This window comes from Methanolobus profundi (assembly GCF_900114835.1).
GTDB classification, from domain to species: domain Archaea; phylum Halobacteriota; class Methanosarcinia; order Methanosarcinales; family Methanosarcinaceae; genus Methanolobus; species Methanolobus profundi.
Map to the genome: position 1 here is coordinate 115,343 of NZ_FOUJ01000003.1, position 115,343 is coordinate 230,685.

Genomic DNA, 115,343 nt, shown 5'->3' on the forward strand with positions numbered 1-115,343 from the left:
AACTGATGATCCAATGACAGGCACAGATATAATGAAAAACAAAATATATATCCAGATCTTATTCCTAATTATTATCCCTCGATTATTATTGATAAAGTGTCATACATGACAGGATGATATACAATGGCACCCTACACTTATATATTTTAGCAAATAATTACATTCAACCCTTAAATATTTCATGTATATTCAATCACAACGCAAGGACAACGTGAACAGATGTTAAGCCCAAATAAATGCAAATATACTACCGACCTGAAGGTTTTGATCATAGTTTCACTGCTTTCGGCAATATTTATCCTGATCGCACCTTTCAACGAAACACCATTGAGAATACTTTTTGCATTATTGCTTATATTTTTCACCCCAGGCTATGCATTTATTGCTACTATCTTCCCTGGTAGCAGGGAGATATCAGTTATCGAGAGGTTCACACTTAGCGTTGGTTTCAGTATTATTATAATGGTATTCGATGGGTTCCTCATCAGCCTTACAGAATGGAAGTTCAGACCTAACTCAATAACAATATCACTCATATTATTAACACTCGTATTCATACTGCTGGCATACCTTTCAAGAAAGAGACTTCCAGAGGATGATCAATTCAGTTTCTCATTCCAACAGTTCATCAGCGACCAGGAAAGTGATTCTGAATGCACAGGACCTGACAATGAAGAAAATGAATGCCAGGAGGAACTTACAGGTAAAAGACAGTTTGCTGCAAGAAATAGAAAAAAAGTATCTGCAGTGAACAAGTCTATGAAAGAGATAACAGCCTCAGGTCCTCAACGGTCAGATATATTATCCCCACAGATCACAAAGACCCTTATGATAGCAATGGTCCTTTCTATCATCGTGGCAGGCTCCATGTTCGCCTATGCCAAAGCAACAAGGGAAAAGGAAACATTCTCCACCCTCTACATACTCGGACCTGATGGAAAGGCGGAGGACTATCCCACAAACTTCTCAACCAGTGATCCGATCCACGTGATTGCGGGAGTGGAGAACTATGAACATGAAAGCGCCAATTATACACTTAATATCGATCTGGATGGAACTACAATAGATACAATACAGTTCACCCTGGACCATGGAAATAAATGGGAGGAAGAGCTTACAATATCCCCAACCAGATCAAAACAGGGAAGACAGAAATTCGAGCTTGTTCTATATAGAGGTGAGCCCACAGGAACCACATACAGATCAGTACACCTATGGCTTGACCAGGTGGTCAGCACAGAAACAATTGAAACTGAAAAATATGATGTTATTGATTTTGCTACGATCGATAATCCATCAATGGAGATAGACACCGGATGGGAGTTCAGCTCAACGAATGAATCGATCGCTACAGGCTATTACATGAATGGTTCCGGCATATACGCATCACAGGCATATGTCATCAACTCCAGTTATGAAGGAATAACAGAGCGTCAACTGACAACACATACAATCCAACAGGTAATCGAAAGTGACAGAGAAGCAGACGTATTATTATCCTGTTACATAAAGGATACATATACTGGAGGGACTTCGAATAAAGATGAATATCAGTTCAAAAGGGTGCTATTTAACGGTCAACTCGTATGGTATGATGGAGTCAATGGAGACGAAGGCTGGCAACATATACAGGTGCCTGTATCAATAAAAGAAGGAGACAATACACTTTCATTCATGCTGCTTCAGAGTGCATTGCAAAGCATATCCCCTGTAGAGGTCATGATCGATGAGGTCAGTTTCCTGCCAGAGTCTGCATTGTCCCCTTATATAGAAGAAGATAACACTGTGGAATTCAATCTTCCTGAATCAAATGTATATCCATTACCAATATCAAGTGATGAGATATTCACAGTTGAATGGAATGGAACTGACAAGGGCTCAGGAATATTCTATTACAATATCCAGTACTCAACAGATGGAACTACATGGAACGACTGGTTCAAAAGAACAAGTATAACTTCTGCAGAATTCAAAGGAACACCAGGAGTAACATACTACTTCAGATCCATAGCAACAGATAACGCACTCAATAGAGAAATAATTGATACTGTGGCAGACACAAAGACATCGGTTGATATATCGTTACCAACAGTTGAACTTGATATTACTCCGAACCCCACAAGCGATGTAACCTACCTCACAGTAGAAGCAAACAAGGCACTCCTCAAAGTCGAGTGTACAATAACCCCGAGGAACTTTGGAGGAGCGGAGACAATAGAACTCACTACAAGTGATAATATTACGTGGACCAGTAAATATACCATAGAAGTTCAGGACACTTATGATATAGAAGTGATCGCTACTGATCACGCCAATAATGAGGCATATACATTCGGTACACTCTACACTGATGAAACATTGGAAGAACTTTTAATTGAGATAGAACCTGAAAAAGTATCAGATGAAGCTACAATTACTATAACTTCATCTACAGCTCTAAAAGATGAGCCTACAGTAATAGTAAAAGACAGATATGGATACAAACTGGAAGTTAAATACGATAGCTCAGATGAGAATGAATACGTGTACACAGTAACAACTGATGACGATGATCTGGATTATACAATACGTGATGGAACAGCGCGTGTGACAGTAACTGCAAAAACAGCAGATTCAATGACCCTGTATGAAGAAGAAACATTCCTGATAGATAGAGTGGATCCAACCATTGAGAGCCTTACCCCTGACAAAGGTGAAACTATAGGTTCAGATACAGTATCGATAAGAGCTTCATACTCAGATAACCGTGCTGGTATTGATAAAACAAAAGTTACCCTTCAGATAAATGGGGTTGATGTAACGGATAATTCAGAGGTAGATTATGGATCCATATCATATACAGCAACTGGACTTGAAGATGGAGAAGTGGAGGTCCGTCTTGTCATCACAGACCAGGCAGGAAATACGCAGGAGGAGAACTGGAGCTTCTATGTATCAACATAAATTCAGAACATATCATCATTATGATGAGTATGACATCAATAGGATGTTGCAAAAGTATATATAGAAAAAACACAAAGGAAAGACATAACAGTAAAAATCTTTTGAAAAAAAGAGGTGGTACGAATATGAAGAAATTATTAACAATACTACTTATTGCTCTTGTAGCTCTAGTAGGAACAGCAAGCGCTAACTACGGTGCAGACCTTGCAGACAGTTCAGGAGTAGTCCTGCCAAATACCGTAACACAGATGGTAGGAACACCTGTAGATTACAGTATCATACTAACCGACTTTACAGGTGAGACAGTATACTACAAGGTAGGTTTTAATGATACAGGACTTACAATGGACATCCTTAAGCAGGGAACTTACGTTTCAAGCAACCCATTCACTGACTACGACATAGTTCGTGTAACAGTAGAACAGGGAGCAGCACAGGGAGATTCATTCAGCGGTAGGATCGATGTATACAGAGAGGACCCTGATGCAAACGTACAGGCAGTAGCTATTGCATCAATCCCATTCTGGGCATCTGCATCACAGAACTTTAATGCACAGATTCCAGAATTCCCAACCATTGCACTCCCAGTAGCTGCAATAATCGGTCTTGCATTCTTCATGCAGCGCCGTAAGGAAGAGTAAGTGAATTAACTTACTCCTTTTTTTCTCTTTTTTGATTCTTACTAATTACACTGATCCATTTTCTAACTCAAACATTTATATTCTTTTAACCCCATTTCATCCCTGAATAACATCAATGGATGATCATCATGGAAGAGTTAATAACAAAACTATCAAATGCTCACGGCATATCAGGTAGCGAAGGCAACATCAGGACAATTCTTGAAGAAGACCTCAAGCCATATGTGGATGAGATGAGAGTTGACAAGATGGGAAACCTCATTGCTGTCAAAAAAGGAGAAGGACCATCCATCATGCTTGCCGCACACATGGATGAGATCGGCCTGATGGTCAAATACATTGATGATAATGGGTTCCTCAAGTTTGTGAAGATAGGAGGATGGTATGATCCAACCCTGCATAGCCAGAGAGTTATCGTCCACACGACAAAAGGACCGATACCAGGAGTTATCGGCTCAAAGCCACCACATGTCATGAAACCTGATGACAGGAAAAAGCCTCCGGAAGCTAAGGACATGTTCATTGATATCGGTGCAAAGGACAAGGAAGATGCCGCAAACATGGGCATCATAGTAGGCACCCCGGTATCCATGGACCGTGAGGTCAAAAAACTGGCAAACGGCAAGATCACCGGAAAAGCATTTGATAACAGAGCAGGTTGTGCCATACTCATCGACGCCATGCGTCAGATAGCAGATATGGACATTAAGGCAACCATCTACGCAGTAGGCACAGTACAGGAAGAAGTAGGACTTAAAGGTGCACGCACATCCGCATTCGGCCTCAACCCGGATATTGCCATAGCGATCGACACCACCATCCCTGGTGACCATCCCGGCATTAGTAAGGACGACTCAGTTCTTGATACAGGAAAAGGTGGAGTGATCACAATAGCCGATGCTGCAGGAAGAGGTATAATTGCAGCACCACAGGTGATCAAATGGCTTGTAGAGACTGCGGAGAAGAATGAGATACCATACCAGACAGATGTCGGTGATGGCGGAACCACAGATGCTACTGCCATCCATCTTACAAGAGAAGGCATACCATCTACGGTGATCAGCGTTGCAACAAGGTACATACATTCACCTGTCGAAGTACTCGACCTTGCAGACCTGCAGAGTTGTTCTGACCTTGTGGCAAAAGCAGCTCTAAGTGTCAACGACTATTTCTAATACTATACACACTTTTACAGCCAATATCAGGGGATCAACTCCCCTTCTATACTTTTTTTCGTGATGAATCATGATAGATTAATCGTTATACATATATACCACTTCAGTGTATCCCTTTAAGCTGCTGCTACTAAGTAGCAGACAAATATCGTGAGGGATTATATTATTCGAAAATGTCCGGTTTTTAGATACAACGCTTAGAGACGGCGAACAGACACCAGGCGTAGCGCTTACCAGCAGAGATAAGGTAGATATTGCCACAAAGCTGGATGAACTTGGCGTTAACGTCATTGAGGCTGGCTCAGCTATCACATCAGAAGGTGAGCGCGAGTCAATAAGGGCTGTAGTTGCTGAAAATTTAAATGCAGATATCTGTAGCTACTGCAGAATAATGAAGCCAGACGTAGATTATGCGCTGGCATGTGATGTTGACTCCATCCATCTTGTAGCACCTGTGTCCGACCTCCATATCAATGTGAAGCTCAAGAAGGACAGGGAAACTGTCAGACAAATGGCTGTAGACGTAACAGAATACGCAAAAGAACATGGCCTTATAGTCGAGCTTAGCGGAGAGGATGCATCAAGAGCTGATCTTGAATTCCTGAAATCACTATATAACGATGGTGTTGATGCAGGAGCAGACAGATTATGTTTCTGCGATACAGTCGGATTACTCGTTCCAGAGAAAGCAGAAGCTATTTTCAAGGATATGTCCGCTGCAGTAAAAGCACCAATAAGCATCCACTGTCACAACGATTTCGGCCTTGCAACATCCAATACAATAGCAGCGCTCAGAGGAGGAGCACAGCAGGCACACGTTACTATCAACGGTATTGGAGAAAGGGCCGGAAATACAGCTCTTGAAGAAGTTGTGATGAGTATCGAATGGCTATACAAGCATAAGACAGGGATCAACACAAAAGAGCTATTCAAGACCTCAAGACTTGTAAGCAGGCTCACAGGCATACCTGTGGCACCTAACAAATCACTTATCGGCGGTAATGCATTTACCCATGAGGCAGGCATCCATGTACACGGACTTCTGGCAGATACGGAAACATATGAGCCGATCAAGCCTGAAGTACTCGGCAGGGAGAGGAAGATCGTCCTTGGAAAGCATGCCGGTAAAAGCTCAGTTACCCTTGCGGTCAAAGAAATGGGATTCGAGGTTGATGACTCCCAGCTACATGACATACTGAATCGTGTAAAGGAACTTGGGGATCACGGAAAGAAGGTCACCGATGCAGATCTGCAGACGATCACAGAAACCGTGCTCGACATCCAGAGAGAGGCAAAGGTGGTTCTTGAGGAATACACCGTAGTATCAGGTAATAGAGTAACTCCAACAGCTTCCGTCAAGCTCAAAGTAGAAGGAAATGAGGTTGTAGAGGCAGGAATTGGAGATGGACCTGTAGATGCGACCTTTGCAAGCATCAAGAAAGGTATCTCAGGCATTGCTGATGTGCAGCTTGAAGAGTACCATGTAGATGCCATCAGTGGCGGTACAGATGCCCTTGTAGAGGTTTTGGTGAAGCTCTCAAAGGATGGAAAGATGATCACAGCCAGAGGATCACGCACAGATATCGTGATGGCTTCTGTAGAGGCACTCCTTAACGGAATAAACCGCCTTATATGATCATCAGAAACCTATAAGATAGATACTATCAATCTACACGCACATAATTGACAATCTAGAGGATTTATATGACTGAATCGACGGAAAAAATGACAGGCGCAAGAGCCCTCATCGAGTGTCTGTACAGAGAAGGTGTTGACACCATCTTCGGATATCCGGGAGGTGTACTACTCCCCATCTACGATGAGCTCTATGATGCGGATGTCCGTCACGTACTTGTCCGCCATGAACAGGCTGCGGTCCACGGGGCTGAAGGATATGCAAGAGCTACAGGCAAGACCGGTGTATGCATAGCCACATCAGGACCGGGAGCAACCAACCTTGTAACAGGTATCGCTAACGCATATATGGACTCCATACCAATGGTGGTCTTCACAGGGCAGGTCCCAAGCAGCCTTTTAGGGAACGATGCATTCCAGGAAGCGAACATCACAGGCATTACCATGCCTATAACAAAGCACAATTACCTTGTACAGGATGCAAATGACCTCCCACAGGTCATCAAGGAAGCTTTCCACATTGCATCCACCGGCAGACAGGGACCAGTGCTCATCGACCTTCCAAAGGACGTCACTGTTCAGGAGATCGACTTCTACTATCCTGAAAAGGTTAACCTGAGAGGATACAAACCCACATATCAGGGTAACCTCCAGCAGATAAAGAAAGCCGCTTCAGAGATCGAGAAGGCAAAGAACCCTGTGATCTATGCAGGTGGCGGAGTCATCAGTTCAGATGCAAGCAAGGAACTCCGTGAACTGGCAGAGAAAGTGAAGGCACCTGTGACAACAACCCTTACAGGTATGGGAGGATTCCCTGTTGAACACGACCTTTTCCTTGGAATGCCAGGAATGCATGGAACCAAGTACGCCAACTATGCGATCCAGGAGTCTGACCTTCTAATTGCAGTAGGTGCAAGATTCGATGACAGAGTAACTGGTAAGCTCAAGGCTTTCGCATCCAATGCGAAGATCATCCACATTGATATCGACCCTGCAGAGATCTCCAAGAATGTAAAGGTAGACATACCGATCGTTGGAGATGCAAAATGGATCCTTCAGAAACTTCTGAAATATGCGGCTCCGGCAGATTCCGAAAAATGGCTGGAAAGAATTGCACACTGGAAGAAGGATAATCCACTTTATTATGTACAGCCTGACAATGGTGATGGAATAAAACCACAGTACATCATCGAGCAGATAAGCGAGGCGTGCAAGGATGCCATAATCGTCACTGAAGTAGGACAGCACCAGATGTGGGCTGCCCAGTATTTCAGATTCAGTGAACCAAGGACATTTATCACATCCGGAGGACTTGGAACCATGGGTTACGGATTCCCGGCTTCCATCGGTGCAAAGATAGCAAGACCTGACAAAGTTGTCTTTGACGTTGCAGGTGACGGTTCATTCCAGATGAACTCACAGGAACTTGCAACCGCGGTCCAGGAAAATGTCCCTGTAATTGTAGCTGTATTCAACAACGGCTATCTTGGAATGGTCAGACAATGGCAGGAACTCTTCCATGACAAGCGCTATTCATCTACCTGCATACAGAATAGTGTTGACTTTGTCAAGCTGGCAGAAGCATATGGTGCACTGGGACTCAGAGCCACCAAACGTGATGAAGTTCGCCCGGCCATCGAGGAAGCTATCGCATCAGGAAGACCAACTGTCATCGACTTTGTGGTCGAGTGCGAAGAGAACGTATCCCCAATGGTGCCAGCAGGTGCTGCAATTAACGAAATACTTGACCTGGAGAGGAAAGAATGAGACATACACTTGCAGTTCTGGTCGAGAACAAATATGGAGTACTCTCAAGAGTCGCAGGAATGTTCTCAAGAAGAGGTTATAACATTGACAGCCTGACAGTAGGTGTCACCGACGACCCTACTATATCCCGCATGACGATCGTTGTAATGGGAGATGACCAGGTCCTTGAGCAGGTCACAAAGCAGCTCAACAAGCTTATTGATGTTATAAGGGTCACAGACCTTAAATCTGAAGAGTCCGTTGAAAGAGAGCTGGCACTGATAAAGGTCAACTCAGATGTTACCAACCGTTCAGAGATAATGCAGATAGCAGACATATTCCGTGCACGCATCATCGATGTTGCCTCAAAGTCCATGGTCATTGAGGTCACAGGTGATGAAGGCAAGATAACCGCTATCGAACAGTTGCTCAAACCATTCGGGATCAAAGAGATGGTCAGAACCGGAAAGGTAGCACTCAGAAGAGGACAGAAGAGTTCTTAATTATTCAGACACTTATAGGTGTCTTAATTATATCTAAACTAAACATATTTCACTTAAAGAGGTACATACAATGGCACAGATGTATTATGATAACGATGCTGATCTTGACTTACTCAAAGGTAAAAAGATCGCTGTAATGGGTTACGGAAGCCAGGGACATGCACAGGCACAGAACCTGCATGACTCAGGACTTGATGTAACAGTCGGTCTTAGAGAAGGCAGCAGACGCTGGAAGCAGGCAGAAGAAGATGGCCTTAAGGTCATGACAGTTGCTGATGCAGCAAAGATGGCAGACGTCATCCAGATCCTCCTTCCTGACGAGACACAGGCACAGGTATACTACGAAGCTATCGAGCCAGGACTTGAAGCTGGTAACGCGATCGTATTCTCACACGGATTCAACATCCACTACAACCAGATCATCCCACAGAAGGACATCGATGTCTACATGGTAGCTCCAAAGAGCCCGGGTCACCTTGTCAGAAGGACCTACGTAGAGGGTGCAGGAGTTCCAGGTCTTGTAGCAGTCTACCAGGATGCAACAGGTAAGGCAATGGAATTGGCACTTGCACACGCAAAAGGTGTCGGATGTACCCGCGCAGGAGTATACAAGACATCTTTCCGTGAGGAGACCGAGACAGATCTCTTTGGTGAACAGGTAGACCTTTGTGGTGGTGTCGCTTCACTCATCAAGACTTCATTCGAAGTACTTGTAGAGGCAGGATACCAGCCAGAGATGGCATACTTCGAGACATGCCACGAGCTTAAGCTCATCGTCGACCTTATCCACGAGGGTGGCCTTGACAAGATGTGGTACTCAGTATCCAACACAGCAGAATACGGCGGAATGACCGTTGGACCTAAGGTCATCAACGAGCTTTCCAGAGAAGCTATGTACGAAGCACTTGAGAGGATACAGAACGGAGAGTTCGCACGTGAGTTCGTACTCGAAGGCAAGGCAAACAGGCCGGTCCTTACCGCAATGGAGAGACAGGACAGAGAACATCCTCTGGAAGTCATCGGTAAAGAGATCAGGGCCAAGATGCCATGGCTCAACAGTGAACTTAATGAAAAGTAGACCAATTGGTCTACACAATCTTTTTTTATTCCCGATTAGAATTGTTTTCTTACAGACCATTCCCTTTAACCGGAGGTATCGATATGCCAGAAGTAATTGACACTATCCTTTCAAGAAGAAGTATCAGAAAATACACAGAAGAGCCAGTTGAAGATAATGACATAAGAACCATACTTGATGCAGGAAGATGGGCACCATCAGGACTGAACAACCAGCCATGGAAATTCGTTGTCATAAAAGACAAAGGAACTATGGAAGAACTGGCAGGTTGCACACACTATTCCCAAATAGTCAGGAGTGCACCACTGCTGGTCGCTGTGTACCTTGATACCGAAACTATGTACAACAAGACAAAAGATATACAGGCCATAGGTGCATCCATCCAGAATATGCTCCTTGCATGCTGTGACCTTGATCTCGGAGCAGTCTGGCTGGGCGAGATCCTCAACAATGCAAATAAAGTTAACTTGATTCTTAATTGTCCGGACTCACTTGAGCTAATGGCAGTGCTTGCGATCGGCAAACCTGCAGAAAGTGGGAAAGATGCTTCCAGAAAGGACATTAAAGACATAACATACAGTGAGAAGTACGGAATAGAATATTGAGAAAAGAAGGAGGCTGAGACGAATTGTAATGATTTGAAGGTTTGTTGGAGGTAGTAGATCGGCTTGACCCATTTTTTAGTAGACAAAGATCATTAAACAGGTCGACAATTCGTCTCTAAATCCTAAAATAGAGTTTATCATATATAAACGTTTGTCAAAATTAGCACTAAATCAAGAAAAACTGATTTACTATGAAATCAGATTTGGTTGATTCAGTAATGTTACCTCTTTTTACCAGCACATTTCCGGTTAGCACAAAACTCCACAGCATCCTGTTTTTGCTCTTTCACGCGTATTAAGTGCCATCCACAGTGTTCACACATCTTATCCAGAACAGTAAGTCTACCTGATTTGGGTATAGATTGTGTATGTCCACATCTGTTAGTACAACCAAGGAAACGGGAATCCTTTGTAGTTATGAGGAACATAGATCCGTCGCACACAGGACATGGTCCAACTACCTCAGGCGGGAAACATTTCTTTTCAAGATCACATGTGAAACATGGACCTATCCCTACTGCCCAATTGTATTTAGTTCCAACTTTAAGGACTGCAACCCCATCCTTTTCACACTGATGTGAACGCAGAACAGTAAGTGCTCCTGCTTTTGGGAGAGGATACGTATTTTTACATTCAGGATAACCAGTACAACCAACGAACCTGCCTTTATCGGTCTTGATCATGTGAAGCATTCTTCCACATTCAGGACAGGTACCAACGAAGTTCTTCTTATCCGTAGCTACCTGTTCATCCACAATTGTGCCTGCCATTCTTGCAGCAATGGCATCCTTGCTTGATGTGAGCTGAGAGTACATGGTCTTGATAAGTGTCGTTCCTTCAGAAAGAGCACCTTCAAGTGATTTCTTACCATCCTCCACATCCTGGATAAGCGATTCTATACGTGCCCTTATCTCAGGCTGTACCAGTATGGGAACCGTGGCATCCAGCGTATCCATCAGGGTGAAACCAGTGTCAAGAATAGCAATGGTCTTACCCTTTGTTTCAAAGTACCCTCTTTTCTTGTTGGTCTCGATATGACTCGGAGCTGTAGCCTTGGTACCGATGCCATGTTTATCCATCAAAGTAAGGAGCTCCGCCTCAGTAAGCCTTTTTGGAGGTTTGGTCTCAGATTTGATATTCGTTATCTTCTTAACACCGAGCTGATCCTTTTCCTCGACCAAAGGCAATAGCTTATCGTTCTTGGTCTCGAATGGATAGACATCAAGCCAGCCTGCATTCTTGAGAATAGAACCTGTGACATCGAATATCTCTCCACCCACAAGAATCTCCATTCGTGTTTTCTCAAAGATGGCAGGCTGCATAAGATTTGCAAGGAAATGCCTTGATATAAGATCATAGACCTTCCATGCATTCGGCATCCTGATACTTCTCTCAATATCATCCTTTGATGCCGCTTTAATGGGATGGATAGGAGGATGGTCATGTCCGTCTTTAGTACCATTCCTGCATTTGATCTCACCGGCAGAGATTATCGAAAGAGCATATTTCTGGTAGATCCCCGATGAGAAAGCCACTACTTTGGACCTGAAATCAAAATCATCAGCATATTTATTCGTCTCTGTCCTCGGATAACTGGTAAATCCTGAAAGATATAACTGCTCTGCCGTTTCAAGTGCCTCCTCCGGACTCACACCCAGGAACTTGGAAGCACGCTTCAGGAACTCAGTGGTGTTCAATGGATATGGAGGATTTGTAAGAGCCTCTTTCACACTTTTCTTGTCCACGATACCGGTATTACAGTCCTTTATCCGGGCGAATATCTCATCAGCTTTCTCTTTTTCATGGATATTACCTGCCCTGTGAACCCCGGTGAATTCCGCACCATCCGTAGTGAAAAGAGCCTCTATCTTCCAGAAATCCTTAGGTTTGAAGTTCTTTATCAGTTTCTCCCTCTCATAGACAAAACCACATGTAGGGGTCTGGCAGGGACCAATGGAAATGACACCTTTGGTACGAGCCCTCTCCCTAACTGAAAGCGTCATGAAGCGTGTAAAAGCCGCACCCATCTTCAGATCAAGTATCTGACGGGCTTCTGCGGACATTGCCATATTATAGTCGGGCTCAACAAGATTAGAAAATGCCTTTTTTATCTCACTGGCAGACAATGATGAGAAACGTGCCCTTTTGACCGGAAATGAAGCAACCCTTTCAGCAATTTCCTTTGCCTCAAAACCAATATTCTCCCCTTCCCTGTCAAAGTCACATGCAAGGACTACTTCAGTAGCGCCGCTGGCAAGAAGTGAAATAGCAGCAGCATAAGGTTTTTTGGTAACGTTCTTTACAGGAGGAGTATCCAGAAGGACCGCAGGATCGCATTCACGCCAGTTGTTGAACTGCTCAGGAAAATCATATCCCATGATATGTCCGGCAAGACCCATGACCCGCCACTCTTTCCCGTTGATCTTAAAGTCGTATACAGGAAGACCTGCCACCGAAGCGCGGTTGTAGTGTCCGTCACTTAAGATCCCTGCTATCTGGGAAGCTGCCTTGTTCTTTTCCGTGAATACGACTATAGACATGCTGCACCCCTATGTCCTGATAATAGATAAGAATTAAGCTTGCAGGGTGAAAGTAATGATCCTAACCTTAATTTGTGTAATAACAGTTTACATATTTGTACTCAATTATTTATATATTTTAAAGTAATATCTGAAATATTAAGAATATTGGAGGCCAGTGCATGAACCTAAAGATGGATTACAAGTTTAAATTGAGAATTGTTGTGATAATTTCTATTTTACTTGTAGCAATGGTTTATGCCATCTCCGACCACCACATGATTCTCGGCTACAATAACGAGCCTCCGGTCAGACCATGGAATATAATAGATCCACAGTCAGAATATGGAATTGAGCTGATATCCATAGCAGAGAAAGCAATTGAGAAAGAAGGTATTGATACTAATTATATTGCTATCCAGAACATTGCTCAGATATATCCGGATAATATCAGGCTGAGATCCCAGGGTGCAAATATCTTTTCCAGTGCTGTGATCTACTCATATGGTGACCTTGCTGATGAAGGAACTATCAAATTCTTTGAACCTGATCTTGACATATATAATGTCTATAATTATCATCTGGGCATCTACGGTAATCACTTGCCGGAAAACAGGGGAAAGTATAGTAAAAACGTTGCAAGCATACCTCAAACATCAGGATGGGGAAAGGACTACAATTACAGGATAAATGGAGATTCCATAGAACTGACCGACCCTGTGACAAACAATATAATATTCATACTGTCTGATCACAAAATCGTTCAGGACGAGAGCAGGACAGGTACAATTACAGAGAAGGTCAATTCAGAATATGCTTTTGCCCGGCAACTGCTTCCCATAGATAAAGAGAAGCCGTACATGGTAATAGACATAACAGGTGAAACAAAAGAAAACTGGTCAACGATGGATGTTTATTTTCATGAAGGCCAACTTTACTCATTATACATAGAAGAAGGAACACGGGACATTTACAATGTAGCGATATCTCACACTGTAATATATTATGATGAAGAAGGGAACCCGATTGGGGAAGATCTCTAATAGCTATACTGAGGCTGATGTATGAACCTTAAAGAAAATTACAAGATCATATTCATTGGTATTGCAATTATCTCTGTTTCTTTTGTTACAGTGATCTATGAGATGTCAGAATCCCACAGACATACCATAATTGATCCCCAGTCAGAATATGGAAGGGAACTGACAGCTATAGCTGAGAAAGCCATTGAGGGAGAAGGCATTGATACAAGATATCTACATTCTGGAAACCTTGTTCAGAAGTCATCAGGAACCATAACATTAACGTTTAGTGGTTCCAAGAGCTATTCCAGTGGTGTGGTCTACACCCATGCTAACTTTAGTGAAGATGAAACAGTTACTTTTTTTGCAGCAGACCTTGACAGATATGATTTACGCATTCAAACAGGTAAAAAGGGCGTAACCTTGTCTGAAATATATGGATATGGAAAAGATTACAACTATACCATTTATGATAACTCCATTGAACTAATAAATCCCACAACAAACAAGGTCATGTTCGTTCTATCGAACTATACAGTCGATCAGGATGATAATAAAGCAGATATAATTGCAGATGAGATCAACTCCAAATATGCCTCTGTGCAGCAACCTCTTCCTATCAACAAAGAGAAACCTTACATCATAATGGATGTAAATATGAATAATAAAAATGGTCATTTGATGATAGAAACAGCATTCTATAAAGGTGAACTTTACTCAATGCACATACAAGAGAGTACAAAAAAAGAGGATGCAAAAAAAGGACTCTATACTACGACAATATCCCATGGAGTAAGATATTACGATGAAGAAGGAGAAGCAGCATAGGATAATCTCGATCTTATCCATAGTAGAGTCTGTAAACGAAAGTGATTCTAAACAATTAATTATTTCACAGGGATCCAGAGTTCCACAGTAGTGTTCTGTGCAAGGGACATCTGCCTGTGCATACCGATGAGTTTTGTTAGATGGAGTTCTTCAATTCGCAATAGCATCATAATTTCCTTTACATTTGTTCAATATCACTTTAACTTGAATCATAATAGAGTATCTTCTGGCCACTCTGAGGAAACAGATACAAAACAACCCTAAATATTCAATAAGTGCTGTGAAACATATATATGTTGCAAGAATGTATCTGCACCTAAAGACACTGCATACCGGAGTTACAATGACACTAATGGAAGATGCTAAGAAGGGCAAGATCACACCCCAGATGGAAGCCGTTGCAAGGGACGAAGGCATTGATGCAAAGACCATCTGTTCATGTGTTGCCAATGGGACCATAAGTATCCCGAACAACCCTGTCAGGGACTGCAGGGTCGTGGGTATTGGAAGATACCTCAGTACAAAGATAAACGCTAATATCGGAACCTCACGGGACTACATCGATATAGATGCAGAAATTGAGAAGGCAAAGACAGCGGAGACCTTCGGTGCAGATGCACTCATGGATCTTTCCACAGGAGGGGACCTTGACCTTATCAGGAAGAAGATAATGGATGCTGTGAACATCCCGATAGGTTCCGTGCCAATATACCAGGCAGCAGCCTCCCAGAAAACTGTTGTTGACATGACCTCTGACGACATGTTCAATGCAGTACGCAAACATGCAAAGGATGGTATCGATTTTATCACGATACATGCAGCTGTGAACCAGGATGCTTTGAAAAGGATCAAGCAGGGCAACAGGATAACTGATATAGTCAGCCGTGGAGGATCGTTCACCCTCGCATGGATGATGCATAATGGCGAAGATAATCCATTCTATTCAGAATACGATTACCTGATGGAAATAGCATACGAGTACGACATGGCGATCAGTCTCGGTGATGGTATGAGACCGGGATGCATACATGATGCTTCAGACGGACCATCGTTCATGGAATTCATAACCCTTGGAGAGCTCGTAAAGAGAACAAGGGAAGCAAATATCCAGTGTTTTGTAGAAGGACCCGGACATGTCCCTATTGATGAGATAGAGCTCAGCGTAAAGGGAATGAAGAACCTTTGTGATAATGCTCCACTATATCTTCTTGGTCCCCTTGTCACTGATATCGCACCAGGATATGACCATATCACCGGAGCCATCGGAGGAACATTTGCAGGCATGTGCGGAGCGGATTTCCTGTGCATGACCACACCGGCAGAGCATCTTGCACTCCCGACAAATGATGATATCCGTGAAGGTACCATTGTCACAAGGATAGCAGCCCATGCAGCTGATCTTGCAAAAGAAGGACAGAAAGAACGTGCAAGAGCAGTTGATAACAAAATGGCACATGCACGTAAGAACCTTGACTGGGACACACAGTTCGAACTTGCCATTGACGGTGAGAAGGCTAAGAACATAAGGGACAGCAGGAACACCGGAAGTGAAGCATGTTCCATGTGCGGTGACCTCTGTGCTATGAAAATAGTCAGCAAGGCACTTGAAGATGAGAAGAAGAAATAATTCTCTATTTTATCTTAATTAAAAAAAAGGACTGGAAAGTCCTTTTCTATTAATTTTAAATTTGTTCTTGACTATCTGCTTTATCCCTGTTTCTTAAAGCACATGAACCAGTCAAGACAGTACTTACCCTCTTCTTCTGATTCGACCCTTTGCTTAGCAGTCCCACAAGAACCAGGAGGTGGAATTATCACATCATCGCCTGGCTGCCAGTTTGCAGGTGTTGCAACATTCTCAGCATCAGACTTCTGCATCGCAAGCAAAAGCCTCTTGATCTCATCCATATTCCTTCCGTTAGAAAGAGGATAATAGACAATAGCCCTTATCTTTGCCTTCGGGTCGATCATGAACACTGCCCTTACAGCCTGTGTATCCGAGGCATTTGGCTGTACCATTCCGAACTTCTTTGCAACATCCATCTTAAGATCTGCGATCACAGGGAAGGTGATCTCTACATCCTTCATTCCCTTGTACTCTATCTTTTCCTTGATGGTACGCAGCCATGCAATATGGGCATAGATACTGTCAATGGACAGACCCAGTAACTCAGCATTGAGTGCTTTGAACTCATCCTGCATGCTTGCAAAGGTCATGAACTCAGTAGTACAGACCGGAGTAAAGTCAGCAGGATGACTGAAAAGTATGACCCACTTACCTTTGTAGTCCTTTGGGAAATTTATCTCGCCTGCTGTTGTCACTGCTGTGAATGAAGGAGCACTGTCACCTATTAAAGGCATTGTTACAGGTTCTCCGGGAGAGATCTCACCCATACCTGCTTTTAACTTCTTCATACTGGTGTCAAGATATTCATTGATATCCTTTACCTGTTTATCAAATTCCTTTTCCAGTTCCAGATCCTTTATGTTCCTGGAAATGTATTTCCTCATATCTTTAAATTGCTCTTCCAGATACTTCTTTGTGTCTTTTTTCTCATCCATCATATCACATCATTCTTTGGTAGTATGAACTACAGGAACAGATAATAGATCAATGAATATCTGCCCGCACTCCAATGAATATAAAGAAGTCCAAACATAAGAAGTTGGTTGTTGTCCAATCAATATTTATACTGTTGAACACGAAATATAACATTGCGTAACAAAATATAAATACAGCACTATACAAGTTGGTAATGATAACTATCAAAATCTCTAGCCTCCTGAATTGGAGACCTAGCCCAAAAAAATGACAGATAAAGATAATAAGGACCCAAGCAGACCTGATGTGTCCAAAAACTGTCACGATGGTTTTGAGAACCTCGTTGATGAATTGCCTCTTGGCATACTTTCGTGTGACAGGGAAGGTAACATTACTGCTGTAAATGATTTTCTACTGCATATAATGGATTCCCCTTCAGCATATGATACAAAGAATATCAATATGCTAAAATTTCCGCCTCTGGTACGATCAGGTATCTCTGCAGTTGTAGAAGAGGTCATTATCACTGGAATGAACGCATCCATAGAAACACCCTATCACTCTAAATGGGGCAAGGAAATGTTCCTGAGCTTCCGGGCATTTCCCCGAAAAGATGAAAGTGGGAATACCTACGGATGTTATGCCATAATAGAGGACCTTACCAATAAAAAGAAAGTAAATGATAGTATCGAGAACAACAAACGCAAGGACATGCTTATATCTCACATCTCGGACCGCTTTATCAACAGTAGTCATAAGGAGATAGATGAGGATATAAATAAGACCCTCAAAGACCTTGCAGGATTTGTAGATGCTGATCGCGCAGTTATTTTCTCTTCTGACAGAAGTACAGATCATGTTATAAAAACCCATGAATGGCATAGAAATGACATTGTATCTGAAATTCCATTAAATGAAAACTGGGATACAAAGAAACTTGTTTTTAAGAAATTGAGGTCACTGGAGATCGTGAATATTCCTGATGTGAATGTCATGTCTCTGGAAAGTGATAATTTAAGAACATTGCTTCAGGATCTTGGTATCATGTCCATTGCAATGATACCGCTCTCATATAACGGTGTTTTCAAAGGATTCATTACTGCTGATTCTAAGAGAAAGAAGAATAAACTGGATGAGAATCAGCTTTATGTGCTAAAGATAGCAGGAGATATGATAGCTGCTCTCCTGGAACGCAAGAATACAGAGCTGCTGCTACTTAAAAGAGAACAGGAATTTGAAGAGGTCATCCATTCTCTGGACTCGGTCATATGGAAAGCTACTTTTGATAAAGAAGGAAATGCACTGACCACTTATATTTCCAAACCCATGGACAGGATGATAGGATTTCCTGAGGGAACGATCGGAAATGACTGGAACCGTTTTTTTGCACGGATACACCCTGATGATATAGACAAAGTAACTGACTCATTAAAACAATCCTTTAAACAACCTGATACTCCTATAGATGTAGATTACAGGATATTATCCGATAAAGGAGAAGCTGTGTGGATGAGTTCCCTTGGTTCTTCACACCCACAAGATGATGGCACTTTCCTGATGTTTGGAACAACATCGAATATTACGAAGCGCAAAGAAACTGAAAACAAATTGCGTGAAAGTGAAGCTCTGCTGAATGAAGTTGGCAGGCTCAGCAAAATAGGAGGCTGGGACCTGGACATAGGCACTGGAATCGGAAAATGGACAACTGAAGTTATAAAGATCCATGAACTTGATTCTTTTGATCATGCTGATGTTGATACAGGATTACGATATTATCCTCCAGATACCAGAAAAATAATTGAAAAGGCAGTTAATGATGCTGTTGAAAAAGCTGAACCTTATGATCTGGAACTGGAATTGATCTCAGCAAAAGGTAACCATAAATGGGTCAGAACGATCGCCCGTCCAATAACTGAAGATGGAAAAGTTGTAAGATTGTTCGGTACAATGCAGGATATAACCGAACGTAAAAGAACGGAGAACAAACTGCGTGAAAGTGAAGCACTGCTAAATGAAGTTGGCAGGATCGGCCAGATCGGCGGATGGAATCTAGATGTTGCAAGTAGTGTGATCAACTGGACACCTGAAGTTGCAAGGATACATGAAACTGAAGACCTTGACACTTTGGAGAAAGCACTAAGTTGTTATCCTCCTGACTCGCGAACGATAATTGAGAAGGCATTGAAAAGTACTATCAAAAAAGCCAGGTCGTTCGATGTTGAAGTAGAATTGTTCACAGCAAAGAATAAACATAAATGGATAAGACTAATTGGCCGGCCCGAGACCGTAGCTGGAAAGGTAGTAAAAATAATCGGTGTACTGCAGGATATCACGAAAAGCAAAATGGCTGAAAATAAGCTGCTGGAAAGTGAAGAAAGATTAAGAGTTTTCATAGAGCATGCACCGGCATCATTGGCCATGTTCGACCGTGATATGCGATATATAGCAGTCAGCCGTCGTTGGAAAAAAGACTATTTCCTGGATGACAAAGATATTATCGGGATATCCCATTACGAAATATTCCCTGAGATACCCGATGAATGGAAGGAAATGCACCGGGTAGCCATGAAGGGAGAGGTGATCCCTGTTGAAGAGACCCGTTTTGAGAGAGTTGACGGAAAGGTTCAGTGGGTACGCGGAGTGGTCAGACCATGGAATGCAGCAGACGGAACTGTTGGCGGCATCATACTGTTCTCAGAAGATGTAACTGAACGTAAAATAGCCGAGAATGAATTGCGGGCTAATGAAGAAAGATACAGGTCCCTTTTTGAGCAGTCAAATGATGCCATAATGATCCATGATGTTAATGGACAGATACTTGAAGTGAATGAAAGGACCTGCGAAATGTTCGGCTACAGTGAAGCAGAGCTAAAACAAAGAACGATCGTTGATCTGACATTACCAGAGGACAGAGATGAGATCGGCTCGAAGATGGACAAACTTAAAGACGAAGGGCACTACCGTCAGGAGAACAGGATGCTGCGATCAAATGGAAGCATAGTATATGTGGACATTAGTGCGTCGTTCCTCAAAACACAGAATGGTCTGGTCCAGACGGTCGGAAGGGATATTACAGACAGGGTCCGGGCGGAAGCAGTGATGCTCAATGCAAAGATAGAAGCTGAGACCGCAAGCCGTACAAAGAGCGAGTTCCTTGCCAACATGAGCCATGAACTACGCACACCTTTGAACTCTATAATCGGTTTTTCAGATGTAATGCTGGATGGGATCGCCGGAGAACTTGTACCCAAACAGGAACATTACATGAAACACATCTCAAAAAGTGGCCGCCATCTTTTGAGCCTGATCAACGATATACTCGACCTATCCAAAGTAGAAGCAGGAAAGATGGAACTCCATTACGAGATAATAGATGTAAAGCCAGTGGTCGATGAGATAGTCACTATGACACAGACACTTACATTAAAAAAGAATATAGTTGTTGATGTGGACATGCCTGACGATCTTCCAAAGGTCGAAGCAGACAGATCAAAGATAAAGCAGATACTCTACAATCTCATGGGAAATTCTATCAAGTTCACAACTGATAATGGAAAGATCACTTTCCGTTCTGCAATAAAAGGTCATGAATTACAGATATCTGTGATCGATACAGGAATAGGGATATCTCCGGATGACCAGAAGAAGATCTTTAAACCTTTCAGCCAGATAGACTCTTCCACATCCCGTAAATATTCAGGAACGGGACTCGGACTTGCTCTTGTCAAAGAACTTGTGGAGCTACATAAAGGAAGGATATGGGTGGAAAGCGAGATAGGAAAGGGAAGCGTCTTCACCTTTGGATTACCGATCATTGAGGAAGGGACAAACTGAACCTTTGTTCCTGAGATAGTTCCAGAATGCTCAGCATCTTTTTTTAACCAGGTCAACTACTTCTTTTGTAAACCAACAATTTTCCAGCACCTTGTATAAATGGAAAGAATATAGGACCTATAAGAAATAAATATAAGAGGAAGTGACCCTGGTATATAAACCAGGGCAACTCTAGAAGGGGATGTGGTATTGAAGGAGGTAGTTTGATGGATTTTCAAATGACCCACACCCATGAGTCAGAGTAATAATCCTCTGACAAATTATAGTTTTGTAATTACTCATATATAAGTGTACCGTAAAAATATAAATACAGCAAGCAATATTTACAATTGTGCAACAAAATAGACACATATATTGTAAACCAGTATATAAAGAATAGTTGACATACCATGAATAATGATGCTAATTGTAAACCTCAAGCAAGTTACGCACACTCTCAAAATATAAAATAAGATCAAAATAACCACAACTCTTATGTATTTATGAACAAGAGGTAGCTCGTATAGGGAGGAACAAAGACGGAAAATACTGCTTTTCTAATTTACGCATTTAGTAGCCTGTTCGCCATAGTAAGTCCTGTGGGTGGCGTTGTCACGTTCGTGTCACTGACCAGTGATATGACACTTGAGGAGAAGAACAGCCTTGCTACAAGGTCCGTACTTTTGGCCTTTGTTATAGCAATATTCTTTGCAATATCAGGAAAAATGATATTGAACTTCTTCGGAGTGAGTATAGATTCACTTAGAGTTGCCGGTGGTGTGTTGCTTTTTGTCGTTGCCTTTGATATGATACTTGCAAAGGTGTCCCGTGAGAGCATCACAGAAAAAGAGATACACAAATCAATGGACCGTAGCGATATATGGATATTCCCTATCGCACTGCCACTATTAACAGGTCCGGGTACCATTACCACAATAATAGTCCTCATGGGAAGTGCAGCTTCAATAATTCAGAACATAGAGGTCATGATCGCCATTGCCCTCACATTTGCAATAACATGGGTTTTCTTCCATTTCTCAAGAAGGATATACAAATTCCTGGGATACACCGGAATGCTTGTTTTCACAAGGCTCATGGGACTACTGCTGGCAGCAATGGCCGTCAATTTCATTGCCGTAGGTATATGGAATATCTACCTTTCGTTCCAGTGACGATCCATCAAAAACCAGAACAAACATAACTTTATTATCTAATACCCCCATAGATCTAATAGAGTGTTGGTGAGTTTTTGTCACAAATAGAGGACTTTCAGTGCAGGTCCAGTGGTGATGAACATAACATATCGCTGGAACAGATGTTTGAAAGACTGAACGGATCAGCCGAAGGTCTTTCATCTGAAGAGGCGAACAAAAGGGGCGATCTCTGTGGAAGGAACGTCTTCGAAGAGACTAGAAAGGATAGCCTCCTTATCAGATATCTCAAACAATACAAGAACTTCTTCTCACTGCTACTTCTATTCGGTTCCATACTTTCGTTCATTGCTGAATGGCTTGACCCGGGACAGGGTAATATCTTCATTGCCATAGCACTGCTTGGGGTCGTGATACTTAACGGTACCTTCACGTTCATCCAGGAGTATCAGGCCGAAAGGATCATGGCAAGTTTCAAGAACCTCATTCCGCCAAAGGCAAGGGTGATGCGTGATGGTAAGATCACAGAGATCCTTGCTACTGATATAGTGGTCGGTGACGTTATCTATCTTGAGGAAGGGGACAAGATACCTGCAGATGGCAGACTTATCGAAGAGAACTCCCTGAAAGTGGACAACTCACCCATAACAGGAGAGGCTGAACCACAATTGCGTTCACTTGAATGCACACATCCCAATATACTTGAATGCAGGAATATGGTGTTCTCAGGAACACTTGTACAGACAGGAAATGGAAAAGCCATAATCTTTGGGATCGGTTCAGATACGCAAATAGGAAAGCTTGCAGCTCTGACCGAGCAGACCATCTCTGTAGACACTCCGATCCGCAGGGAGCTTAATGATTTCATCAAGATCATCTCCGCAATAGCCATTTTTCTCGGAGTTTCCTTCTTTATAGTAGGTTTCCTTATACAGGACACCTTCCTTGCAAACCTCATATTTGCAATAGGCATAATCGTTGCTAACGTACCGGAAGGTCTTCTTCCGACCGTTACCCTTGCCCTTAGTCTCGCATCAAAGAGAATGGCAAAGAGAAATGCACTTATCAAGCAACTTGAATCCGTAGAGACGTTGGGCTCTACAACTGTTATATGTACTGATAAGACCGGGACCCTCACACAGAACAAGATGGCAATACATTCCGTCTACACAGGTTCAGGACATCTGGATGTAGAGAACAAGGCAACCCCATCTGATGTATTGCTGCGTGTGGCCACTGTCTGTAATAACTCCAGATTAACAGAAGAGGCTCCTGGTTACAAAGGTGACCCGACCGAGGGATCACTGCTCGTTTACTCAAGCGGTTTCACTGACATAGAGAAATTGAAGGAAGACTATCCAAGGATGCAGGAGTATCCTTTCGATTCCAGAAAACAGAGAATGCAGGTTATCTCTAAGACACCTTCCGGCGAGCTGGAGGCGTATCTTAAAGGAGCGCCAGAGGTGATCCTTGACATGTGTAGCCATGTACTGGTTGAAGGAAAAGAGGAAAAACTTGACGAAAAGGAAAAACAGCTCCTTGAAAAAGAACATCTTGAAATGGCAAAGAGAGGGGAAAGGGTACTTGCCTTTGCATACAGGAAAGCTGAAAGTGCAAAGGAATACCAAGATGGGTTCATCTTCCTCGGATTTGCAGGTGCTGTGGACCCTCCAAGACCTGAAGCTAAAGAAGCCATCATAAAATGTCACATGGCTGGTATCAAAGTGGTGATGATAACAGGAGACCATCCGGTAACAGCACGTTCAATTGCTGCAACTGTTGGTCTTACTGATGATCATAAAGAACCCGTACTTATCACTGGTGCAGAGCTTGAAGAACTGTCAACTGATGAACTTACACAAAAGCTGAAAGCTCCAAGCATTGTTTTTGCACGTACTTCCCCTGTTCAGAAACTGAAGATCGTTCAGGCATTCCAGGCTGCTGGTGAGATAGTGACAATGACAGGAGATGGTGTCAACGATGCTCCTGCCATGAAGAATGCGGACATGGGAGTTGCCATGGGAAGTGGTACCGACGTTGCAAAGGAAGCAGCAGATATGGTCCTTCTTGATGATAATTTTGCCACCATTGTCAATGCCATCGAAGAAGGAAGGACGGTATTTGATAACATCAAGAAGTTCATAGCCTATATCCTCACAAGCAATATACCTGAGATACTTCCATTCATAGCATTTGTACTCCTGGCACTTCCACTGCCAATGAACGTGCAGCTTATTCTCGCCATCGACCTTGGTACAGACATACTGCCTGCGCTGTCCCTTGCTGTTGAAAAAGGAGAGGGAGATATTATGAAGCGACCACCACGTAAAAGGGATGAGAAGCTTCTGACACCACAGGTACTGCTTACATCCTATGGTGTCAAAGGACCTATTGAGGCAGCTGCCGGATTCGCCTGTTACTTCGCAGTAATGTTCGACGGAGGATGGACCTGGGGACAGCAGCTCCCATTCTCAGACCCACTCTACATGCAGGCCATAACAGCATTCTTCGCAGCTGTAATTATCTGTCAGATCGCAAATGTCTTTACATCGAGGACAAGAAGGCAGTCCGTACTGACAAAAGGATTCTTCAGTAACCGTATGGTGCTGCTCGGTATAGCAAGCGAGCTGCTCATACTGTCTTTCATCATATTCAACCCGTTCGTGAACATGATATTCAACACAGCAGCAATATCAATGAAATACATACTCATCGCAGTTCCATTTGCACTGCTGTTGCTGGGTATCGATGAACTAAGAAAATATGCCATAAGAAAGGATTCAGCATTTGCTATCCGTTTCTTCAAATGGTAAAATGTAACATGGACAATTCCCTGCCCATCACTCTTTCTTTTTTCTGAATACGACCTCTGTATGCGGATAGGCTATCTCCACGTCGTCGCTTGCCCTTACCCTGTCAAAGATCTCTTTTGTTATCTTTGAGGAATACTCATGCAACTGTCTGGAAGGACAGAAATACTTCACCTGTACATCTATGCCACTTGCCTGGAAATCAACTCTGATATGAGGACTTCCCGGACTTGTGCTGATAAGACCTGCAAGGAACTTCCTCGCCGAAAGGTCAGCTATCTCCATAGCCTTATCGAGGTTGCTCTCATAGGTCACATTGACAATGACACTGTGAAGCACAAAGTCATTGTTAGATGTATAATTGATGATGTTCTTCTCAAAGAGAAGCCAGTTAGGGACCATGACGACCCTGCCTGAATTCTCCTCATCGCCTATCAGGCCGCCTATTTCCATGACATGGACATGTGTGAGGTTGATATCCACAACATCACCCTTCACATCACCTACTATTATCCTGTCACCGATATCGAAAGGTCTCTTTGTAACGACCATTATCCAGGCAGCAATACCGGTCATAGGTTTCTGGAGTGCAAAACCGATCGCTGCTGATAGCAGACCAAGGAATACACCGAACTCCGACCATGCACCTGAAAAAGAAAGAGTTACAAATAATATGACCAGCAGATATAGTGAATAACGGAAAAGCTGGCTCATCAGCTTGATATTCGAGGTCTGTTTTTTCGTCTTTGCCTTGCTTAGAAGATTTTTCTTCAAAGCATCGATGAAGATACTTATCAGGATCAGAAGAATAACAACGACAAAAAGACCTTTACCAATTTCCAGTAATGTAGGCAAAAAAGTAGTAATCAGATCCTGCAGGTCCAGTACCATGTTATCATTCTTCTCACTAGTATAATAGTAAAATAAGAAAGAGAGATATCACTCTTTCTTTTTAATATCACTTATCTTTTCTTTAATGTCAGATGCTATTTCCTCAGCTTCCTTGCCGGTAGCCTGTGCCAGTTCTTTGATCTTCTCTGATATCTCCTCTACCTCTTCTTTAAGATCAACTGATCTTACAGAAGCTGCTATCTTTTTGAGAAGGTCCATTACATCTTCAGTGATCTTTGCAGCTTCATCACCTGTTGAATCAACAAGAGAATCTATTCCTGCATTTATCTTATCATAGTTCTTTCCAAGGTTTATCCTTTCAGCGAGGACATCAAGTTTTTTGCCGATCTCCGAAGCAAGGTGTTTTGCCTTTTCCCCTGACCTTTCGGCAAGTTCATCAATATCTCCATAGATATGTTCCATATCCTCTTGAAGATCGATACTTTTTATTTCTCCCACGATAGCCTTTACAGATACCTTCACATTTTCTGCGATGATCTCCGCTTCATTACCCGTTTTATCAATGAGCTGATCGATCTCAGCTCTTATCTTAAGGATATTTTCTTTCATAAAGACCCTCCCCGAGCCCTAAATATATTTGTATTTTTTAAGTAATTAAACATATCGTAAAAAAGGAGAAAAATGATCTACTCTACCCTTACAACTATTCCCCTTAAGAGACGACCAAGTATGTCAGATCCTGTTATGATCATCTTTTCAGAGTCATCCCTGTTCCAGTAGAGTATAAGATCATCATCTATGACATCATCCTCTGCATTCACAGGATAGACCTTCAGACGATGAAGTACATTGCCGATCTTCTCTTCCGGATCACGTATGATGATAGGATGATGACAGTAACGATATGGATTGAACTCCAACTTCCCATAGATAGCATCCCTCAGGAAAGAACCGGAATCTATTGCAAGTACAGGCTCATCGGTCTCATCTACCACTATGGCCCACTTCTTTGAACTGGAAGCCACTTTTTCAAGTAATTGAGCAAATTCCGGGTCCTCTTTAGAAGGGAACATGACCAGACCATTATAAGTTGGAAGTGAAACGATACTCAATGGATCAATGACCGAACCTTCCTGCTTTATGTGAAGATCATCTATTGAAAGGAAGTTCAGAGCACCAAGTCCCTCAAGATGATCAATGTCGCTGCTCTCTGAGATTATATGCTTTTTGAGCATAATTCCAAGGGAACGTTCTTTGAAGAATTCCATCTTCTCCTTTCCAAGCCACATATCCAGAAGCATTGCAGATGGTTTTGCCACCGGGTACAACAATGCCATGTAGAATTTCACAAGTGGTGAAAGTGCGGCACCAAGTCTTAAGGAATTACGTGTGAAATACGCCTGAGGAGCGATCTCTCCGAAAATAGTGATCAACACTGTGGAGAAGATGAAAGCTGAAGAACCTGCCATAACTGAATCTGTCAGCAATGTCAAAAGGACATTTATACCTACATTACCCCACAAAAGTGTTGAAAGCAGCAGGTGAGAATTGTGCCTGAGTTCCAGGACCTTCCTTGCATTCTCACTTTTAGCCTCCGCTTCAATTTCAAGACGAAGGCGGCTAAGCCCGAACATACCTATCGTCAGACCGGAGAACACACCGGACTGAAGCAGACAGAGAATTATTAAGAACCATGTTATTAGATCATTCATGTATTATTCCGCTGGGATTATAATAAAACCCATCTCCCTTATGCGTATAAAGGTAATAAATACTTTCTGAGGAACGACTTTGAGATATATCTGAAAGGCCATACACAGACTTCCCTCTCCCAATAGGTCACCTTGTATATTTACGGATCATCAAACCTAGTGAGATATTTTCATATATAATTGAGCCCCTATAAGAATAGAAGATAATTCAGGGAGAAAGGGAATGACTTTAGAAAGCAAGTGTATAATAATCGCAGGCGAGGAAGCTGGCCCCAGGTCCAATAAGATGGGGGGTATCTGGAATGTTATCGATGCAGAAGCAAAGAGTCTCGCCAGTCTGATCAGCAAAGGTATTATCGACAAGGAGACAGCACCCAGTATCATCGTTGCCGGACCGTACTATGGACACAGCGGTTCTGACTGGAACAAAGGCCTTAACCGTATCACCGATATGAGCGCTTTTGAGGAGATGGAACCGGAAGGAGAGTTCTTTGAGACAATGGAAGAGCTGAAGAGAAGAGGTATAGAATCCTTCGTGGGGATCGAGATGATCAAAGGTGTTAAAGTGATACACCTTATGTTCAAGACCGATGATTTCTGCAGGGTCAGCAGGGAATACAAAGGTCAGGAAATGTGTCTTGCCAGCATGATCAAAGCAGAGGCATTCGACCTTATAGGTCTTGACTCCATGACCTATGAGAGTATGGGTAACGGCATGGAATACTCGCATTACCTGAACCTGTCATATGCATTATCGGAATTTATAAGGGCACTTGTTACTGCCAGGGAGAAAAGTTCGGAAGAGTATCATGATCAGGCCATCTCAGAGTTTGCAGCATCCCTCATGCCAGCTGTCCATGTATCACTTCACTGTCATGAGTTCGGTGTTTTCTATGCACTCGCACGCCTGAAGAAACTTGGCATAAGCGTCAAGACCGTTGCAACATACCATGCAACCCTTCCCGGAAGATCATCAGGACATTATTCCATCCAGAAAATAAGAGATAACGATAGTTCGTGGGACAGCGGCGTTCCCATCAACCATGCAAAACTGGAATCCCTTTCTGCCTACGCGGACGTGGTTACAGCGGTCGGTGACTCTACACGAAAAGAAATTAAGCTTTTCTATGGGATAGATTCCATTATTGTTCGCAATGGAATAGATAAGGAAGATGAAGAGATAGACTGGGACAAGAAGAACGCCTCCAGGAAAAAGATACAGGAATTCCTCTCTGAGAAGATATACAATGTTTTCGATAGCAAGGTAATTCCACCGGATAGGATCATACCGATATTCTCGATCTCACGTATAGAAATAGAGAACAAGGGTTATCCTGACCTGCTGGATTCCCTCCTCATACTTGACCGGATGGTCAAGACCGAGATCGATGCCGGACATCTTGATGAGAACTATCGTGTCATATGTTTCATTATTGCAGCTCAGGGTCCAAAGACAAATCTCCCTGAGAACTTCCCGGTCAATTTACCGGAAGAGGTCCTTGTAGGTGAGGAGATACGCCTTCAGCAAATGATACAGTCCAGAGGACTTGGATGTTCAAAGATACCTGATGGTACCCGTCATGTTTCAGCGGTCCTGTATCCGCAGTGGATATCAGACCATGATGGCGGACTTAACATGAACCCTGATGAGTTCATGGCCGGATGTATAGCCGGTGTTTTCCCCTCCAAATATGAACCGTTCCTGCTCACCGGACTGGAGGCCGGAAAGGAATCCACACCAAGTATCGTAAGCAAGGTATGTGGCTTCAGTGATGCGCTCAAGACCCTGAAAAGACTGGTCATGGGAATGGGAGGAGTGATCGTTGTGGACAACATCTCCATACCCTATCTTGAATCGATCGCAGACTATGCACTTGCCATGGACTACTTCATCGACACTTTCACAGATGACAAGGTCAAGTATAACCTCCTCTGTCAGGAAGCGAACCTGCTGGCAAGGGACATGAACTGGGAAGAACCTATCAAAACGTATTATGAACTTCTTACAGGAACGATACTGGAGTGAAACATGTCAGAGATACGCAAACACTATTTCCTTGATGAGCACTGCATAATAGCTTTTGGAAGAAGTAAAAGGCCATCTGCCCCAAAAGCATGTGGTGATGATACACCATCCACAAGTTGTGTTTTCTGCAAAGGACATGAGCATCAGACACCACCTGGAACTGCTGTTTATAAGAATGGGGATATCCTGAAGGACACCGATGAAGAACTGGTCACCGGTTGGGATATCAGATGCATACCAAACCTCTATCCGGCATTATCACCGGATGCAGATGAAGTTGAAAATACATCATTTTCTGTCATGAAAGGTTTTGGTTTCCACGAAGTGATCATAGAGAACCCCATACATGAGAGCAGGCTCCATCTCTTTTCAGATGAGCAGATATTGCTGCTGATGAAAGCATACCGGGACAGAGTGGTTCATTACCAGTCCCAGAAAGGGATAAAATATGTCTCGCTTTTCAAGAATTGGGGGAAGAAGGCAGGAGCCTCACTTGAACACACTCATTCACAACTGATCGCCTTACCCATTGTACCCTCTTCTATCATCAAAGAGAAAAAGGCAATGGACGAACTGGAGAAATGTCCATACTGCAGAATAGTGGAGAAGGAGAGTGGAAGCGAAAGACAGGTTTACGAGAACAGTGACTTCATTCTTATAGCTCCATACTACTCAAGATCGCCTTATGAGATGTGGATGCTGCCAAAAGAACACGTGAACCATCTGTCATCTTTCAGTGATGAACTGTTAATGTCCCTTGGTGACTGTATAAGGAAAGCTGTCGAGTTGCTTGAGGGAACGATACCTGAACTTGCGTACAATTACATGTTCTTCCAGGTGGAACACGACCTTAGCTATCATTTCAATGTCCGTATAGCACCTATCACATCAATTGCTGCTGGTTTTGAGAAGAACACGGACATATACATCAACACCATGCCACCTGAAACGGCTGTAGAACATCTTCTTGGAAAAGAGTGAGCATATTCAGGAGTGGAAAATGAAAGAGATGTTACGGATCGCCATGTTCTCCTGGGAGAGCCTTCATTCCGTGAAGGTCGGAGGACTGGCACCCCATGTGACCGAGCTTTCAGAGGCTCTAGCCGCTATGGGTCATGAGGTCCATATATTCACAAGGAACAGGGACATGCTTCCCTATGAGATAGTCAACGGGGTTCATTACCACCGTATATTCCATGCCCTTTACGGCGGGATAGTGCAGCAGATGGACAGTATGTGTGATTCCATGTACGCTGCTTTTATCGAGGCTACACAGGATTTTGGTGAGTTTGACCTCACACACGTACATGACTGGCATCCTGTCAACCTTGTATGCAGGCTCAAAGATGAGTTCGGACTCCCATTTGCCATCACCTACCATAGTACAGAATGGGGCAGGAACGGTAACCAGCATGGTAACTGGTGGGAAGCCATAGAGATAAGCCATCGTGAATGGAGAGGAGGATATGAATCCGCATGTGTCATATCCACATCAACGATCCTGACAGATGAGATCCAGCATCTCTATCAGATACCCGATAACAAGATATCCATAGTGCCCAACGGCATACATGAGAACAAGATGCAGATGGGTGTTGACCCTGGTAAGGTCAAGGAAGAGTATGGGATACATCCATACGCACCGGTCGTTCTCTTTGTAGGAAGGATGAACTACCAGAAAGGTCCTGACCTTTTCATAAGGGCAATACCTGATGTGCTTGCAAGACGATGGGATGCAAAGTTCGTAATTATAGGTGAAGGAGAGATGCGTGCTGAATGTGAGCACATATCCTATGAACTGAACATCCGGGATAGCTGTCATTTCCTGGGTTATGTTGATGAATCGGTCAAGAAGAAATGGATGAATGCCTGCAACCTTATATGTGTTCCAAGCCGTAACGAGCCCTTTGGCATCATATTATTAGAGGCATGGGATGTCAGTAAGAACATCGTGGCAACAAATGCGATCTCACTTATCGATAACTTCAGGGACGGGGTTATAGTCTACCAGAACCCCGAGTCCATTGCATGGGGAATAAACCATGTACTGGATAACTATGATGACGATGAGCTTGGGAAAGTAGGAAAAAAGCTCATTGGGACCAGGTACAACTGGAACAACATAGCAGAAATGACAGTGGATGTTTACAGAAAAATGCTTTCATGAACTTTTTATCTGCATTTTATCTATGAAGATAAAAACCAGCATTGGGGTGTTACTATAAGAAATATCACAAATCGTGTCTCACGGAAGGCAGGAATGATGCCCGGAAGTCTGGTCCATGTGGGAGAAAAAAGGACCGAGAAACCAAAGATAACCATTATAGACTACGACAGGACAAATTATCACGAAAAGACCGTTGATGATGTAGAGGAATGTTTCCCTTTCAAAGATTCCTCTACAGTATCATGGATCAATATCGATGGTATCCACCAGGTAGATATTATTGAGAAACTTGGAAAGCACTTTGGTCTGCATCCACTTGTAATGGAAGATATCGTCCACACAAGCCAGCGACCGAAGATGGAGGACTATGATCACTACATATATGTTGTTCTCAAGATGCTCTGGTTCTCAGAAGAAGATGCTGATGTGAAAGCGGAACAGGTCAGCATAATACTTGGAAAGGGCTTTGTGATATCATTCCAGGAAATAGAAGGCGATACTTTCAATTCTGTAAGAGAGCGCATCAGGAACTCAAAAGGAAGGATCCGTACAATGGGTGCTGATTATCTTGCATACGCGCTCATTGACTCCATAGTCGACAATTATTTCATAATCATTGAGAGATTCGGGGATATCATAGAGGAACTGGAGAACAAGTTGATAGATGACCCAAATCCTGAAACCCTGCAAAGCATACACGACATGAAAAAAGAGATGATATACCTGCGAAAGTCAGTATGGCCTCTCAGGGAAGTTATAAACGGGATGGAAAGAACGGAGTCGGCTCTTTTTCAGGACACGACCTTTGTATTTCTGAAAGATGTCTATGATCACACCATCCAGATCTCGGAGACGATCGAAACGTACCGCGACATACTCTCCGGCATACTGGATGTCTATCTGTCAAGCGTCAGCAATAAAATGAACGAAGTTATGAAAACGCTTACTATCATAGCCACCATCTTCATACCACTGACATTCCTTGCAGGGATGTATGGAATGAACTTCTCCTATATGCCGGAACTTGGATGGAAATGGGGATATCCTGCCGTATGGATCATCAATATAACGATATTCCTGTCAATGTATATATATTTCAGAAAGAAGAACTGGCTTTGATCACAAAGAATAACGGATGCCGATAGAAAATGTATGAGATATATCATCCACCATTCACTACAGAACTAACAGATTTCGAAGATACTGTAATTACAGTTGAAAAACAAGGTAGCGACCTTGTATACAAGCGTACATTCCAGGGAAAAGAAGAAACAGAGCTTGTGCTGCTGAACAATGACGGTGACATTCTCATAAATCCTATAGAACCGGTGAATCTGCCAAGAAAACTTACATCGTTCCTCCTTATAGAGTTCAAACGTCCGGCTTTGATACGCCCCGGTGATAGAAAGAAGATATATCTTACATTCCCCGTGGAAATAGGCGTCTTCGTCACTGACAGGTCAGGGAACCATGAGGTCATCGATACTTTCACCTTTTCCAGAGTGAAGTTCACCCTTTATGGAAGCCATAATCATGGACTTATCTGCAGACACTGGGAGAGTGACGTGTACTCTGAAGAACCAAAGACCGATCTGATGCATGAAGGGTACATCGAGCTTGAGATCATCAATGATTCTAATCACATGATGGAGGTCACACAGGCTGTATTCAATGCCTACGGCATGAAGATCTACTATGGTGACAGTAGAATTGGCATGAAGGCATCCATGCGGATCATAAACAAGCTTCTGGCTGAAACTGATTTCAGCACATATCCTACAACCTCACGGTTCAAGAGGTCAATGGAGCTCTATACCTCACGTAAGCTGATCATAAACGGAACAAAGGGAATAATGGAGTTCGGCCTATGACCAACAGCACCATTATCACACAATACATCCCACCGCTCTCTGATCCTTTCCTGCAGATAATTACCGTTGTACTGATACTCTTTTTCACCGTTGTATTAGGCAAAGGTATCACAATATATCTTCAGAGAACGCTAAAGGACAAGATGGACAAAGAGCACCTTAACATCCTGCTCAAGACCATTTACTACGGACTGATAGTGCTTGTAATTCTCGGAGTGATATTCCCGGTACTTGACATTGATACTTCCGGTCTTCTTGTGGCTGGTGGTGTTGTGGGTATCGTCATTGGTTTTGCCAGTCAGAGCATCGTAGGTAATTTCATATCAGGGATATTCCTGATGGTCGAGCGTCCTATAAAGATCGGAGATCAGGTAAATATCGATAACAAACTAGGATATGTAGAGGACATCAAGATAATATCCACTATCATTCGAACATATGAAGGGCTCTACATCAGGTTACCGAATGAGACCGTTTTTACAACAAGTATCACGAACTACGTGGCAAACCTGGTAAGGAGGTTCGAGTATGTTGTGGGTATACGTTATGAAGATGATGCGGATAAGGCCATAGCGATCATCAAGGACCTTATAGATGAGCAGCCCTATGCACTTGTAAATCCGTCTCCAAGCGTATTTGTAGACAATCTTGGAGATAATGCTGTGAATATCACTGTCAGGGTATGGGCACCTGCTGTTGAATGGTATGACACTAAGACAAAGCTCCTCTGGATCATCAAGAAGACGCTTGAAGAGAATGGAATAGAGATAGCCTTCCCACAGAGAACTGTATGGTTCGCAAACGGGCTTGATACAAGGAACATGGACGGGAATGGGATCCATGAAGACTAATTCAGGAATCGATCTATCATGAAAGCAGTATGTGTTTGTTTCGAGGTACACCTGCCTTTACCAGTTCGCTGGTACTGGCCACAGGAAGGCTACGGGGAAGTCCATATAGAGAAATACTTCGACATGGAGAAGGCATTCCATAATTTCACAAAACTTTCAGAGAATCTGGAAACCCTCAACGATACCCTCGCAGAGTCCATAGATAACGGAGGAAAATATACACTGGATGTATCCGGTGTCTTCCTTGAGCAATGTAAATGGGCACCTGAGGTGATCGAAGGCTTCAAAGGTCTTGACAGGAAGAGTGTCTCATTTGCTGCTTCACCATATTATCACTCGGTATGTTCGATGTTCCCTGATATGAAAGAGTTCAGGGAACAGGTAGAGATGGACCTTAAAATAATAAAGGAACTCTTTGGCAGAGAGGCAACGACATTCGTTAATACTGAACTCCTTTTTGAGAGAAAGACACTGAAAGTGCTCAAAGAGATGGGGTTCAAGTGCATTATCTCGGAAGGTTCCCATAATATCACGAACGGTTACGACCCCATGCATGTTTACAATAATGATATCCCCACGCTCCTGAGACACATAAACCTGAGCGAGGACCTTGAGATCAAGTTCTCTGACAAAGCATGGTCAGGGTATCCACTTATCGCCGACAAGTTCGCATCATGGATAGCAAGCATGGAAGGGGACGTTATCACGCTCTACATAAAATATGATGCTATAAACACACATCTTCAGAACAACAAGGAGATACTCAGGTTCCTGAAAGAGATACCGCTGAGCTTCAAAAAACAAGGGATCAGAATGGTACTGGCAGAAGAGGCTGTAGAGATGTTCAAAAGCACAGAGCTTTCCTCCCTTGGATCAAAGACAACAGCACGTTACGGTATGCATAACCTGCTTGGGAACCATGCACAACATCTTTTCATGCACGAGCTTGTGGATATAGGAGAACAGATAGGATCAGTAAAGGATCCTGAGAAGAGAAAGGAATTGCTCCGGATCTATCGTTACCTGCAGCAGAGCGAGGTTTTCCTGGAGATGAACTCTGAAGAGAGACGCCTTGGATATGAAAGGGCTGTGAACGACCTCTCTATACTCTCTGATATAGAACGTGCTGTCATGGAGGAACAAAGATGAACTCTATCTGCCCTTTTTTCGAGGTTCATCAGCCATACAGGCTCAGATGGTTCTGGCCTGACAACAAACAGGGATTTGACAGGTATTTCGATGAAAAGGTGAACAAAGAGATATTCCTGAAGGTGGCAGGTAAATGCTATCTTCCGGCCAACCGGACACTCCTGGAACTTACAGACAGTACGAATGGAAATTTCAAGGCAAGCATGTCGGTTACAGGCACACTGCTGGAACAATGTCTGGAGTGGGGAGAGGACGTACTTGATTCATTCCGTGACCTTGCCGAAACCGGCTGTATCGAGTTTGTGGATGAGACATGTTATCATTCCCTGGCATCTTTATTCGGCTCGAAGGAAGAGTTCATGGACGAGGTAAAGGAGCATCAGAGACTCGTATCTGAGCTACTGGGGGTAACCCCACGAATATTCAGGAACACTGAGATGCTCTACAATAACAGCATTGCACATTTTGCAGACCAGATGGGATACAAGGCCATTATGAGCGAAGGGATCGAACGCGTACTCAGCGGCAGGTCCCCTGACCATGTATACAAGGCAAAATATGCAGATATAGCAGTTCTTCTCCGCAATTACAAGCTAAGTGATGATATCGGTTATCGTTTCTCATCCCGATGGTGGGAGGAATACCCGCTGACTGCAAACAAGTGGGCAGACTGGGCTTTCTGGAACAAAGGTGAGACACTGAACATATTCATGGATTACGAGACCTTCGGTGAACACCAATGGGAAGATACCGGTATCTTTGATTTCCTGAAGGCACTTCCGGGAGAGGTAATGGACAGAGGGATGAGATTCCTGACACCATCACAGACGATCGAGGCCTACAAACCTGCAGGTGATATCGATGTTGGTGATTTCTCCACGATATCATGGGCAGATGTTGAAAGAGATACGAGCGCCTGGCTAGGAAATGATATGCAGAGACGTTGCTTTGAAGAGATGAAGATACTTGGGGATTACGTCAAAAAGACAGAAGATGCAGAGCTGCTGAGAATATGGAAACATATGCTCACATCGGACCACTATTACTACATGAGCACAAAGTGGCTGGGAGATGGGGATGTACACTCCTATTTCAGCATACATAATAGCCCATATGATGCAGCGGTTAACTTCATGGCAGCACTGACGGACTTCAAGGCACATGTATTCAGGACCCTGACATCAACAGAATGAATATATTACTTAAAGTTCTATTTACCTACGGGAGTTATTGTTCATGGTGAGAGATCTTTACATGTTCTCCAAAGTGGATCCGGAAGCAGACGTTGTCTGGTTCAAGATCAACTATGAGAACACATTGCATTCTGAAGCTGATATCACAGCATTTTTCGCAGACAAGGACCTTGATATCAGATTTGCATACCTTGATAGTTCAGAGGACCCTAGTAAAGGGAAGTACGTGATGTTCACTGAAGCAAAAAAAGGCAGAGACATCAAAAGTATAGCTGAAGAACTTGAAAAAAAGGACATAGTCCTTGGTCTTGACTGGGGATATTCGAAGAACAGGGTCATCCAGTCAGTAGATTTCCCACTACATATCCTGGGAGACAGGGCTGTCATGATCAGGGCCAAGACCTTTGTGAATTTCCTCAATGTACTGAACGAACATGTACCACAATCTGAAGGTCTGTTGACAATTGTAGGGCTGAGGAACGGTGAAGGCGCTGCAAGGTATCTCCGGGGAGTTACCGAAATGGATGATAGTAATTTCCTTGAATTGCTCAAAGAACTGCTTATGGCAGCCGGCTGGGGCATTCTCGATTATGATATGGACGTTGATGAACTGAAAGGAAGTGCAAGGATAAGAGAATCCTTCATTGCAGGGGAATACGAGGACAGTGATACTCCTGTTTGTGGATATATCAGCGGTTTCCTTGCAGGTTATATTTCCGAGTCATTGGGAAAAGTTGTGCAGGTCCGTGAGACCAGATGTGAATCCATGGGTGATGTTCTTTGTGAACATATCATCTCTCCCGTTCCGGAAGGGGCAAAGATCGAACACCTTCTCAGGGGAGGATCGAATTGATCAGACAACCCAATTCCATCCTTGGGAATGAACGACTTCTGGTAACCATGGGAAAGAAAGGGGAGATCTTCGGTTATTATTACCCGGGAAAGGATTTCGCACAGCATGTTGAAGAATCTCAGGCCTGTATCCATGATGGAAAAGGGCTCATCTGGTCCAATGCCCGTGAATGGGTAGCCGACCAGAAATATATCGATAATACAAATATAGTGAGCACAGAGCTCACCCATCCTTCCGGACTTAAGATGGAGATACTGGACTTTGTCCACCCAACCCTTCCGGTACTTGTACGCAAATACAAGTTAAGTTCCACCCACAGCTTCCATGGAAAGTTCTTCTATTTCTCGAACCTCCAGGTTGGAGAGATGAAGAAAAAGAACTCCGGGTTCTGCGATTACGATTCAGGTCTTCTGGCACAATACTGGAAGAACTACTATGTAGGGATCACCTCAACACCACTGTTCGAGGAATGGCAGGTAGGCAAATCAATGGACACTATCTGGTGGACAAATGCCAAATTCGACATGGAAGATGGCGAACTTCAGCGAAACAATGAGGATATAGGCAACCTTAACTGCGCTGTTGGATGGAAACTTGATCTTGAACCATCAAAACCTGTTGAGATCACTGTTTTTATAGGAGCTGCCTCAAGAAGACCGGCACTTTACAGAAGGATGCGAGAGGTACTGAAAGAACCTGTTGAGAGAATATATAATGATACACAGGAGAAGTGGATCAAATGGCTCTCGAAAAAAAAGCTTCTCGAATTACCTGATTACCTGGGTTTTCAGGAATTCCGCCTGGAACTTATGAAGGCTTTCAACAGGTCCATACTTGCACTGAGCATACTCAATGATCCGGGAAAAGGATCATTTCTTGCTGCTCCAGAGTTCGACCATGAATTCGAGATGAGCGGGGGATACGGCTATTGCTGGCACAGGGATTCTGCCGAGATCGTCACGTCACTTATGGAAGCTGGTTATCCTGATTATTGCTCCCGTTTCTTCAAATGGTGCAAAGGCACGCAGCTTCAGGACGGATCATGGTTCCAGCGTTACTGGCTTGATGGGAATACTGCTCCTTCATGGGGAAATTTCAGCTATTCCACACAGATCGATGAAACGGGTTCAACGATATTTGCAATGAACAGCTATTATCAGACCCTTGACCAGCCTGTAAAAGCGGAATTCCTTGACAATATGTGGGCAACGGTCCTGTGTGCAGCAGAATATCTCATGAGAAGAACCAGCAGCGGAATACATGAAACATGCCTGTGCCTCTGGGAAACACATTCCGGTATATTCACCTACACCAATGCCGCCATATATGCAGGACTCATCGGAGCCGCGAACATGGCTATCGATTATAATGAAAAGGGACTTGCAGACAGATGGACCGAGAGGGCCGAGTTTATCAAGAGGACCACTATCGAGAAATTCTGGCTTGATGAAGGATACTTTGCCAGGGGAATGAAAGATGGGGCGTATGATAATGCTATTGATGCTAGTATAATCGGTGTATTTGTTCCTTTCAACATGCTCTCTCCAACAGACAAGAAAGAGAGAGAGATGATCAAGTCTATCATACGTAATATCGAAAAGTATCTCAGAGTACCTGTCAATGGCCATTTTGGTATCAAACGATATGTAGATGATACATACATCGATGGAAATCCATGGGTTGTAACCACCCTCTGGCTTTCAAAGGCATTGCTCGAACTGGCATTGACCAGCGATGATACCGACAGGGAAGAATTGAGTGCACTTACCCATGATGCGCTAAAATACATCCAATGGTCACTTAAGGGTGCAACCGGAGCGGGAATGTTACCGGAACAGGTGAATAAATACACAGGAAGACCTGCATGGGCAATACCGCTCAGCTGGAGTTGTGCACTCATGCTTGACAACATCATGCTTCTGGACGATCTCCAGAAGAAACTGGACAGGGACTGAACGAACAGGATCACGTGCTGCGACGTAATTCATGAACAATGCTGAACACTTTGGAACAGAGAAGGAATGGATCATAACCAATGGTCTTGGTGGATATGCATCTTCCACGATAGTTGGTATGAACACACGAAAGTATCACGGATTGCTGATAGCCTCGCTGGCCCCGCCTGTTGAGAGGAAACTCCTGCTATCATCCCTCGATGAAGAGCTTATTATAGGTACTGAATTCCACAAACTCGCTGTACACAGATACCCGGGACAGGTTCATCCACATGGATATGAGTTTCTTGAGAACTTCACTGCTCACCCATTTCCAACGTTCGAATACAGAGTAAATGGAATAAAGATCACTAAACAGATCACGATGGTGCATGGAGAGAACACCACTATTGTACGATATGATATCAAAGGTCCACCTGAAGAAAAATGTGTTCTCAGAATATTACCACTGGTCAATAACAGGTCCATACACCATCTTAGCAGTTCTGCCGGACTGTCCATCGCACAGGAAGCTATGGAAACAGGAACTGAACTTCAAAGCAATGGGACCGATCTCAGACTTTGTTCCGATATGCAATACAGAGCTGATGAACACTGGTATTATAATTTTGAATATGAACTTGAGCTTGAAAGAGGATACCCATACAGAGAAGATAACCTGGATCCAGGATACTTTGAACTGGAGATCGAAGGAAAGGATACTTCCTGTTTTATCGTTGCATCCACTGAACCCGGCAAGAAATGGGACATGCAGAAGGTTCAGGAACTATTTGAAGACGAGATCATACGCCAGAGATCTCTGCCAGGTAAGGAAGGAAGAGAGGACACTTTCCTTGAGAAACTTATACTCGCCGGTGACACATTCATAGTTAACAGACGGTCCACTACCTCAAGATCGATAATTGCTGGCTATCACTGGTTCGGGGACTGGGGACGTGATACAATGATCTCGCTTCCGGGACTCACCCTTGTGACCGGAAGGTTCGATGATGCCAGGTCCATACTTTCCACTTTTGCTGCTAACTGTAAGGATGGACTGATACCTAATAACTTCCCGGAAAGTGCAGAAGAGACACCGATCTACAACACAGTGGACGCATCGCTCTGGTTCATACATGCCCTGGGAAAATATCTGGAATATACAGATGATATTGAATTCGTCAGTACTCTCTGGCCTACGGTTGAGAGCATACTTGACAACTACAGAGAAGGAACTTCATTCGGTATTCGAATGGATGATGATGGTCTCATAGAACATGCTGGTCAGCTTACGTGGATGGATGCTAAGATCGGGGACTGGGAAGTCACTCCAAGAAGTGGAAAAGCATGTGAGATAAATGCACTGTGGTACAATGCACTGATGTATGCGGTGATCATAGGAGAGCGCATTGGATCGGATAATTTGAATCATCGGGATGTCGCTGAACTTGCAGGTAACAGTTTCAGAGAGAAGTTCTGGAATGAGGAAAATGGTTGTCTGTATGATCTGATATCAGGATCATCGGGGGATGAATGGAAGGATAGTGCCATAAGACCTAATCAGATATTTGCAGTATCCCTGCCTCATACAATGCTAACTGAAGAAATGGCAGGAGGGATAGTTGATACTGTGGGCCGGGAACTGCTGACACCTTATGGACTAAGGACACTCTCGTCCCATGACAGCCAATATGTAGGACGATACAGAGGCAACACGGAACAGAGGGACAGTGCGTATCATAACGGTACTGTCTGGCCCTGGTTACTTGGACCTTACATAACGGCTTGCAGTAAAGTGAACAAAGATATGCCAGCTCTTGAAGATAAGCTTCGAGCCTTGCTTCAAGGTATAGGAGAGCATATCGATGACGCCGGTATCGGTACCATATCCGAAGTCTTCGACGGCGACAGTCCTCATGCCCCGGGAGGCTGCATATCTCAGGCATGGAGTGTGGCCGAGATAATGAGATGTTATGTGGAAGATATACTGTCTATAAGATAATAGTTCATTCGCAACATTTATGATATTTTGTGCATATGTTACTATGATATTTATGGGTTTTAATTATCATTGAGTGTGGGAAAATGGAAACATTGAGAATTGCAATGTTCTCATGGGAGAGCCTCCATTCTGCAAAGGTGGGAGGACTGGCTCCTCATGTGACAGAATTATCTGAACAACTTGTAAAGCTGGGACACGAAGTACACATATTCACCCGTAGTGGGTGGTATCGTGACTACGATAAGATAAAAGGAGTACATTATCAGAGGTGTAACTTTGACGAGTCGGGAGATATAATCGATCAGATGAACAAGATGTGTGATGCGATGTACTCCAGGTTCATTCAGGTATCAAAGGAATTTGGAAGTTTTGATATTATACATGGACATGACTGGCATCCTGTGAACGCATTGAATAAGATCAAGTACAAATGTGGGAAACCTTACGTAATGACCTACCACAGTACTGAATGGGGTCGCAACGGTAATGTTCACCTGAACTCTCCTACGTCAACTGAAGTATCTCACAGGGAATGGCTCGGCGGGTATGAGAGTTCTGAAGTGATAATAACATCTGATAATTTTAAAAGAGAAGTGCAGAACATCTACAGCATTCCTGATCATAAGATATCAGTGATACCTAACGGTATATCTCCGGGAAAGATGGAGAAGGATATTGACCCTGGGTCTATAAAGCAAGATTATGGTATCCATCCTTTCGCTCCTGTGGTGCTTTTCACAGGTAGAATGCATTATCAGAAAGGACCTGATCTTCTTGTTAAAGCGATACAAAAGGTACTCGATGGTAACTGGGGAGCACATTTTGTATTTATAGGTGAAGGGGAAATGAGGCAATATTGCCAGGATCTTGCCAATGACCTGAACGTAGGCCAATCATGCCATTTCTTAGGTTACTCACCTGATGAGGTTCTTAAAGACTGGACCAATGCATGTGACATGACATGCGTCCCAAGCAGGAACGAACCTTTTGGGATAGTTGTTCTCGAATCATGGGATGCTAACAAAGCAGTTGTTGCAACCGATGCAGTGAATATAGTTGATAATTTCCAGAATGGGGTTTTGAGTTACAGGAATCCGGAATCCATAGCATGGGGTCTTAACTATGCCATGGATGGACTGGATTCAGGTACACCTGTTATGGGAAATAACGGTAAGCATCTGGTCAGGACAAAGTTCTCATGGGACACCATTGCCAAAAGTACGATCCAGGCGTATAAAAGAACTACATAGAATGAACGGTCATCATAAAGAGAAAAGCTAAGTGATAGATACAGAGTGATCAATATGGATGAAATGTGTTTGAACATTGGAGAAGCAGCCGGTTATGTTTACAGGATGCTTGAAAGCGGGGAGTCGAATATGGCAAAGCTCAAGAACCATCTCAAAGAGAATGGTTTTGATCAGCAGGCAACTTTTATGGCTATTGGATGGCTTGCAAGAGAGGACAAGATATGTATGGAGAAAAATGGCAATTCCTGGTCCTTAAAGCTCAAGTAGGTCAAAAATACACCTTACGTCAGCATGTCTGTTCAATAATTCATCAGTAACAGTTTGCTGCCACTATTTTTAACATTTCTACATTAATTTATAATTTTATATGATAGAGTAATATATCATGTTACTTAAATATTCAAATACTTTTGTCATTAACAAAAGGATCTAAAATATAGGGGATGATAATATGGAAAATAGATCGAAATATTATTTACCTGTTATTGCAGCAATGGTCCTGATGCTACTATCAGGCACTACCATGGCTGCGAATAACAGCACAGGAAATCGTATATGGGACGCAGATGAGAATATGTCCCTTGAATATACATGGACAGCACTTAGCTACTCCGGTTTTTACTTCGACCTTGATTCAGGAGAAGGCTCAGAAACACTGACCATCAGCCTTGACAGTGACAGTGACAGGAATATAGGTGATGGCGACCTTGAGTATTCCACAACACCTATAGACACTGATTTTGAGCAGGGTGACTGGGGATCATATCAGGTCATCGGATTCATGGCAGAGAGATACTTTGCAGGTTACACCGATGATACGGAATTTGCAGATGATGATGTAAGCCTGATATCTGATGGGATCCTTACAAAGGTCCTTCAGGATGATGATGAAGAGATCTCTTTCTACTCAGGTTCTTCCCTTGTACTTGAAGAAGGTTACGAACTGAACCTGGAAGAAGTAGATGTGAACGGAAACAGTGTCCTTGTGACCCTCGAGAAAGATGGAGATCAGGTAGACACAGATATTGTGTCTTCTGATGATGACTACATCTATGAGATCGAACTTGGGGAAGAAGATGTTCCTATCATAGTAGTTCATTTCAACAACATATTCCAGGGAACTGAGACGAATGCAGTATTCGTTGAAGGTATATTCCAGATATCAGAGGATTATATCGAGATCGAAGCCGGTGACACATTTGGAAAGATGGAAGTAGACGCACTTGGCTCGGACATGATCACAATGGAGAACTCAGACTCCATCAGCCTTGGCAGAGGAGACTCCGTCACGATCATGGGTAAATTGAAGTTCATAGTTGCTGATGACAACACCCTGAGATTCGGACCTATAGTCGACATGTCAGACCCTGGTACCTATGAACTAAGAGGTACTGTTGCTGAAGATGAAGAACTTGAATGGACACCTCTTAACTTTGAAGGATTCTATTACAACATTGATGAAGGTGTAGGAACCGAGTCACTTGAAGTGAAGGACCTCAGTGGAAGAACTATCGACGATGGGGACCTTGTATATAGAAGTGTACCACTGGATGTCAGCTTTGAACACGATGACTGGGGAGAGTTCCAGGTTATCGGATTTATGGCAGAGAAGTACTTCGCAGGATATCCTGACAACGAGTTCACCGATGATGTAAGCCTGCTTTCCGATGGTCAGCTCTCAGAAGTACTGATCGACGAGGACAGCAAGAGATCACTTTACTCAGGTTCTTCACTTGTACTAGAGGATGGCTATGAACTTTATGTTGTCGAGGTAGACCTTGACGGTAGCAGTGTAATGGTGAACCTGGTCAAAGACGGAGACGATGTAGATACAGGAATTGTTTCTTCAGATGATGATTACGTGTATGAGAAAGACATGGGATCAACCGATGATGTACCTATCATTGTAGTGCACTTCGATGAGATATTCCAGGGAACCGAGACAAATGCGGTATTCGTCGAAGGTATATTCCAGATATCAGAAGATGTCGTTGAGATCTCCGATGATGAGAAGTTCGGTGAGATGGAAGTGAAGAGCTTTGACTCTGATCAGATAGTTCTTGAGAACGAGGATTCAATATCACTTTCAAGAGGAAAGATCATCGAGATCATGGGAGATATAGCATTCAACGTTGCAGATGATGGTGATGTACGTTATTATCCATTCGTGGAAGTATCCACAGTGCCTTCACAGTCACTCTCTATTGATGTAAACTCTGTCATAGAGGAAGATGAGAAGGTAGAGATCACAGTAACATCCAGAGGTGCTGCAGTGGAAGATGCACTTGTCATGTTCGGCGATGAAGAGGTAGGAGAGACATCAACAGAAGGTATTGTGACATTCAGACCTGGTTCTGCCGGCACCTTCACTGTCACAGCTGAGAAGGAAGGTTATGTTTCAGCAAGTGAGAAGGTCGAGGTCGTATCCTCTGATGATGCAAGCAGGACCCTTGTGATCGAAGTCGCCCCTGATACCGTTGTAGAGGAGGACACTATCACGATCACTGTCATGACAGCCATTGGTGGCGACCTTGTGGAGGATGCACAGGTCTACTATGACAGCAAGGATATAGGAACCACAAATGCAAACGGAATGGTCACCTATACTGTGAAAGAAACAGGATTGCACAAACTGACAAGCTCTGCAGACGGTTATCTTGAGGCTGAACTGAACCTTGAGGTGCTCGCACTTGAAGCAAAGTTCACCTATTCCAACCTGCAGGCTTCACCTATCCTTGTGAAGACAGGAGAAGAGGTCACCATAACTGTCAATGTTGCAAACACCGGTACAGCTGAAGGAGACAAGGATGTTGACCTGAAGATCAACGGAACTGTTGTGGATACTCAGAGTGTTACACTCGATGCAGGCGAGGAAACGAATCTGGCTTTCACTGTATCACAGGAAGAAGCAGGCACCTATGAAGCACAGGTAGGAGATGCCACCGTAACCTTCGATGTTGAGAAAAGTTCGATCCCCGGACCTGGTATAATTGTTTCAATGGTCGCATTGGTAGCTGTTGCAATGCTGATACGCAGGAATGAAAGAAAGGACTGAAGAACAGTGAACGAATAATATGATTACCTGCATCTTGCAGGTAATTATTCTTTTTTAACATTTTTTTTCATACATTGAATTGTATCATTTATTGATACATGGCCATCGATCATAATATTTTTATAAAATAGAGAAACTTAAGTAATTTAGTTCTAATATACTCCTATCACCGGCAGTTCTCATACCTGCTATTAATAGAGGGGACAAAATGGACACCACATCTTACATATTTGATATTCTGTACACATTCTCATCCACATTACTGTATCCGGTAGTTATCACACTGATACTTCTGGCCATTTACTCCCTGATACTTATAGGGGAATTCGTTTCAGAACTGGTAAAAAGACGCCGCAATGTAGAGAACCTTGAGCTTTGCTGCAACAGTACCCGTGAACACATACTGAACAATGAGCACGAACAGGCTGCAAGCTCACTGAGACTTTTAAAACAGAATTTCCTGGTGAGAGCCTTTGCAATGGATGCTGCAGAGCATATTAAAAATAACAACCTTTCTTCACTTGAGTGGCTTGCACAGGACTACGAGATAAGGATGGCAAAAAGACTGGAACAGACCAGGATAGTTGCCACCATCTCACCAATGGTAGGACTTATGGGAACACTCATCCCCCTGGGACCTGCGCTCATCGGACTTTCGCAGGGAGATATAGAACAGCTTGCCAATAATCTGATGATAGCTTTTGCTACAACTGTAATAGGACTTTTTGCAGGAAGTATCGGTTATGTGCTCACACAGATAAGAAAAAGATGGTACTGGCAGGATATGGCTGATATCGATCATATCCTTGACACCCTGGAGGAAAAGGAGTGACAAGGAGAAGAAGGTCCAGACGAAGAAGACTGCTAGACCACGAAGAGGAACAGAACCCTTTAACAGGGGTTGCAAATCTCTTCGATATTGCCATGGTCTTCTCAGTGGCACTGCTTGTTGCGCTTGTTATGTCATACCAGCTTCCTGAACTGCTTAGTCCCACCGATGACATCACCATAGTCAAGAACCCCGGACAGAAGGACATGCAGATGATCATCAAGGAAGAAGGGGAACCTGTGAAAGTGCTGAACATGAGCGAGGAACTTGGCACAGGGACCGGAGAAGCCCTTGGAACAGCATACAGGCTAGCCGATGGCAGTATAATCTATGTACCATTTGACAATAGTAGCGGATCAACATAAATTAAGGATAATTGATATCCCATATGGCACTTTTCTTTTCAAAAATAATCAATAAAAGGGATCTTTAACCCTTTTTGAGTATTGATATACCATAGGCGTCAAGTGGGACCTTTACTACCATTCTTGAACCTGATGTTTCTGCAAAGAACTCCTTCTCAGGGTCAAGAAGATCGATCATCCTCTGGCCCTCACTGTTCAGGCTCTTATCTATTACTACGTAGTCATTTCTTGGTTCCTGATCCAGGTTCATGGCAATAATTATCTCAGTTGTATCAAGTATCCTTGAATATGCAAGGGTACATTTTCCGCTGCAGGGATGAGAATAATCATTTCCATTGGCCGAGGTTTGCCGGAAATACTGTCTTCCGTACCTCAGGGCCTTTTCCATTTTCCTGACCTTTGCCACATCGGATATACCTGCATATATTGGGTGCCACGGATCGAAGAAATGATGGCCTGTTGTGTTGAAGGCTCCCCAGTTCCCTCCGAACATGCATTCCCTTATGTACGCATCATCATGCCCCCCACCATCAAAACCCTGTTCTGTGCCGTAATAGATGCATGGGATACCCTGTGTTGTCAGAAGATAGGACATGGCAAGGACGGCCTGCTCATGGATCATGTTCCCATGCATGAAGCGTCTGTATGGACGTATCATCTGGTCATGATTGTCCACAAAGGTCACAAAATAGCGGCCTGCTTCCCCATGATCTGTATAAAGGTCCCTGAAGGCATCATAGCGATCCCGCAGGGCAGAAGGGTCACTGAAACCCTTGATCACCTCTTCCAATACAAAATAGAGAGGGAAGTCCAGTGCTGCATCAAGGGAAGGGAAGCGTTCGTTTGTTCCTGGAATACGACTGTTGCGCCCTATATAGTTCTGTATGGTAGTATCATCACCAACTATCTCTCCGAATATGAAGAAATTGTGTTTACCGATATAACGTGCATATTCCTTTATAGCATTACAGAAAATGGCCGTGGAGCTGGATTCCAGATGTTTGACCGTGTCCATTCTGAAGCCATCGATATCAGCCTTCCTTATCCAGTACTTGTAGACCTTGATCAGTGTATCAAGGACAGAGGACTGCCTTACATCAAGTTCTTTCAGGGTGAAGAAATCACCGTTTACCGCCTGATCGTGATCATTCCAGTCCCTGATCTGCCCTCTTCGTTTATAGCATGCAGGATCCTGTAGCTCCTCAGGCCATACGGCATCATTGGCCAGGAAAGGATCGCTATCTTTTCTTTTGCCTGAAGTCCTCCAGTATCCAAAGTCAAAAGGACCCGGCGCATCCTTCCAGTAATAATATGGATGATCTGCCGGATAGGCCCAGTTGTCCCCTGTGTGATTGATGATGATGTCAAGGATCACATACATATCACGAATGTGGGCTTCGCGTACCAGTTCCTGAAGATCTTCCAGTGTTCCGAACCGTTCATCCACTTTCAGGAAATCCTGTATGCCATAACCATGATAACTGTCATCCATTTCCTGCCGGTTCCTGAATACCGGACTTAACCATATGGCATTGGCACCAAGACCTTTGATATAATCCAGTCTTCTGGTAATACCTTTAATATTTCCGCCCTGGAACCTCTTCCCCTGTGATATATCTGGTTCCTGCGCTTTTACGGATGAGTCATATAACTCCAGATCATCCTCATTGTTATCGAACCTGTCCACCAGTAAAAAATAGATGAAAACATCCCTCCAGTCAAGCGGAGAAGGAAAAACGTCATCATTAGGTGTAAAATCTATATCGTTAACTGATCGTACATCATTCTGTCCCATATAAACCCCAAATTGATTATTCGTTCCTGAGGGATATAAGGGTTTTTGCAGTTGCTTAAATAAATTATATGTGTTGATATTGAATGCTGTTCAAATATGAATATACAAAAAATGGTAAAGGTTCATTACGCAAATATCCAATAACATCACCAACCCCTTATTTTCTTGCTGTGCTGAAACCTATCAGAGAATATGGCGTACAGTGACGTAGAATTGATGAAAAGAGTCCCACAAAAGCAACAATAGCAACTACCCATTGCCAGATTCCCGGAGCTATCAGGTCCATTGCCAGAGCAATTATAGCAACTGTTCCAAAAAGTGCCCTGAGGATCAGATCAAAACCGCCAACATTTTCCTGAAATAAAAGTTCATTCATATCCATATTTTTACTCCCAGTATTGTTTTGGATAGAAACTATAAAAATCAATGTGTCGCAACTAGTGCGAATTTCAAAGGAACAACTTAGCAACTTTCGGTTTCAGCCTTATTCCTGAGTTGTTGGCACCACGAGTTTATTGACTTCCTTTTTCATAAGGATCACAGCTACAACGAATCCAAGGAAGTCGGATATCGGAAATGATACCCATATACCGGTCAGACCCATGAACAATGGAAGTATGAATACAAGTGGTGGCAGGAAGAATATCTGTCTTGAGAGTGTGATCATCAGTGATCCTTTTGATTTGCCAAGGGACTGGAGCAGGGCCATTGCAACTACCTGACTGCCTATGAATGGCATCATCAGAAAGCTTATTTTTATTGCCGGTACTCCCATATCGATCAATCCGGCATCACTGCTGAATACACGGAATATCTGTTCAGGGATCAGAAAAACAGCAATAACACTCAGTGTACACATGCCAAACACGATATAGTTCGAGATGGAAACGGTTTCCCTGACCCTCTCGAAATTGCTGGCACCATAGTTGAAACCAATTATCGGCTGTATGCCGTGTTTTATTCCTATTATGGGCATAAGGGTGAGCATGAAGACCTTGATGATTATTCCGAATACAGCGATCGCCATATCCCCACCGTAGACCAGAAGGCTCTGGTTCAGGAGAATGAATACCAGACTTTCAACTGAATTGAAAATGAACTCAGACATACCTATGCTTAAGGTCTCATAGGACAGAGCAAGGTCAGGCATCATATATTGCGGTTTGAATGATAGCATACTGATATTGCTGGAATAGTAGTGAACTACCATTACACAACCAATTACCTGAGATATGACAGTTGCAACAGCGGCTCCCATTATTCCCATGTTGAACTCAAAGATGAAGAGTGGATCCAGTATGATGTTCACTATACTTGAGAACAACATGATGAACATCGCGTATTTTGCATGTCCTTCTGCTCTTATGGTATTGCTCAATGCTGCTGAAAATGCAAAGAATATGGTTCCCATGAGGATATATTTCGTATATTCCCTTGCAAATGGAAGTATACTCTCCGATGCTCCGAACACTTTCAGTATGGGATCGATGAATACAAGACCCAGGATAGTGAAAATGATACTTGATATCACGACAAGAGTGACCATATTGCCAAGTGTCCTCTCGGCCTTATGATGATCGTTCATCCCAAGGGACCTTGATATGATGGATGCACCACCAATACCTACACCCATGGCTATTCCCATCATGAGCATCTGTACAGGAAATGCAACTGAGATACCTGCGATCCCAAGTGCACTATCAGCACCCAGTCCCCTTCCTACAAAAATGGTATCCACAAGATTATAGAATGCCTGTACGAGCAACCCTACAATCGCAGGGGATGACATCTTGAAGATCAGCTTTTTAATGTCCTCACTGGCAAGCATCTCATATCTTTCATTTATCATACAGAGGACAACCTGATCACAAAGTATTCAGAAGAGAACGATCTAAAAAATAAAAGATGGGGTCATTGGACAAAATACCAGATAAGACCGACCATGACACCTATGAGCACCCATACCTTGAACATACCGGTACCACAGGAACAACCGCAGCCACATGAACTGCTCTTTTCATTACATTTTTCTTTTGACATTGTATATCACCTTTGATCATATAATGACGTTCTTCCCCTATTAATAATTACTAAGCAGGAAGAAATTGCCGAATAATGAGTAATAGCAGTATAACTTTAAAGAAACAAATTAAAAAGAAGAGAAGTACACCAGCCGGGATTCGAACCCGGGTTCGAGCGTTGGCAACGCCCGGTGATAACCGCTACACTACTGGTGTGCTTTGCTTAGGTGCCCAGACCCGGACTCGAACCGGGGACAACTGCCTCTTCAGGGCAGCGCTCTCCCAAACTGAGCTACCTGGGCATCATGACCCGAAGCACCTAAATGTTGCTTTTGCATTTAAACTTAACTGTTGGATAACTGTTTGTGGTGGGCCCGCGGAGAGTCGAACTCCGGACCTCCGCCATGTCAAGGCGACGTCATAACCAGCTAGACCACGAGCCCATTGAACAGTTAGCGAATATCTGTAAACACCTTGCTGCTTAACGACACTTCAGTGCCATTATCGCATGCCTTGGCGCTTACCAGCACCCCTCATAATGCATAATAGATAATAAACCTTTTGGGTAAACAGATGCAACATGGTCATTTGCATATAAAGGAGCGCGATCATGACAGTTATCTGACATATTTTCCCACCTATTACTATTCTCACTGGTCCACTATACGCGGCAAATGATGCGGGCAAGTCATCATAATGAGGCCTGTTGGTCAATGTTGAGCAGTGTTTTTAGCGCAACATAAGTTTCAGACCTGTTTCATAGAGGAATAACAACAGATGGTCTGGAGACGCTTGTGGATCATTCCGTGTAGAATGTAGCCTCTATAGCACTTGCTCCTAAAAATGTCTGAGTGGAGCCATCCGGATAGACCGTGGTGATAAGACGGGCCGTACCTCCAAGTTCATTGGAATCATAGAGATAGAACTCATCGTTCCTACGTGATACGTTCTTCGCAAAGATAACAGCCCGGTCCTTACTGATACTGACTATCTCAATATCATCGAAATCAAAAAAGAACCCATTTATCGCAGGTTCCAGATTATGGGCACCAAGAAGCAGCACATACATACTTGAGAACATATCCAGGCCGTAAGAGATAGAGATGACCGCATCTGTGCCCTGGAACCTCATAGTGACCTGGTCCACTTTCATATATGACTCATCTGTTGAAATAACATCATAACTGGCTGAATAAGATAAAAGAGATATGATCAGTGCTATGATCAGAAAGGCTGTCAGCTTCATTTTATCATTTCCGGGGCTAAAGGATGCATAGTTTCTTATATTCTGATGCCACTATAATCATATTAACTTTACTCACAAGTTAAATATAATAAATTAGAGCTACATAATTATAAAAACCGTCAAGTATATATTTTGTACGTACAACTGTGAACAACCACAAACCTTGTGAGAAGACTATGGAAAAAGAGATTACTACTCCTAGCGAAGAGATTGAACTATACGAGGACAATTTCGACACCACAGACTCCATAGATGTTCCTGAGCTTCTGATAGATCAGATAATCGGACAGGAACATGCAGTGGAAGTGGTCAAAAAAGCAGCAAGCCAGAGGCGTCACGTCATGATGATAGGCAGCCCTGGTACTGGAAAGTCCCTGCTTGCCAAGGCCATGGCCGAACTTCTTCCAAAGGAAGAGTTACAGGATATCATGGCATATCCTAATCCTGAGGATAATAACAATCCTAAGATACGTTCTGTACCTGCCGGAAAGGGCAGGGAGATCGTCATGGCCCACAAGATGGAAGCCCAGAAGAAGGCACAGTCACGTAATATGCTGATGATGATACTTGTATTTGGTATCATAGTCTATTCATTCTACGTAGGCCAGCTCCTCTGGGGTATCATAGCTGCAATTATGATCTTGCTCCTGACAAGACAGTTCATGCCAAAAGATGAAATGATGATACCGAAACTTATCGTTTCGAACTACCAGAAGGAACATGCACCATTCCTGGATGCCACAGGTACCCACGCAGGTGCGCTTCTTGGTGATGTAAGGCATGACCCGTTCCAGTCAGGAGGACTCGAGACCCCTGCACATGACAGGGTAGAGAGCGGTGACATACACAAGTCGCACAAGGGTGTTCTCTTCTTAGATGAGATCAACACCTTGAGCCTTGAATCCCAGCAGAGTATGCTGACAGCGCTTCAGGAAAAGGAATATCCTATCACCGGTCAATCAGAAAGAAGTTCCGGTGCACTGGTAAAGACAGAACCTGTACCTTGTGACTTCATCATGGTAGCTGCAGGTAACCTGGATGCTGTGGAAAAGATGCACCCTGCACTCAGATCCCGTATAAAGGGTTACGGATACGAACTGTTCATGAGAGAATCCATGGAAGACACTCCTGAAAATCGTAAGAACCTTGTCAGGTTCGTGGCACAGGAGGTCATGAGAGATGGCCACCTCCCACCATTTGACAAGGAAGCGGTAGATGAGGTTATCCGTGAAGCCCAGAGAAGAGCAGGACGAAAAGGACACCTGACACTGAAACTTCGTGATCTTGGTGGTCTTGTAAGAGTAGCTGGTGATATTGCCCACTCAGAAGATGCAGCAGTAACTACTGCAAAACATGTTCTTGCGGCAAAGAAAATGGCAAGGTCCATAGAACAACAGCTTGCTGACAGTTACCTTGAGCGGAAGAACGACTACCAGCTCTTTAAAAAGACCGGCAGTGCCGTTGGCAGGGTCAATGGTCTTGCGGTCATGGGAGGAGACTCAGGTATCGTACTGCCGATCATGGCAGGTGTGGCACCATCACTCTCCAATTCAGAAGCGAAGGTGATCGCTACAGGTATGCTTAAAGATATAGCAAAGGAAGCTGTCCAGAATGTGTCCGCTGTTATCAAGAATGTAACAGGTAAGGACATAACCAACCACGATATCCACATCCAGTTCATTGGAACATATGAGGGAGTGGAAGGTGACAGTGCATCCATATCAATAGCAACTGCAGTGATATCAGCTCTTGAGAACATACCAATTGATCAGTCTGTAGCAATGACAGGTTCACTATCCGTAAGAGGAGATGTACTTCCTATCGGAGGAGCGACCTATAAGATAGAAGCTGCAGCCAGAGCAGGCATCAAGAAGGTCATCATCCCAAAATCCAATGAGGATGATGTACTTATCGAGGAAGCTTACCAGGATCTCATAGAGATAGTTCCGGTAACCAATATCATTGAAGTTATCGAACACAGTCTTGTAGGTCCTCAGAAGAACAGGATCGTTGAGAAGCTCAAGAACCTGAGCAACCTCAAGGTCAATCCTGACATGCCTGAAATAGTCCCTGCATAAGCAGGTGACTTTTATTTATTTCTTAAACTATTTATTTAAACTTGTATTTCGTTTATACAGGGAGGAGTTTTAATAATGCATAGTGTAGACTTTTTTGATACGAGGATCATTGAGGGTACCACTACCTCCATTGTCCTTGATAATGGTAAAATAGAACAGATATCTGTCAATTTTACAAAAGGCGCTGCCGTACGTGCGCTCAAAGGTGGATCATGGGGTTTTACATCTGCTGACGGGGACTTCGATGTAGAAAAAGCTGTAAGGGCAGCATCAGAGCTTGCCATCAGCATGAACGAGAAGTCACCAAAGGAAAAAGTGCAGATGAAAGATATCCCAAACCCGGTGGTCAGCAATCTCCCTAAGGTTAAAAAGGATCCTCTTGACATATCCCTTGAAGAGAAGGTGCAGAACCTCAAAGAATTCGGAAAGCATGCAAAGATGGATGAGATCAGCAGCACAAGTGCCGTATACAGTGAATCATCCTACAAGATAATGTATTCTGACTCCACCGGGATAGAAGGAGAATATGACATTGTGAGAAGCGGTTTCGCGATCAGTGCCGTGGCATCGAGGAACGGACTCTACCAGGCAGGAAGAGAGAGCCGTTTTGGTGTAACAGGCTATGAGATATTCGACAAGTACAACGCAGCAGAACTTGCAGAGAAGGCAGCAAAGAGCGCCATACAACTCCTTGATGCAAAACCTGCAAAAGGTGGTAATCTTCCAGTCATACTTGACCCTGAGCTAGCAGGAGTCTTCGCTCACGAAGCTGTGGGACACGCATCAGAAGCAGACCTTGTGATAGAGGGAAGTTCGGTCCTTGAGAACCGCATAGGTGAAAATATAGCATCCCCACTTGTAACTATAATCGATGATCCTACACTACATGAATATGGCTATTTCCCATTTGATGATGAAGGAGCACAGTCCGAAAAGACAACACTCATAGAGAACGGAACACTCAAGTCATACCTCCATTCAAGAGAAACCGCGGCAAAGATCGGAGGAACGCCCGGACATTGCCGTGCACAGGGTCATGCAAGACCTATAATCCGCATGAGTAACACCTATATTGATAACGGTAACTCCAAATTCGAGGAGATGCTCGAAGAGATAGGCGATGGAATATACCTTATTGGTTCCAGAGGAGGACAGGTCAACACCGGAGAAGGTGTTTTCCAGTTCAATGCAGAAAAAGGATACATGATCGAGAATGGAGAGCTCACGACACTCCTAAGGGATGTTTCACTTTCCGGGAAGATACTTGAGATATTGAACAACGTCAAAATGGTTGGTAACGATCTGGAAATGAACTCAGGAAGATGTGGCAAAGGTGGACAACTTGTCCCTGTGACGGACGGATCCCCGCACCTGTTCATCTCAAAGGCCATGGTAGGAGGTGCATAAAATGTACGACCTTGCTGAAAAGGCCCTCAAAGCAGCTACAAAATACGGTGCCAAAGAGGCTGAAATTTACATAATGGAAAGTCAGAAGACATCGGTCAATATCCAGAAGGACCTGATAGAAGGTGCAAAGGAGAACATCACAACAGGCATCGGTATCCGTGCCGTTGTGGATGGTGCCATCGGATTTGCAAGTACCAATATCATGAGCCATATTGACGAGGCTGCAAAGAATGCTGTCATCTCTGCAAAGACACAGGACCCTGATAAGGAATGGAATGCACTGCCATCAAACCAGAAATATCCTGCTGTTTCAGGTATCTTTGACAAGAATATCCATAACATGGAGCTTGATGATTGTATTGCACACACCATGGAAATGATAGAAGGTGCTAAGACAGTATCCGGCATAATTGTCACCTCAGGCAGCTTTGGACGCAGTCACGGAAAAAGAGTGATCATCAACACCAATGGTGTCGAGATCGAAGAGGAAGGAACTGCAGTATCAGGATTTGTAGATGTTATCACAGATTCCGGAGAGACATCAACAGCTTATGATTTTGCAATATCCCGTCAGAATGACATCGATTTCGAACTCATAGGAAAGAATGCAGCAGAGCTTGCTAAGCGCTCACAGGATACAATAGCAATAGAGCCTCACAAGACAGATGTTATCCTGCATCCGTTCGCATTCTCAGACCTTATAGAAAATGCATTCATGCCTTCCATTGATTCGGATAATGTCCAGAAGGGAAGGTCCAACCTGATAGGAAGGAGGGACGAAATAATAGCGAACGAGAAGCTTTCCATCTATGATGACGGCCTTCTTGAAGGTGGTATTGAGACAGGCATGGCCGATGACGAAGGTGTTGCATCACAGAAGACCACAGTAATAGAGAAAGGAACATTCAGGTCCTACCTCTATGACACCTATACAGCAGGAAAAGATGATGTTGAAAGTACTGGGAATGCATCCCGAAACTCATATCTTTCCACACCTTCAGTTGGTCCAAGGAACTTTATCATAGATTTCCCGCAATGTGACATTGTAGCCGATACAGGATCCGGTGTCTATGTGAACACTGTGATAGGTGCCCATACTGCTAACAGCATCTCAGGTGACTTCTCAGTAGAGGCCAGGAATGCATTCACAATAAAGGATGGGAAACTCGACAAACCTATCAAGTCCCTCATGATATCAGGCAATATATTCGATATGCTAAAGAATATAAATGGAGCCGGGACCGATGTCAGAAAGGTCGGAGGTACCATAACCCCTTCAATACGAGTTTCTGATATGAGCGTGGTAGGTTAATTACACAAGCTATCGTGGGAACTTATTTTTCCCACATATTTTTCTTTTTTGTACAAGAGAAGTTTATACGCTCAAATGTGCATTCGTACGACAATTGACGAATCATCAGCGTTAACTGAATGCGTTTTTTGAATACTTTGCCCGCAAATGTGCGTTTTTTTTAGAAAGAATTATATATGGACATTAATTATAAGGGAGTTATATTAACATTAAAAACAATGACAGATAGGTCATTCAATATTCTAAGGCGAACAGATGGCAACGTTACATAAAAAAACATTGAGCATCATTGGTGCTACTCTTATCGGAATGATCATATTCATATATCTGAGTTCGCATTTAATAATACTCGACAGCTTTGACAGACTGGAAGAACAGGACGCAATAAAGAATGCCATCTGCGTTGAGAATATACTTTTATCCGAATCAAAAGAACTGGAGAACAAAGCTGCAGACTGGTCCGTATGGGACGAGACATATAACTTCGTTCAGGGAAATGATGATCGATTCGTTGAAAAATACCTTATGGACTACACGTTCCTTAATCAGGAACTTGACTTCATGCTTTTCTACAACGATACGGGAACACAGGTGTTCAGAAAAGTACTGGCGAACGGGAATGATAACCAGCCGTACATAACAGAACTTGAAGAACATATCGCAAAGAATGAGTTTCTTCTGGAACACCCCAATACAACAAGCAGGAAAACAGGCTTTCTTGTCTTTAGCGATAAACCGATCCTTCTGACATCACAACCGGTAGTGAGAAGTGATCTTACAGGACCTATCGCAGGTACAGTGATAATGGGACGCATCATCGATGATGGAGAGATCTCAGAATTACATGAACTGACAGATATGGAACTGAACATCGAGAATATCAGAAACTACAACATAACTGATAATTCACTTGATCAGAGAGATACTGGTCATCATATCGATGTGATCGATGAAGGGGTCCATATATACTCATATGCCAGTTTCAATGACATCTATGACAACAAAGCATTTTCAATAAAGGTAGGCATGTTGAGAAGCATCCACCAGCAAGGTGTCAACACCATCAACTATTTCCTGATAATACTGTTACTTACCGGGATCATCTTTGGGACCTCTGTTACAGCTCTTCTTGAAAGGTCACATATATCCCGTCTCAAGCGCCTCCAGAACGAAATAAAGGATATTGGGGAGAAAGGCGATTTCTCAAAAAGAGTAAGGTCGCAGGGAAATGATGAGGTTGCCAGCCTTGGAGGATCGATAAATAAGATGCTTGAGTCGCTCGAAAGTTCACAGGATCTCATCGTTAAAAGGGACACTACAATAAATGCGATCCTACAGGCAATGCCCGACATGATGTTCCTTATCAAGAAGGACGGAAGCATCCGGAACTATAAACTCTCAACAGACAAATGCATCTATGAGTCCCCGGAGGAAGAACTTGACATTCGTCTTGATGACATACTCCCTGCACATATTGCAGAGAAGGAGCGTGAAATAATAGAACAGGCACTCAGGACGAATAAGATGCAGATCATGCAATACACAATGCCTGTAAAAGGAGAGATGAGGGACTTTGAACTTAGACTGGTGGTCAGTGGTGAGGACGAGGTCATGGCTGTCATCAAGGACATAACCGAGATAAAGCAGGCAGAGGAAATGCGCCGTAAGGACCTGCTCCTAAAAGAGATACACCACCGCGTAAAGAACAATCTTCAGATCATATCAAGTCTGTTAAGGCTCCAGTCAAGAAAGTTCACTGATAAAGAGACTGTTGAGGCTTTCCGCAAAAGCCAGAACCGTGCTAAATCCATGGCTATAGCCCATGAGAAAATGTACCAGTCAAGTGATCTTGAGAACATAGAACTTGAGAACTATGTGGAAACCCTTACCAGATATCTGCTCAATAACTATGGTTGTGACCCTGAGAACATCAAAATTGATTTAAAGATTAAAAACCTAACACAGGGCATTGATACAGCCATTCCACTGGGACTTATCATAACTGAGATCGTGTCAAATGCTCTGAAACACGCATTCAAAGACCACAAAGGGAATATAACCATTGAGATCTCCCCCCAGGATAATGGATACTATCTGCTTGTCATCAGGGATAACGGAGTTGGATTCCCTGAGGATATAGATTTCATGAATACTGATTCACTTGGGATGAGGCTTGTTATCTCACTTGTAGATCAAATAGAAGGAACTATAGAACTCGTGAGAGATAACGGAACAGAATTCAGGATAAGATTTAAAGAAATATCCTATAAGAGAAGGGACTACTAATGACTAAAGAAAAGATAATGATAGTCGAAGACGAACAAATAGTAGCCCTGGATATCAAAGATAGCCTGGAACATTTCGGATATTCTGTCCCATGTATGGCCTCCAGCGGAGAAGAAGCCATAAGGTCCATAGATAAGTGTGCTCCTGACCTAATATTGATGGATATAGTCCTTAAAGGAAAGATCGATGGTGTGGAAGCAGCAAAAGCGATCCATGAGAAACACGATATACCGGTCATATACCTTACAGCATATTCTGATGAGAAGACACTGCAAAGAGCAAAGCTCACAGAACCCTTTGGACACATACTGAAGCCTTTTGATGAAAGAGAGCTTAGAACTAATATAGAGATCGCGCTCTACAAGAGGGAAAAAGAGAAGGAGAAGCTCTTTGACCATGAGAAATGGATCAACTCGCTCCTCAACAACTTTGCTGATGCCATAATATCCACTGATAAAGATGGCATCATCAAATACATGAACCCCCTTGCTCAGGCGCTCACCGGATACAGCAAAGAGGAAGCACTTGGATCAGATATCAGCAGCATATTCAAGGTCATCTGTGAGGATAGTGGCAAATGTGCCCGAGATCCCTCAAAAAAAGTACTTCAGGAAGGCGCTTTCTTTGGTCTTGATGAGAACACCATACTGATCTCAAGAGATAATACACGCATACCACTCGATGTTATCGGCTCCCCGATCACCAATCAAAGGAATGAGATCATCGGTACTGTAATAGTCTTTTATGATATCACCGACAGGAAGAAGGTCGAAAGATCATTCCATAATTATGATATAGCCTATAGCTGATCACAACTAACTGTTCTTAGAGCTCACAGGTTCTTTTATACCACCCATCACAAGCAGTAATGATACCAACAACATGACTGCACATAGATAGAAAGGGGTCTCGAATGATATATATCCTGCAAGCAGTCCACCCATAATGGGACCAAGGGCCATACCTGCTGCCTGGGATGCAGTTATAGAACTTACTTTTGAACTTACTGATATACCTGCCAGATCTACTGCCAGGGCCATGACAGGAGTTTCCACAGCAGCCATTGATATTCCCTGCAATGCACGAAGAATTATCAATTGCTCCACGTTCATAACATAACCAAGGCCTATAACAATGGGTATGTTCAGTAGAAGACCAAGTATTATTATCTTTTTTCTTCCCAGCCTGTCCGATAAGAGACCCATAGGTGCCTGGAAAAGTACCCTAATGATCACATAGGCAGAAACAGCAATGCTTAGAGATATCTCCCCAGTATCGAGCCTTGTACCATATTCCGGCAAAAAAGCGAATATTATCATGATACCGAACATCATCATGAACATTGCAACTGACAGAATGAAGAACTGTAAACCCTGCCCGGGTTCTGATGTCTTTTTCTTACCAGTGGTACCATCGTGGGTCTCGGTAACAAAGAAAGATATCAGTATGAAGCTTGCAAGACCGAGAAAAGAACATACATAGAACGCTGTGACAAAACCGTAGTAACTGGCAATGATACCTCCAAGGATCGAACCTGAACCAAAACCGAAACCCCTCACTGTAGAATAGATACCTATGGCAACTCCTCGTGTGCTGGTCGTTGAAAGGTGGGTCACCATTGCAACGATCGCAGGCACGGTTGCACCTACAGTCAGTCCCTGCAATACACGCAGGATGACCAGATACTCAAAACTATCGGTATTTGCATAGATGAAAGATATGATCGTAAAGCCAGCCATGCCTATGACCACAAAGGGTTTTCTCCTGTTCAGGGAATCCGAGAGCCTGCCAAGGAATGGTTGTGACAGGGCATTGGACAGACCGAATACAGTAGCAATAATACCTGCCCTGACAACAATAGGAGTAGCAGCGAACATACCCCCATCCAGACCTACAATGTAAAGAGGGAGCAGGAATGCCAGCATCCCCGTACCAAGGTCTTTGAACAATTTGGATATGGAGAGCACATATAGTGCAGGGTCGAGTTCTTTTTTACTATTGCCAGGTACGCTGGGTTCTGATCTCATCATATGACCTGTGTAGATGATTATTGTTCAAAGTATAAAATATAGAAAGGAATCTTGAAGCCTTATTTCCGGATTCAGTATTCATCGTCCCTGTCAGATGAAGCATGAAGTTTCCGAACTATAGGATCATGATACCTTGTAGCCACATAGTAACTGATAATGGCAAGCACGATGCCACCTATAAGATCGGTTATCCAGTGTATCCCCAGATAAAATATGGTGAACTGGATGGCCAGTGTCATGAATACTGCAACTACTTTGAACCTTCTGATGTCTGTCCTGAATATGATTATCAACATAGCAAGAAAAGAAAGTGCTGCATGAAGGCTCGGGAAGCAGTTATCAAAGAAAGGATCAACGGTCCTCAGGCCATTGCTGATGATCGGGCTCAGTTCGTACAACAATGGTACAACATCCGGAAGTGTATACCCGGTTACTTTTACAGGAGTGAACAAGTAGAAAGGAAAGGCGACTGCATAGATAACAACAACTGCTATGGCATATTCCTGTAATGCTTTAATGTGTCTTGTGAATATGAGTGCTACAAATGTGAACACCAGCAGGAAAGAGAAGCCAAAAAGGTAGATGAATGAACTTACATAGGTGAGCAGTGGATCGGTGAAGCTCTGGAATATGCTCACTGTGTTGCCTTCTATATGAAAGATGTAGCTTGCAAGGGCATAATCCGGAGAGATATCGAGCATAGTAGCGATCGAACCCTGTGATTTGACTACAAGATAGATGACAGAGACCAACAGTATGTACGGCATGATCTCCTTTGTGAATGAATATGCTTCGTTCTTCTCTGATATCAACTTTTTATGTTCTATCCAGTATTGCCTCGGTATGAACACAAAATAAGCGATGATATTCATCATCAGGACCACAGGAATGAATATTGCCATTAGTTCAAGATCTGCCATTTTACCATCTTATAAGCTCTTATCTCACTTCATAAAGATATGATAAATAAATTTACTTCCAATGATAAAGATTGTGCCTGACAACTTGTAGATCAATAGTTATCTGATGAAAATGGAACATATCTTACTTCGAGGTCAGAGATAGTGCAGAAAAGACAAGGTTCCTTTGTAGAAACAAATTCAAAAAAGAAAGATATAAAAAGGAAAAGGATCCGGGACCGAAAGAAGTTCCCCGGATATGAACGATTATTCAATTAACGTTATTCTACAACGATCTGACCACCCTTGGTCCATGGGTGTGTCACAAGTTCGTATTTGTAGGTTCCTGTATCTTCGAAGGTATAGACGAACGTGTCACCTTTCCTGAGCGTAGGGGACTGGAAACTGTCACCACCTACAAGGTTTCCTTTTATTACGAAAGCCACAGAATCATTGTTGATCCACTGAATGGTATCTCCTGGCGAGATGGTAGTGATGTAAGGATGGAACTCATACTCTGATATATAGATGATCGCATCGGCATCGATCGGTTGTGATCCTGCAACAGTGCCATTTGAATCTGTTTCCTGGACCTGCTCATCAACACAACCTGAAAGTGACAATGCCAATATAGATATCAGCATGGTCAAAAGAACAAGTTCTTTAAGTCTCATATCTTAGAAGATCTACTATTCATTAATAACACTTTTGATGCCGGTTCAGTTCCTTTCACGCTGCACCAGATACATTTCCTCAAGACGTCCGATGGTCTCTACATCCTCCACGGATTTATCAGACCTTACATTGACAAGCCTTGGGAAACGAAGTGCATAGCCGGATTCATAATTGACGCTCTTCTGGATCTCCTCAAAGGCAACCTCAAAGATGACCTCAGGTTTTATCTCAACCTCTGTACCTGATTCCACAACTATGAGATCAGAGAACAGTTCCGTGAGCTCGGCAAGCTGCTCATCTGAGAAACCTGTTGCAACACGTCCAACCGGCAGGAACCTGCCTGTATCAGGATCATGACATGCAAGTGCATAGGAACCAAGGAAACTGGTACGTCTTCCATATCCCCATTCTGCTCCGATGACAACAAGGTCCAGTGTCTCCATGACAGGCTTCTTCTTGAGCCAGTTCTTCCCCCTCTTTCCGGGAGAATATGGAGATTCAGGATTCTTTATCATAACACCCTCATGACCTGCCTTGAGAGCATCATTATAGATCTCAAGTATCTTCTCAGGATCATCTGTCAGGTACTGCGTATCAACATTTATGCTGTCCCCGTTCTTTACACAACCCTCAAGCTTAGCTCTTCTTTGTAAAAGGGGGAGGTCAAGCAGTTCCTCACCGTTCAGGTACATTATATCAAAGAGATTGAGTATGAGAGGGATCTCGCGTGCTGTTGACTGGACATCGTACTTTCTTCTGAAACGTTTCAGTATATCCTGGAAAGCCCTTGGCCTTCCATTGGCATCGATAGCAACCGCCTCTCCATCGAGTATTGCGGACTCCGCATCTACATTTTCCCTTACAGCTTCTACGATATCAGGAAGAGACTCGGTTATGTTCTCAAGCCTGCGGGAGAAAAGTGTGATATTGTCCCCTTCTTTATGGATCTGCACCCTGGCACCATCGAACTTCCACTCTATAGCGGCAGTACCCAGGTCAGATACAGCAGCATCAAGACTTGGAGTGATCTGTGCCAGCATCATCCTTATTGGACGATTGAGCTCAAGTCCCAGAGAAAGAACTGCATCCCTGCCACCTTCCCTTGCTGTGACAGCAACAAGCCCGAGGTCATTTGTCAGCATGAAAGCACGCTCGACCTCCTCTGATGGAACATCAAAGGCCAGAGATATCGCATCTCTCACTATACCTTCGCCAACACCGATCCTCAGTTCCTCTACAGCAAGACGGGCAATGTAGCTCACTTCTTCAGGTGAAGCAGAATTGAAAAGATATTGAAGATGCTTGATCTTGGATGACTGAGAACCCTTCCCGGATGAACGGGAGATATCCCTGAACCTTTCAAAGACCTCAAGTATGGAAATATCATTGGACTCATCCATGAAGGCTGAGAACGTAGCCTGACCACTGGATACTTTCTTCAATGCACTCGCAGCGGTCTTACCGATATCACCGGTCTCCCTTACAAGTTCCTTTATATCAGACACAGATATGCCTGCTGACTTTGCAAGCGCATTGTAAAGTATACCCGCACCTACGCCGATCTCCTCACTGCTCCATGCAGGAAATATCTCACCCATCACGAAATGAGTTACAACAGGAAGTTCTTCAGGGGTTACTTTCCCAAGCAGCTCTGCCACCAGAGCGGTCATATCAAGCGAACCGGAAGTGCCTTCAATGACCTCGCAGGTCTGAGCGAATTCTCTGAAACTTGTCATAATGTTCCTTTCCAGAAAAATATAGGAAAATACAGGGTCATTCCCTGTAAATGGATATCATATCACTGAGTATCGCACTTGCCGTTTCGACAGATCCTGCTCCACGTCCTGTGACCGTGATCGGACCTGCGAGATCGGTCTGCACGGATGCGACATTGAGTGAACCGCCTACTGCAAGCGGATGGTCTATAGGAACAAGCTTTGGAGCTACATTGATCCTGCTGTCGTTGACCTCACCGATCAGTTTGATGACATATCCGTCATTCTGAGCCAGCATCAATGCTTCAGGTGTGATCTTTGTTATACCTGTGACAGTGACATCCTCATGTGTAGCGTTCATTCCGAACACACAGTTCGCGAGAATGACCAGCTTACATGCAGTGTCGATACCTTCCACATCATATGTAGGGTCCGTCTCAGCATATCCGAGTTCCTGTGCCTCTGCAAGCATCTGCTCGTATGGAGCCTGCTCTTCCATCATACGGGTCAGAATGTAATTACATGTACCGTTGAATATACCTTCAACATTGGTGATCGTGTTACCTGCAAGTACATCCCTCGCAAGATTGAGAACAGGCATTGCACCACCTACGGTAGCCTCGAACCTGAATTTAGAACCACTAGCGTCAGCAGCCTCGATAAGCTCACCATATTTCATCGCAAGAGGACCTTTGTTGGATGTTACCAGATCCCTTCCCTTTTTGAAGGCCATGAGCATGTTATGAAGACCAGCTCCACCTGTGACTATATTAGTAGGTGTGGTCTCAACGACGACCTCATGGTCAATGGTCTCGATTATCTCAAGTCCTGTGAGCTTATCGTCACCAACTGTTCCCTCGGTCTTCTTTCTGTTGACCACAGAAACAAGGTCCACTCCATCAGGATCGATAACAGCGGTCCTTGAGTCGGCAATAGCCACTACCTTGAACTCAAGACCTATATCTTCGAGGTACTTTTTCTTGTCAATAAGAACATTCGCAACTCCCTGACCTACAGCTCCGAACCCTATAATAGAAACACGTACAGTTCTCATCAGATCGCCCCCAGCTCGCTCTTAATAGGTTCAATGACCAGGAGATCCTTCTTTTTAGCGATATCTTTCAGTATATCAATAGCCTGTGCCAGATGCTCCTTGCTCACTGCATCTATCTTCAATGATGCAGAGGATGGCATATTGATCTTTGGCATAGAAAGATTAAGGTCAACTATCTCCGCATAACCTGTATTGTCAATGGAATCGATAGTATCCTGTATATCTGTGTGGACTATATGTCCGATAAGTATGACAGCACCGTGCTCGAAATATCTCTTCTCATCGATACGTACGATACTGATATCACTTTCTTCAAGACTTGCAATAATATCATTAAGCTTGTCCGGTTTTGTCTCAAACACTACCTGAACCGGAATTGTACCACGAGGAGTTCTCTTTTCGTGGTGATGCACCACGGAGATCAGATTGCCTTTGAACTCGGAGACCGGCCTTAAGGCAAGAAGTAACTGCCCGGGGATATCTTTTAACTCAATGTCCATGGAAACTCGCATGTATACCCTCATTAAATATCATGAATATGTAAATAGAACTATTTGTCAATGCGTTTCTCCCATACACATTGAACCCAGTTATATATTTTGGTTTGGTTCGTCCGCATCGGTACTGTCTTCAAGAATTATGACATTCCCACGCCCTTTCTTGAATTTCCTGACAATGCCACGACTTTCAAGGTCTGATATCATAAGGCTGACCTTCGCTTCTGAGTGCTTTACCTTTGTACGCAGGTCCTTCTGGGTGATACGACCATCGTTCCTTTCAATGATACCCACTACCTGACGAAGGTCCTCAGGAAGATCATCCCATTTACCTCCTGCCATCATCATCTCAGTATCATCATCCTGCATATGATCATCGTCATCAGGTGATGATATGGAATTACGCTGCTTTACAAAATAGTACGCACCTGCAGAGACCACAACCACAATAAAAAGAATGACCAATATCATACCTGTAGATAAAGATGAGCCTTCCTCTTCCTCTGAGAAACTGGCGATCTCATCAAGTTCCGCGAACTCGCTTTCATTAAAGGAAGTTTCATAATAAACAGGGACTAGGATAAGATCCATAACATAATCACCATCGTCAGTGATCGTGACCTCTTCCTCAGTATAAGATACCAGATCATTACCCCTGTAATAACTGGCGAGTATCGTGTAATTCCCCGGTGCCAGATCAAACGAATAAAGGCCATACCTGGCAAGCATGGACTGAGGTGGTGTTGAATCAACCTCTACGATGACATTCTCCAGTGGATCGAATGAGTCCCACTCATATACTGCACCATGTATGGTTGCTACTTCTGCGGCATTTGATAGTGGCACACATGCAAGTAGAAATATGCAGACCGAGCATAGCAGGAGGATCTTTTTCTTCAACACAGGATGTATATTTACATAGTACACCCATATAATTGTTACTGGAAATTCGATCTAAAGCTAATTGAAGTATTATCAAGAGATCAAAGGATACATAATGCTTTAAACACCTGGAAAGATCCCCGGACAGCTGATGAAGTAAAGTATGCTTATATGCGCATCTGTTAAACAAGGAATTGCAGATGCAGACAGTTGACCAAAAAACTATGGACCATATTTTTGGTACTGTGGAACTGTGATCTGCAATATAACACTGATAACTAAGATCGATATCACAGAGGTATAAAAAATGAAAGACACAGGAATGAGAATATTTGCATACATTACCATTGTGCTCATGCTTGCAGGCATAGCTCCTGCGGCGGCAATTGCAGATGCAGATAGTCTGCAGGACAGAATACAGGACAGAGAAAGAGTCAATGCTACTATGGATATTTCAGGTAATGAGATCGCAAACCAGTTCAGACAGAATATGACTGTCAGAGAAAGGTATGGAGAAGCAACTGATAACTTCCTGCGTATCAAAGCAAACAATTCTGCCCTGAATACAGAAGAGGCAATGGAAGCTGCGAAGGAATATCTCAACAGTACTATTGACATTATGATAGACACCCTTGGCGATGAAGAATATACAGAGGAACTGACCGCTATAAAGGATGATGTAGCTGAAGCAACTACAAGAGCTGAACTTGCTGAAGCAGCCCAGGAAGTCAGGGATATCTGGAGAGAAGCACGTGAAGAAAGAGACAACTCAGCAGTTAATTCCATCAATAACAAGATGACTGCAGTGATAAGAACCTCCGAAGCAATGGCACTTCGTCTGGAGAACGAGCTTATGCGCCTGGAGGCCAGAGGCGAAGATGTGGCTGAGCTTGAAGGACTTCTTGAACAATATAATGCACACATTGCTGAAGCAGAGCAGTATCAGGAACAGGCAAGAAATGGAAGTGGACAAGGACAGATGCAGTCTGTTCAGAATATGAGACAGGCTGGCATAAGCATCAGACAGGCAAACGGCGTGCTTGAAGAGATGCTGATAGAACTCAAGCAATATCGTGAAGGACTTGTGACTCTGACAGGAGAGGGAACACTATATGCTGAAGGAGAGGGAATTGCAGTTATCTCAGGTAATTTCACAATGAGCTTCAGTGCAGACAATGCCACACTTGTTATCAAGGACATGGCAGGGGATGCAGAGGTGGACACCGAGGATGCTACATATGTATATTCAAACATCGATGCAGGTAACAGTGATGTTGACAACAGGGCATATGTCTACCATAACCTCTCAGGAGATGTTGTGATAGAAGGTACCCGACTTACGGTCACACTGCGTGGAACTGATATTACTCTTGATGCAGAAGGAAGCGGAAATGTGGTCCTCACAGGAGAAGGCACTTATGAAGTTGAAGGTGTGGAAAAAGACTGGGCTGCACCTGAAGTGGATGATGCCGAAGATGCAGATGCATAGAACAATACATGACTAAAAACATCTGGAATATAAGACAGATATATAACTTACAGAAGGAGATGAATGTTCATGTTGAAGAAAAAATACCTTGTCATAATGGTTGTTCTGTTCTTTGGACTTGTAGTATCGGGCTGTACGGACAATACACCAATAGCAGACGAGCAGACATCCGGTGATGTAGAAGATACAGATACATCCATTGCTGAGGAAGCGCTTAATGAGGAAATGGTAGGTGTCACTGATACTGAGGTAAGTGATATTGAAGAAGAGATCGCCGAGATAGACGCCCTTATCAATGAAACAAATGGAACTGAAGAAGAGATCATAGTTCAAGAGATATGAATTATCCCATTCTTATCTCCATTTTTAATTTTTATTTCTTTTGGCCCTGTAGAGATCCTCATTTGAATATAGAGGTAAAGTTCAGTAGATCAATTATTTTCATCTTTTCGGACCGTGCCGGCTTCGCCGACCCTTCGGGTTGGTTTATTTATTCATGATCTCTTGTTAGCAAAACTATTCTCGTTGCATCTTTGTATTTATTAAAATTATGCAAAGAACCAATTGGAAAAAAAGAGCATTACATCCATCCACCGCAGGCGGCATGTTCCATTACCACTGATCGAAAACAATTGACTTTATTCGGCAATTGATAGTTGTTGACTTTGAAGCTGGAATTTACAGGATCTCTACAGAGCCTTTCTTTTAGCTCCTGTTGAAAATAAGGAACATTCTTTTTTCCCTGAATAGACAGGTTTGGCCATTCTACACCTGACCACACCAGTTCTGCCCATTATATAACAACTACTGTGTGGAACCATACATTAACCGACATCTCATTGAAACGGTTGATAAGCAGTTACCATAATGATGCTGTAACGATACCACAACGATGCACATAACGATGCCTGTGCTCACGTAGTGCCAGAATAAACAAAAGGTCAATAGACAACACATACAAAAATATAAATTATCTTATCTACACCCTAAAGAAGTACTTTGTTCTAGATGGCTTTGTCAAATATGATCCAGAAGTAGATCTGGAAATAGGATGCTCTTTTTACAATATATGAAGAGAAAATAGCGTATCGTACCCAACATGAGTAGTAGGCAATCTGAAGCATAATAAAGGGTTATCAAGTAAAATAAACCATTATAAGTCTTATTTTAACATGGATGCATGCTTAAAGTTTCTATGAAGTAAAGTATGCTTATATCCAGCTCAGCAAATGTGAGAATTGTAAGTGTAGGTTTGTATCGGATCAACCACCAAGCTATCTCGTTTAAACTTACACTTACGCTATTCAAATAAATATACGCAGAGGGAGAATTAAATGAAAATAAGAATGTTTACATTAGTGGCTGTAGCTATCATGTTACTCAGTATATTCACCATAACAGCAATGGCTTCTGACCAGGATAGGGACAGAGACAGAGATGAAGACTGTACAGGAGTACCTGAGTTCGCACCGAGAAATCAGACAAGAGCAGGCATTGGAGCTGGTGACAGTACAACAGAGCTTACAACAAGCACCTATGGTGACTGTGACAACTTCATCGATGAGGATGGAGATGGCGTATGTGACAACTGCCTTGGTGACGGAGTATGTGACGGAGACGGCGATGGAAGAAACTCTAAGGGAGATGGAGACCGCGACGGAACCGGACCAAAGAGAGATGGATCCTGTCAGAATTAATGATGAATCAGGGGATATTATTAAAGTGCGGAGTGAAACCCTGGATAGGGTGGTATCTTAGAACGCAGGTCCGGCCGACAGGTCGGATCTGCTTATTTATTTATAAAAAACATCATAATCTTTATCATACTCATATATAATTATACATTATAGAAAAAAATAGACATTATCTGGAAAACGGAAAAGAACTGGAGGGAAATCAATGAAAAAACTAGGAATGAGAATATTTGCATGCTTTGTTGTACTGGTGATGCTCATGAGCATCTTGCCTACAGGAGCACTTGCAGTCTCAGATAACTCAAAGAACTATGGTGAAAAGACCATAAGCGGAAGCAATGGAAATGGCAATATAGCCGATGATGATCAGGATGATGACAGTAGTGACGAAGAAGAAGAAGATTATGAGGATGATGACACTACTGCTGACAAAATACGTGACAGAGACAGAGATATGCTCAATGCCACTGGGGACGCAACAAGAAAAAGAAGCGAGAGCAGGAATTCAGAATCAGATTATCAGACGGTCAAGACAAATTTTGCTAATATAAAGTCAAAGAACCCTAACCTGGATACTGAGGAAGCCATCAATAGTACCAAAGATTATCTTATTGGCACCATTGACTACATGATCGATCTGCTCGATGAAGACAATGAGTATATCGATGACCTTGAAGATGAAAGGGACAATGTAGAGGATGCCACTACAAGGGAAGAGCTTGCGGACTCTGCAAAGAACATCAAAGAGATATGGAACGATGCACGTAAGGACCGTGTAACAGCTTCAAGTAAAGCTATCGATAACAAGATCAATGCTGTCCTCAAGACATCTGAGAACCTGGTGGTACGCCTTGAAAATGAGATAGCCACCATGAAGGAAAATGGTGAGGATGTGGAAGACCTCGAAGAGATGCTTGATGAATATAAAGAGCTTATTGATGATGCAAAGGAAAACCAGGAGCAGGCCAGAAATACATACATGAATGGCAATGGAAACAATGGTGAGAACATCCGTGAAGCTAATCGATATATCGTTAAAGCCGGAGAGGACATCAAGGACGCTAATGCCATTCTCAGGAAAATGCTCCAGGAGCTCAAGCAAGAGAGAGAAGGTGTAGTAGTACTTACAGGCGCCGGGACACTTAATGCAGAAGGAAACGGTACAGCTGTGATATCAGGTAATGTTTCCATAGAAATAGAAACCGATGAATATGCAAAACTTGTCATCAAGGACCTTGCAGGTGATGCGGTCATTGATACCGACGATGCTGACTATGAGACATCTAACATCGATTCGGGCAATAGCACGGACAACAACAGGGCATTCGTCTTCATAAACCTGACAGGTGAGGTATATATTGAAGGCAGCAGGCTTACCGTGATGGTCAGAGGAACTGACATAGAGCTCACAGCTGAAGGAACAGGCACTGCAGTGCTTTCAGGTGTCGGGGACTACGAGATCGACGGAGAGGAAGGCGAATGGGCCAGCCGCTACGTAGATGATGACGATGAGTCTGATGAAGAGGTTGATGACGACACCGTTGAAGCTGAAGAAGAAGAAGAAGAGGAGGAGGAAGAAGAAGACACCTCCGATGATGATGACGAAGACAGCGATGATGATACCTCTGATGATGATGAAGAGGACGACGAAGAGGATGACGGGAACACGACCGAAGTGAACGATACAGAGGTCTGAGAACTAAAATGAGAAACGATATAGGAGTTGAGAAGAAATGACCAAATTTAGAAATATCGCCATCATTGCAGTTCTGCTGTGTGCTCTTGTCATATCTGGTTGTACTGATAAAGGTACAACTGAAGATGATATCCAGATTGCTGAAGAAGAACAGAACCTCAGTGTTGCAGATGAGGCCCTCAATGAAGAAATGGTAGGCATCACAGACACTGAGATACAGGATCTGGAAGCAGAGCTTGCAGAACTTGAAGCTCTCATCAACGAGATGGAGCTTGAAGAAGAGATCGTTGTCGAAGAAATATGAATGGCTCCCATTCATATTCTTTTTTAATTTACCTATTTTTATTACATTGCTATTGGTCCATTACTACCAGGTCCTTATTTTCACCCTGAAGTTCCATCCATGGAATTCTATTTTGAATGTTTTGTCATGCATGCCAGAATGATCGATACACTTACCTGAAATCTTTTTATAATAAAAATAATATATGTAGTATGACATAATTTATTTTTGATCCCTGCGGAGAGGATCCTGAGATAATATCAGGAAGCAGGTTCAATGGCTAAAATGGCCAGAATACATTGATATTAGGGTGAAAAAGATGTTTGGTAATAATAAAGTGATAAAAGAGATCCCGGAAGTATTGAATTCAGTAATGAATGGGGATACCGGAGCAAGGATAGGTCTTAATGGTAAAGGAGCTGATAACGAAGCTGCAAATGCGCTCAATATATTCATTGAGACGGCACTCCAGTGGCAGCTTGCAGCAACTGAACAGGCGGAGATCAAAAAAGAGATGGAACAACTTTTGAAACTTGCACAGGAAGGACAGCTTGAATCCCGTATGGACACGGACAGGACCTGTGAAGATTCAAGAGTGATCGCTGAGAACCTGAACAACATAATGGATGCAGTTACAGAGCCCCTTACAGCTGCATCAAGATACATTGGAAGGATAGCAAAAGGAGATGTTCCACCCAGGATCGAAAAGGAATATAAGGGTATATTCAATGACTTCAAGAACAATCTGAACTGCTGTGTTGATGCTATAAACGCTCTTGTAGAAGATGCAGAAAAGCTTTCAATTGCAGGCATTGAAGGTGATATGGATGTCCGTGCAGATGCTTCCAGACACGGAGGAGATTTCAGGAAGATAATCGAATACCAGGATGAATGCCTCGATGCGATCACAAAACCATTGAAGGAAACAACTGATGTACTTCTCAAGCTGGCGATCAATGACTTTGAGAATGAGGTTGAGGGAGAATACAATGGTATATTCAAAGATAATGTCTACGCAGTGAATGAAGTACGCAAAAGACTCCTCAACATCCAGCGCACCTTTGAGTATATGGCCAAGGGGGATTTCAGCGATCTTGAAAAGTACAGAGCAGTCGGAAAACGATCTGACAAGGATAAGCTCCTGCCATATACCATTGCAATGATGGACAAGATCAAGGATATGACAGAAGAGTTCATACATCTTGGACATGCAGCAGAGCAGGGTCAGTTAGAATATAGAGCTGACACAAGTCGTTTTGAAGGCATGTTCACAGAAGCAGTATCATCTGTCAATGAAGCTATCGATGCACTGGTAAAACCACTTAACGAAGCAATGAGAGTGGTCGATGAGTATTCTGAAGGCAAGCTTGATTCAAGGTTCAGTTTCGAGAGCCAGGGAGATTTCAAGACCTTTGCAGAAAGCCTTGATCATTTCGGCGACAGCCTCCAGGCGATCATAGCAGATTCAAGTGCTGTACTTGATTCTATCTCAAAGAACAACCTTTCAAGACCTATAGAGGTAGAAGGTGTTGGAGAATTCAGAATGCTTACTGACGGGATAGAGAATAGCCGAAGATCTTTGAACAATATCGTTGCACTGGTCCAGAGCAGTTCTATGAATGTTGCTTCAACTGCAGAAGAGATGTCATCATCCGTGGAACATGTAACATCCTCATCATATCAGATAGAAGATACAGTATCTGAGATCGCACAGGGTGCTCAGAGCCAGGCATCCAAGACAGAAGAGGTTTCACGTGCAATGGTGGATATGACCATGACCGTGCAGGAAGTGGCGGTCAACTCACAGAAGGCTGCAAGTAATGCAAAAGCATCCAATGAGCTCATGGAGAACCTCGGAACCACTACTAAGGAACTGCTCAGGAAGATGGAAAGCATCAAGAATACTTCAGGTGAATCATCAGAAGTTATAATGGACCTTGCAGGAAAGTCAAAGCAGATCGGTGAGATCGTCAATCTCATTACCAATATTGCAGACCAGACAAACCTTCTTGCCCTTAATGCTGCTATTGAAGCAGCCCGTGCTGGTGAACATGGACGTGGATTTGCCGTTGTGGCTGATGAGGTTCGTAAACTTGCCGAAGATTCAGGAAATGCAGCAAAACAGATCTCCCTCCTTATCAAAGAGATACAGGAAGGTACTGACAATGCAGTTGTGTCCATACAACTTGGATCAGAAGAGGTCACCAATGGAGCCGAAGCACTTAACGAAGTTGCTACAGTGATCGAGCAGGTGGTCGAGTCAGGTTCAACAATTACAAACATGGTACAGGACATTGCTGCTGCTGCTCAGGAACAATCAGCTTCTATTGAGGAGATCACATCTTCTATCGAAGAAGTAAGCGCCATATCAGAAGAATCAGCAGCAAGTACCGAGGAGGCTTCAACATCAGTACAGGAGCAGAATTCCACGATGCAGGAACTTGGAAGGTCTGCTGAACAGCTCTCATGTCTGTCGAACGATATGAAAATGGTAGTTGAAAAGTTCATCCTTGACACCGGACAGGTGAATTCAGGCACTGGTAAAGGGCAAATACTGGAACTGAAAGAGGACAACGTTGATAGCAATATGACAGAGCACTTACTTGTTTGAGCTATATTCGGAACATTTGGTTTTGCCACCCAGGCAGAACCATTTGTATACATTCAACATGACATATTTTTAAGCCCACTGATATTTATATCCATTAATAATGGATAATAAGATGACAGATACTTTTTTATAGAAGCACAATCAATTGATTTGTGCTTAGAATGATATCATATCTAAGAGGAATATCATGGGAAATATGATAAAAACAACTTTGTTGCTGGCATCCTTAACAGGTCTTCTGGTCATTGTAGGCCAGTTACTTGGCGGGACGTCAGGTATGATCATCGCATTCTTATTCGCGATAGTCATGAATTTTGGAAGTTACTGGTATAGTGACAAGATAGTTCTGAAAATGTACCATGCTCAGGAAGTTACAGCAACTGAAGCACCACAGCTCTACGGCATAGTACAGAAACTGGCAATGCGTGCAAACCTGCCAATGCCAAAGGTCTATATCGTGAACACATCCATGCCAAATGCATTCGCAACAGGCAGAGATCCACAACATGCAGCAGTAGCTGCAACCACAGGAATACTTGAGCTACTTTCAGAAGAGGAACTTGAAGGTGTCCTTGCACACGAAATGGCACACGTAAAGAACCGCGACACACTGATAAGTGCTGTTGCTGCTACCATTGCAGGTGTTATCACCATGATAGCTACCTGGGTCAAGTGGGCAGCAATATTCGGCGGACTTGGAGGAAGAGATGACAACGGTACGAACAATATCGTTGGTTTCCTTGCACTTGCCATAGTTGCACCACTGGCAGCCACGATCATCCAGCTTGCTATCTCAAGATCAAGGGAGTTCGCTGCCGATGAAGAAGGAGCACGTATCTCACAGAAACCATGGGCACTTGCAAGTGCACTGGAGAAACTTGAGTACGGAAGTACACATTATCGTCAGAGAAGAGGTGACGTCCAGCCATCTCAGACCACTGCACACATGTTCATCGTGAACCCCCTGAAGGGAAGCACACTCATGAACCTGTTCAGGACACACCCTGTCACGGAAGAGCGTATCAAGCGCCTTCGTGCAATGTAAAATAAGATCAATTAAAAACTAAAGAGGCTTGTCTGCCCCCTATCTATAAGGTGGATGACCTCTACGTCATTTTCTTCGAGCTTGATAGAAAGGTGCTCCCTGTGGCATCCCTTTGGACTTTTCTCTGCACACATGAGCACTATCCTGCCACCTTCATCATTCACCTTCTTTATATGAGCCATCAGCTTTGCAAAGCTGGCCTTGAAAGGTTCGGTCCTCATATATTCTATATATGTGGGCTCACGCATTCCACCCACACCGTCACAATGAGAATAAAGGATCCTGTTCTTCGGGAACAATACTTCTAAAGATTCCTTATCATATACTTTGAAAGTAGACTGAGGATACCTTCGTATATCCACAAGATGGGTGATCTTGTTCTCAATGAGTATGGATATAAAGTCATCGATCCCACGATTCCCATATCCTATCGTATAACACTTCATTCTTTGCACCATTGGTCATGTAATAAGTGACGTATTATTATTTTAATTATTATCCGGATCTGGATGTTGTAGTTATCAGGATTATTTAATGGTTATTGAAGATAAGCGAATATACCAGCCTCTCCTGATAATACGACCCGGATCCCATCGATAAGAATATCACTGAGTAGGGCTATTTTGTCCGTGATATCATACATTACGAGGAAAAATTAATATTGGTTTTGTTCAAACTAATGATATGGTCTTTACGATGCATATGGGAATGGCATCAAAAAGATATCGAATTATAGATCTTATTCAAACCTGTAATTAAAGAGGATAAAATGAAAGTATCTGTCAGTACTTCAAAGGTCAGTGGTGAGGTTTTTGCCCCACCGTCCAAAAGCTATACACATAGGGCTATCACCATTGCTGCCCTGTCGGATGAATGTGCTATTCACCGCCCCCTCATGTCAGCCGATACACTTGCAACAGTACGCGCATGTGAGGCACTCGGAGCAACTATCGAGAGATCAGAAGATAAATTGCACATCAGAGGAGTAAATGGAAAACCATTCGTTCCAAACAATGTAATAGATGTGGCAAATTCCGGAACTACCCTTCGTTTTATGACAGCTGTCTCTTCACTTACCAACGGAGTAACGGTCCTTACAGGTGATGGTTCCATAAGAAGCCGTCCTAATCAGCCACTACTGGATGTACTGAACAAACTCGGTGTTGAAGCCTATTCCACTCGTGGTAACGGATGTGCACCTCTGGTAGTACGCGGCGGACTGAAGGGAGCGATCACAACAATAGATGGTTCCATAAGCTCACAGTTCATTTCCGCACTTCTTATCGCATGTCCACTTACAACCCAGAGCACAACGCTCTCTATCAAAGGTGAGATGAAATCCAGACCTTATGTAGACGTAACAATGGAACTCATCGAGAAAGCCGGTGGAGAGATACTTGTAGAAGAAGGCAACACGATCAAATTCATAATCCCTGCTAACCAGAGATATAACCTCAAGGACTACACTGTTCCTGGAGATTTCTCATCAGCATCTTACCTTTTAGCTTCTGCAGCAGTAACAGGGTCCACTGTAACTGTAAAGAACCTCTTCCCATCCAAACAGGGAGACGTAGAGATAATAGATGTCCTCGAACGCATGGGAGCTGAGATCTCATGGGATAAAGAGAACGGAATTGCAAAGGTCACAGGCAATGGTCTGAAAGGAACCACATTCGATGCAGGAGCAACACCTGATCTTGTACCTACCATCGCGGTACTGGCAGCATGTGCAGAAGGAGTGACTGTCATAGAGAATGCAGAACATGTTCGCTATAAAGAGACAGACAGACTGCATGCCATGGCACTTGAACTTACCAAGATGGGCATCTCTGTAAAGGAAGAACCTGACCAGCTTATAGTCACCGGTGGAACTCTTCACGGTGCAGAACTGCACGGATGGCATGACCACAGGATAGTCATGGCACTTACAATTGCAGGAATGGTAGCAGGCGATACGGTAATAGATACCGCAGACTCCGTAGAGATATCCTTCCCTAACTTCTTTGAAGAAATGAAAGCCCTTGGGGCAAATGTAGAACTGATAGATTAAGGGAAGAATTCTTCCCTTGGTTATTTGTTTTGATATCCTTTTTATTTTCCTGAATATGAGTCTTCAGCAGAGCGGGAGCTCACAGCTTTCTTGCGCATGTAATCAGGGATAACATCCTTCTCTACAACAAGCTTGGATGTACCTATACCAACTACAATTACTTTTGTCTCAACAGGTTCCTCTCCATCCCTTACCATGAGTTCCTTCTTAGTTACCTCGATCTCGACCTCGTCCTTACCATAACCGGCTGCTTTCATATAATCCATTATTATTCCCTTGCCGGTGTTCCTGGCAAAGTCAAAGGCCTGGATATAGTCAGGGAAGATCTGCCTTCCTTCAGGAGTGAACACAAAGTAACTGATGACCTCTTTTGCGTTCTTCAGTTCCTCATCTGTTACATCCTCACCCGTGATCGGAGCAAAGTCCTTCTTAATAAGGATCTCAACACGTTTGATGCCTTTTCCAACAAGTGCACCGACAGCATTTCCAACATTTGCATGTTCAGGAACAACTATATCAGCATCGATGAGCTTTTCCATCTCTTCCTTATATGCAACAACAGGCCCACCCAAAAGGATAACTGGTGTTTCCACCTTGAAACGTGTGTAATTATCACCTGAAAGCATCTGGTCGATCACAGTCTGTGGAATGCCATCCACAAGGTAAGATACAAGGTCTGATGCCATGTTCTTTGCAACCTTTTTCTTAACCATGATGGCAACTTCCTCTTTTGTAATTCTTAGTTGCTTGGCGATCTTTTCAGCTCCCAGTATAGAAGCTTCTGTTTCCCATAGATCGAACTCTCCAAGTACATGAAGTGCATCAGTTGGTGTGAAACCAATGGACTGTACGAGACGTTTCTGGATAAGACCATCGAGTGCCCTCACGCTTGGTTGCTTCTTCAGACGCTGGAAAATGTCCACATAGGACACCGGAGATCCCTGGATCACATCGAATATCTCTTCCTCGGTCCTGCTAAGTTCAAGAGGTTTGAGACCGGTACGGACAAAGAATTTCGTTGGCTGTACATTTTCACAGAGAAGTTTTCTTGATGGTGATTTTGATTCTTTGAACCTTTCAAGGAAACCCTGATACAAAGTTGCTGCACGACAAAGCGGGATAACTCTTCTGGGACCAATGTAGAACTTCTGGTCCTGGATCCATACGTGGCTGTCTCCACCTGTTGCTGAAGTTTCCATCCTGATGGCTTTTACCATTGTCTTCCAGCCGCCGACCACGGCACCCTGATCACTGAGTTCAGGAACACCATTTCTGATAAGAGCTACATCGGTACTTGTCCCACCAACATCGACCATTGCACATGTATCGTATTTTGTAAGGAAGGATGCACCTACAAGACTTGCAGCCGGTCCTGAGAATATAGATTCTATAGGACGCTCAAGGGCTTCTTCCATTCCCACAACAGAACCATCACATTTGAGCATGAGAAGGTTAGCATCCATACCTCTGGACTTAATATCCTGCATTATTGACTGAATGAACTTGTGTGTGATAGGCAGAAGCTGTGCATTCAGATATGCAGTGATGGCCCTGTCGTATGCACCGACCTCCTGGGAAAGTTCGTGTCCGCAGACAACCGGAAGGCCGGTTAGCTCACGGATCATTTCCTTGACCCGAAGCTCATGTTCTGAGTTACGGTTGCTGAAGAATGATGAAACGGAAAATGCTGCAACATGTTCTTTTACTTCAAGTGCAAAGAGCTTGACACCATCTTCGTCAAGAGGAGCAGCTTCCTCACCATTGCTTGTGTGACCTCCACCGAGCTGGACATAGTATTTTGCCGGGAATCCCTCTTTTGGAATGACATAATCACCTACAAGGATCACACCTACAGGGAAACCAGTGTCTTCAAGGATCGTATTTGTAGACAGGGTGGTTGAGACTGAAACCAGCTTTACATCCTGGACATATTCAGGATCCAGCGAATCTATTACCTTTTTAATTCCGCCTATTGGATCAGGATAGGTTGTCAGGACCTTTGTGGCATCCATTATAACTCCATCCGAGTCACGGATTATCACACCATCTGTAAATGTACCACCGGCATCAATGCCCAGACTGTATTGCATATTGATTCACTCCTTAAAATAAGATATAATAAAGATAGTGTAAAAAACAATGGTTTTGCACTATTTAAGCATTACCATATATTTCAAATAAACAGCAACGGAAAAAAGATACGGACGAACTAAGGAAGTACAAAATAACTTTCTCATAAAACTTATATACAGACGTGTGCATAGTTACACACATATTAATATTCAATTATACAAATATAAAAGGTGATCACCCTGAACCTGTCAAAAACGGTAAAAACATCCATCTTGATTTTAAATTCAGATCTTACCTCATATGAAACTCTTCCTTTTGAACAATTCACCCAACTTACCCAAAACCCGGGAAGTGATGTGAGATGAAACACATCATTCTAGCAATTGCTCTTCTTGCGATATTCGTATCTCCTGTAAGTGCAATGAACTGGCAGACAGAGACGGTGGATGACGCTTCCAGTTATTGTCCCTATGCTGGTCCCAATACTGGGAAGTATACTTCCCTTGCCTTCGATCCTTCAGACAATCCAGCGATAAGTTATCTATATTATAATTCCCACGAACTCAAATTCACACACTACAATAACTCAAGCTGGGAAATAGAAACAGTGGACGATGCAGGACAGGTTGGACTCTACACTTCCCTTGAGTTTGATCATTCAGGCAATCCAGCGATCAGTTATTATGATTGGCTAAATGGTAGTCTCAAATTCACATACTACAACAACTCAAGTTGGGAAACAGAAACTGTGGACAATGCAGGACTGGTTGGACTTCATACTTCCCTTGCCTTTGATTCTTCAGGCAATCCAGCGATAAGTTATTACGATGCGTACCGGTACAACACCAGCCTCAAATTCGCATATTACAATGGCGGGATATGGGAAACAGAAACAGTGGACAACATAGGAGATGTTGGAATATATACGTCCCTTGCCTTCGATCCTTCAGACAATCCGGCAATCAGTTATTATGATTTCAATACCAGCAAGGACCTCAAGTTCGCCCATTACAATGGTGCAAACTGGGAAATAGAAACAGTGGACAGTAGGCTGAATGTTGGAATGGGAACTTCCCTTTGCTATGATCCTTCCGGAGATCCGGCGATAAGCTATTTCGATCTGACAAACAAAGACCTCAAATTTGCACATTACAATGGCGCATACTGGGAAACAGAAACGGTAGGCAACGCACCAGGCTTGTACTTTGATGAAGACGAATACACTTATGGAGGCGATCTCACTTCCCTTGCCTTCGATGCTTCTGGAAATCCGGCGATAAGTTATAACGATGTTAATAACGACGACCTTAAATTCGCATATTACAATGGTGCGAACTGGGAAATTGAAACCGTGGACAGCACGAATGATGTTGGGAGGTATGCATCCCTTTGCTTCGATTCTTCAGGAAATGCAGGGATCAGTTATTATGATTATACCAACTCGAATAACGCATTCCTCAAGTTTGCCTTTAGTATGACAGGTACGTTGCCTGTGAATTCCTCTGTACCAGATGCCTGGGTATATGTGGATGGGATCAACCGATCAGTACAGGCCAATACAACCCTGTATCTCTGGCCAGGTACATACAATATCACCGTAGTGAAGCAGGATTATGAAACACCTGCGATCCAGACCGTAAACGTTACTGAAGGGGCAAACCCGGAAATTGATTTTATTCCGGAACCTGCACCGCCGGTTGCCGGCTTTGTAGTTAATACAACATCAGTAACAGCAACGCAGGATGTAGCCTTTACCGACCATTCCACAGGTTTGATCAGCTCATGGTTATGGGACTTCAGTGACGGAACAACTTCCACCGACCAGAACCCTACACACAATTATACCACAACAGGAACCTATAACATCAGTTTAATTCTCACAAACCCATCCGGCAGCAGCACACGTGTAAGAACTTCGTACATCACGATCGTTGATGCCCCGGTTGCCGGCTTCAGTGCCAATGTGACCTCCGGCACGGTTCCACTCTCCGTAGGTTTCACCGATTCATCGACGAACGATCCGACAGCATGGTCATGGGATCTCGGTGACGGGAACACTTCCACCGACCAGAACCCGAACCACACTTATTCAGCCGTGGGAACCTACAATGTGAGCCTCAATGCAAGCAATGCTCAGGGAAGCAATATCATCACAAGGACTGCATATATTACTGTATCTGCGGTCAGTACAGAAAGTTCCGATCAAGGAAGTTCAAGTTCCAGCCATCGCGTATCCGTCAGTTCCAGTCAGGAACCTGATATTGTGATAAGCACCGACACATCCTTAATGCGTGTTTCAGGAAGCACGGCAATCGAGTTCGACCTTTCCGATGGTGATGGTCCGGTCCTTGGAATCGGTTTTGATGCAGAGGAGGATGAAGGTCTGGTTGTTACAAAGGTCCAGGTTCTCAATGGCACACCTGACGACGTACCGGTTCCAGGTGGCAACGTATATTCTGTGATGAGCATCGACGTTGGAGCCGAAGGTACGATCTCAAATGATAATGCAGAGAACATAATGATACGTTTCAAGGTAAGCAGGGAATGGATCAATGAGAACAACATCGACCCTGATACCATCTCTCTGATGCATTTCTATGAGGGAGAATGGCAGGAACTTCCAACAGACCTGGAAAGTGAAGATGTGGATTTCCTGTACTTCACAGCCGAAACCTCCGACTTCTCGCTATTCTCGATTGTGGCAGACACTGCCAGCGAGGGAGTATCAGAAGAGAGCATTCAGGCAGAAGAAACTGCATCGATCGGTTCTGAAGAGGAACAAACAGACGAAGCAAGCACAGAAGATACAAAGAGCACACCAGGTTTTGGTGCACTGGTAGGAGTTGGCTTTGTATCACTTGCAATGCTTGTGATCAGAAAAAGAAAATAAGAAAAATAAATGACGGGACATGTGTCCTGTCAGCTTTTTTGTTTTTAGAGTAAGGTTTCCTGCCTATTTGGCCCCACTCATATTCACTTGAACATCAGTGCCATTATTCCCGGTTTTGAAGGCTTCATAGGATTCTGGAAGAAGTCAGCCTCCATACTTGGGCCACCGAACATCTCATTATTCACCCTCTCGGTTATTTCATCCAGTATCATCTTATAGGAGATACAATGTGGGTCCACGTCCTTTATTTCTCCACCAGTAGGAGTTATAGCATTGTAAGGACAGCCGCCTCTGCAGTATTTTATATGCTTGCAGTCCTTGCAGTTCTCATCCACATGAGCCTTGTAATCGAACATGAGCTTCCATGCAGCGGACTTTGAAAGTTCTTCAATACCTGGATCGTCACGGACATTGCCCATTACATATTCAGGCATACCTACAAAACGATAGCATGGATATATGCCTCCGTCAGGTCCGATTGCTAAGACATCTCCCATACAGTCTACGAAAGTGCATACTGCACCTCTGCCGCTGAATACGCCTTTACAGAGGTGGTCGATGTTCATTACCTCGATCTTGTCTATGTTCTCCAGATATTTGTCCAGGAGATAGATGAGAAGCCTGCCGTATTCTTCCGGATCAAGAGCCCATTTTTCAGGTTCGTCGCCACGTAATGAAGGCAGAGCAGGGTGGAACTTAAGGGTCCAGCCATTCTCCAGATAGAAATTGAAGATCTCCTCTCTGAATTTTTCAGAATGGGAAGTGAAAGTGGTAATGAATCTCACGGAAAGTCCATGTTCCTTTGCGATCTCATAGCCACGCATGGTCTTTTCATAATAGCCCTCTCCTCTCTGGAAATCATTAAGCTCTTTAGGACCGTCAAGACTGGAACCGATCGGAATGTTATATTCCGCGAAGATCTCAGCTATCTCATCGGTCATCTTCCAGAGGTTGGTCTGTATTGCAAAAGCCACTTTCTTCGGCTTTGCTCCCTCAGCAAGGAGCGGTAACGCCTCCCTGTAAAAGTCTGCACCTGCCAGGAGCGGTTCTCCTCCATGGAAAGTAAAAGTAACCGAATCCTCCTCGAAGTTCTTGAGCCATTCAACTACTTCTTTTATGGTCTCGATACTCATAATAGGAGACTTTTCTTCGGAACTCCAGCAATAATTACATTCTCCCGGGCAACCCAGGGTTGGGATAAGCATCACGTGAAAAGACATTTTTGTAGCACCTTGTTTTTAAGCTTCTTCAAGGTTTCAAGTTATTAGTAGTTTTCTAAGAAGCATTTCCCATTGATCAGTACTTGAATAGTTCTTCGAATAAAGGAATGGTCTTGAGATAAGAATCACAGAATAAAGAAGAACAAAGCAGAATGATGGGACAGAAAAGTAGAAATTATCCAAAAAAAGGGTAAGTAGTAGGCATAAAGCCTACACTTGTTTTAAAATTACTTTGCTGGAATGATGAGTGATCTCTCACCAGCAGGCTCGAACTCTTTGAGAGCTCCTCTTGCGAACTCCTTCCTTGGCTTAGAGAAGTCAAATGGCAGGAGATCGTCTGCGAAACAGACCTTGACAAGTGGGTTGACTGCATATGCATCTCCACGTCCTGCGTGAGCAGCGGATGCAATAGCTGTGTAACCACCCTGGTGACCTACGTTCATTGCGTAGTTAGGGTAGTTTGGTCCACGGAGTTCAAGAGCAAGACCTTCGTCGGACTGGTATGAGAGTACGTTTGTAGCACCACACTGGTCCTGCAGGTCGTATCCGAAGAAACCGAGACGGCCGTGTGCTTCCTTGTGGAGGTACATACAGAGGTACCATCCGGAGAGACCAGCGTTTCCGTTTCCTGTTGCCAGGGATACAGCTGAACCAGCTGCTGCGGAAAGGCTTGTTGCTCTCTGGGATCCACCGAAGTGGTCTTCGAGGGTTGTTGGGTACTTCTCGTAGTTCTCGAGACCGTAGATCGTGGACTCTGTTGCGATGTCCTTTACTACTTCGAGGTCTGCCTTTATCTTGTTGTCTGTACCTGTTGTTGCTGCACCATCGTACTTGTCGTTGATGTAGTCTACGTTGTAGTAGAGGTTGTCATCAAGGATGTTGTTACAGTATGCTGCTGTTGCGTACTGGGTGAAACCTACACCACCAGACATGTATGAACCGAGCCAGATCTGGTCGTAAAGCATACATGCTCCACCAACTACCTCAAGGGTAACGTTTGCTGGGTCTTCTGGTGTCTTACGGCTGGTCTGGATGATATCAGCCATGTGACCGAATGGAATTCCTCCAGGCTCGTTTGGTGCACGTGCACGTCTTGCAGGAAGCATTTCTCCCATCTGGATAACACCAGCGTGCTTTGCTGCGTATGAAAGGTCAGCTACTGCTGCTTCACCAGCACACATGCTGTATGCTGAAATGAAAGCCATACCGACCTGCATAGCCATCCATCTGCTTGTCTGACCACCGTCTGTGGTTCTGCTGACAATTGTTGGGATGTGTGCTGCCTGGAATGAGTTCTTTCCGATCGCTGCCTTAAGCTGCTCTGCCTGCTCTGCAGGGAACTGCTTGTTGATGTCGATAAGGAACTGGCTGTCGATCTCATCTGCGAGTTCATCGTCACCGGTGAAGATCTTTACGAAACAGTCATCTACAAGAGCTGGGTGTGTTTCGACCATGTGTTCCTGGACAACTGCTCCACCAGGAAGTGCGTGGTTGAGTGTCTCAAGGTAGTGGTTGATCGTTTCTGGTGTGACTTCGATACCGAGCCTCTTCTCGAGGGTCTCGTGTGCCATGTCCAGACCCACAATTACGGTCCTTCTGATGTCATCCCACATCTGCTGCATTGCAGCGTTGTTGACGTAGTGAAGGTCATCGATCTCTACCATGTCATCTGTTCCGGAAAGGAATGATGGGGTAAGTGCTCTCTGACCGAGTGGTATACCACCACAGTGCATCATTGGGTTGTAACCGACAAGGCCTCTCTTCTCTGCGAGTTCCTTACCAGCTTTTTTCATCTCTAATTTACGTGGGTTCTGATCGACACCAAGTCTGTAGTACTCTACAGTCTTGTCAGTGATCTCTCCACCGTTCATCTTGTTAGTACCGTGTTCTTTCGTGTACTTGATTTCCATGTGTTTTGCAAACATTCTCTTTCTATCGTCTGCCATTATAATCACCTCAGTTCTCCGGCTTGAATCCGTATGTGGTTCTCTGGTCGAATACTCTGTGTACCCATTCGATGACCTCTGCGTCATCTCTGAATGCTACATTGTCGACACGGTAGATGGTTGTCCTCTTTGCTGCTTCTTCTGCAGACATTGGCTTACCAAGGTTTACCTTCTTGTCGATAGGTCTTCCTACCTGGTCCTTGTGCATAATGATTACATCGCCTTCTCTTCTGCACCTGTCGAGCATGTCGAACATTACGCCGTCCTCAGGAAGTCTGAGTGAGTGACCGTGTACTGTTGCACCTCTAAGACTTGCGAGTGCTGGGCAGGTCATTTCAGTTTCCATCTGGAACTTTGCGATCTCTTCCATGTCTCTCTCACGAGCTTCAACGACCTGACGACCGGAAAGTGTTCCTGGGTCGACACCTCTGAAGTTGATTGATGCTGCGTAGGATCTGAAGTATGGTACTGATGGACCGTTGTACATTGAGTCAACGAACTGTACATACCTTACCCTGTCACCAGCTTTTGCGCCTGGTGTTGGTTCTACCATTTCTCTGACTGAACACTCTGGCTCGCCCATTTCTGCGAGTGGTGGGTGGGTGCTTGGGTAGTCGCTACCTGGTGCACGGTGTCCGAGAACAAGTGTCAGGTCATCGTCGGAGATCTCTCTGAGCTTCTCGACTTTACCAGACATGTGTTTTCTTCTGTTTTCAGCAACGGATGTTGCTCCTGGATAATATTGTAGTTCATATGCCATTATTATTCACTCCTAATTCTCTAATGATCTCATTGTGGTTTTCACGGCTTTCACGAGTTCGTTCAGTTTTTCCCTGGAACATGATTCGCCTCGTGTAACTCCTGTCACAATTTCCATTACCCTTCCTTTTGCTAAAATATCACTATCTTTGGGTTTAACAAGCCGGGTCTTAACTCCTGCCATTGCAAAATCCTCGAAATCAACGAGGGTCTGACAAACAACTACTGCAGGAATATCGGCTTCTTCAAGAATTGACTTTACTTTTCTGACCACATGGTCTCTGATGTTCCCTGTGTGGATCACAGCAACTTTATGCCTGTTGATCTGTGCTATCTCTTCAGGACTTATTCCAAAAGAGCCGGAACCCATGTTGGTATCCGGAACACCTGAACCGGTGTTGAGCACGAGCACACTTACCTGAATTTCCTCACGGCGCATGCCATATGTGAGTTCACATACTGGTTTTGTGATATGTCTTCTTCCCGGACTCATTGCAACTGCGATGACATCAGGTCTTCCTGTTTCGGAAAGAGTACCGCGCTGAGCAAGTCCTCCTCCACGGCCAAGACCCATTCCGTGTCTGCAATCTACAACCTGTGTTTCCCGGTCGAACATTCTATCACTTATTCCATGTCATTTGGTATGTCATCAGGTTTAAGGATACATACAGGATTATCCTTCAATTTTCCCTTCGGATCTGTCATTCCTATCATCATAGGATCAGCGCCGGGTCCCCGTTTTGCATAATCGGTGACGGTCTGCCTGGTTGGTATGAAATGACCTACTCTGAATTCAAAGGGCATTGTAAGGATAGTTTCACAAACTTCCCTGACCTGCTCCTTTACGTCTACATCTGCAACTTCTATACGAATGCTACCGACATATACGGAAAGTTCTATTGTCTGACCTGCAACCTCTATGACCTTGTTCCCTGAATGCTGCACAGGTAAGCCTGTTGCAGGTCCGTAAGGAACGGTCTGAGGAAGTCTTGGACCATGAACGAACAGTCTTATTATACCATCGACATCTGCGATAGCGTTGAGCAAGGACTGAGCGGTTTCAGGTTTTAGCAGCCTTGAAGGAAATACTTCAAGCTGCACAATGTTTGCGGCTGAACAAGCTTCGGACATTTTTGTTACCTTTATGATTATCTGTGATATTTAAGGAGGGGAGTTGGGCCTTAGAGTGCACCTGCCACTGCCTTGATTGGCTCCTTGAATTCTGGGATGGATCCAAATACGTTACCGACAAGTGTGGATGTCTTCTCTATGGTGGTCATCTGTGTGCCTGCATCAAGTGAAACTGCTGCACATACACAAGGAATTGCGAAACCTCTGGAGTGTCTGGTTACAACGTGGTTACCGTTGAAGATACCTGGTCCACCGCCACCATAGATGGAGTGACTGAAGAATGAGAATCCTACTGCAGTACCCTGTGCTCTACCCATGTCAGTACCTGGAAGACCTGTTTCCTTCTCAAGTATGTCGTTGTAGTAGAGGATGGTTGATGATACGTTCTGAGCTGCCCTGCCTGCACCACAGTTTACCATGGTTGCTGCAAGCTGACCTGCTGCTGCACATGCGTTCCACATTGAAACATCGTTTGCCTTGTAGAAGTTGTATCCGGATGGAGCTGTCTTGTCGACTGAGATGATACCTGCTTCAAGAGCTCTGTCAACTGTTGACTGAATCACAGTACCGATCGTACCGTCCTTACCGTTCTCTTTTACGATGTCGTAAACGTAGTTGCCTGCGTTAAGACCCTGGTATGCAAGACCGAGTAACTGGTGTCTCTCGAATGGTCCTACAGCGTTACCCATCTCGTACATTCCTACCTGCTCGAAGATTGATGAAAGTGCTGCTGCATTCATTGCCTTCTTGCCGGTAATTGCTGCTACGTGGTTTGTTGTGATGTTCCTCAGGGAGTAACCAAGACCTTCGTTGTTCTGTGGGATGCTGAGAATGGATGCGATGTTTGCGCCCTTCATGTCCATTGTCTGTGGGTAGCTTCCCCATACAGCGGACTTTACGATTGGTGCATCGAACATGTCAGTGTTGAACATGTCAATGATGGTCTGGACGACTGCTGCACCTGTTACGGTACTTGCAGATACGAAGTCAGCACCTATCTGGGTCCTTATGCTTGGGATCTGGACAAGAAGCTGCTTTCCGCCACTAAGTTCTGTTACTGCTGTGTCGTCATCATCGCTGACCTGGATGAGCTTCTTTACTGCATCACAGATAGCACCTGAGTTGCCTACGATATCGTACTCAAGTTCTCTACCGAGGATCTGCTTTTTAGCTCCACCCATTGAACCGGTCTTAAGTGCTTTGTCGATACCTGCGAGGTTAACAGCAACTGTCCTCTTTGTATCTTTGATGATGTTTTGAATCGCTGCGTTCCTTGTTGGCGCAATAGCTGTAAGATCAACGCCGCTTTCCAACAGTTTACCTCTGTCGTCGTAAATGTCTATTTTATCAGACACGTATATTTTCCTCCTATGTTTCTATTCAGAAATCACCCTTATGGAAACGTACAGATTAGCGAATGAAAGTCAATTACTCTGTACCACACAGTAATCTCTGTACGCACATTTTCCAATGGGAATTCTCGGAATTATTAAGCAACAATGACGTTTAAACCTTTTGCATCGTTTCTGACAATATCGTTATCATCGAACGCAAGTAAAAACCATTGATCAAAATAATTGAGTATGTTCATTGCCAGCATAGCGAATTACATAAACTATATAAATGCCAGTGAGAGAACTTAACCTGTTATAGATAATTTTTCAGACAAAAGAGAAGGATCCGCAAACCTTTAAGTACCTATATAATATGTAATTCGTTCTATGGAGATCACCGCTGACGTAGGAGGCAATCCAGGGATCGATTGCAAGGGCTTCTGCACATATTGTTATTTCAAAAAGGTAAAAGAGAATCCTCCTTTTGGATGCAAATACTGTTTTCCCTTCAAAAAGGGCTGTGATTACTGCACCAGAGGTGTAAGGGAAGCCTACTCCAGCTTCAAACCAGGACAATACGTATTCCAGGAACTCTATCAGAGACTCATGATGGGAGGAGACATAGAAAAGATAACCATCAGTGGTGGAGGGGACGTAAGTTGTTACCCGGACCTGAAGGAATTGGTTGCTAATCTGGCACAGTTCGGTCTGCCGATCCACCTTGGATATACAAGTGGAAAAGGCTTCGATAAAGGCGACGAAGCAGAGTTCTTCATAGAATACGGAGTTACAGAGGTTTCCTTCACAGTATTCGCAACTGATCCAGCTCTTCGAAAAGAGTACATGAGAGACCCTGAACCTGAAGCATCACTTGAGGTGCTCCGCCAGTTCTGCAAGCAATGCGATGTCTATGCAGCTATTGTCCTGATCCCCGGGGTCAATGACGGAGATGTTCTGGACAAGACACTGACAGATCTTGTGGAAATGGGAGCAAAGGGAGCGATACTTATGCGCTTTGCCAACAGGACAGAAGAAGGCCTCATACTGAACAACGCACCTGTGATGGATGGGATAGAAACACACACCATAGAGGAGTTCGTGCAGATAGTCCGTGATGCCGATGCAAAATATAACATAAGGATCACAGGAACACCACTTGAAGACCCGCTCATTGGTTCCCCATACGCCATCAGGAACGAAGAGGAAGCACTTGGCAAATTACCAGAGGTCAGAAAGGATGCAACTGTGCTTTCAAGCAGAGCTTCTAAAGAAAGGCTTCAGGAGATATTCACAAAAATCGGAAGTCCTGTCAATGTCGTTGCCGTTGAAAAGGATATAGGATGCCTCATAACAATAGAGGATCTGGAAAGACTTGACCTGAACAACGTAAAGGAAACAGTGATCATGCCGGGAAGAGCGTTCGTGTATGATGCTGAAGCAACAAATGTTCTCTCAAGGGATGGAGTCTCACGTTTTGTGCGTAGAGGACCTGAAATGCTCACATATGACGGAGAGATGTCCATAGGTCACTCAAAGGAAGAAGTGCTCGAATTCGAGATCGAGCAGTTCACCGAGCTCATAAATGAGATAAATGCGATAGGTCTTCCGATAGCCGAATAGATCCCTGGTAAAAATACCAGAAGCTGATACATAGACCATTACATAAATTCCAGAAGGCCGGTCTGTTTTGACCGGTCATTCTCGAACAATGACTTCATATCAAGACCAAGAAGGTCTATCCTCTGTTTTGTATAACTTGAAACATTGTACTCCACTGCAACCTTCTTTGAGACCTCGAGATACTTCTTCACAGCCCCTTCATGGACCGTAAGTATCACACGTCCGCCACATTTAGGACATAGACCAGTAAGCGGAGGTCTTCTGAACTTTGCAGCACATTTAAGGCACCTTGTACCCTGCCTCGAGAACGCCCTGAGATTACCGAACATATCCGGCAGGAAGTGGGATATCAGTACCCTCTCTGCGACATTGGAAGCATCCACAGCGCGTATCTTATCCCCCAGTGCAAGCTGGGCATCCATCTTCTCCACCATGCTGCCAAGGGTCTTGTAAGCACTGTTAAGGGGGCCTGCAGCTATGTCAGAGGTATCATGAGTGAACATGAAATGCTCATACTGGTCAGGAGTACCAAGTCTGGAACTTATAAGATCGAAAGTCGATTCCAGTTCCTTGGGATTTGTATATTCCAGACTTGCCTCATAGAACTCAAGAGGATAATGGTCACAAACATCGATATTATGCGCTTCCTTGTCAACCTCACTTGGATCAAGACGTGTTGTGAGAACAAGAGGAGCATCCATCTTACCTCCCCTCTTCTCAGGCAGATAGTCCCTTGAGAAGTTCATAAGACCATCCAGAAGAAGCATCACACAGTCCTCATCACCATCACAGTTCCTCCTCTTCGCAGCATGGAAGAATGGATGTGCATAACCCACAGATGCTTTGGTGAATCCTACAAGTCGTCCAAGTACACCTGCTGAAGTGTGCGGAGCAAGCCCCATGAGCATCACACCAACAAGGTCCTCACGCTTCTTTGCATTATAATAAGGCTCCTCGCCATAATATTTCACAAGGAGATCATCGATGTACTCCGTGGTCCTCAGCAGATAGTCAGCACAATCATATGAGACAACAAGGTCCTGGACCTTGAGACATACAACCTGATCATCCCGTTCAAGAGGATTGCCGTATATATCCTCTGTGTAGCCGATCTGTTGCAACTTCTCGACACCTATAGCCAGCTCATCAGCACGTATATGCGTCAGAGGGATATCGGACATATCATATCTGACAGTCCCATCCTTGAAAGTATAAAGATCATGTTTGGCCCTGAGTATCCCTTTTTCAAGTGGTTCCGGCGTCATGGTCCCGGACATCATGCGCTTGACACCCTTGACCTCGATATTCTCACGCTCGCCAACCTTTGCAAAGGCAGCCTGATATATTTCCTTGAAGTTGATGTTCTGCATCTTCACACAGGTTGTCTTCGAACCACATTTCGGACATGCATCCTTCTGTATGGATATACCACATCTCGGACAGAACAGTTTTGGAATAGTGAACTCACCACAATCACAGCGGTAAAGGAATGAATCCACTCCACATGCAGGACACACACGATTACCGATCTCAACCCGTATCTGGCCGACCTTCCCATTCATTGAAGACATATATCCGGCAGCAGCTTCCATCTTACGGGTATTCCCTGCAGAGTCACCTATCGGGAAAAGAACATGAGGAGCAGGAGACATCTTCCTTTTGTTGGATTTCTCCGGTCGACCCATCCTTGCACCGATCCGGATAGGAGCCCTGGGTCTGACAATGACACCACTGACCTCATTGACAGCATCCATTATCTCGACAGATTCCAATGAGCTCCATTTGCGACTCAGGTCTTTTTCAAGACCAAGACACCTGATAAATGGAAGTGGGTTCTCAATGACCATTTTCCCGTCGTTTATCCTGTGCAGTACAAGCAGGTTCTCCAGGATCTGCTTCATACCATTACTATCTCCTGGCTCCAGTGGCAGTTCCAGAATGGAACCATCAGAAGAGAGAGAGCCTTTCTCAGATACGAATGCTGTAAGAGCAATATATTCATCTACGGAAATATCATGCCACAAATAGGTATATGCTGGATGCAGAGGGACCTTATAAGTATCACATAATTCCAGAGCAAGTTCCTGTGAAGGCAACTTCAGTTCATCCCTTGTATAAGGGGAATTCTCTACATCCCTCTCGAATTCCTGTATCCACCATTCAAAACAATAAGAAGAAGGCACAAGCGGATGATTGTTCTCCAGAAAGTCACCGTAATTGATAAGGATCTCACCGATATCGATGATCTCCTCTACTTCAGGATGGATATCTATGGCCATCTGCTCATCATCCACTCTGATGATATCACCTGATCTTAACCTGACAGTGGGACCTTCAATACTATCCACTGGCGCCATACCAGCAGCTTTTCCCGGACGTTCTACTTTAAGCTGGGTACCTGCGACGATAAAGCTGTCCATTATATACATGCTCGCAGGACTTATCCCTGCAGCTGCAAAGGAAGTGTTTCGTGACCTGCCATACCTTAACCTGAAACCTCCGGGTCGCATGGGGTGGGAGAAAACAGGTCTTCCTGCAATAAGATCCCTGAGATATTTGTCCTTGGGTTTGACACCGACAAAACCGCCATCATCATCATCTGAGCTTTTGGTTCCGGCTATGAGTTTGTTAAGCCAGTCCCAGCCATCCATTTCAAGCTTATTTACGTGTTTTAAGACCTTCGGGGCTTTTAACGCCAGACCTTCTGCAAGTACAAGACACATACCTCCGCGCACCCTGTTGGTCTCTATCCTGTCCATGTTCCTGTAGCCTTCGACCTCTTCGGCCTCTGTGGGTTCCCCATCTATACATATGGGACAATTTTCAACGATAAGCCGGATCTCATCTTCAGATGGTGTGTATTGAAGAGTTGCCACACGCCTGTAGAGAAGGATCTCCTCCACGTACCTCTCAACCTCATCCTTGCGCGGCTTGAACCTGTCAATACCAACTGCACGCCGCACATAGTCCCCTACCAGTACTGAAAGTGCCTGGGCTGTTCCTCCTGCACTGCGTATAGGTCCTGAATAGAAGATCCTGATGTACTCGCTTCCATCATCATTCTTACCAAGGGTCACCTTGTCAATTCCCTCTATGGGTGCTGCAACGACACCTTCCGTGAGCATTGCCACAGATACACGTATGGCAGCCTCTATAGCTGCTTCCTTTGATTCGAACTCACCTACAGCCCCCTCTGCAACAGCTTTTCCTATTGCAAGAGCACCTTCTTCACGGGACATGGTCTCATCGAATATTCGTATCTGTTCAGCGACACCTTTCACACCGATCAGGTTCTCAACCCTGTCTGCAAGGTCCTTGGCAAGCGGGATCTCTATATGGGGTTTGGGGTCCTTTCCTCTGGAACGTGCGCGATTGGCGATCTCTATCTCCTCATGGAGTTTGGACTCAAGTCCCTCAAAATACTCACCCATTGCTTCGCTGACTACTATTTCACCCATTTAGAATGGCCCTCCGTGCTGTGGAAATATGCATTTGTTCTTCAAAATTGTTTTCCTGCTTTCTATGTGCGAGTTATTAATATAGATTAAGCTCAAATTACTATGTAACGGTTATTATAGAAAAAACTAAGTAAAATTCAGGAAGGATGTGGATGAAAAAACCGATAATAGTATTAATGCTATTAATCACGATGCTGATCCCTGTTGCCAGTGCCGATGTGGTCAACGATCTCAGCGTCGCTGTGAATGAATATAATGAAAATGCGGATCAGGTACCGTCTTTTCTCAAAAGTCTCCTTGGTGACGAAGTGGTCAAGCTCGTGATCATGACAAATGATGGCGAGGAAATATACATAAAAGCTATCACAGAAGATGCTTACATCACTACCTTCGAAGAGGTCGATGCAGATACAGAGATCGGTGAGACCATCATAGTAGGAACCAGTGAGGACACGGTACTTGAAATTCTCAGTTCAGATGATCCTCTTGGAACATTCCTTGATGCAAAGGACAATGGTGAGATCGTAATAGAACCAGTAGGACTCACAAACAGCGTTACTTTCGCTGTTGCAAATGTACTATTGAAACTTACACAGTTGCTCGGGCTTGTATAACCCTGCAAGAATAGTTGTTCTAACACATGGCCTTCAGCGAATTTCCAGTTCGCTGGCCATTTCTCTATATGTTTTCCCTTTGTCAGTAGTGATGAAAATATTCCCTTTTTGTTCAATGAGTTGTTTCTCTTCAAGTCTTGCAAGATATTTGTTTGCAATTGTTGAATTCAGATTTGCCCCATAAACTATCTGAGTTTTTTTTGCACCATCCAAAGCTATCTTTAGTATATCTAACGTAATATCCAACCTACTCCGCCTAATAGCAATGCCCCCAGCATTCTATTTTTGTACCACAAGAACTAATGATATAATATCGATCGATGATATATCGTTAGTCTAATAAATCTATCATTGAACACATATTTAACATCATCGATTTGTAACAATACTAAGTAAATATGTTACTAAATAAATAACTGTTTTTTTAGCTAAAAGGATCTTATATATAAGTACTACAACCGGCCAACAGTTAGGTTTATAATTAATACAGCAATAGAGGTATCGTTAATTCCATATGCGGGAGTAACCAAGTGGCCAACGGTGGCAGACTCAAGATCTGCTCGCGCAGGCGTTCGGGGGTTCGAATCCCTTCTCCCGCACCACACCAAAGGTGATCTTTTTTGTCAGACGCTATCGACCATGATACTATTGTAACGGCTATTGTTGATATTTTAAAAGAGGCTGAGACCATTTTACCACAGGATGTTGTGGACTCAATTAAAAAAGCAGCCTCTGAAGAAACATCCCCTGTGGCTAAAGAGCAACTTGAAGCTATTCTTAAGAACATCGAGATCGCTGGCAGCAGGAAAGTGCCGATCTGCCAGGATACAGGGATACTCATATTCTTCGTTGAGCTAGGCCGAAAAGCCGTAATAGACTGCAATATTGAAGAAGCGATACTTGAAGGAGTGAGAGTCGCAACTGACATCATTCCCCTTCGCCCCAATGCAGTAGATCCGATCAGCAGAAGCAACAGCGGAAATAATACAGGCAGCGGAATACCGGACATAAAATATGAACTGGTAGAAGGCAGCAGCATCAAAATAACCGTTGCTCCGAAAGGTGCAGGTTCTGAGAACATGAGTGCTATCAAAATGTTCAACCCAACTGAGAAGGACAGGATACGTAACTTTGTCCTTGAAACTGTGATGAACGCAGGTGGAAAACCATGTCCACCTATCGTCGTGGGCGTTGGCATCGGAGGATCGTTCGATAAGGCAGCAAGGCTTGCAAAATCAGCCCTTCTTGAAAAGATAGATGAAATGGATGAGGAAGAGATGAAACTGCTGGAAGATATCAATTCCCTTGGTATCGGACCAATGGGACTTGGAGGCAGGACCACCGCACTTGCCACCCATATCAAGAAAGCACACTGCCATACAGCATCCCTTCCGGTTGCCGTTAACATCCAATGCTGGGCAAACCGTCATGCTTCGGTCACACTCGGAGGTGATCAGTAATGGAATACAGACTGACAACACCACTTGAAGAAGAGGACGTGACCAGGCTCAATGCCGGAGATATAGTCTACCTCACAGGAACAGTGCTCACAGCAAGGGACGAAGCCCATGCCAGGATCCTGGAGATGGCAGAAGAGAATGAAGAGCTTCCATTCGATCTTGATGGCTCCGTGATCTATCACTGCGGCCCGCTCATGAAAGAAACAGATGGAAAGTGGGAGGTCGTTGCAGCAGGACCCACCACAAGTGCCCGTATGTCAAAAATGACACCAGAGCTTCTGAAGATACACAATGTACGTGCATTCATTGGCAAGGGTGGAATGGACAATGTAATTGATGCAATGGAGAACAAAGCAGCTTATCTTGCATTCACAGGAGGATGTGCTGCACTTGCTGCCATGAGCATCGATGAAGTAAAGGACGTACACTGGCTGGACCTGGGTATGCCTGAAGCTGTGTGGGAACTCAAAGTTAAGGACTTTGGACCACTTGTCGTTGGAATAGACTCACACAAAAATAACCTGTTCCAGAATGTCAACAAAAAAGCAAAGGAAGCTTATTCGATGATCGAATAAGCAATTATCATATTCTTTTTTTATATCAGTTCATATCACAAAAGTGAACACTACCCAGGCGATCAGTGTCAGTATGATAGAGTGTTTAAGACCCTGGGACACTGAACCCTCACCCATCTGACCGGCAACAAGTCCACTCATGAATCCCTGTATCACACCTGTGTGCATCATGAGACGTGTGTACTTTGCCGGGTCGAAGGCACCAATGAACTGACTTCCTGCACCTGCTGCGGAAGCTGCTTTACCTGCTTCTGCCATGGTTGGCACAAAGGTTGACGTGAGCATTCCGATCACGAACAGGAAAACGAAGAACGACATGTAACTGATGACCACATAGACCATCATATTACCACGCCTCTCGCGCTCCAGCATCTTCACTTCCCTTGCATCACGGGCAGCAGCTTCAAGAACGGAAGCCACACGACCTCCGGCCTTGCTTGCCTGTGTGATAAGGGACACTGTCCTTGTAATGATAGGCGTTGGAACTCTTTTTGCAAAGGTCTGCAAAGATTCCTCGAAAGAGACACCCCATGACATTGCAGCATCCATGCTCTGGACCTCTTTTGTCAGGGCACCATACTCACCCTTTGCAACAGTATTGACAGCTCTTGGAAGGGTCAGTCCAGCCCTGCTCATCTCAGATATATCCCTCAGGAATGTCGGAAGATATTCCTCGATAGTATCCGTCCTTTTGAACTTCTTATGGAACGTGATAGCAGGAGGAGTGATCGTGATAAGAACAGTGAAAATGATAATATCATCTATCAACGGAGTACCCCAGGTAGCGACCATTCCAAGGAAAAAGAATACCAGAGCAACCGGAAAGCTCAGGAAGAAAGTATATTCCGGATGTGTATAGAGCATTTTCAATGGATCTTTGATGAACTCTTTCAAGAGGATATTCTTATGTGCTTCCTCCATCTTCATACTTATCTCAAAATCCTCAAGCTCGGATAATTCATCCTCTGTAAGAGAACCATCCAGAGGGGAAGAGGTATTGAAAATATCATACAGATTCATTTCAGGCCTCCGGGGTAAGGGTACTGATAAGAACTACATACATCAGACTACCGATCGGGATCAGTGCATATATGATGATATAAAGGAAGACCATCTGGGCATTACCCATTATGGACATAATGGATATGACCACCACAAGGAAAAGCGGACCTGCAACAAAAGCAGTGACATAGGTCTCTCCAAGAAGACCCAGTGTTTCAAGGAATTCCTTCTGGTTCTGACGATTTTCCATGATATATTGTTCGGTCTTTATCTGGAAATAAGGCTCAAGCTGACCTCCCGAAGTAACAACTGTAATAGCACCCTGCAGAAATTCCTGCAATGCAAGAGAAGGGGTCGTTACAGAAAGGTTCTTCATGGCAGTTACAAGGTCATGACCCAGTATCTCTAGATCACGTACAAGATAACGGCATTCCACTGACATCTCGCCATAGATGTCATTATTTGCAAGTGATCGGAAAAGATCCACCGGAAGTACACCTGCACCGGACATTGCAGACATATAGTTAACAGCATAAGGAAGCATGCTATCGATCCTTCTTTTCCTGTCACCGGCCATGAGAGCAGGATATATCTGGAATATCTTATAGACAACTATGAACACCAGGGCCGTGAATACTACACCAAGTATAAGCCCCATGAAAATGGACTTATATTGCATCAGTGGTGCCATCCAGCCAGGCAACAACAAGCGTGTCGCTTTCAGCTCAGGAACACCAAAGGCCAGAAGGGCCAGCGAAATAAAGAACAATGCACCGACAGCGCTTAAGATCGAACTCAGCAGTGCTCCGGACATATAGACATCGAAGGCCACGTCCATCCTGTTCTTCAGGAGACTATGACGCAGACCGAAGAAGTCAAGCCTCTTCTTTTCATAATGCTTCCCGAAAAGATTGTAAGCGAAGATGAAATAGGGATTAGCCATATAATTCCTGCCTTACAAGTTTCATTACCATTTCCGGTTCACGGTTATAGGCCACGACGATCTTTGCGAAATCCCTGAAGTGGGTTATCTTCTTCTCACGGGTCCATTCAAGGATATCCTGACGTCGTTTCAATTCATCGCGAACTCTTTCTTCTGTCCATCCACGACTCTCCATGACACTTTCTACAATATATGACCTGCCTGAATACTGGAACATATCCTTAGCGGCATCCCACATGAAAACATCATTTGTCAGGAGCTCACCGGTCCTTGGATCAACACCAACTATTTCGGTAAGGGTCTTACAACGCCTGACACGTTCATCACCGACCTTTACCTGTACCTGGATCGCCACAAGGTCCAGTGCCTGTATCATGATCCTCGGTACATTGATAGGTGGATTCTCCAGTCTGTGAACCACTGATTGTACAGAATCTGCATGCATAGTAGAGAATGTAGTGTGACCTGTTGACATTGCCTGGAAAAGTACATAGGCTTCAGCACCTCTTACCTCACCCACAAGGATGTATTCCGGCCTCTGCCTCAGAGAAGCTCTCAGAAGCTCGTACATTTCGATCGAACCTTTCTCTTCACCGGAGAATGCCTGTCTTGTAACACCAGGGATCCAGTTAGGATGGGTCAGGTTGAGTTCCCTTGTATCCTCAATGGAAACGATCTTCATTTCCGGCTGGATGAAAAGGGAAACAGCATTCATTGCCGTAGTCTTACCTGATGCAGTACCTCCTGCAAAGACAAGGCTCTTACTGGAATCAACTGCAAGCCACATGTATGCCATCATGGCAGTTGAGAATGTATGGAACTCTATAAGGTTAGCAGGAGTTATCGGATTGTCCTTGAATCTCCTGATAGTAAAAGTAGTTCCACGAGTAGTGATCTCCCTTCCCAGTGTCATCTGGATACGGGAACCATCTGGCATGGTCGCATCAAGTAAAGGTCTTGCGATCGATATATGCCTTCCACATATCTGGGCTATCCTTATGGCGAACGAATCAAGAATATCATCCGACTCGAACTCGATGTTGGAAGGTATCGAATTGTACTCTTTGTGATAGATATAGATAGGAGTGTTCGGTCCGTCACAGGAAATATCCTCAAGATTAGGATCCCTCATAAGAACATCGATCTCACCATAACCCACATAGTCACGGACTATATGGTACATGATCCTCTCACGTTTTCTTGGGGATATATCGATCTGGAACTCTTTCAGATACTCGATCACATTATACTTCAGATATTCCTCTGCATTCTTACGTGAGACTTCCTTGAGATTGACATCAAGGGTCTCGATGAACTTTAGTTTGATAGCATCCATGAGCTCCTGTTCCTTCTCAGTGAGGACAGGTTCTATGGATTGATACTGGAACTCATGGGATTCCGGATCATATGCTATTCTTATGTAAGCATATAGAGGATTCACCTCATACAGCTCTACCTCTTTGAAAGGACTATCTGCTGGCATGGTCAGATCGACTATAGGACCATGTTCAACAACATTATAAGGATCAAGGTTGATCTTCTTTCTGGAGAATAGCTTGCTCACATGGTCCATTAAAGATTCCTTTTCTTCGTCATCGATAACGAATTCATCCTCAATGGGTTCCACTTTGAAGATATCAGAAATTGTCTTTTCCCAGAATGACTCCTGTTCATCTGAGATAAGATCATCATAAGAATCCAGATGAACATCATCTACCTTGCTCTTTAAGCTTTCAATACTGACGGGTTCCGCATCAGGAAGAATGAGATCTGAAAGTTCATCTATTACCTCATCCATATCCACGGATAGGATATTCTCAAGTATCCCCTCATCGCTCTCATCATCATATCCGACAGGCTCGGAAGGTTCCTCTTCCACAGACCCTGCAACCGGAATATCAGACTGATCGATATCCTCCGAAGGAGCTATCTCTTCCTTATCAGAAGAGGTGGGCTCTTTTTCGGACTTTGAAATGAGAGGGTCCTGATCATCTAAAGCATCTGTTCCCTCTCCAATGCTCAGTATTTGATCCTCTGGATCCACAGTTACATCCGGAAGACCGCTCTCATCTTCTTTATCTTCGACCCGGTCACCTGAAATATTACTCAACTATTACCAACCCCTACACCAGTGGTATTATAAGTCTCTTTGAAATTCATTTCTCTGGCATCCTGTTGTAAATATTCCGGATGTATCACTTCTTACCCTTTGAAAGAGAGAACTTCTTGCCCTTCTTTTTCTTATCTTTGCTCTCTTCAGCAGAAGCCATCTCTGCAGATACCTTTATACCTGCGATCTCTGCAGCCTCTTTGTTAAAACCTACCGAAGCCGGAGATCCGGGATACTTCATCACCATAGGTGCCTTGAATGCAAGAGAGTTCTTGACATTGGGGTCTTCCTCTATGTTCGCCAGGATCTTAAGACCAAGAGCATTCTCTATCCTTTCCTTAGTGAGCTCATTCTGGGTCACACCGGTCCTGTTAATGAAAGCACCACGGAAAGGTTTGCCCATATTATCAGATATTGCCTTGATCTTCATTGCGCCTGCAAGAGAAGCAATATCAGGGTTTATCACCTGTATGAGCTCATCGGCCAATGATATGGAAAATATTGAATTCTTGTTGATACCTGTAGGTGAATCGATCACAATAAAATCGTACTTGTCCCGGATACTTTCTACTATCCCTCCAATTATCTCAGTGTTCGCATTAAGGAAACTATGAAGAGAGATACTGCCCGGTAAGACATGAAGATTGTTCGGGCCATCATAGATAGCCTCTTTTAACTCTGCGGTCCCGGAAAGAACATCATGAAGACTTGCTTTTGAAACATCCAGACCCAACATCAGCCCTATAGTGGGCATTCCGATATCAGCGTCAATTATCAAAGTCTTTTTTGCAAATCCTGCAAGTGCAGCACTAAGATTAATAGCAGCCGTAGTTGTGCCAACACCACCCTTCCCTGAAACAATAGTAATGATCTTTGCTGTCATAAAATGCCTCTATTGATGATTATAACTTCTGTCACCCAGTTGAAGACCCATCCAATAATAATGTCATCTGGAGTATATACCAAACTAAATATCACTTAAAAATATAAATACATATCTATATTATCCCGTGATTAATATCCACAGTCCCTCAATTAGCAATATATATGATCAGATAACATCATGTTCACATGACACCTGCCGAAGAAAAAGATATCAAACTCTTCCTTTATCATGCAAAACAATGTGACCCCAAGAAGTGCACAGGCAAGAAGATGGCAAGATTCGGACTTGTGAACCTGTCCGAGAAAATAGAAAGGATACCATCAAGGTCCATACTTCTTGACCCTATGGCAGAGAAAGCCCTCTCACCGGCAGATAGCTCAAAGAAAGGGATAACTGTTCTTGATTGCTCATGGGAAGAAGTTGAAAGGGTCTTTCCACAACTCCTCAGAATGAGACTTGAACACAGAGCATTACCTTACCTTGTGGCTGCAAATCCTGTGAATTTCGGAAGACCTTTCAAACTCACATCAGTGGAAGCATTTGCTGCTTCACTGTACATACTAGGGAATAAGAAGCAAGCTGAAACGATCATGTCCAAGTTCAACTGGGGACATACTTTCCTTGAACTCAATCATGAACCACTGGAAGAATATTCGCAGGCAAAGGATAGCAAAGATATCCTGAGGATACAGAGCGAATATATGTGATCGCCTAATGCAAATACAAGGAACGAGTATAATGATACAGATCGGCGTTATAGGTGCAGGTTCCTGTGATGAGGAACTGAGAAGGACTGCAGAGGAAACTGGTTCTGAGATCGCAAGAAATGGATCGGTACTTGTTTGTGGCGGACTTGGCGGAGTTATGGAAGCATCTGCAGCGGGTGCAAAGAAAGAAGGTGGAACTACAGTGGGTGTTCTCCCGGGAGACAGCCGTGAAAGTGCAAACCCTTACATAGACATAGCAATAGTGACAGAGATGGGACATGCCAGAAATGTTATAATCGCACGTTCTGCCGATGTACTGATAGCCATTGGCGGAGAATACGGCACACTTTCCGAGATAGCACATTCCCTGAAGATGGGTAAGACCGTGGTCACACTGGAATCTAAATGGGAGATCGAAGGGACCATTAAAGCAAATAGCCCACAGAAAGCTGTAAGAATAGCGATCGATAGCTTCAACAAATAACTGCAGATATAGTACTATATAATAGTAGAAAAGGAAAGTCTATACAGGACCATAAAAGGTCCGGTACAGATGATCAGAAGATCTTGATCATATCTCGAGATCAATACCAATAGGGCAATGATCCGAACCCATAACATCCGGCAGGATGAAAGCGTCCTTGATATCATCCTTTGCATTATCGCTTGCAAAGAAATAATCGATCCTCCAGCCAACATTTCTTTCTCTGGCCTTTGTTCTCATACTCCACCAGCTATAGTTCTCAGGTTCTGTATTGAACATCCTGAAAGTATCGAAATAACCATTCTCCAGAAGCTTATCGATCCAGGCACGTTCTTCAGGCAGGAAACCTGATATATTCTCATTCTCCTTCGGCCTTGCAAGATCTATTTCCTTATGTGCTGTATTGACATCCCCACATACGATTATCTTCTTGCCTTTGGACCTGAGGGTATTTGCATGGTTCAGGAATGCATCATAGAACTCCATCTTATACGCAAGTCTTTCAGCTGATGCCTTGCCATTGGGGAAGTAGATATTATAGAGAACAAAATCCCCGTAATCTGCGATCTGGGTCCGTCCTTCACTGTCGAACTTCTCGATACCGAAACCACATTTGATGTCAATTGGTTCCTTTTTGCTATAAATGGCAACACCACTATAGCCCTTCTTCTCAGCAGAGGCAAAATAGTTATGATACCCATCTATCTCAAGCATTTCCTCAGGAAGTTGCTCCCTTCGGGCCTTAGTCTCCTGTATGCAGAGTATATCCGGACCTTCTTCATTGAACCAGTCGAGAAAACCTTTTTTGTGAACTGCCCTGATGCCATTCACATTCCATGAAATGATCTTTATCCTGCTCATTCTGTGCCTCCGTGAATTCTGAACGTTATTTGAGAACTTATCTCATAAGTACATTGCTCAATAGCTTGCTTTTTGTCCTGAATCATCCCAATATCCCTATTTAGTAAATGTTGCAAAATATAGAATTAAATTAGTACAAATATCATTTGAGAACAAAACTTAAATAATAATAATTCTTATTTAGAATTTGTTCTTACATGAAACCCATTAAAATACCAAACCAAAGTGGGGGTAAAGTATGAGGAAAGCAGACATCAAGTATACAAACCAGCGGATCGAGATCCTGGATTTCCTTAGGGAATTTGATGGTCATCCTACCGTAGATGATGTCTTTGAGGGAGTAAGACAAAAACTGACCCGCATCAGCAAAGCGACAGTTTATAACAACTTGAAATTCCTGGCCGAAAAAGGCCTGATCAAGGAGGTAAACACAAAAGGCGTTTCGAGGTTCGAATCTAATTTGATACCTCACCATCACACAATATGCCTTGAGTGCGGAGAAATAACAGACTACGAATCAGAAGAACTTAGCGAATATGCTATGCAGATCGCAGAAGAGATAGATGACTTCAGAATTGAATCAGCAGACACTAATTTTTACGGAATATGCAAAAAATGCATGGAGATGGAGTAATATGGAAGAAGAAATAGTAACAATGCCACTTATAGGCGATGATGCACCTACATTCAAAGCAAAGACAACAATGGGAGAGATCAGTTTTCCTAAGGATTACAAAGGGAAGTGGGTAATCCTTTTCAGCCACCCTGCCGACTTTACACCGGTGTGTACAACTGAATTCATGACATTTGCAACAATGCAGGAAGAGTTCAGGGAATTGAACACCGAGCTGATCGGACTTTCAATTGACAGCATCTACGCACACATCGCATGGCTCAGGACGATCAAAGAGAAGATCGTGTACAAGGGAATGAAGGATGTTGAAGTGAATTTCCCTGTAATTGAAGATCTTAAAATGGATGTTGCAAAGAAGTTCGGAATGGTACAGCCAAACGCATCAGACACACAGGCAGTAAGGGCAGTATTCATCATGGACCCTAAAGCAAAGGTAAGAGCTATCCTCTACTATCCACTTTCCAACGGAAGGAACATGGATGAGATCAAGAGGCTTGTCCTTGCAATGCAGAAGTCCGATGCAGAGAACATTGCAACCCCTGCTAACTGGCAACCTGGGGACGACGTGATCATTCCACCACCAGGATCATGCGGAACTGCAAAGGAAAGAGTTGAGACAGAAGAAGAAGGAAAGTACTGCCTTGACTGGTTCATGTGCCTCAGGAAGCAGTCTTAAATACCAAAGTAAATAGATAATCCATAGGTGACCATTATGGGAACAAAAGGAGTGGAAATACTTGACCTGGATGTCAATGAACTGATAGACCTGCTGAACAAGGCTCTTGCTGACGAGTGGTTAGCATATTACCAGTACTGGATCGGTGCAAAGGTGATCAAAGGCCCTATGAGGGAAGCTGCTACAGCTGAACTTATAGAACACGCAAATGATGAACTGCGCCATGCTGACATGGTATCCAACAGGATATTACAGCTCGGCGGAACACCGGTGCTCTCTCCACAGGAGTGGGAGAAGATAAGTAACTGTGGCTATGAATCTCCCGAGGATCCTTTTGTAAAGAAGATCCTTGAGCAGAACATAAAGGGAGAACAGTGTGCTATCCAGGTGTACAGCAATATCCTTGAGAAAGTAAAGGACAAGGATCCGGTTACCTATGAGATCGTATTGCAGATCCTCACCGACGAGATCGAGCATGAGGACGATCTGCAGGCGGTCATGGAAGATATCGAACTGATGCAGAGAATGGACTAAAACTTTGCATCAGATATGACATTTCCTGTCATTTATTGATCAGGAAATGTCCGTCTCACTTTTTTACTGTGCCTCAGCACACTTTTGTCAATTACTAGCAGTGATGGCACTTGTTGCTTATTTTAACAGTTGATTGTTTTTCTCCGATAGCGTATGCTCTGCGATAGATATATTTAGAAGAATGTTTGTTAGATTTAATCATTAAATAACCCTGTAAAAATAAAGATCTTTTATCAAAAGTATCGTATCAAATGAACATTTTATCATCTATTGCACTTTCAAAATTCATGGAGATTACATGCATCTCATCATAGCAGAAAAGCACATTGCAGCAAAAAGGATAGCAGCAATTCTGGCTCCCAGTAAAACAAAGCAGGTTCGTGTGAGCGGTGTGGACACCTACGAATACGAATCAGATGAAGGTAAACAAATATTCATCGGACTTAGCGGACACATAGTGAAACTTGATTTCCCAAAGGCATATAACAACTGGCAGAAAGTGGAAGCAAATGAGCTCATAGGGGCTGAGATCATCACAACTTCCACACAGGTGAAGATCGTATCTGCACTTAAGAAACTGGGAAAGGAAGCCACAAGAGTAACTATTGCAACTGACTACGACAGAGAAGGAGAGCTCATAGGGGCTGAAGCACTGGAGATCATCCAGAAGGTAAATCCCGAGGTAGTGTTCGACCGTGTGCATTACAGTGCCATAACACCAAAGGCCATTGATGATGCATTCTCAAACCCTACAAATGTCGATTTCAACCTTGCTGATGCAGGACATTCAAGACAGGTCATCGATCTTGTATGGGGTGCATCACTTACCCGTTACATCTCCCTTGCCGCAGGACGTCTTGGAAAGATGTTCCTGTCCGTGGGCAGAGTACAATCACCCACACTTGCACTTATAGTCGAGCGTGAGAAGGAAAGGGAAGCTTTTATCCCAAAACCATACTGGGAACTCTCAGCACTGCTGAAAAGCAAGACAGGAGAAGAGTTCAAGGCTGAACACCGCACTAAACGGTTCTGGGATAAAGCAGAAGTAGATGCCGCCATGGAGAAGCTATCCATAGGTGATGAGGCATTGGTCACAGAACTGACAACCTCAGAGAAAATAGACAAGCCACCAACTCCTTTTAACACTACTGAATTCATCAGCGCCGCAAGTTCTATTGGCTTTACAGCCGCCAATTCAATGAGGATCGCTGAGACACTCTATACGAACGGTTTCATATCATATCCAAGGACCGATAACACAGTTTACCCTGAAAGTCTGGACCTGCGGGCACAGATAGAGATATTCAAGACCGGCGCCTTCAAGCAGTACGCACTCAAATTGCTGGAGAAGAAGGAACTGGTACCTACAAAGGGTAAGAAAGAAACTACGGACCACCCACCTATATTCCCTGCATCTATTGCGAAGAAGTCCGAAATGAACGAGCAGGAATGGAAACTTTATGAGATGGTGGTCAGAAGGTTCTTCGCAACCTTTGCCGACTCCGCAAAATGGGAGACCATTAAGTCAAAGTTCGACATCAGTGGAGAAGAATTCAAAGCCAATGGTGCAAGACTTGTCGAACCTGGATGGAGATGGTACTACCATTATAACGCACCTGAGGACAGGCTGCTCCCTAAAATGGAAGAAGGGGACAAGCATACTCTGACCAAGCTGGACATGGAAGCAAAGGAAACCCAGCCACCGGGAAGATACGGACAGGGAAGGCTCATCAGGATCATGGAAGAGATGGGACTTGGTACAAAAGCAACAAGGCACGAGATCATCAGTAAACTCTATTCACGTGCATATGTACATGGAAACCCACTCCAACCCACAAAGACCGCTATAGCCGTTGTGGATACTCTTGAAAAGTTCGCACCCACCATATCAAAACCTGATATGACCAGCAAACTTGAAGCAGACATGGACCGGATAGCAGAAGGTAATATCCCTGAAGAGAATGTTCTGAACGAATCCAGAGAAATGCTTGAAGTTGTTTTCACTGAGCTTGGAAAGAACAAAGATGATATCACAGAGTCATTACGTGCTGGTCTTCGCGAGGACAAGATCATTGGTACCTGTTCACAGTGTAGTTCAAATCTGATGGTCATGAGATCAAAGCGTGGTTCACGTTTCATTGGATGTGAGGGTTATCCGGATTGTAACTTCTCATTACCACTTCCACGTTCCGGCCAGATAATAGTCACAGACAAAAGTTGTGAAGAACATGGACTGTACCATATACGCATCATAACTCCCGGGAAGAGACCATGGAACCTTGGATGTCCTGAATGTAACTTCATAGAATGGCAGAAGGCACAGGAAGAAGAGAAAAAGAATCAGAATACCGATAAAGAGCGTCCTAAAACACTCAATGATATATCCGGGATCGGAAAGGTCACAGCCGAAAAGCTTGCTGATGCAGGCATATGCAGTGTGGACGAGCTATGTGAAGCAGATGCCTTAGAACTTGCGAAAGTTACAAGTATACCTGTCAAGAAAATAAAAACATGGCAATCAGATATTGTCTGAGAGGAGGCAGGTAAAATGGAACTGGAATTCAAAGGTGCATGCAGAGAGGTTGGGAGATCGGCAGTCCTTATCGATGAAAAGATAATGATGGATTACGGGGTTTCCCCGGGAGAACATATCAAGTATCCAGTGAACGGATCACGGCCTGAAGCTATTTTAGTATCACATGCACACATCGACCACTCCGGTGCAGTTCCAAACCTTATGGACCTTGAACCAGATGTCTATATGACCCCGCCTACATTTGACCTTGCACACATGCTGGCAAAGGATACCCTTAAGATCGCAGAAAGGGAAGGAGAGATGCCGGCATATGATTCCATCGAGCTTTCGAAGTTCGCACACCAGACAAAACAAATTGATACAGGTGTGGAGTTCCATGCTCATGGATATGATCTCGAGTTCTTCAATGCCGGACACATACCCGGTGCTGCAGCAATACATGTGAAAGACAAAGAGAACAAGAGTTTATTCTACACAGGAGACATCAACACTTCGGACACACGACTTGTTTCTGGGGCAGTTGAATTCCCGGATGCCGATGTACTCATTACAGAAAGCACATATTTTGGTGATGAACACCCTCCACGCAAAGAAGTGGAGAAAGCATTCATAGATTCGGTTTTCGATACTCTCAATATCGGAGGCAGTGTCATCGTACCGGCCTTTGCTATTGGAAGAACACAGGAACTGCTTATGCTGCTGGATGCACATGGTATCAGACCTTTTGTTGATGGTATGGGAGTACAGGCATACAAGATAATGTCAAAACACCCTGAATACATCCGTAATCCCACTCACCTGAAAAGGGCATTCGATAACGCAACAATGGTAGCTGGAAGAAAGAGAGATGGACTTCGCCTTGAATCATCGGTTGTAGTTACAACTGCAGGTATGCTAAACGGAGGACCTGTTCTTCGTTACATAAGCAGATTATACAAGGACCCGAAGTCAAAGATAATACTAAGCGGCTATCAGGTAGAGGGAACAAACGGCAGGATGGCATTGGATACAGGCAACATCGAGAATGACGGAGTTATCCAGCACCTGAAACCAAAGATAGAACAATACGATTTCTCAGCCCACTCCGGTGACAAAGAGCTTAAACAAATGGTGAAGGATTTCTGTGACAGAGGTACACAACGCGTATTCACCATGCATGGGGATAACTGTGAAGGCTTTGCGGACTGGATCAAAGAAGAGATAGGCGTTGAAGCATGTGCTCCTGAATTGGGTGAACGTTTCACCATCTGAGCTTTGATATCTTAAAGAAGACAATTCGACCTTAGAGACATGAGGTACTTTTGTACTTCATCTCATCATTCATTTTCTTGGTCCTGGCCATTGCGGTCTTGAGGTTCTCTATTGCATCAAGATGTTCCGGATCAATTTTAAGGACCTTTGTGAAACACTTTATAGCATCCTCATATTTTCCAAGACCAAAATAGGAAAGTCCTTTTTTATGCCATACCACAGCGAACTTGTTGTCGAGTTCGATCTCCTTGTGGACCTTGCTGTAACAATCTATGGCATCGTTATGTTTACCCATCAGTTCGAATATGTCACCTTTATTGACCCATGCATGCTCGTTACCGGGGTCGATAGTAAGTACCCTGTTGTAACATTTGATGGCTTCCTCATAACGTCCTGTGTTGAACATGACCACACCCATGTTACACCATACATCAATATCGCTCTTGTTAAGGTCTACAGACCTTTTGAAGCACTCAAGAGCTTCTTCTTCCATACCCAAAAAAGAAAGCGCTATGCCTTTATTATTCCATACAAGAGCAATAGCTTCATTGCTCCATAGCTCCGGATCAAGGTCCCTGCATTCGAGAATAAGGGAAAAATATTCTATTTTCTCTTCCGGATCTTCGGCATCAAACGCTAATTTGAACCATTCTTCCGGTGTATCAGGGTCCATCCAGTATACCAACTCCAAGATTATGTATTTTTATCGTACTATCATAAATATGCAGTACATTCTCATATTTTGTATTCCTTAATGCACATAACATATTTATTAAGTTATCGAAATTATTCGCATTCAGAAAAGATAGATATAAACAATGTGTGAAATTATTTCATACATCGTGAATTATATATTATTGAAATAAATATAACAGAAAATACGGGATTCACCTAGATCTTGTCAAGATCATCAATATGAACTACCTCATTTGCATCGATACCAACAAGACACATACCCTTCTTATCCATCGACCACACACTATATTTCTCTGCTATATCTTCAGGGACAGGCTCCGATGGCAATGCCTTAAAATTGATACAGCTGGTCCTGAGACAATGGTACTCGTCGGGATTTAGCTCCATTATAGTTATCAACTTATTCAAAAGGGACAAAAGAACATTTATATCTTCATGGTCCCACTGCCGGATCTGCTCACTGAGGATAGAGAGCATATTCTTTGCCACACCGACATTTGCAAGGATCTTGTTCGAGAGACAGATCGCAGCATTGCTATATTTCACATTATCATTAGGCCCTCTGAAACAGAATATACCTTCACCTACCAGTGAATCAAGATCAAGCGGTGTTTCTGAGAACGTTATCGCATTTTCCACGACATCAACGTCAAGACCATATTCATCCGCGATCTTCCAGATAGCCTTCTCTATAACAATACCATTGTCTATCATTCTAACAGATCCCCCCGGCAGGACGATCACAGATCATCCGAATGCCAGCTATCCATATTTACAACATCAGATGGAGTATTTATGTTGACAAAACTCTTAAGATCTTTGTCTATAGACCTGATAGCTTCAGAATCAAGGTACAGTACATTGTCCAGGGACGATACAGGTGCAAGTATGCTACGGTTCCCCTCTGCAAGGGATAGTTCGATAGCTTTAAGCATGACATCCCTTCGATATATCGCATGAAGAGGCTCTTTCATACCATATTCACTAATAGGGATCAGGGCATCATGCTCACCGATCATGCCAAACATCACATCGATCAGTTCTCCGTTGAGAAAAGGCATATCGCATGCCACTGTAAAGACATATTCACCTGAAGCCCGTTCAAAGCCTGCAAGCATACCTGCGAGAGGTCCTGCATTCCTTATTGTGTCCGTGACAATTTTTCTGTCATCAAGATATTCAGAGAACTGCTGTAGCTGATCTTCATCCCGAAGGGACACGATAACCTCATCAGATACATCATCAAGAACCTCAAGTGAGCGTTCCAGTAAAGTGGATTCCTGATACATCATGAGTGCCTTTTCCCTGCCATTCAGACGGGTACCCAGACCACCTGCAAGCAGAAGGGACGACCTTTTCATAAGGACAGAACTCCATCATTCACATTATAGTTAACTGTGCATTTCACGCAAGTCCTCTCCTGCGCTCACTCCTGTATTCTTCAAGGATGGACTGGAACTGTTCACGTTCCTTTTCCTTGCGCCTCTCTTCAGCTCCTTCCTGCCATTTATCGATGGCCTCTCCAAGTATCCCGGGATCAACTGAGGCCAGGTCCCCAACACGATGGACCTTTAAGCCTTTCAATACAGGAACATTGCCATCGTAGAAAGACTCTAGTGCAGCATAGGGAATATCCTCACTAATGATAACAGCCTTCACTTTTGCTTCAATTAACAATGAAGCGGTTATAGGACCACCGCCACTTGGATTCTCCAGATAGATAACATCGTTCTCCCTGAGACCATAGAGTTCTTTTGTATGCTGGATCGCCTCCCTTGTGAAAGAAGAGATCACCTTCACTGGCAGACCTTCACCTTTTACTTCCTTCTTACGGATCTGTTTGAGACGCTTGTTCTGATTGCGCTGACTACGAAGGGACTTCTTTGTCTTTGCAAGTTCCTTGTTCAGACGTGCGATCTCATTATCCCTTATCTGAAGCTCCTTTTCCTTTCTGACCTGCTTGTATGTGGAATTGCGGACCTTGTTGAGACGCAGTTCAAGTTTCTCTATCTGTTTTTCCTTCTGTACAGACTCGTATTTGAGCTCAGAGACATAATCTTTGAGCTGTTTTATCTGAGAATTACGCTGTGCCAGCGTCTCACGTAGCTTCTTTACCTGCCCATCTGCATCTGAAAGGTCTTCTTTCACAGGTTCAGGCTCAGGTTTCATCTTTACCTTTATTCTGGATTCTGATGCAACCTTTTCAATAGCCTCATCGATCGAGTCTCCGTTAATTACATGGAATTTAACCCTGTCAAGGTCGAGATACTTAGGAGCGCGCTTCTCTACCCTTGAAAAGACATTCTTATATGCTTTATAGCTAGCAAGTGCTGCTGTGAGTGAATCACGCTCGTGGTCATTGGAATATCCGAACTTACGGGCAATAGCGATCTTGTCCTCTGCCCTGATCTCCCCTCCCGGACTCCAGATAACTGCGTTGAAACTGCGGCGTATCTTCTCTACGGCAGATGGAGTTGGATAGACATCTGTGGCAACGACCGCAGGTTTTCCATATTCGGCTATCGTCCTGACAACCTCATCATGTGATATTCCACGTATGCTGTCGGAGAGAAGAAGTTCTCCTTCAAGTGAGAGAATAGCAATACCTACGGTGGTACCGGGATCGATGCCGACGATGGTATACTTGCGACCCTGTCCTTTTAGAGGGATATATTGGATCTTATCCCTCTCCACACTTTTTACCGTGACCTGAACATCAGCATTTGTAGACGGTTTTACAGGTACACGTTCACGCCTGGCGTTCACCGTGTATTCAGCCCGGACATATCCGCCAAAGCCCGAGGTTATCTTCTCGGTATAAGTGTAACCGGTATCGCGGGAGAATTTACGCAGGATGCTCTCTACTTCCCTGCTCTTTTCCTTCACAGCGCCATGCACCTTACGACGGTAGCGGTTCTGGCTCCAGCCTCCTCTGCCAAGAGAACGGGCACGACTTACTTTTATTCGTGTTATGTCCTCAAAAAGAGATACTTCCACACCCACACCAAGACTTGCAAGAATAGCACATGCTTCAGCTTCCTGGTTAGGGTCGAACTGATTGAAAGAAAGACCGTGTTCCTGTGCAAGACGAAGCAGGGGTTTCTGGTGAACACCTCCGGTGACCTGCACCAGTTTCGTGTTATCGGGGAGCTTTTCAAGAAGATGGATGAGAGCACGTTTGTTTGTAGCCAGCTCAAAGATATTATCAACGGCAATATGATCAGGCCGGTCCCTGTTCAGCATCCTGAGGATCCTGTGAAGCCGGACCATTGTATAATGGTTTATTTCCCCGTCCTTTAGAACGGCAACGGCATATTTTGGAACCTCCTGTGCCCTGGAAGAGCCTTTAGCTATGTCAATGCCGTATATAACCCCGTTTTGCATACAATATATTTTATGTCGCTACTATGATATATTTATGACTCCACAGGATCTTTCACACGTGATACGACCTCTGCTAAGTCCATATCGATACGATATTTGCGTTTGAAGTGTTTGAGCACATTGGAAAGGTCCCTTTCGAGAAGTTCTTCTGCGTGAGGATGGCTTATTTCCACACACTGAGGCCAGTCTATGAACTGTACACCGCCTTCATTCACAAAGATGTTGTACTCGCTCAGATCGGAATGGATGTAACCTTTCTTATAGACCAGACCTACCTGTCTGATCATCTCATCGAGGAACCATTGAGGATCCTCAAGTTTTGTTTTGTAGAGAAGTGTTCCCTTTGCAACATCCATGACAAGTGCATGACGATTGTTATCGAGGAGTTTTGGCACAGAAACATCAGGATAGAGTTCCTTAATGATCTCGGCTTCCCTCTTTGCAGCAAGTCTTGCTGCATAGATCCATGAAAAGTGTTCCCTGTCATTGAGATGTGAACGTGTCCTCTTGACAGACTTAAAACTGGTCCTGCCTTCCCTGTGGAATTTAAGGATAACACCCTGCGGCTCTCCAAGGCCAAGTTCCGGTTCCTTCACAGCCTCATGGACAACAGATTCTTTCCCGACACCGATCTCATCACCAATTGCACTTATCGTACCTCTCTTCACAAGTGCATTAAGGGCAAGCATATCATAGCCATCAAAGTATATCTGATAACCCTCGTAAGGATTCTTGATGCCAATGACCATGTTCTTCTTTATTAGTAAGGTCAGCCTGTACTCAAGAGAAGAATAAGGCAGACGCGTATACTTCATGATCTCCTCGATCGGCACCCACTCAAAGTTTTTCATGCCTATCTCGATACCAGTGAGTATGCGCAGGTCCTTGCTGCTCATTTCCTTGAATAACTTCACAACGTCGTCTATCATTTGCTCTTTAATTGATGGGATGGTTTAGATTGTTTGTGGTTAGTCAGGTACTAAATAATAAAAATATCTCTCATTCTTACAATATAACTAAGTACACTTCATTTCTCTTCTGTACATACAAAGTTATTTCACTAATAACTTTATTTATTTTTGTTATGCTGAGAAAAAGATACGGATATTTAATTTCATTATTCATTGCGTTGGTAATACTAACTTCTGGATGTGTCAAAGATGACCAATCAATAACATCTCGACAAGAAGTCCTTCAAAATGAAACTCATACTAATTCTACAACGAATACAAGTAATATAGATAATGAAGTTAATACAAGCATTGATCCTGAAAATGAAATAAGCGCTGATTCTATTGAAATCCAAGACCCCTATGAAATCAGAGTTCTAAAACTGGATGAGTATTTCACACTTCCTGAATTAACTGAAATAGGCACAAATACAAAAATGTCACAATTTGGTGTTATTACCTATGCTGATAGACTTGAAGAAACGGCCGATGGTGGATATCTCTTACAAGGTCACACGTTATCTGAAAACATCTCATTCTGGATTAAAAATACAGATGTGAAAGGTAATCAGAATTGGGCAAAAACATATTCCAAAAATAATTTTACTGAAATTACAGGTATTGAAGAGATTAACGAAGAGTATGCAATATTTGGAAAAAACAACGGTAGCGCAAAAATTGTATTTCTAAATTCAGATGGAAATCAGGTATATTCTAAAGAATA

Annotated in this window: 93 protein-coding genes and 4 tRNA genes (1 of these 97 cut by a window edge); 57 read left to right on the forward strand and 40 right to left on the reverse strand. The window is 43.7% G+C overall.

Annotation, left to right across the window (positions count from 1 at the left end):
- Positions 1–219: 219 nt before the first annotated feature.
- The 8 genes from BM008_RS08085 to BM008_RS08120 all read left to right on the forward strand — a co-directional run bounded on the left by BM008_RS08085 (position 220) and on the right by BM008_RS08120 (position 10,326).
- A complete protein-coding gene (locus BM008_RS08085; RefSeq protein ID WP_091935914.1) occupies positions 220–2,943 on the forward strand; it encodes a DUF1616 domain-containing protein in 2,724 nt (907 codons plus the stop codon).
- A 125-nt stretch (positions 2,944–3,068) separates the two neighbouring features.
- Entirely contained in the window at positions 3,069–3,584 is a 516-nt protein-coding gene (locus BM008_RS08090; RefSeq protein ID WP_177188026.1) for a PEF-CTERM sorting domain-containing protein, read from the forward strand.
- 128 nt (positions 3,585–3,712) lie between these two features.
- Positions 3,713–4,759, forward strand: coding sequence for a M42 family metallopeptidase (locus BM008_RS08095; protein WP_091935918.1), 1,047 nt, complete (start codon positions 3,713–3,715; stop codon positions 4,757–4,759).
- Positions 4,760–4,919: 160 nt separating this feature from the next.
- Positions 4,920–6,395 (forward strand): (R)-citramalate synthase, encoded by a 1,476-nt coding sequence (locus BM008_RS08100; protein WP_449288717.1) that lies wholly within the window; start codon positions 4,920–4,922, stop codon positions 6,393–6,395.
- 68 nt (positions 6,396–6,463) lie between these two features.
- Entirely contained in the window at positions 6,464–8,161 is a 1,698-nt protein-coding gene (locus BM008_RS08105; protein WP_091935921.1) for an acetolactate synthase large subunit, read from the forward strand.
- Entirely contained in the window at positions 8,158–8,643 is a 486-nt protein-coding gene (ilvN, locus tag BM008_RS08110; RefSeq protein WP_091935923.1) for an acetolactate synthase small subunit, read from the forward strand. Before BM008_RS08105 ends, ilvN begins: the two co-directional genes overlap by 4 nt.
- Positions 8,644–8,713: 70 nt before the next feature.
- Positions 8,714–9,721, forward strand: coding sequence for a ketol-acid reductoisomerase (gene ilvC, locus BM008_RS08115; protein WP_091935926.1), 1,008 nt, complete (start codon positions 8,714–8,716; stop codon positions 9,719–9,721).
- A gap of 83 nt (positions 9,722–9,804) precedes the next feature.
- Positions 9,805–10,326, forward strand: coding sequence for a nitroreductase family protein (locus tag BM008_RS08120; protein ID WP_091935928.1), 522 nt, complete (start codon positions 9,805–9,807; stop codon positions 10,324–10,326).
- Positions 10,327–10,547: 221 nt separating this feature from the next.
- Here the strand turns inward: BM008_RS08120 and BM008_RS08125 are convergent, their stop codons facing one another.
- Positions 10,548–12,866, reverse strand: a complete 2,319-nt coding sequence (locus tag BM008_RS08125) for a DNA topoisomerase I (RefSeq protein ID WP_091935930.1) — start codon at positions 12,864–12,866, stop codon at positions 10,548–10,550.
- A gap of 161 nt (positions 12,867–13,027) precedes the next feature.
- Between BM008_RS08125 and BM008_RS08130 the strand changes: the two genes are divergently transcribed.
- The 3 genes from BM008_RS08130 to thiC all read left to right on the forward strand — a co-directional run bounded on the left by BM008_RS08130 (position 13,028) and on the right by thiC (position 16,322).
- Positions 13,028–13,888 (forward strand): hypothetical protein, encoded by an 861-nt coding sequence (locus BM008_RS08130; protein WP_091935933.1) that lies wholly within the window; start codon positions 13,028–13,030, stop codon positions 13,886–13,888.
- A gap of 21 nt (positions 13,889–13,909) precedes the next feature.
- Complete coding sequence (locus BM008_RS08135; RefSeq protein ID WP_091935934.1) at positions 13,910–14,695, forward strand: hypothetical protein; 786 nt, start codon at positions 13,910–13,912, stop codon at positions 14,693–14,695.
- 343 nt (positions 14,696–15,038) lie between these two features.
- Positions 15,039–16,322 carry a phosphomethylpyrimidine synthase ThiC gene (gene thiC / locus BM008_RS08140; protein ID WP_091935936.1) on the forward strand — a complete coding sequence of 428 codons (1,284 nt, stop codon included), beginning with the start codon at positions 15,039–15,041 and terminating at the stop codon, positions 16,320–16,322.
- Positions 16,323–16,402: 80 nt separating this feature from the next.
- Here thiC and BM008_RS08145 read toward each other — a convergent pair whose 3' ends face one another.
- On the reverse strand, positions 16,403–17,056 hold the full coding sequence (locus BM008_RS08145; RefSeq protein ID WP_091936325.1) for a peroxiredoxin: 654 nt from the start codon (positions 17,054–17,056) through the stop codon (positions 16,403–16,405).
- A gap of 448 nt (positions 17,057–17,504) precedes the next feature.
- Between BM008_RS08145 and BM008_RS08150 the strand changes: the two genes are divergently transcribed.
- From BM008_RS08150 to BM008_RS08160, 3 genes are all read left to right on the forward strand, one after another.
- A complete protein-coding gene (locus tag BM008_RS08150; protein WP_091935938.1) occupies positions 17,505–21,071 on the forward strand; it encodes a PAS domain S-box protein in 3,567 nt (1,188 codons plus the stop codon).
- A gap of 539 nt (positions 21,072–21,610) precedes the next feature.
- Positions 21,611–22,222, forward strand: coding sequence for a MarC family protein (locus BM008_RS08155; protein ID WP_091935940.1), 612 nt, complete (start codon positions 21,611–21,613; stop codon positions 22,220–22,222).
- Between the two features lie 77 nt (positions 22,223–22,299).
- Entirely contained in the window at positions 22,300–25,014 is a 2,715-nt protein-coding gene (locus BM008_RS08160; protein WP_091935942.1) for a cation-translocating P-type ATPase, read from the forward strand.
- 27 nt (positions 25,015–25,041) lie between these two features.
- Here the strand turns inward: BM008_RS08160 and BM008_RS08165 are convergent, their stop codons facing one another.
- From BM008_RS08165 to BM008_RS08175, 3 genes are all read right to left on the reverse strand, one after another.
- Complete coding sequence (locus BM008_RS08165) at positions 25,042–25,902, reverse strand: mechanosensitive ion channel family protein (RefSeq protein ID WP_091935944.1); 861 nt, start codon at positions 25,900–25,902, stop codon at positions 25,042–25,044.
- 48 nt (positions 25,903–25,950) lie between these two features.
- A complete protein-coding gene (locus tag BM008_RS08170) occupies positions 25,951–26,472 on the reverse strand; it encodes a substrate-binding domain-containing protein (RefSeq protein ID WP_091935946.1) in 522 nt (173 codons plus the stop codon).
- Between the two features lie 77 nt (positions 26,473–26,549).
- On the reverse strand, positions 26,550–27,575 hold the full coding sequence (locus BM008_RS08175; RefSeq protein ID WP_091935948.1) for a DUF21 domain-containing protein: 1,026 nt from the start codon (positions 27,573–27,575) through the stop codon (positions 26,550–26,552).
- A 223-nt stretch (positions 27,576–27,798) separates the two neighbouring features.
- Here BM008_RS08175 and BM008_RS08180 point away from each other — a divergent pair, with 223 nt between their 5' ends.
- From BM008_RS08180 to BM008_RS08255, 16 genes are all read left to right on the forward strand, one after another.
- Positions 27,799–29,601, forward strand: a complete 1,803-nt coding sequence (locus tag BM008_RS08180) for a glycosyltransferase (protein ID WP_091935950.1) — start codon at positions 27,799–27,801, stop codon at positions 29,599–29,601.
- A 3-nt stretch (positions 29,602–29,604) separates the two neighbouring features.
- Positions 29,605–30,582 (forward strand): galactose-1-phosphate uridylyltransferase, encoded by a 978-nt coding sequence (locus BM008_RS08185; RefSeq protein WP_091935952.1) that lies wholly within the window; start codon positions 29,605–29,607, stop codon positions 30,580–30,582.
- A gap of 19 nt (positions 30,583–30,601) precedes the next feature.
- Positions 30,602–31,768, forward strand: a complete 1,167-nt coding sequence (locus tag BM008_RS08190; protein WP_091935954.1) for a glycosyltransferase family 4 protein — start codon at positions 30,602–30,604, stop codon at positions 31,766–31,768.
- Positions 31,769–31,861: 93 nt separating this feature from the next.
- Complete coding sequence (gene corA / locus BM008_RS08195) at positions 31,862–32,887, forward strand: magnesium/cobalt transporter CorA (protein ID WP_091935956.1); 1,026 nt, start codon at positions 31,862–31,864, stop codon at positions 32,885–32,887.
- A gap of 29 nt (positions 32,888–32,916) precedes the next feature.
- Positions 32,917–33,639, forward strand: a complete 723-nt coding sequence (locus BM008_RS08200; protein WP_091935958.1) for a DUF432 domain-containing protein — start codon at positions 32,917–32,919, stop codon at positions 33,637–33,639.
- Positions 33,636–34,490 carry a mechanosensitive ion channel family protein gene (locus BM008_RS08205; RefSeq protein ID WP_091935960.1) on the forward strand — a complete coding sequence of 285 codons (855 nt, stop codon included), beginning with the start codon at positions 33,636–33,638 and terminating at the stop codon, positions 34,488–34,490. Before BM008_RS08200 ends, BM008_RS08205 begins: the two co-directional genes overlap by 4 nt.
- Positions 34,491–34,508: 18 nt before the next feature.
- Positions 34,509–35,639: a polysaccharide deacetylase family protein gene (locus BM008_RS08210; protein ID WP_091935962.1), complete on the forward strand. Its 1,131-nt coding sequence runs from the start codon at positions 34,509–34,511 to the stop codon at positions 35,637–35,639.
- Complete coding sequence (locus BM008_RS08215) at positions 35,636–36,832, forward strand: glycoside hydrolase family 57 protein (RefSeq protein ID WP_091935964.1); 1,197 nt, start codon at positions 35,636–35,638, stop codon at positions 36,830–36,832. The genes BM008_RS08210 and BM008_RS08215 overlap by 4 nt, the downstream gene beginning before the upstream one ends.
- A 61-nt stretch (positions 36,833–36,893) precedes the next feature.
- Entirely contained in the window at positions 36,894–37,685 is a 792-nt protein-coding gene (locus tag BM008_RS08220; RefSeq protein WP_177188027.1) for a V4R domain-containing protein, read from the forward strand.
- Positions 37,682–39,640, forward strand: a complete 1,959-nt coding sequence (locus BM008_RS08225) for a glycoside hydrolase family 15 protein (protein ID WP_091935968.1) — start codon at positions 37,682–37,684, stop codon at positions 39,638–39,640. The genes BM008_RS08220 and BM008_RS08225 overlap by 4 nt, the downstream gene beginning before the upstream one ends.
- A 31-nt stretch (positions 39,641–39,671) precedes the next feature.
- The gene (locus BM008_RS08230; RefSeq protein WP_091935970.1) at positions 39,672–41,621 is read left to right on the forward strand and encodes an amylo-alpha-1,6-glucosidase; all 1,950 of its coding nucleotides are present in this window, start codon (positions 39,672–39,674) and stop codon (positions 41,619–41,621) included.
- Positions 41,622–41,704: 83 nt separating this feature from the next.
- A complete protein-coding gene (locus BM008_RS08235; protein WP_091935972.1) occupies positions 41,705–42,871 on the forward strand; it encodes a glycosyltransferase family 4 protein in 1,167 nt (388 codons plus the stop codon).
- A gap of 54 nt (positions 42,872–42,925) precedes the next feature.
- Complete coding sequence (locus BM008_RS08240; RefSeq protein ID WP_091935973.1) at positions 42,926–43,138, forward strand: winged helix-turn-helix domain-containing protein; 213 nt, start codon at positions 42,926–42,928, stop codon at positions 43,136–43,138.
- Between the two features lie 184 nt (positions 43,139–43,322).
- Positions 43,323–45,926 (forward strand): S-layer protein domain-containing protein, encoded by a 2,604-nt coding sequence (locus tag BM008_RS08245; protein WP_091935975.1) that lies wholly within the window; start codon positions 43,323–43,325, stop codon positions 45,924–45,926.
- Positions 45,927–46,134: 208 nt separating this feature from the next.
- The gene (locus BM008_RS08250; RefSeq protein WP_091935977.1) at positions 46,135–46,758 is read left to right on the forward strand and encodes a MotA/TolQ/ExbB proton channel family protein; all 624 of its coding nucleotides are present in this window, start codon (positions 46,135–46,137) and stop codon (positions 46,756–46,758) included.
- Positions 46,755–47,120 (forward strand): DUF2149 domain-containing protein, encoded by a 366-nt coding sequence (locus BM008_RS08255; RefSeq protein WP_091935979.1) that lies wholly within the window; start codon positions 46,755–46,757, stop codon positions 47,118–47,120. Before BM008_RS08250 ends, BM008_RS08255 begins: the two co-directional genes overlap by 4 nt.
- 64 nt (positions 47,121–47,184) lie before the next feature.
- On the opposite strand, the gene BM008_RS08260 is transcribed toward BM008_RS08255, so the two are convergent.
- The 8 genes from BM008_RS08260 to BM008_RS08290 form a co-directional block, all read right to left on the reverse strand.
- The gene (locus tag BM008_RS08260; protein ID WP_091935980.1) at positions 47,185–48,915 is read right to left on the reverse strand and encodes an alpha-amylase family glycosyl hydrolase; all 1,731 of its coding nucleotides are present in this window, start codon (positions 48,913–48,915) and stop codon (positions 47,185–47,187) included.
- 157 nt (positions 48,916–49,072) lie between these two features.
- Complete coding sequence (locus tag BM008_RS08265) at positions 49,073–49,297, reverse strand: YgaP family membrane protein (protein ID WP_091935982.1); 225 nt, start codon at positions 49,295–49,297, stop codon at positions 49,073–49,075.
- 102 nt (positions 49,298–49,399) lie between these two features.
- Positions 49,400–50,764 carry an MATE family efflux transporter gene (locus BM008_RS08270; RefSeq protein WP_091935984.1) on the reverse strand — a complete coding sequence of 455 codons (1,365 nt, stop codon included), beginning with the start codon at positions 50,762–50,764 and terminating at the stop codon, positions 49,400–49,402.
- Positions 50,765–50,826: 62 nt separating this feature from the next.
- Positions 50,827–50,955, reverse strand: coding sequence for a hypothetical protein (locus tag BM008_RS15225; RefSeq protein ID WP_281246269.1), 129 nt, complete (start codon positions 50,953–50,955; stop codon positions 50,827–50,829).
- Positions 50,956–51,080: 125 nt separating this feature from the next.
- Positions 51,081–51,152, reverse strand: a tRNA-Gly gene (locus tag BM008_RS08275).
- Between the two features lie 12 nt (positions 51,153–51,164).
- A tRNA-Phe gene (locus BM008_RS08280) sits at positions 51,165–51,238 on the reverse strand.
- A 64-nt stretch (positions 51,239–51,302) separates the two neighbouring features.
- Positions 51,303–51,379, reverse strand: a tRNA-Val gene (locus BM008_RS08285).
- A gap of 356 nt (positions 51,380–51,735) precedes the next feature.
- Entirely contained in the window at positions 51,736–52,182 is a 447-nt protein-coding gene (locus BM008_RS08290) for a hypothetical protein (RefSeq protein WP_091935986.1), read from the reverse strand.
- 176 nt (positions 52,183–52,358) lie between these two features.
- On the opposite strand from BM008_RS08290, the gene lonB reads away from it, so the two are divergent.
- The 5 genes from lonB to BM008_RS08315 all read left to right on the forward strand — a co-directional run bounded on the left by lonB (position 52,359) and on the right by BM008_RS08315 (position 60,074).
- Positions 52,359–54,260 carry an ATP-dependent protease LonB gene (gene lonB / locus BM008_RS08295; protein ID WP_091935988.1) on the forward strand — a complete coding sequence of 634 codons (1,902 nt, stop codon included), beginning with the start codon at positions 52,359–52,361 and terminating at the stop codon, positions 54,258–54,260.
- Positions 54,261–54,335: 75 nt separating this feature from the next.
- A complete protein-coding gene (locus tag BM008_RS08300; RefSeq protein WP_091935990.1) occupies positions 54,336–55,667 on the forward strand; it encodes a TldD/PmbA family protein in 1,332 nt (443 codons plus the stop codon).
- 1 nt (position 55,668) lies between these two features.
- Positions 55,669–56,979: a TldD/PmbA family protein gene (locus BM008_RS08305; RefSeq protein ID WP_091935991.1), complete on the forward strand. Its 1,311-nt coding sequence runs from the start codon at positions 55,669–55,671 to the stop codon at positions 56,977–56,979.
- Between the two features lie 255 nt (positions 56,980–57,234).
- Positions 57,235–59,265: a CHASE4 domain-containing protein gene (locus BM008_RS08310; protein ID WP_091935993.1), complete on the forward strand. Its 2,031-nt coding sequence runs from the start codon at positions 57,235–57,237 to the stop codon at positions 59,263–59,265.
- Positions 59,265–60,074: an ATP-binding response regulator gene (locus tag BM008_RS08315; protein WP_091935995.1), complete on the forward strand. Its 810-nt coding sequence runs from the start codon at positions 59,265–59,267 to the stop codon at positions 60,072–60,074. Before BM008_RS08310 ends, BM008_RS08315 begins: the two co-directional genes overlap by 1 nt.
- Positions 60,075–60,080: 6 nt before the next feature.
- Here BM008_RS08315 and BM008_RS08320 read toward each other — a convergent pair whose 3' ends face one another.
- The 7 genes from BM008_RS08320 to BM008_RS08350 form a co-directional block, all read right to left on the reverse strand.
- The gene (locus tag BM008_RS08320) at positions 60,081–61,295 is read right to left on the reverse strand and encodes an MFS transporter (protein WP_091935996.1); all 1,215 of its coding nucleotides are present in this window, start codon (positions 61,293–61,295) and stop codon (positions 60,081–60,083) included.
- Between the two features lie 71 nt (positions 61,296–61,366).
- Entirely contained in the window at positions 61,367–62,215 is an 849-nt protein-coding gene (locus BM008_RS08325; protein WP_091935998.1) for a phosphatase PAP2 family protein, read from the reverse strand.
- A 260-nt stretch (positions 62,216–62,475) separates the two neighbouring features.
- A complete protein-coding gene (locus tag BM008_RS08330; protein WP_091936000.1) occupies positions 62,476–62,868 on the reverse strand; it encodes a cupredoxin domain-containing protein in 393 nt (130 codons plus the stop codon).
- A 45-nt stretch (positions 62,869–62,913) separates the two neighbouring features.
- Positions 62,914–64,605 (reverse strand): ATP-dependent DNA ligase, encoded by a 1,692-nt coding sequence (locus tag BM008_RS08335; protein WP_091936002.1) that lies wholly within the window; start codon positions 64,603–64,605, stop codon positions 62,914–62,916.
- A gap of 37 nt (positions 64,606–64,642) precedes the next feature.
- Positions 64,643–65,638, reverse strand: a complete 996-nt coding sequence (locus BM008_RS08340) for a homoserine dehydrogenase (protein WP_091936003.1) — start codon at positions 65,636–65,638, stop codon at positions 64,643–64,645.
- Positions 65,638–66,150 (reverse strand): amino acid-binding protein, encoded by a 513-nt coding sequence (locus tag BM008_RS08345; RefSeq protein ID WP_091936005.1) that lies wholly within the window; start codon positions 66,148–66,150, stop codon positions 65,638–65,640. The genes BM008_RS08340 and BM008_RS08345 overlap by 1 nt, the downstream gene beginning before the upstream one ends.
- Before the next feature lie 78 nt (positions 66,151–66,228).
- Positions 66,229–67,035 carry a helix-turn-helix transcriptional regulator gene (locus BM008_RS08350; RefSeq protein ID WP_091936007.1) on the reverse strand — a complete coding sequence of 269 codons (807 nt, stop codon included), beginning with the start codon at positions 67,033–67,035 and terminating at the stop codon, positions 66,229–66,231.
- A gap of 289 nt (positions 67,036–67,324) precedes the next feature.
- Between BM008_RS08350 and BM008_RS08355 the strand changes: the two genes are divergently transcribed.
- From BM008_RS08355 to htpX, 7 genes are all read left to right on the forward strand, one after another.
- Complete coding sequence (locus BM008_RS08355; RefSeq protein ID WP_091936009.1) at positions 67,325–68,506, forward strand: hypothetical protein; 1,182 nt, start codon at positions 67,325–67,327, stop codon at positions 68,504–68,506.
- A 69-nt stretch (positions 68,507–68,575) separates the two neighbouring features.
- Positions 68,576–68,848, forward strand: coding sequence for a hypothetical protein (locus BM008_RS08360; protein WP_143072318.1), 273 nt, complete (start codon positions 68,576–68,578; stop codon positions 68,846–68,848).
- A 992-nt stretch (positions 68,849–69,840) separates the two neighbouring features.
- Entirely contained in the window at positions 69,841–70,203 is a 363-nt protein-coding gene (locus BM008_RS08365; RefSeq protein ID WP_091936013.1) for a hypothetical protein, read from the forward strand.
- 202 nt (positions 70,204–70,405) lie between these two features.
- Positions 70,406–71,896 carry a hypothetical protein gene (locus tag BM008_RS14740; RefSeq protein WP_143072319.1) on the forward strand — a complete coding sequence of 497 codons (1,491 nt, stop codon included), beginning with the start codon at positions 70,406–70,408 and terminating at the stop codon, positions 71,894–71,896.
- Positions 71,897–71,933: 37 nt separating this feature from the next.
- Positions 71,934–72,200, forward strand: a complete 267-nt coding sequence (locus BM008_RS08375) for a hypothetical protein (RefSeq protein ID WP_091936014.1) — start codon at positions 71,934–71,936, stop codon at positions 72,198–72,200.
- Between the two features lie 298 nt (positions 72,201–72,498).
- On the forward strand, positions 72,499–74,790 hold the full coding sequence (locus BM008_RS08380; protein WP_091936016.1) for a methyl-accepting chemotaxis protein: 2,292 nt from the start codon (positions 72,499–72,501) through the stop codon (positions 74,788–74,790).
- 187 nt (positions 74,791–74,977) lie between these two features.
- Positions 74,978–75,835, forward strand: coding sequence for a zinc metalloprotease HtpX (gene htpX / locus BM008_RS08385; RefSeq protein ID WP_091936018.1), 858 nt, complete (start codon positions 74,978–74,980; stop codon positions 75,833–75,835).
- Between the two features lie 11 nt (positions 75,836–75,846).
- On the opposite strand, the gene BM008_RS08390 is transcribed toward htpX, so the two are convergent.
- Complete coding sequence (locus tag BM008_RS08390) at positions 75,847–76,281, reverse strand: DUF488 domain-containing protein (protein WP_091936020.1); 435 nt, start codon at positions 76,279–76,281, stop codon at positions 75,847–75,849.
- 323 nt (positions 76,282–76,604) lie between these two features.
- On the opposite strand from BM008_RS08390, the gene aroA reads away from it, so the two are divergent.
- Positions 76,605–77,885 (forward strand): 3-phosphoshikimate 1-carboxyvinyltransferase, encoded by a 1,281-nt coding sequence (gene aroA / locus BM008_RS08395; RefSeq protein WP_091936021.1) that lies wholly within the window; start codon positions 76,605–76,607, stop codon positions 77,883–77,885.
- A gap of 41 nt (positions 77,886–77,926) precedes the next feature.
- Here aroA and BM008_RS08400 read toward each other — a convergent pair whose 3' ends face one another.
- Positions 77,927–79,975: a hydantoinase/oxoprolinase family protein gene (locus BM008_RS08400; RefSeq protein WP_091936023.1), complete on the reverse strand. Its 2,049-nt coding sequence runs from the start codon at positions 79,973–79,975 to the stop codon at positions 77,927–77,929.
- Positions 79,976–80,319: 344 nt separating this feature from the next.
- On the opposite strand from BM008_RS08400, the gene BM008_RS08405 reads away from it, so the two are divergent.
- Positions 80,320–82,848: a PGF-pre-PGF domain-containing protein gene (locus BM008_RS08405; RefSeq protein ID WP_091936025.1), complete on the forward strand. Its 2,529-nt coding sequence runs from the start codon at positions 80,320–80,322 to the stop codon at positions 82,846–82,848.
- 83 nt (positions 82,849–82,931) lie between these two features.
- Here the strand turns inward: BM008_RS08405 and BM008_RS08410 are convergent, their stop codons facing one another.
- From BM008_RS08410 to mcrB, 6 genes are all read right to left on the reverse strand, one after another.
- Positions 82,932–84,068: a TIGR04083 family peptide-modifying radical SAM enzyme gene (locus tag BM008_RS08410; protein WP_091936027.1), complete on the reverse strand. Its 1,137-nt coding sequence runs from the start codon at positions 84,066–84,068 to the stop codon at positions 82,932–82,934.
- Positions 84,069–84,295: 227 nt separating this feature from the next.
- On the reverse strand, positions 84,296–86,014 hold the full coding sequence (mcrA, locus tag BM008_RS08415; RefSeq protein ID WP_091936029.1) for a coenzyme-B sulfoethylthiotransferase subunit alpha: 1,719 nt from the start codon (positions 86,012–86,014) through the stop codon (positions 84,296–84,298).
- Between the two features lie 10 nt (positions 86,015–86,024).
- Positions 86,025–86,774: a coenzyme-B sulfoethylthiotransferase subunit gamma gene (gene mcrG / locus BM008_RS08420; protein ID WP_091936030.1), complete on the reverse strand. Its 750-nt coding sequence runs from the start codon at positions 86,772–86,774 to the stop codon at positions 86,025–86,027.
- 12 nt (positions 86,775–86,786) lie between these two features.
- Positions 86,787–87,389, reverse strand: coding sequence for a methyl-coenzyme M reductase I operon protein C (gene mcrC, locus BM008_RS08425; protein ID WP_091936032.1), 603 nt, complete (start codon positions 87,387–87,389; stop codon positions 86,787–86,789).
- Positions 87,390–87,397: 8 nt separating this feature from the next.
- Positions 87,398–87,904, reverse strand: coding sequence for a methyl-coenzyme M reductase operon protein D (mcrD, locus tag BM008_RS08430; protein WP_091936034.1), 507 nt, complete (start codon positions 87,902–87,904; stop codon positions 87,398–87,400).
- Between the two features lie 50 nt (positions 87,905–87,954).
- Positions 87,955–89,259, reverse strand: a complete 1,305-nt coding sequence (gene mcrB / locus BM008_RS08435; protein ID WP_091936035.1) for a coenzyme-B sulfoethylthiotransferase subunit beta — start codon at positions 89,257–89,259, stop codon at positions 87,955–87,957.
- Positions 89,260–89,625: 366 nt separating this feature from the next.
- On the opposite strand from mcrB, the gene mmp10 reads away from it, so the two are divergent.
- Positions 89,626–90,858, forward strand: a complete 1,233-nt coding sequence (gene mmp10 / locus BM008_RS08440; RefSeq protein WP_091936037.1) for a methyl coenzyme M reductase-arginine methyltransferase Mmp10 — start codon at positions 89,626–89,628, stop codon at positions 90,856–90,858.
- Positions 90,859–90,896: 38 nt separating this feature from the next.
- Here mmp10 and BM008_RS08445 read toward each other — a convergent pair whose 3' ends face one another.
- Positions 90,897–94,316 (reverse strand): DNA polymerase II large subunit, encoded by a 3,420-nt coding sequence (locus BM008_RS08445; protein WP_091936039.1) that lies wholly within the window; start codon positions 94,314–94,316, stop codon positions 90,897–90,899.
- Between the two features lie 152 nt (positions 94,317–94,468).
- On the opposite strand from BM008_RS08445, the gene BM008_RS08450 reads away from it, so the two are divergent.
- On the forward strand, positions 94,469–94,930 hold the full coding sequence (locus tag BM008_RS08450; RefSeq protein ID WP_218146698.1) for a hypothetical protein: 462 nt from the start codon (positions 94,469–94,471) through the stop codon (positions 94,928–94,930).
- A gap of 33 nt (positions 94,931–94,963) precedes the next feature.
- On the opposite strand, the gene BM008_RS08455 is transcribed toward BM008_RS08450, so the two are convergent.
- On the reverse strand, positions 94,964–95,176 hold the full coding sequence (locus BM008_RS08455; RefSeq protein ID WP_245747974.1) for a winged helix-turn-helix domain-containing protein: 213 nt from the start codon (positions 95,174–95,176) through the stop codon (positions 94,964–94,966).
- Between the two features lie 270 nt (positions 95,177–95,446).
- Between BM008_RS08455 and BM008_RS08460 the strand changes: the two genes are divergently transcribed.
- The 3 genes from BM008_RS08460 to BM008_RS08470 all read left to right on the forward strand — a co-directional run bounded on the left by BM008_RS08460 (position 95,447) and on the right by BM008_RS08470 (position 96,965).
- Positions 95,447–95,532: transfer RNA gene (locus BM008_RS08460), tRNA-Leu, on the forward strand.
- Positions 95,533–95,550: 18 nt separating this feature from the next.
- Entirely contained in the window at positions 95,551–96,390 is an 840-nt protein-coding gene (locus tag BM008_RS08465) for a fumarate hydratase (RefSeq protein ID WP_091936044.1), read from the forward strand.
- Positions 96,390–96,965: a FumA C-terminus/TtdB family hydratase beta subunit gene (locus BM008_RS08470; RefSeq protein ID WP_091936046.1), complete on the forward strand. Its 576-nt coding sequence runs from the start codon at positions 96,390–96,392 to the stop codon at positions 96,963–96,965. Before BM008_RS08465 ends, BM008_RS08470 begins: the two co-directional genes overlap by 1 nt.
- Positions 96,966–96,995: 30 nt before the next feature.
- On the opposite strand, the gene BM008_RS08475 is transcribed toward BM008_RS08470, so the two are convergent.
- The 4 genes from BM008_RS08475 to minD form a co-directional block, all read right to left on the reverse strand.
- Entirely contained in the window at positions 96,996–97,985 is a 990-nt protein-coding gene (locus BM008_RS08475) for a type II secretion system F family protein (RefSeq protein ID WP_091936048.1), read from the reverse strand.
- Position 97,986: 1 nt separating this feature from the next.
- Positions 97,987–98,910, reverse strand: coding sequence for a type II secretion system F family protein (locus BM008_RS08480; RefSeq protein ID WP_091936049.1), 924 nt, complete (start codon positions 98,908–98,910; stop codon positions 97,987–97,989).
- On the reverse strand, positions 98,903–101,020 hold the full coding sequence (locus tag BM008_RS08485; protein ID WP_245747975.1) for a type II/IV secretion system ATPase subunit: 2,118 nt from the start codon (positions 101,018–101,020) through the stop codon (positions 98,903–98,905). Before BM008_RS08485 ends, BM008_RS08480 begins: the two co-directional genes overlap by 8 nt.
- Before the next feature lie 85 nt (positions 101,021–101,105).
- Positions 101,106–101,903 carry a cell division ATPase MinD gene (gene minD / locus BM008_RS08490; RefSeq protein ID WP_091936051.1) on the reverse strand — a complete coding sequence of 266 codons (798 nt, stop codon included), beginning with the start codon at positions 101,901–101,903 and terminating at the stop codon, positions 101,106–101,108.
- A 188-nt stretch (positions 101,904–102,091) separates the two neighbouring features.
- Between minD and BM008_RS08495 the strand changes: the two genes are divergently transcribed.
- Together BM008_RS08495 and BM008_RS08500 are read left to right on the forward strand one after the other, a co-directional pair.
- The gene (locus BM008_RS08495) at positions 102,092–102,613 is read left to right on the forward strand and encodes a DUF367 family protein (protein WP_091936052.1); all 522 of its coding nucleotides are present in this window, start codon (positions 102,092–102,094) and stop codon (positions 102,611–102,613) included.
- A gap of 7 nt (positions 102,614–102,620) precedes the next feature.
- Positions 102,621–103,097, forward strand: coding sequence for a TIGR00725 family protein (locus BM008_RS08500; RefSeq protein ID WP_218146699.1), 477 nt, complete (start codon positions 102,621–102,623; stop codon positions 103,095–103,097).
- 87 nt (positions 103,098–103,184) lie between these two features.
- Here the strand turns inward: BM008_RS08500 and xth are convergent, their stop codons facing one another.
- Entirely contained in the window at positions 103,185–103,958 is a 774-nt protein-coding gene (gene xth, locus BM008_RS08505; protein WP_091936055.1) for an exodeoxyribonuclease III, read from the reverse strand.
- Between the two features lie 238 nt (positions 103,959–104,196).
- On the opposite strand from xth, the gene BM008_RS08510 reads away from it, so the two are divergent.
- The 5 genes from BM008_RS08510 to BM008_RS08530 all read left to right on the forward strand — a co-directional run bounded on the left by BM008_RS08510 (position 104,197) and on the right by BM008_RS08530 (position 109,589).
- Positions 104,197–104,592 carry a Fur family transcriptional regulator gene (locus tag BM008_RS08510; RefSeq protein WP_091936057.1) on the forward strand — a complete coding sequence of 132 codons (396 nt, stop codon included), beginning with the start codon at positions 104,197–104,199 and terminating at the stop codon, positions 104,590–104,592.
- 1 nt (position 104,593) lies between these two features.
- Entirely contained in the window at positions 104,594–105,268 is a 675-nt protein-coding gene (locus BM008_RS08515; protein WP_281246270.1) for a peroxiredoxin, read from the forward strand.
- Between the two features lie 36 nt (positions 105,269–105,304).
- Complete coding sequence (locus tag BM008_RS08520) at positions 105,305–105,802, forward strand: ferritin-like domain-containing protein (protein WP_091936059.1); 498 nt, start codon at positions 105,305–105,307, stop codon at positions 105,800–105,802.
- 298 nt (positions 105,803–106,100) lie between these two features.
- Positions 106,101–108,335 (forward strand): DNA topoisomerase I, encoded by a 2,235-nt coding sequence (locus BM008_RS08525; protein WP_091936061.1) that lies wholly within the window; start codon positions 106,101–106,103, stop codon positions 108,333–108,335.
- A gap of 15 nt (positions 108,336–108,350) precedes the next feature.
- Positions 108,351–109,589, forward strand: coding sequence for an MBL fold metallo-hydrolase (locus BM008_RS08530; RefSeq protein ID WP_091936063.1), 1,239 nt, complete (start codon positions 108,351–108,353; stop codon positions 109,587–109,589).
- A gap of 31 nt (positions 109,590–109,620) precedes the next feature.
- Here BM008_RS08530 and BM008_RS08535 read toward each other — a convergent pair whose 3' ends face one another.
- The 5 genes from BM008_RS08535 to BM008_RS08555 form a co-directional block, all read right to left on the reverse strand.
- The gene (locus BM008_RS08535) at positions 109,621–110,262 is read right to left on the reverse strand and encodes a tetratricopeptide repeat protein (protein WP_091936065.1); all 642 of its coding nucleotides are present in this window, start codon (positions 110,260–110,262) and stop codon (positions 109,621–109,623) included.
- A 218-nt stretch (positions 110,263–110,480) separates the two neighbouring features.
- Positions 110,481–110,999 carry a hypothetical protein gene (locus BM008_RS08540; protein WP_245747976.1) on the reverse strand — a complete coding sequence of 173 codons (519 nt, stop codon included), beginning with the start codon at positions 110,997–110,999 and terminating at the stop codon, positions 110,481–110,483.
- 26 nt (positions 111,000–111,025) lie between these two features.
- Positions 111,026–111,646: a molybdenum cofactor guanylyltransferase gene (mobA, locus tag BM008_RS08545; protein WP_091936067.1), complete on the reverse strand. Its 621-nt coding sequence runs from the start codon at positions 111,644–111,646 to the stop codon at positions 111,026–111,028.
- 43 nt (positions 111,647–111,689) lie between these two features.
- Positions 111,690–113,669 carry a DUF460 domain-containing protein gene (locus BM008_RS08550; protein ID WP_091936069.1) on the reverse strand — a complete coding sequence of 660 codons (1,980 nt, stop codon included), beginning with the start codon at positions 113,667–113,669 and terminating at the stop codon, positions 111,690–111,692.
- Positions 113,670–113,701: 32 nt separating this feature from the next.
- A complete protein-coding gene (locus BM008_RS08555) occupies positions 113,702–114,598 on the reverse strand; it encodes a serine/threonine-protein kinase RIO2 (RefSeq protein ID WP_091936071.1) in 897 nt (298 codons plus the stop codon).
- Between the two features lie 155 nt (positions 114,599–114,753).
- Between BM008_RS08555 and BM008_RS08560 the strand changes: the two genes are divergently transcribed.
- Positions 114,754–115,343, forward strand: the 5' portion of a protein-coding gene (locus tag BM008_RS08560; protein WP_143072321.1) for a hypothetical protein. 1,747 nt of this gene lie beyond the right edge of the window; the window shows 590 of its 2,337 coding nt (coding positions 1–590); its start codon is at positions 114,754–114,756; the stop codon falls past the right edge of the window.

Excerpts from the sequence above, each read along its gene's own strand:
- BM008_RS08085 (WP_091935914.1), top strand. The coding sequence starts at position 220 with ATGTTAAGCCCAAATAAATGCAAATATACTACCGACCTGAAGGTTTTG.
- BM008_RS08090 (WP_177188026.1), top strand. The coding sequence starts at position 3,069 with ATGAAGAAATTATTAACAATACTACTTATTGCTCTTGTAGCTCTAGTA.
- BM008_RS08095 (WP_091935918.1), top strand. The coding sequence starts at position 3,713 with ATGGAAGAGTTAATAACAAAACTATCAAATGCTCACGGCATATCAGGT.
- BM008_RS08105 (WP_091935921.1), top strand. The coding sequence starts at position 6,464 with ATGACTGAATCGACGGAAAAAATGACAGGCGCAAGAGCCCTCATCGAG.
- ilvN (WP_091935923.1), top strand. The coding sequence starts at position 8,158 with ATGAGACATACACTTGCAGTTCTGGTCGAGAACAAATATGGAGTACTC.
- ilvC (WP_091935926.1), top strand. The coding sequence starts at position 8,714 with ATGGCACAGATGTATTATGATAACGATGCTGATCTTGACTTACTCAAA.
- BM008_RS08120 (WP_091935928.1), top strand. The coding sequence starts at position 9,805 with ATGCCAGAAGTAATTGACACTATCCTTTCAAGAAGAAGTATCAGAAAA.
- BM008_RS08125 (WP_091935930.1), bottom strand. The coding sequence starts at position 12,866 with ATGTCTATAGTCGTATTCACGGAAAAGAACAAGGCAGCTTCCCAGATA.
- BM008_RS08130 (WP_091935933.1), top strand. The coding sequence starts at position 13,028 with ATGAACCTAAAGATGGATTACAAGTTTAAATTGAGAATTGTTGTGATA.
- BM008_RS08135 (WP_091935934.1), top strand. The coding sequence starts at position 13,910 with ATGAACCTTAAAGAAAATTACAAGATCATATTCATTGGTATTGCAATT.
- thiC (WP_091935936.1), top strand. The coding sequence starts at position 15,039 with ATGACACTAATGGAAGATGCTAAGAAGGGCAAGATCACACCCCAGATG.
- BM008_RS08145 (WP_091936325.1), bottom strand. The coding sequence starts at position 17,056 with ATGCCTTTAATAGGTGACAGTGCTCCTTCATTCACAGCAGTGACAACA.
- BM008_RS08150 (WP_091935938.1), top strand. The coding sequence starts at position 17,505 with ATGACAGATAAAGATAATAAGGACCCAAGCAGACCTGATGTGTCCAAA.
- BM008_RS08165 (WP_091935944.1), bottom strand. The coding sequence starts at position 25,902 with ATGGTACTGGACCTGCAGGATCTGATTACTACTTTTTTGCCTACATTA.
- BM008_RS08170 (WP_091935946.1), bottom strand. The coding sequence starts at position 26,472 with ATGAAAGAAAATATCCTTAAGATAAGAGCTGAGATCGATCAGCTCATT.
- BM008_RS08175 (WP_091935948.1), bottom strand. The coding sequence starts at position 27,575 with ATGAATGATCTAATAACATGGTTCTTAATAATTCTCTGTCTGCTTCAG.
- BM008_RS08180 (WP_091935950.1), top strand. The coding sequence starts at position 27,799 with ATGACTTTAGAAAGCAAGTGTATAATAATCGCAGGCGAGGAAGCTGGC.
- BM008_RS08185 (WP_091935952.1), top strand. The coding sequence starts at position 29,605 with ATGTCAGAGATACGCAAACACTATTTCCTTGATGAGCACTGCATAATA.
- BM008_RS08190 (WP_091935954.1), top strand. The coding sequence starts at position 30,602 with ATGAAAGAGATGTTACGGATCGCCATGTTCTCCTGGGAGAGCCTTCAT.
- corA (WP_091935956.1), top strand. The coding sequence starts at position 31,862 with ATGATGCCCGGAAGTCTGGTCCATGTGGGAGAAAAAAGGACCGAGAAA.
- BM008_RS08200 (WP_091935958.1), top strand. The coding sequence starts at position 32,917 with ATGTATGAGATATATCATCCACCATTCACTACAGAACTAACAGATTTC.
- BM008_RS08205 (WP_091935960.1), top strand. The coding sequence starts at position 33,636 with ATGACCAACAGCACCATTATCACACAATACATCCCACCGCTCTCTGAT.
- BM008_RS08210 (WP_091935962.1), top strand. The coding sequence starts at position 34,509 with ATGAAAGCAGTATGTGTTTGTTTCGAGGTACACCTGCCTTTACCAGTT.
- BM008_RS08215 (WP_091935964.1), top strand. The coding sequence starts at position 35,636 with ATGAACTCTATCTGCCCTTTTTTCGAGGTTCATCAGCCATACAGGCTC.
- BM008_RS08220 (WP_177188027.1), top strand. The coding sequence starts at position 36,894 with ATGTTCTCCAAAGTGGATCCGGAAGCAGACGTTGTCTGGTTCAAGATC.
- BM008_RS08230 (WP_091935970.1), top strand. The coding sequence starts at position 39,672 with ATGAACAATGCTGAACACTTTGGAACAGAGAAGGAATGGATCATAACC.
- BM008_RS08235 (WP_091935972.1), top strand. The coding sequence starts at position 41,705 with ATGGAAACATTGAGAATTGCAATGTTCTCATGGGAGAGCCTCCATTCT.
- BM008_RS08240 (WP_091935973.1), top strand. The coding sequence starts at position 42,926 with ATGGATGAAATGTGTTTGAACATTGGAGAAGCAGCCGGTTATGTTTAC.
- BM008_RS08245 (WP_091935975.1), top strand. The coding sequence starts at position 43,323 with ATGGAAAATAGATCGAAATATTATTTACCTGTTATTGCAGCAATGGTC.
- BM008_RS08250 (WP_091935977.1), top strand. The coding sequence starts at position 46,135 with ATGGACACCACATCTTACATATTTGATATTCTGTACACATTCTCATCC.
- BM008_RS08260 (WP_091935980.1), bottom strand. The coding sequence starts at position 48,915 with ATGGGACAGAATGATGTACGATCAGTTAACGATATAGATTTTACACCT.
- BM008_RS08265 (WP_091935982.1), bottom strand. The coding sequence starts at position 49,297 with ATGGATATGAATGAACTTTTATTTCAGGAAAATGTTGGCGGTTTTGAT.
- BM008_RS08270 (WP_091935984.1), bottom strand. The coding sequence starts at position 50,764 with ATGATAAATGAAAGATATGAGATGCTTGCCAGTGAGGACATTAAAAAG.
- BM008_RS15225 (WP_281246269.1), bottom strand. The coding sequence starts at position 50,955 with ATGTCAAAAGAAAAATGTAATGAAAAGAGCAGTTCATGTGGCTGCGGT.
- BM008_RS08290 (WP_091935986.1), bottom strand. The coding sequence starts at position 52,182 with ATGAAGCTGACAGCCTTTCTGATCATAGCACTGATCATATCTCTTTTA.
- lonB (WP_091935988.1), top strand. The coding sequence starts at position 52,359 with ATGGAAAAAGAGATTACTACTCCTAGCGAAGAGATTGAACTATACGAG.
- BM008_RS08300 (WP_091935990.1), top strand. The coding sequence starts at position 54,336 with ATGCATAGTGTAGACTTTTTTGATACGAGGATCATTGAGGGTACCACT.
- BM008_RS08305 (WP_091935991.1), top strand. The coding sequence starts at position 55,669 with ATGTACGACCTTGCTGAAAAGGCCCTCAAAGCAGCTACAAAATACGGT.
- BM008_RS08310 (WP_091935993.1), top strand. The coding sequence starts at position 57,235 with ATGGCAACGTTACATAAAAAAACATTGAGCATCATTGGTGCTACTCTT.
- BM008_RS08315 (WP_091935995.1), top strand. The coding sequence starts at position 59,265 with ATGACTAAAGAAAAGATAATGATAGTCGAAGACGAACAAATAGTAGCC.
- BM008_RS08320 (WP_091935996.1), bottom strand. The coding sequence starts at position 61,295 with ATGATGAGATCAGAACCCAGCGTACCTGGCAATAGTAAAAAAGAACTC.
- BM008_RS08325 (WP_091935998.1), bottom strand. The coding sequence starts at position 62,215 with ATGGCAGATCTTGAACTAATGGCAATATTCATTCCTGTGGTCCTGATG.
- BM008_RS08330 (WP_091936000.1), bottom strand. The coding sequence starts at position 62,868 with ATGAGACTTAAAGAACTTGTTCTTTTGACCATGCTGATATCTATATTG.
- BM008_RS08335 (WP_091936002.1), bottom strand. The coding sequence starts at position 64,605 with ATGACAAGTTTCAGAGAATTCGCTCAGACCTGCGAGGTCATTGAAGGC.
- BM008_RS08340 (WP_091936003.1), bottom strand. The coding sequence starts at position 65,638 with ATGAGAACTGTACGTGTTTCTATTATAGGGTTCGGAGCTGTAGGTCAG.
- BM008_RS08345 (WP_091936005.1), bottom strand. The coding sequence starts at position 66,150 with ATGCGAGTTTCCATGGACATTGAGTTAAAAGATATCCCCGGGCAGTTA.
- BM008_RS08355 (WP_091936009.1), top strand. The coding sequence starts at position 67,325 with ATGAAAGACACAGGAATGAGAATATTTGCATACATTACCATTGTGCTC.
- BM008_RS08360 (WP_143072318.1), top strand. The coding sequence starts at position 68,576 with ATGTTGAAGAAAAAATACCTTGTCATAATGGTTGTTCTGTTCTTTGGA.
- BM008_RS08365 (WP_091936013.1), top strand. The coding sequence starts at position 69,841 with ATGAAAATAAGAATGTTTACATTAGTGGCTGTAGCTATCATGTTACTC.
- BM008_RS14740 (WP_143072319.1), top strand. The coding sequence starts at position 70,406 with ATGAAAAAACTAGGAATGAGAATATTTGCATGCTTTGTTGTACTGGTG.
- BM008_RS08375 (WP_091936014.1), top strand. The coding sequence starts at position 71,934 with ATGACCAAATTTAGAAATATCGCCATCATTGCAGTTCTGCTGTGTGCT.
- BM008_RS08380 (WP_091936016.1), top strand. The coding sequence starts at position 72,499 with ATGTTTGGTAATAATAAAGTGATAAAAGAGATCCCGGAAGTATTGAAT.
- htpX (WP_091936018.1), top strand. The coding sequence starts at position 74,978 with ATGGGAAATATGATAAAAACAACTTTGTTGCTGGCATCCTTAACAGGT.
- BM008_RS08390 (WP_091936020.1), bottom strand. The coding sequence starts at position 76,281 with ATGAAGTGTTATACGATAGGATATGGGAATCGTGGGATCGATGACTTT.
- aroA (WP_091936021.1), top strand. The coding sequence starts at position 76,605 with ATGAAAGTATCTGTCAGTACTTCAAAGGTCAGTGGTGAGGTTTTTGCC.
- BM008_RS08400 (WP_091936023.1), bottom strand. The coding sequence starts at position 79,975 with ATGCAATACAGTCTGGGCATTGATGCCGGTGGTACATTTACAGATGGT.
- BM008_RS08405 (WP_091936025.1), top strand. The coding sequence starts at position 80,320 with ATGAAACACATCATTCTAGCAATTGCTCTTCTTGCGATATTCGTATCT.
- BM008_RS08410 (WP_091936027.1), bottom strand. The coding sequence starts at position 84,068 with ATGTCTTTTCACGTGATGCTTATCCCAACCCTGGGTTGCCCGGGAGAA.
- mcrA (WP_091936029.1), bottom strand. The coding sequence starts at position 86,014 with ATGGCAGACGATAGAAAGAGAATGTTTGCAAAACACATGGAAATCAAG.
- mcrG (WP_091936030.1), bottom strand. The coding sequence starts at position 86,774 with ATGGCATATGAACTACAATATTATCCAGGAGCAACATCCGTTGCTGAA.
- mcrC (WP_091936032.1), bottom strand. The coding sequence starts at position 87,389 with ATGTTCGACCGGGAAACACAGGTTGTAGATTGCAGACACGGAATGGGT.
- mcrD (WP_091936034.1), bottom strand. The coding sequence starts at position 87,904 with ATGTCCGAAGCTTGTTCAGCCGCAAACATTGTGCAGCTTGAAGTATTT.
- mmp10 (WP_091936037.1), top strand. The coding sequence starts at position 89,626 with ATGGAGATCACCGCTGACGTAGGAGGCAATCCAGGGATCGATTGCAAG.
- BM008_RS08445 (WP_091936039.1), bottom strand. The coding sequence starts at position 94,316 with ATGGGTGAAATAGTAGTCAGCGAAGCAATGGGTGAGTATTTTGAGGGA.
- BM008_RS08450 (WP_218146698.1), top strand. The coding sequence starts at position 94,469 with ATGAAAAAACCGATAATAGTATTAATGCTATTAATCACGATGCTGATC.
- BM008_RS08470 (WP_091936046.1), top strand. The coding sequence starts at position 96,390 with ATGGAATACAGACTGACAACACCACTTGAAGAAGAGGACGTGACCAGG.
- BM008_RS08475 (WP_091936048.1), bottom strand. The coding sequence starts at position 97,985 with ATGAATCTGTATGATATTTTCAATACCTCTTCCCCTCTGGATGGTTCT.
- BM008_RS08480 (WP_091936049.1), bottom strand. The coding sequence starts at position 98,910 with ATGGCTAATCCCTATTTCATCTTCGCTTACAATCTTTTCGGGAAGCAT.
- minD (WP_091936051.1), bottom strand. The coding sequence starts at position 101,903 with ATGACAGCAAAGATCATTACTATTGTTTCAGGGAAGGGTGGTGTTGGC.
- BM008_RS08495 (WP_091936052.1), top strand. The coding sequence starts at position 102,092 with ATGACACCTGCCGAAGAAAAAGATATCAAACTCTTCCTTTATCATGCA.
- BM008_RS08500 (WP_218146699.1), top strand. The coding sequence starts at position 102,621 with ATGCAAATACAAGGAACGAGTATAATGATACAGATCGGCGTTATAGGT.
- xth (WP_091936055.1), bottom strand. The coding sequence starts at position 103,958 with ATGAGCAGGATAAAGATCATTTCATGGAATGTGAATGGCATCAGGGCA.
- BM008_RS08510 (WP_091936057.1), top strand. The coding sequence starts at position 104,197 with ATGAGGAAAGCAGACATCAAGTATACAAACCAGCGGATCGAGATCCTG.
- BM008_RS08515 (WP_281246270.1), top strand. The coding sequence starts at position 104,594 with ATGGAAGAAGAAATAGTAACAATGCCACTTATAGGCGATGATGCACCT.
- BM008_RS08520 (WP_091936059.1), top strand. The coding sequence starts at position 105,305 with ATGGGAACAAAAGGAGTGGAAATACTTGACCTGGATGTCAATGAACTG.
- BM008_RS08525 (WP_091936061.1), top strand. The coding sequence starts at position 106,101 with ATGCATCTCATCATAGCAGAAAAGCACATTGCAGCAAAAAGGATAGCA.
- BM008_RS08530 (WP_091936063.1), top strand. The coding sequence starts at position 108,351 with ATGGAACTGGAATTCAAAGGTGCATGCAGAGAGGTTGGGAGATCGGCA.
- BM008_RS08535 (WP_091936065.1), bottom strand. The coding sequence starts at position 110,262 with ATGGACCCTGATACACCGGAAGAATGGTTCAAATTAGCGTTTGATGCC.
- BM008_RS08540 (WP_245747976.1), bottom strand. The coding sequence starts at position 110,999 with ATGATAGACAATGGTATTGTTATAGAGAAGGCTATCTGGAAGATCGCG.
- mobA (WP_091936067.1), bottom strand. The coding sequence starts at position 111,646 with ATGAAAAGGTCGTCCCTTCTGCTTGCAGGTGGTCTGGGTACCCGTCTG.
- BM008_RS08550 (WP_091936069.1), bottom strand. The coding sequence starts at position 113,669 with ATGCAAAACGGGGTTATATACGGCATTGACATAGCTAAAGGCTCTTCC.
- BM008_RS08555 (WP_091936071.1), bottom strand. The coding sequence starts at position 114,598 with ATGATAGACGACGTTGTGAAGTTATTCAAGGAAATGAGCAGCAAGGAC.